The 115,343-nt window shown below is 62.6% G+C and carries 94 protein-coding genes, 1 tRNA gene and 1 pseudogene (1 of these 96 running past the window's edge); 46 read left to right on the top strand and 50 right to left on the bottom strand.

The genetic code is table 11. The features are described from left to right. From GCN75_RS17095 to GCN75_RS17070, 6 genes are all read left to right on the top strand, one after another. Positions 1–161 carry the end of an ABC transporter permease subunit gene (locus tag GCN75_RS17095; protein ID WP_193317544.1) on the top strand. Its footprint begins 613 nt before the window's first position, so the window shows 161 of its 774 coding nt (coding positions 614–774); its start codon lies off the left edge, out of view; the stop codon is at positions 159–161. Continuing rightward, positions 161–907: a hypothetical protein gene (locus tag GCN75_RS17090; RefSeq protein ID WP_152283524.1), complete on the top strand. Its 747-nt coding sequence runs from the start codon at positions 161–163 to the stop codon at positions 905–907. The genes GCN75_RS17095 and GCN75_RS17090 overlap by 1 nt, the downstream gene beginning before the upstream one ends. An 86-nt stretch (positions 908–993) precedes the next feature. After that, on the top strand, positions 994–1,566 hold the full coding sequence (locus GCN75_RS17085) for a prepilin-type N-terminal cleavage/methylation domain-containing protein (protein ID WP_152259650.1): 573 nt from the start codon (positions 994–996) through the stop codon (positions 1,564–1,566). A gap of 27 nt (positions 1,567–1,593) precedes the next feature. Then, positions 1,594–1,959, top strand: coding sequence for a NirD/YgiW/YdeI family stress tolerance protein (locus GCN75_RS17080; RefSeq protein ID WP_152283523.1), 366 nt, complete (start codon positions 1,594–1,596; stop codon positions 1,957–1,959). Between the two features lie 247 nt (positions 1,960–2,206). Beyond that, positions 2,207–6,697: a PAS domain-containing protein gene (locus tag GCN75_RS17075; RefSeq protein WP_226941439.1), complete on the top strand. Its 4,491-nt coding sequence runs from the start codon at positions 2,207–2,209 to the stop codon at positions 6,695–6,697. Next, on the top strand, positions 6,694–7,617 hold the full coding sequence (locus GCN75_RS17070; RefSeq protein WP_152283521.1) for a diguanylate cyclase domain-containing protein: 924 nt from the start codon (positions 6,694–6,696) through the stop codon (positions 7,615–7,617). The genes GCN75_RS17075 and GCN75_RS17070 overlap by 4 nt, the downstream gene beginning before the upstream one ends. 305 nt (positions 7,618–7,922) lie before the next feature. Here the strand turns inward: GCN75_RS17070 and GCN75_RS17065 are convergent, their stop codons facing one another. From GCN75_RS17065 to GCN75_RS17045, 5 genes are all read right to left on the bottom strand, one after another. Continuing rightward, a complete protein-coding gene (locus GCN75_RS17065) occupies positions 7,923–8,378 on the bottom strand; it encodes a MaoC family dehydratase (RefSeq protein WP_152283520.1) in 456 nt (151 codons plus the stop codon). After that, positions 8,371–8,859: a MaoC family dehydratase gene (locus tag GCN75_RS17060; protein ID WP_152259193.1), complete on the bottom strand. Its 489-nt coding sequence runs from the start codon at positions 8,857–8,859 to the stop codon at positions 8,371–8,373. Before GCN75_RS17060 ends, GCN75_RS17065 begins: the two co-directional genes overlap by 8 nt. Next, positions 8,856–10,001, bottom strand: coding sequence for an acyl-CoA dehydrogenase family protein (locus tag GCN75_RS17055; RefSeq protein ID WP_152283519.1), 1,146 nt, complete (start codon positions 9,999–10,001; stop codon positions 8,856–8,858). The genes GCN75_RS17060 and GCN75_RS17055 overlap by 4 nt, the downstream gene beginning before the upstream one ends. Positions 10,002–10,017: 16 nt before the next feature. After that, positions 10,018–11,208: an acyl-CoA dehydrogenase family protein gene (locus GCN75_RS17050; RefSeq protein WP_152283518.1), complete on the bottom strand. Its 1,191-nt coding sequence runs from the start codon at positions 11,206–11,208 to the stop codon at positions 10,018–10,020. Positions 11,209–11,491: 283 nt separating this feature from the next. Then, positions 11,492–12,079: a TetR/AcrR family transcriptional regulator gene (locus GCN75_RS17045; protein WP_152283517.1), complete on the bottom strand. Its 588-nt coding sequence runs from the start codon at positions 12,077–12,079 to the stop codon at positions 11,492–11,494. A 227-nt stretch (positions 12,080–12,306) separates the two neighbouring features. On the opposite strand from GCN75_RS17045, the gene GCN75_RS17040 reads away from it, so the two are divergent. After that, positions 12,307–13,443: an MFS transporter gene (locus tag GCN75_RS17040; RefSeq protein ID WP_226941438.1), complete on the top strand. Its 1,137-nt coding sequence runs from the start codon at positions 12,307–12,309 to the stop codon at positions 13,441–13,443. Between the two features lie 12 nt (positions 13,444–13,455). On the opposite strand, the gene GCN75_RS17035 is transcribed toward GCN75_RS17040, so the two are convergent. The 3 genes from GCN75_RS17035 to aceE form a co-directional block, all read right to left on the bottom strand. After that, entirely contained in the window at positions 13,456–15,045 is a 1,590-nt protein-coding gene (locus tag GCN75_RS17035) for an aspartate:alanine exchanger family transporter (RefSeq protein WP_152259198.1), read from the bottom strand. 259 nt (positions 15,046–15,304) lie between these two features. After that, entirely contained in the window at positions 15,305–15,931 is a 627-nt protein-coding gene (gene gstA / locus GCN75_RS17030; protein WP_152283515.1) for a glutathione transferase GstA, read from the bottom strand. A gap of 19 nt (positions 15,932–15,950) precedes the next feature. Next, positions 15,951–18,614 (bottom strand): pyruvate dehydrogenase (acetyl-transferring), homodimeric type, encoded by a 2,664-nt coding sequence (aceE, locus tag GCN75_RS17025; protein ID WP_152283514.1) that lies wholly within the window; start codon positions 18,612–18,614, stop codon positions 15,951–15,953. 133 nt (positions 18,615–18,747) lie between these two features. Between aceE and GCN75_RS17020 the strand changes: the two genes are divergently transcribed. Then, a complete protein-coding gene (locus GCN75_RS17020; protein ID WP_152283513.1) occupies positions 18,748–19,227 on the top strand; it encodes a MarR family winged helix-turn-helix transcriptional regulator in 480 nt (159 codons plus the stop codon). Here the strand turns inward: GCN75_RS17020 and GCN75_RS17015 are convergent. Further along, entirely contained in the window at positions 19,212–20,285 is a 1,074-nt protein-coding gene (locus GCN75_RS17015) for a transketolase-like TK C-terminal-containing protein (RefSeq protein ID WP_152283512.1), read from the bottom strand. The genes GCN75_RS17020 and GCN75_RS17015 overlap by 16 nt on opposite strands. A 135-nt stretch (positions 20,286–20,420) precedes the next feature. Here GCN75_RS17015 and GCN75_RS17010 point away from each other — a divergent pair, with 135 nt between their 5' ends. Beyond that, entirely contained in the window at positions 20,421–20,609 is a 189-nt protein-coding gene (locus GCN75_RS17010; RefSeq protein WP_152283511.1) for a hypothetical protein, read from the top strand. Between the two features lie 193 nt (positions 20,610–20,802). Here GCN75_RS17010 and metE read toward each other — a convergent pair whose 3' ends face one another. Then, the gene (gene metE, locus GCN75_RS17005) at positions 20,803–23,091 is read right to left on the bottom strand and encodes a 5-methyltetrahydropteroyltriglutamate--homocysteine S-methyltransferase (RefSeq protein ID WP_152283510.1); all 2,289 of its coding nucleotides are present in this window, start codon (positions 23,089–23,091) and stop codon (positions 20,803–20,805) included. A gap of 124 nt (positions 23,092–23,215) precedes the next feature. Between metE and GCN75_RS17000 the strand changes: the two genes are divergently transcribed. Further along, positions 23,216–23,953, top strand: a complete 738-nt coding sequence (locus GCN75_RS17000) for an epoxyqueuosine reductase QueH (RefSeq protein ID WP_449768870.1) — start codon at positions 23,216–23,218, stop codon at positions 23,951–23,953. Positions 23,954–24,121: 168 nt separating this feature from the next. Here the strand turns inward: GCN75_RS17000 and alaC are convergent, their stop codons facing one another. Beyond that, positions 24,122–25,339, bottom strand: coding sequence for an alanine transaminase (gene alaC / locus GCN75_RS16995; protein WP_152283509.1), 1,218 nt, complete (start codon positions 25,337–25,339; stop codon positions 24,122–24,124). Between the two features lie 309 nt (positions 25,340–25,648). Between alaC and GCN75_RS16990 the strand changes: the two genes are divergently transcribed. After that, entirely contained in the window at positions 25,649–26,332 is a 684-nt protein-coding gene (locus GCN75_RS16990; protein ID WP_226941436.1) for a pentapeptide repeat-containing protein, read from the top strand. A 158-nt stretch (positions 26,333–26,490) separates the two neighbouring features. Here the strand turns inward: GCN75_RS16990 and GCN75_RS16985 are convergent, their stop codons facing one another. Beyond that, positions 26,491–27,705 carry an MFS transporter gene (locus tag GCN75_RS16985; RefSeq protein WP_152283508.1) on the bottom strand — a complete coding sequence of 405 codons (1,215 nt, stop codon included), beginning with the start codon at positions 27,703–27,705 and terminating at the stop codon, positions 26,491–26,493. Between the two features lie 114 nt (positions 27,706–27,819). Between GCN75_RS16985 and GCN75_RS16980 the strand changes: the two genes are divergently transcribed. After that, on the top strand, positions 27,820–28,746 hold the full coding sequence (locus GCN75_RS16980) for a LysR family transcriptional regulator (protein ID WP_152283507.1): 927 nt from the start codon (positions 27,820–27,822) through the stop codon (positions 28,744–28,746). Between the two features lie 199 nt (positions 28,747–28,945). On the opposite strand, the gene GCN75_RS16975 is transcribed toward GCN75_RS16980, so the two are convergent. Next, positions 28,946–31,213 carry a carboxy terminal-processing peptidase gene (locus GCN75_RS16975; RefSeq protein ID WP_152283506.1) on the bottom strand — a complete coding sequence of 756 codons (2,268 nt, stop codon included), beginning with the start codon at positions 31,211–31,213 and terminating at the stop codon, positions 28,946–28,948. A 519-nt stretch (positions 31,214–31,732) separates the two neighbouring features. Here GCN75_RS16975 and GCN75_RS16970 point away from each other — a divergent pair. Then, positions 31,733–33,703: a methyl-accepting chemotaxis protein gene (locus GCN75_RS16970; protein ID WP_193317543.1), complete on the top strand. Its 1,971-nt coding sequence runs from the start codon at positions 31,733–31,735 to the stop codon at positions 33,701–33,703. 19 nt (positions 33,704–33,722) lie between these two features. Continuing rightward, complete coding sequence (locus tag GCN75_RS16965) at positions 33,723–34,025, top strand: putative signal transducing protein (RefSeq protein ID WP_226941435.1); 303 nt, start codon at positions 33,723–33,725, stop codon at positions 34,023–34,025. A 2-nt stretch (positions 34,026–34,027) separates the two neighbouring features. Here the strand turns inward: GCN75_RS16965 and GCN75_RS16960 are convergent, their stop codons facing one another. Further along, positions 34,028–34,576, bottom strand: coding sequence for a thymidine kinase (locus tag GCN75_RS16960; protein WP_099667472.1), 549 nt, complete (start codon positions 34,574–34,576; stop codon positions 34,028–34,030). Positions 34,577–34,875: 299 nt separating this feature from the next. Here GCN75_RS16960 and GCN75_RS16955 point away from each other — a divergent pair, with 299 nt between their 5' ends. Together GCN75_RS16955 and GCN75_RS16950 are read left to right on the top strand one after the other, a co-directional pair. Continuing rightward, a complete protein-coding gene (locus GCN75_RS16955) occupies positions 34,876–36,267 on the top strand; it encodes a pyridoxal-phosphate dependent enzyme (protein WP_405002823.1) in 1,392 nt (463 codons plus the stop codon). Continuing rightward, positions 36,264–37,445 carry a trans-sulfuration enzyme family protein gene (locus GCN75_RS16950; protein WP_226941434.1) on the top strand — a complete coding sequence of 394 codons (1,182 nt, stop codon included), beginning with the start codon at positions 36,264–36,266 and terminating at the stop codon, positions 37,443–37,445. The genes GCN75_RS16955 and GCN75_RS16950 overlap by 4 nt, the downstream gene beginning before the upstream one ends. Positions 37,446–37,545: 100 nt before the next feature. Here GCN75_RS16950 and GCN75_RS16945 read toward each other — a convergent pair whose 3' ends face one another. Together GCN75_RS16945 and GCN75_RS16940 are read right to left on the bottom strand one after the other, a co-directional pair. Next, a complete protein-coding gene (locus GCN75_RS16945) occupies positions 37,546–39,768 on the bottom strand; it encodes a penicillin acylase family protein (RefSeq protein ID WP_152283505.1) in 2,223 nt (740 codons plus the stop codon). A gap of 14 nt (positions 39,769–39,782) precedes the next feature. Beyond that, on the bottom strand, positions 39,783–40,619 hold the full coding sequence (locus tag GCN75_RS16940) for a hypothetical protein (RefSeq protein WP_152283504.1): 837 nt from the start codon (positions 40,617–40,619) through the stop codon (positions 39,783–39,785). Between the two features lie 112 nt (positions 40,620–40,731). Between GCN75_RS16940 and GCN75_RS16935 the strand changes: the two genes are divergently transcribed. Beyond that, on the top strand, positions 40,732–41,178 hold the full coding sequence (locus GCN75_RS16935; protein WP_152283503.1) for a DUF2939 domain-containing protein: 447 nt from the start codon (positions 40,732–40,734) through the stop codon (positions 41,176–41,178). 125 nt (positions 41,179–41,303) lie between these two features. Next, positions 41,304–41,807, top strand: coding sequence for a DUF2939 domain-containing protein (locus GCN75_RS16930; protein WP_193317542.1), 504 nt, complete (start codon positions 41,304–41,306; stop codon positions 41,805–41,807). A 30-nt stretch (positions 41,808–41,837) separates the two neighbouring features. Here the strand turns inward: GCN75_RS16930 and GCN75_RS16925 are convergent, their stop codons facing one another. Continuing rightward, complete coding sequence (locus GCN75_RS16925) at positions 41,838–43,175, bottom strand: polysaccharide deacetylase family protein (protein ID WP_152283501.1); 1,338 nt, start codon at positions 43,173–43,175, stop codon at positions 41,838–41,840. Positions 43,176–43,444: 269 nt separating this feature from the next. On the opposite strand from GCN75_RS16925, the gene GCN75_RS16920 reads away from it, so the two are divergent. After that, positions 43,445–43,657, top strand: coding sequence for a hypothetical protein (locus GCN75_RS16920; protein ID WP_099763360.1), 213 nt, complete (start codon positions 43,445–43,447; stop codon positions 43,655–43,657). Positions 43,658–43,675: 18 nt separating this feature from the next. Here the strand turns inward: GCN75_RS16920 and GCN75_RS16915 are convergent, their stop codons facing one another. Further along, positions 43,676–45,073, bottom strand: coding sequence for an HD-GYP domain-containing protein (locus tag GCN75_RS16915; protein ID WP_152283500.1), 1,398 nt, complete (start codon positions 45,071–45,073; stop codon positions 43,676–43,678). A gap of 498 nt (positions 45,074–45,571) precedes the next feature. Here GCN75_RS16915 and GCN75_RS16910 point away from each other — a divergent pair, with 498 nt between their 5' ends. Continuing rightward, positions 45,572–47,842: a TonB-dependent receptor gene (locus GCN75_RS16910; protein ID WP_152283532.1), complete on the top strand. Its 2,271-nt coding sequence runs from the start codon at positions 45,572–45,574 to the stop codon at positions 47,840–47,842. Positions 47,843–48,061: 219 nt separating this feature from the next. Here the strand turns inward: GCN75_RS16910 and GCN75_RS16905 are convergent. Then, positions 48,062–48,148, bottom strand: a tRNA-Leu gene (locus GCN75_RS16905). A 402-nt stretch (positions 48,149–48,550) separates the two neighbouring features. Between GCN75_RS16905 and GCN75_RS16900 the strand changes: the two genes are divergently transcribed. From GCN75_RS16900 to GCN75_RS16845, 13 genes and pseudogenes are all read left to right on the top strand, one after another. Continuing rightward, the gene (locus tag GCN75_RS16900) at positions 48,551–49,003 is read left to right on the top strand and encodes a phage virion morphogenesis protein (protein WP_193317541.1); all 453 of its coding nucleotides are present in this window, start codon (positions 48,551–48,553) and stop codon (positions 49,001–49,003) included. A gap of 114 nt (positions 49,004–49,117) precedes the next feature. Next, positions 49,118–53,206: an RHS repeat-associated core domain-containing protein gene (locus GCN75_RS16895; protein ID WP_152283498.1), complete on the top strand. Its 4,089-nt coding sequence runs from the start codon at positions 49,118–49,120 to the stop codon at positions 53,204–53,206. Beyond that, a complete protein-coding gene (locus tag GCN75_RS16890) occupies positions 53,193–53,687 on the top strand; it encodes a hypothetical protein (RefSeq protein ID WP_152283497.1) in 495 nt (164 codons plus the stop codon). The genes GCN75_RS16895 and GCN75_RS16890 overlap by 14 nt, the downstream gene beginning before the upstream one ends. A gap of 148 nt (positions 53,688–53,835) precedes the next feature. After that, complete coding sequence (locus GCN75_RS16885) at positions 53,836–54,498, top strand: phage baseplate assembly protein V (protein WP_152283496.1); 663 nt, start codon at positions 53,836–53,838, stop codon at positions 54,496–54,498. A gap of 60 nt (positions 54,499–54,558) precedes the next feature. Then, positions 54,559–55,137, top strand: a complete 579-nt coding sequence (locus GCN75_RS29960) for an RHS repeat-associated core domain-containing protein (RefSeq protein ID WP_193317540.1) — start codon at positions 54,559–54,561, stop codon at positions 55,135–55,137. Beyond that, entirely contained in the window at positions 55,134–55,586 is a 453-nt protein-coding gene (locus tag GCN75_RS16875) for a hypothetical protein (protein ID WP_152283494.1), read from the top strand. Before GCN75_RS29960 ends, GCN75_RS16875 begins: the two co-directional genes overlap by 4 nt. 3 nt (positions 55,587–55,589) lie before the next feature. Further along, a pseudogene (locus GCN75_RS29595) lies at positions 55,590–55,745 on the top strand (RHS repeat-associated core domain-containing protein); the annotation flags it as partial. Positions 55,746–55,766: 21 nt separating this feature from the next. Next, positions 55,767–56,063: a hypothetical protein gene (locus GCN75_RS29590; protein WP_226941441.1), complete on the top strand. Its 297-nt coding sequence runs from the start codon at positions 55,767–55,769 to the stop codon at positions 56,061–56,063. A gap of 97 nt (positions 56,064–56,160) precedes the next feature. Continuing rightward, entirely contained in the window at positions 56,161–56,628 is a 468-nt protein-coding gene (locus tag GCN75_RS16865) for a hypothetical protein (protein WP_152283492.1), read from the top strand. 50 nt (positions 56,629–56,678) lie between these two features. Next, a complete protein-coding gene (locus GCN75_RS16860; RefSeq protein ID WP_152283491.1) occupies positions 56,679–57,122 on the top strand; it encodes a hypothetical protein in 444 nt (147 codons plus the stop codon). Between the two features lie 77 nt (positions 57,123–57,199). Continuing rightward, complete coding sequence (locus tag GCN75_RS16855) at positions 57,200–57,376, top strand: phage baseplate assembly protein V (RefSeq protein ID WP_152283490.1); 177 nt, start codon at positions 57,200–57,202, stop codon at positions 57,374–57,376. A gap of 560 nt (positions 57,377–57,936) precedes the next feature. Further along, complete coding sequence (locus tag GCN75_RS16850; RefSeq protein ID WP_226941433.1) at positions 57,937–58,761, top strand: SGNH/GDSL hydrolase family protein; 825 nt, start codon at positions 57,937–57,939, stop codon at positions 58,759–58,761. Positions 58,762–58,995: 234 nt separating this feature from the next. After that, the gene (locus GCN75_RS16845) at positions 58,996–64,050 is read left to right on the top strand and encodes a diguanylate cyclase domain-containing protein (RefSeq protein WP_152283489.1); all 5,055 of its coding nucleotides are present in this window, start codon (positions 58,996–58,998) and stop codon (positions 64,048–64,050) included. A gap of 36 nt (positions 64,051–64,086) precedes the next feature. On the opposite strand, the gene GCN75_RS16840 is transcribed toward GCN75_RS16845, so the two are convergent. From GCN75_RS16840 to GCN75_RS16755, 18 genes are all read right to left on the bottom strand, one after another. Beyond that, positions 64,087–65,586, bottom strand: coding sequence for a nucleobase:cation symporter-2 family protein (locus tag GCN75_RS16840; RefSeq protein WP_193317539.1), 1,500 nt, complete (start codon positions 65,584–65,586; stop codon positions 64,087–64,089). A 795-nt stretch (positions 65,587–66,381) separates the two neighbouring features. Then, entirely contained in the window at positions 66,382–66,717 is a 336-nt protein-coding gene (locus tag GCN75_RS16835) for a hypothetical protein (RefSeq protein ID WP_152283488.1), read from the bottom strand. Next, positions 66,714–67,064, bottom strand: coding sequence for a hypothetical protein (locus GCN75_RS16830; RefSeq protein ID WP_152283487.1), 351 nt, complete (start codon positions 67,062–67,064; stop codon positions 66,714–66,716). Before GCN75_RS16830 ends, GCN75_RS16835 begins: the two co-directional genes overlap by 4 nt. Continuing rightward, on the bottom strand, positions 67,061–67,558 hold the full coding sequence (locus GCN75_RS16825; protein WP_152283486.1) for a glycoside hydrolase family 19 protein: 498 nt from the start codon (positions 67,556–67,558) through the stop codon (positions 67,061–67,063). The genes GCN75_RS16830 and GCN75_RS16825 overlap by 4 nt, the downstream gene beginning before the upstream one ends. 14 nt (positions 67,559–67,572) lie before the next feature. After that, entirely contained in the window at positions 67,573–68,001 is a 429-nt protein-coding gene (locus GCN75_RS16820) for a hypothetical protein (RefSeq protein WP_152257883.1), read from the bottom strand. 68 nt (positions 68,002–68,069) lie between these two features. After that, positions 68,070–69,392: a hypothetical protein gene (locus tag GCN75_RS16815; protein WP_152283485.1), complete on the bottom strand. Its 1,323-nt coding sequence runs from the start codon at positions 69,390–69,392 to the stop codon at positions 68,070–68,072. After that, positions 69,393–70,247: a hypothetical protein gene (locus tag GCN75_RS16810; RefSeq protein WP_152283484.1), complete on the bottom strand. Its 855-nt coding sequence runs from the start codon at positions 70,245–70,247 to the stop codon at positions 69,393–69,395. It lies immediately after the preceding gene. A 183-nt stretch (positions 70,248–70,430) separates the two neighbouring features. Continuing rightward, positions 70,431–72,290 (bottom strand): hypothetical protein, encoded by a 1,860-nt coding sequence (locus tag GCN75_RS16805; RefSeq protein ID WP_152283483.1) that lies wholly within the window; start codon positions 72,288–72,290, stop codon positions 70,431–70,433. Beyond that, on the bottom strand, positions 72,290–73,006 hold the full coding sequence (locus GCN75_RS16800; protein WP_193317538.1) for a hypothetical protein: 717 nt from the start codon (positions 73,004–73,006) through the stop codon (positions 72,290–72,292). Before GCN75_RS16800 ends, GCN75_RS16805 begins: the two co-directional genes overlap by 1 nt. Positions 73,007–73,124: 118 nt before the next feature. Beyond that, positions 73,125–73,457, bottom strand: a complete 333-nt coding sequence (locus GCN75_RS16795; RefSeq protein WP_152283481.1) for a hypothetical protein — start codon at positions 73,455–73,457, stop codon at positions 73,125–73,127. After that, positions 73,454–75,682 carry a tail fiber domain-containing protein gene (locus GCN75_RS16790; protein WP_152283480.1) on the bottom strand — a complete coding sequence of 743 codons (2,229 nt, stop codon included), beginning with the start codon at positions 75,680–75,682 and terminating at the stop codon, positions 73,454–73,456. The genes GCN75_RS16795 and GCN75_RS16790 overlap by 4 nt, the downstream gene beginning before the upstream one ends. Beyond that, positions 75,679–77,148 carry a hypothetical protein gene (locus tag GCN75_RS16785; RefSeq protein ID WP_152283479.1) on the bottom strand — a complete coding sequence of 490 codons (1,470 nt, stop codon included), beginning with the start codon at positions 77,146–77,148 and terminating at the stop codon, positions 75,679–75,681. The genes GCN75_RS16790 and GCN75_RS16785 overlap by 4 nt, the downstream gene beginning before the upstream one ends. Beyond that, positions 77,145–81,785, bottom strand: coding sequence for a phage tail length tape measure family protein (locus GCN75_RS16780; RefSeq protein ID WP_193317537.1), 4,641 nt, complete (start codon positions 81,783–81,785; stop codon positions 77,145–77,147). The genes GCN75_RS16785 and GCN75_RS16780 overlap by 4 nt, the downstream gene beginning before the upstream one ends. Before the next feature lie 51 nt (positions 81,786–81,836). Continuing rightward, positions 81,837–82,073, bottom strand: a complete 237-nt coding sequence (locus GCN75_RS16775; RefSeq protein WP_449768869.1) for a phage tail assembly chaperone — start codon at positions 82,071–82,073, stop codon at positions 81,837–81,839. A 104-nt stretch (positions 82,074–82,177) separates the two neighbouring features. Beyond that, positions 82,178–82,621, bottom strand: coding sequence for a hypothetical protein (locus tag GCN75_RS16770; protein ID WP_152283476.1), 444 nt, complete (start codon positions 82,619–82,621; stop codon positions 82,178–82,180). A gap of 75 nt (positions 82,622–82,696) precedes the next feature. Next, positions 82,697–83,902 (bottom strand): phage tail tube protein, encoded by a 1,206-nt coding sequence (locus tag GCN75_RS16765; protein ID WP_152283475.1) that lies wholly within the window; start codon positions 83,900–83,902, stop codon positions 82,697–82,699. Positions 83,903–84,241: 339 nt separating this feature from the next. Then, positions 84,242–84,784: a DnaJ-like cysteine-rich domain-containing protein gene (locus GCN75_RS16760; RefSeq protein WP_152283474.1), complete on the bottom strand. Its 543-nt coding sequence runs from the start codon at positions 84,782–84,784 to the stop codon at positions 84,242–84,244. 24 nt (positions 84,785–84,808) lie between these two features. Beyond that, the gene (locus tag GCN75_RS16755) at positions 84,809–85,222 is read right to left on the bottom strand and encodes a FeoC-like transcriptional regulator (protein WP_152283473.1); all 414 of its coding nucleotides are present in this window, start codon (positions 85,220–85,222) and stop codon (positions 84,809–84,811) included. A 149-nt stretch (positions 85,223–85,371) separates the two neighbouring features. On the opposite strand from GCN75_RS16755, the gene GCN75_RS16750 reads away from it, so the two are divergent. Further along, positions 85,372–86,085, top strand: a complete 714-nt coding sequence (locus GCN75_RS16750; protein WP_152257897.1) for a S24 family peptidase — start codon at positions 85,372–85,374, stop codon at positions 86,083–86,085. 44 nt (positions 86,086–86,129) lie between these two features. Here GCN75_RS16750 and GCN75_RS16745 read toward each other — a convergent pair whose 3' ends face one another. The 9 genes from GCN75_RS16745 to GCN75_RS16705 form a co-directional block, all read right to left on the bottom strand. Next, on the bottom strand, positions 86,130–88,016 hold the full coding sequence (locus tag GCN75_RS16745) for a propionate--CoA ligase (protein ID WP_152283472.1): 1,887 nt from the start codon (positions 88,014–88,016) through the stop codon (positions 86,130–86,132). A gap of 69 nt (positions 88,017–88,085) precedes the next feature. Further along, the gene (locus GCN75_RS16740) at positions 88,086–89,312 is read right to left on the bottom strand and encodes a hypothetical protein (protein ID WP_152283471.1); all 1,227 of its coding nucleotides are present in this window, start codon (positions 89,310–89,312) and stop codon (positions 88,086–88,088) included. 13 nt (positions 89,313–89,325) lie between these two features. Then, on the bottom strand, positions 89,326–90,882 hold the full coding sequence (locus GCN75_RS16735) for an MBOAT family O-acyltransferase (RefSeq protein WP_152283470.1): 1,557 nt from the start codon (positions 90,880–90,882) through the stop codon (positions 89,326–89,328). A gap of 165 nt (positions 90,883–91,047) precedes the next feature. Beyond that, positions 91,048–92,253 (bottom strand): 2-methylaconitate cis-trans isomerase PrpF, encoded by a 1,206-nt coding sequence (gene prpF / locus GCN75_RS16730; protein ID WP_152283469.1) that lies wholly within the window; start codon positions 92,251–92,253, stop codon positions 91,048–91,050. A gap of 97 nt (positions 92,254–92,350) precedes the next feature. Then, positions 92,351–94,945, bottom strand: coding sequence for a Fe/S-dependent 2-methylisocitrate dehydratase AcnD (gene acnD / locus GCN75_RS16725; RefSeq protein WP_152283529.1), 2,595 nt, complete (start codon positions 94,943–94,945; stop codon positions 92,351–92,353). A 23-nt stretch (positions 94,946–94,968) separates the two neighbouring features. After that, on the bottom strand, positions 94,969–96,123 hold the full coding sequence (prpC, locus tag GCN75_RS16720; RefSeq protein WP_152283468.1) for a bifunctional 2-methylcitrate synthase/citrate synthase: 1,155 nt from the start codon (positions 96,121–96,123) through the stop codon (positions 94,969–94,971). 69 nt (positions 96,124–96,192) lie between these two features. Beyond that, a complete protein-coding gene (gene prpB, locus GCN75_RS16715) occupies positions 96,193–97,080 on the bottom strand; it encodes a methylisocitrate lyase (protein ID WP_152283467.1) in 888 nt (295 codons plus the stop codon). A 359-nt stretch (positions 97,081–97,439) separates the two neighbouring features. Continuing rightward, positions 97,440–97,688, bottom strand: coding sequence for a hypothetical protein (locus GCN75_RS16710; protein WP_034751890.1), 249 nt, complete (start codon positions 97,686–97,688; stop codon positions 97,440–97,442). Between the two features lie 122 nt (positions 97,689–97,810). Then, positions 97,811–98,047 (bottom strand): hypothetical protein, encoded by a 237-nt coding sequence (locus GCN75_RS16705; protein ID WP_152283466.1) that lies wholly within the window; start codon positions 98,045–98,047, stop codon positions 97,811–97,813. Positions 98,048–98,234: 187 nt separating this feature from the next. Here GCN75_RS16705 and GCN75_RS16700 point away from each other — a divergent pair, with 187 nt between their 5' ends. The 5 genes from GCN75_RS16700 to GCN75_RS16680 all read left to right on the top strand — a co-directional run bounded on the left by GCN75_RS16700 (position 98,235) and on the right by GCN75_RS16680 (position 105,818). Next, positions 98,235–99,092, top strand: a complete 858-nt coding sequence (locus GCN75_RS16700) for an MBL fold metallo-hydrolase (RefSeq protein ID WP_152283465.1) — start codon at positions 98,235–98,237, stop codon at positions 99,090–99,092. Between the two features lie 139 nt (positions 99,093–99,231). Further along, positions 99,232–101,385 (top strand): T6SS effector phospholipase Tle3 domain-containing protein, encoded by a 2,154-nt coding sequence (locus GCN75_RS16695; protein WP_152283464.1) that lies wholly within the window; start codon positions 99,232–99,234, stop codon positions 101,383–101,385. A gap of 130 nt (positions 101,386–101,515) precedes the next feature. After that, positions 101,516–102,844 (top strand): hypothetical protein, encoded by a 1,329-nt coding sequence (locus tag GCN75_RS16690; protein ID WP_152283463.1) that lies wholly within the window; start codon positions 101,516–101,518, stop codon positions 102,842–102,844. A gap of 9 nt (positions 102,845–102,853) precedes the next feature. After that, the gene (locus GCN75_RS16685) at positions 102,854–104,200 is read left to right on the top strand and encodes a hypothetical protein (RefSeq protein ID WP_226941432.1); all 1,347 of its coding nucleotides are present in this window, start codon (positions 102,854–102,856) and stop codon (positions 104,198–104,200) included. A gap of 229 nt (positions 104,201–104,429) precedes the next feature. Next, entirely contained in the window at positions 104,430–105,818 is a 1,389-nt protein-coding gene (locus tag GCN75_RS16680) for an MFS transporter (protein ID WP_405002822.1), read from the top strand. A 115-nt stretch (positions 105,819–105,933) separates the two neighbouring features. Here GCN75_RS16680 and GCN75_RS16675 read toward each other — a convergent pair whose 3' ends face one another. From GCN75_RS16675 to GCN75_RS16665, 3 genes are all read right to left on the bottom strand, one after another. Beyond that, complete coding sequence (locus tag GCN75_RS16675) at positions 105,934–106,839, bottom strand: LysR family transcriptional regulator (protein ID WP_152283461.1); 906 nt, start codon at positions 106,837–106,839, stop codon at positions 105,934–105,936. A 5-nt stretch (positions 106,840–106,844) separates the two neighbouring features. Then, on the bottom strand, positions 106,845–107,078 hold the full coding sequence (locus tag GCN75_RS16670) for a hypothetical protein (RefSeq protein WP_152283460.1): 234 nt from the start codon (positions 107,076–107,078) through the stop codon (positions 106,845–106,847). Positions 107,079–107,173: 95 nt separating this feature from the next. After that, positions 107,174–108,616 carry a M20/M25/M40 family metallo-hydrolase gene (locus GCN75_RS16665; RefSeq protein WP_152283459.1) on the bottom strand — a complete coding sequence of 481 codons (1,443 nt, stop codon included), beginning with the start codon at positions 108,614–108,616 and terminating at the stop codon, positions 107,174–107,176. 173 nt (positions 108,617–108,789) lie between these two features. Here GCN75_RS16665 and GCN75_RS16660 point away from each other — a divergent pair, with 173 nt between their 5' ends. From GCN75_RS16660 to GCN75_RS16650, 3 genes are all read left to right on the top strand, one after another. Next, complete coding sequence (locus GCN75_RS16660; RefSeq protein WP_152283458.1) at positions 108,790–109,320, top strand: GNAT family N-acetyltransferase; 531 nt, start codon at positions 108,790–108,792, stop codon at positions 109,318–109,320. A 120-nt stretch (positions 109,321–109,440) separates the two neighbouring features. Beyond that, positions 109,441–109,881, top strand: a complete 441-nt coding sequence (locus GCN75_RS16655) for a glycine zipper 2TM domain-containing protein (RefSeq protein ID WP_152283457.1) — start codon at positions 109,441–109,443, stop codon at positions 109,879–109,881. Between the two features lie 143 nt (positions 109,882–110,024). Beyond that, positions 110,025–110,975: a PP2C family protein-serine/threonine phosphatase gene (locus tag GCN75_RS16650; RefSeq protein ID WP_152283456.1), complete on the top strand. Its 951-nt coding sequence runs from the start codon at positions 110,025–110,027 to the stop codon at positions 110,973–110,975. 34 nt (positions 110,976–111,009) lie between these two features. On the opposite strand, the gene GCN75_RS16645 is transcribed toward GCN75_RS16650, so the two are convergent. Continuing rightward, entirely contained in the window at positions 111,010–111,417 is a 408-nt protein-coding gene (locus tag GCN75_RS16645) for a DUF2177 family protein (protein ID WP_152283455.1), read from the bottom strand. Between the two features lie 345 nt (positions 111,418–111,762). Here GCN75_RS16645 and GCN75_RS16640 point away from each other — a divergent pair, with 345 nt between their 5' ends. The 4 genes from GCN75_RS16640 to GCN75_RS16625 form a co-directional block, all read left to right on the top strand. Next, positions 111,763–113,394, top strand: coding sequence for an FHA domain-containing protein (locus GCN75_RS16640; protein WP_226941431.1), 1,632 nt, complete (start codon positions 111,763–111,765; stop codon positions 113,392–113,394). Positions 113,395–113,879: 485 nt separating this feature from the next. Next, positions 113,880–114,473 (top strand): metal-dependent hydrolase, encoded by a 594-nt coding sequence (locus GCN75_RS16635; protein ID WP_152283454.1) that lies wholly within the window; start codon positions 113,880–113,882, stop codon positions 114,471–114,473. A 115-nt stretch (positions 114,474–114,588) separates the two neighbouring features. Then, the gene (locus GCN75_RS16630) at positions 114,589–115,098 is read left to right on the top strand and encodes a sigma-70 family RNA polymerase sigma factor (RefSeq protein ID WP_226941430.1); all 510 of its coding nucleotides are present in this window, start codon (positions 114,589–114,591) and stop codon (positions 115,096–115,098) included. Then, a partial coding sequence (locus tag GCN75_RS16625; RefSeq protein ID WP_152283452.1) for a FecR/PupR family sigma factor regulator occupies positions 115,098–115,343 on the top strand: 246 nt, incomplete at its 3' end. The genes GCN75_RS16630 and GCN75_RS16625, both read left to right, overlap by 1 nt.

Raw genomic sequence — 115,343 nt, 5'->3', positions numbered from 1 at the left:
CCCTGCTGCTGCCCCGCCTCGACGATTTTACGCGCACGCAGTGGCTGCTGTACGCGACCGGCGACTGGCAGGCGCTGGCCGGCGTGGCGGCGCAGACCGTCATCTATGTCGGCTTGCTGGCCAGTTGCGCGCTGTGCGACTTTTACCGCCGCAACATCTGATGGCCACCGCCCAACGTCCCTGGTCCATGGTGCCGCGCCCCCTGTGCTGGCTGCTGGCCGCCTGCCTGCTGCTGCAGCTGGGCTGGCGGGCGGCGCAGCAGCACGCCCCCGCCCAGGCACGGCCCCTGCCTGCGCCGCCGCCGGCGAGCGTGGCGCGCCTGGCCAGCCTGGGCGAGCCGCTGGCCATGGCCAAGGCCATGCTGCTGTACCTGCAATCGTTCGAAGACCAGCCCGGCGTCAGCCTGCCGTGGCGCCAGCTCGACTACGACCGCCTGGTCGGCTGGCTGGACACGGCGCAAACGCTCGATCCCCGCAGCCAGTATGCGCTGGTGGCCGCCAGCGAAGTGTATGCGGGCGTGGCCGACCCGCAACGCGTGCGGCGCATGCTGGCCTTTGTGGCCGCCAGCTTTGCCGCCGATCCGCAGCGCCGCTGGCCCGCCATGGCGCAAGCCGTGCTGGTGGCCAAGCACCAGCTGCGCGACCTGCCGCTGGCGCTCGGCTATGCGCGCGCGCTGCGCCGGCTGGCGACGGGGCCGCAGGTGCCGCCCTGGGTGCGCGAGATGGAAGCGTTCATCCTGGAAGACATGGACCAGCTCGACAGCGCCCGCCTGGTGATCGGCGGCCTGATCGCCAGCGGCCAGATCAGCGACCCGCACGAGCTGGCTTTCCTGGCGCGCCGGCTCGACGAACTGGCCAGGCAACGGGCCGACGAAATTGCCACCAAGAAAGCCAAGGTCGCGCCATGAGCTGCCGTCCGACATGCCATGCGCACCCGGCGCCATTTGCAGTAAACTGCCATCCCAAGCACTCGCACTTTTTCCAAGGAAATCCCATGCTCCCACGCCGCCAGCACGGCTTCACGCTCGTAGAAATCGCCATCGTCCTGGTCATCATCGGCCTGCTGCTCGGCGGCGTGCTCAAGGGGCAAGGCTTGATCGACAGCGCCAAGGTGAAAAACATCATCCAGCAATCGAATTCGCTGACGGCCGCCGTCAACGCCTACCAGGACAAGTTCCGCGCCCTGCCCGGCGACGATATCCAGGGCACCGTGCACGTGCCCAACTCGGCCGGCAACGGCAATGGCGACGGCCAGATCGGCGACGGCCAGCCGCGCGAATTCACCCTGGCGCCGCAACACCTGGCGCTGGGTGGCTTCATTACGGGCTCGTTCAACGGCACCTCGCAATTCATGACCAGCGCCCAGGGCGGCGCCGTCTACCTGTACAACGATGAAGTGGGCGGGCGCGCCGGCAACGGCATCCGTTTCGACAACCTGCCCGAGAGCTACGCGGAGCAGATCGACAGCAAACTCGACGATGGTGTGGCCAGCACGGGCAGCGTGCGGGCGAACATGCCCTATGGCAATACCGGTGCTATCATTGCCCGCACCGCCGTCTTTTTCTGAGGCGCCAGTCACTATCGAAGGAATACCATGCCACTGCACCGCACACTGCTCCTCTCCCTGGCCGCCAGCTGCGCCTTGCTGGCCGGCAGCGCGCACGCCCAGTACGTGGGCCCGACGGCCGGCCCGGCCGCGCCCGCCAACGTGGCCGCCATCCTGAAAAATCCCGTCGACGACCAGGCCGTCGTGCTGCGCGGCCACCTGCTGCGCAAAGTGGGCAAGGAGAAATACACGTTCTCGGACGGCACGGCGGAAATCCGCGTGGACATCGACGACAAGATCTTCATGAACCGCAAGATCGATGCCCGGACCCAGGTGGAAATCCGCGGCGAAGTGGAAAAGGACTTCATGGAAAGCCCCGAGATCGACGTCGACGTGCTGACCGTCGTCCCGTAAGCCCCTTGCCTGCCCGCCGCCACGGCGGGCCGGGCGTCCAGCGCGCGCCGCCGTACCCTCTTCCGTATGCCTTGAGCAAGCTTTTTTCCACTCCAGAAACTAGGCTTGTCAGAACAATCAATTTCGTCTAGCATCTTTTCATTCAACGTCAGCCAGCGCCAGCGTGAGCCTGCCTGTCGATTCATCCATTCTGGGAGCTTTCCGGGTGCAAGATTTGCCTTCGATACGCTCGCGAATTTCATGGCTGGTGCTCGCCTGGGTCATTCCGACGGCACTGGTGTTTCTCCTGCTCGTGGCGCAAAGCTACACACGCGAACGCGACCATGTGGTCAGCGAAACGGCGCAGGCGGCGCGCGCCGTCGCCGCCGCCGTCGAGCGCGACCTGAGCGGCGCCCAGATGGCCGCGCGCGTGCTGGCCGCCTCACCCGCCCTGCAAGGCGACGACCTCAACGCCCTGCGCGCCGTGGCCGCCAGCCTGCTGCAACCGGGCCTTGCCGTCAATGCCTTCATCGTGTCCGACGCCAAGGGGCGCCAGTTGGTCAATACGGCCCTGCCCGCCAGCCAGGCGCCGCCCCCCTTGCCGCAAAAATGGGCCGCCAGCATGGAACGCACGCGCGACTATGGCAAGCCGCGGCTGACCAGCCTGGCCAAGACGCCCGACGGCGCGCCGCAGCTGGCCCTGAACCTGCCCTTGCCGCGCGACCAGGGCCCCGCCTATGTGCTGACGGCACTGTATTCGCCCGACTACCTGCCCTTGCTGCTGCGCGAGCTGCACCTGCCCGCCTACCTGGGCGCGGCCATCATCAATGGGGACGGCATCAACGTGGCGCGCACTCTGGCGCCGCAGCGCTACGTGGGCCAGCGCACGGTGGCGCCCCTGCTGGAACAGATACGCCAGGCGCGCGAAGGCGTGCTGCGCCATGCCACGCTGGAAGGCCTGGACGTGTACACGGGCTTTCGCCGCGGCCCCGGCGACGCCTGGACGGTGGCCGTCACCATGCGCACCAGCACGGTGGCCGAAGCCCTGCTGCGCTCGGTAGTCACGGGCTCCATCATCCTGGCCCTGCTGCTGGCCGCCGGCTTTGCCCTGGCCTGGCGCGTGGGCGGCCGCCTGGCCAGCACCCTGCAGGAACTGACCTTGCAGATACACGCGCTGGCGCAGGGCAAACCCTTGCTTTCAAATAAGCACACGGACCGCGAATCGGCCGACATGGCAGGCGCCCTGGGCGCGCTGGAACGCGACCTGCGGCGCCACCGCACGCAGCTCGAAAGCCTCGTGGCCGAACGCACGCTGGCCCTGGAGAAATCCACGCGCCTGCTGGAAACCGTGTATGCGACGGCGCCCATCGGCATGCTGTTCGTGGGCCTGGACTTGCGCATCGTCATGATCAACCATTACCTGGCCGCCATCAACGGGGCCAGCGTGGCCCAGCATCTGGGCCGTCCCGTAGGCGCCATGCTGTTCGACGACGCCGTGCGCGCCGACGTGGAGCGCTGCGTGCGCCAGGTGCTGGAAACGGGCTTGCCCATCGTCGATATCGAATTGAAAGGCCACAGCGGGCAGCAGCGCGACCAGCTCAGCCACTGGATCGTCTCGTATCACCCGATCTTCGGCCCGGAACAGCAGTTGCTGGGCGTATCGGGCCTGTGGCTGGACGTCAGCGAGCGCAAGCGCAGCGAAGCGGAATTCCGCCGTTCCAAGCACCTGTTCGGCACCATCATCGAAAACATCCCCGCCATGGTCTTCGTCAAGCGCGCCGACAAGCTGAGCTTTGAAATGGTCAACCGCCACGCGGAACTGACCCTGGGTCGCTCGCGCGAGCAATTGCTGGGCAAGACCGACCACGATTTCTTCCCGCCGCAGCAGGCGGCCGCCTTCGTCAGCGCCGACCGCAAGCTGCTGGCCACGGGGCAGATGGTGGAAATCGAACAGGAAGCCATCAACACGGCGGACGGCACCACGCGCCACTTCACCACGCGCAAGGTGGTCTTGCGCGACGACGCGGGACGCGCCAGCCACGTGCTGGGCGTGTCGATCGACATCACGGACCGCAAGCGCGCCACCGAGGTGCTGCACGCCACCACCTGGCGCCTGGAACAGAACGAGCGCTTCATCCGCACCGTCACGGACAACCTGCCCGGCATGGTGTCGTACTGGGGCGCCGATCTGCGTTGCCGGTTCGCAAATAACTTTTATAACGAATGGTTCGGCCGCAGCAGCGCCGAGCTGGCCGGCATCCACATGAGCGAACTGCTGGGCCAGGAACTGTTCGACGTGTATGCACCGCACGTCGAGGGCGTGCTGGCGGGGCGGCCGCAAAGCTTCGAGCGCGACCTGCTCGATCCCGCCGGCCAGGTATGCCACACGTGGACTAATTACATTCCCGATTTCGACGATGGCGGCAGCGTGCGGGGCTTCTTCGTGCTGGCCTCGGACGTGTCCGAGCTCAAGCGCACGGAATTGCGCCTGCACGAACTGAACGAACAGATGGTGCGCGCGCGCGACAAGGCCGAGGCGGCCAGCATCGCGAAGAGCGAGTTCGTCGCCAACATGAGCCATGAGATCCGCACGCCGATGAATGCCATCATCGGCCTGGCGCGCCTGCTGGAAGAGTCGCCGCTGGAACGGCGCGAGCGCAGCTATGTGGGCAAGATCCAGATGGCCACGCAGTCGCTGCTCAACATCGTCAACGACGTGCTCGATTTTTCCAAGATCGAGGCGGGCCAGATGGTGCTGGAACAGCGCCGCTTCCAGCTCGAACGCATGCTCGACAGCGTCGGCGTGCTGCTGGCCAGCAGCGCCTGGGCGCGCGGCGTGGAGCCCGTGTTCGTGCTCGACCCGGGCGTGCCGGACGAACTGGTCGGCGACGCCCTGCGCGTGGAACAGATCCTGATCAACCTGGTGGGCAACGCCGTCAAATTCACCTCGCATGGCGAAGTGGTGCTGGCCATCGCCAAGGTGGCCGAGGATGCGGCCAGCGCGACGCTGGAGTTTTCCGTGCGCGACACGGGCATCGGCATCGGCGCGGCCGAGCAGGAACACATCTTCGACGCGTTTTCCCAGGGCGACAGCGGCACCAGCCGCAAGTACGGCGGCACGGGCCTGGGGCTGGCCATCTGCCGGCGCATGGTGGAATTGATGGGTGGCAAGCTCAGCGTGAAAAGTGCGCTGGGCGAAGGCTCCGACTTCCGCTTCCGCTGCCGCTTCGACAAGGTGGCGCCGCCACCCGAGCCGTCCGGCAAGGGGGCTGCCCGGGCCCTGTCGCTGCTGATCATCGACGACAACGCCAGCGTGCGCGCCATGCTGGAAGACTGGTGCGCGGCGCAGGGCTGGCACAGCCGCAGCGCCGATGGCGGCGCGGCCGGCCTGGCGCTGCTGCGCCGCCACGCCGGCGGCCCGGACGGCTTGCCGCCGGCCGCCCACGTGGATATCGTGCTGCTCGACGCGGCCATGCCGGGCATGGATGGCATTTCCATGCTCACCGAGGCGCGCGCCGACGAACGCCTGGTGCTGCCGCCCGTGATCATGCTGGTGGCCGACCAGGACAGCGAAAACCTCGAACGGCTGGCCGACAGCCTGATGCTGGCCGGCATCGTCTCGAAGCCGGCCACCCCGGCGCGCCTGCTGGCGGCCGTGACGGCCGTGCGCGAAGGCCGCAGCACCCCCTCCGCGCTGCCCGTGTCCACGCCCCTGTCGGGCTTGCTGGCAGGCATGCGCGTGCTGCTGGTGGAAGACAATGAAATCAACCAGGAAGTGGCGCAGTACATTTTGCTGCACTCGGGCGCGCGCGTGGCCGTAGCCGCCAACGGCAGGCTGGCCGTCGACTTGCTCGCCAGCACGCCGGACGCCTGGGACGTGGTGCTGATGGATTTGCAGATGCCCGTCATGAATGGCTATGATGCCACCCTGGCCATCCGCGCGCTGGGCTTGCCGGACCTGCCCATCGTTGCCATGACGGCCAACGCCATGGACGAGGACCGCCTGCGCGCCATCGCCAGCGGCATGAATGCCCACGTGGCCAAGCCCATCGATGTGGACGAGATGATCCAGACCCTGACCCGGCTGGTGCCGGCGCTCGCGGGCGGCAACGGCAGCGCCGTCCAGGCCGGCAACGCCGCCGCGCAGGCGCCGGACGTGCCGGCCACGGTGCCCGGCATCGACCTGGCGGCGGCCCTGCACCGCTTCGGCGGCGATTACGGCGCCTTCCTCGCATTGTTCAAGCGCTTTGAAAATTCGCAGGGCGACGCCGTCGAGGAAACGCGGCGCCTGCTGGCCGAAGGCCAGGCGCAGCAGGCGGCGCAGCTGCTGCACCGCGTGTGCGGCGTGGCGGCCAACCTGGGCGCGGCCCGCGTCGCCAGCCTCGCCAGCGACACGGAAAAGGCGCTGCAAGGGGGCCGCCCCCACGCGGCAACAGCCTTGCTGGGACAACTGGAGCTGGCGATGGCCGAAGTCATCGCAGCGGCACGCACCCTGCCCTCGCCCCGGCGGCGCAGCCAGGCGGCAGCCGATGCCGGCGGCAGCGCGCCGGTCGAGCTGCGGGCCGGCCTGGCCAAGCTGCTCGTCCTGATCCGCAATAATAATCTGAAGGCGCTGGCGCAATTCCATGCGCTGCACCCCGCCATACAACAGTCAGACCGGGAAGCGGCCCTGGCGCTGGCCAACGCGATCGAGACGCTGAATTTTTCCGAAGCGGAAAAACTCGTGCTCGATCAGCTGAAACGAGAGGAAAACAAGTGAGCTGGACCAACCTTGCCATGAACGGGCGCATCCTCATCGTCGATGACGCCATGGAAAACATCCAGATCCTGCACCAGCTGCTGCGCGAGGACCACGACGTGCTGTTCGCGCTGAGCGGCGAAAAGGCGCTGGAAATTGCGCATAATCAACTGCCGGACCTGATCCTGCTCGACGCCGTCATGCCCGGCATGGATGGCTATGCCGTGTGCAACGCGCTGCGCGAATCGGCCCTGCTGAGCGCCATACCCGTCATTTTCGTCACGGCCCTGAACCAGCCCGAGGACGAGACGCGGGCGCTGGAAGCGGGCGCCGTCGACTTCATCACGAAGCCGTTCAACGCGGCCGTCGTGCGCGCCCGCGTGCGCAGCCAGCTGACCATCAAGCGGCAGGCCGACGCCATGCGCGAACTGTCGCTGACCGATTCGCTCACGGGCGTGGCCAACCGGCGCAGCTTCAACGACACCATGGACAGCGAATGGCGGCGCTGCGCGCGCGACGGCGTGCCGATGGCCATCATCATGGCCGACATCGACCATTTCAAGGATTACAACGACACGTATGGCCACCAGGCGGGCGACCTGTGCCTGCAGCAGGTGAGCGCCGCCCTGCGCCGCTGCGCCGTGCGCCCGCCCGACCTGCTGGCCCGCTACGGCGGCGAGGAATTCATCGTGCTGCTGCCGCAGGAAACGCGCGAAGGCGCCGAAGTGGTGGCCCAGCGCATCCTCGACGAAGTGCGCGCGCTGGAAATTCCCCACGCCAAGTCCAGCGTCGGCCCCCACGTCACCGTCAGCCTGGGCATGGCCAGCGTCATGCCCACGGAAGGCATGGACCCCAGCGCCCTGATCCGCGCCGCCGACGCGCTGCTGTACCGCGCCAAGCATACGGGGCGGGACAGGTATTGCGCGCCGGAGCGGGAGTGAGCAGGCAGGCTAGCGGCTGCGTGCCGGCGCGGCATTGGAACGATTGCCCCCGGAGGACCGTCCCGTCGTGCTGGGCCAGCCGCCCGCATTGCCCGGGCCTGGACCTCTGCCCGTAGCGCCACTACCCCTGGCGGCCGCCTTGCCGCTGCCCGTGGCGCCCTTGCCGGCGCCGCCATTTCCTCTGTTTCCCTGGTTGGACATCATCGCCTCCTTCGCCGGAAACCGCCGGCGCGCCACCAGCGTACACCTGGCGCACGCGCAGGAGCGCACAACTGCCTGCCCGCGAAGCGGGTGCAAGGTATGGCTCAGGGATAGCAGCGCATCAGGAACTCCGCCACGCACACGGGTTTCGTGTCGCCTTCCCTCTCCATGGTGACGGCCCAGTTCACTTGCGCCCCTTCCGGCAAGTCGTCGACGGACAGGATGTCGAGCCGCGCGCGCAGGCGGCTGTTCACGGGCACGGGCGCGGGAAAGCGCACCTTGTTCAATCCATAGTTGATGGCCATGCGGATGCCGGCCATGTGCAAGGCGCCCGCAAGCATGGCCGGCAGCAGCGATAACGTCAGGAAGCCGTGCGCCACGGTGCAGCCATACGGCGACTCGCGCGCGCAGCGCTCCGCGTCCACGTGGATCCATTGGTGGTCGTTGGTGGCATCGGCAAAGGTGTCGATGCGCTGCTGGGTGATGGTCAACCAGTCGGAAACGGCCACGTGCTGTCCCGCCAAGGCCTGGAAGCCCGCGATGCCTGCGATATCACGCATGGTTTTCTCCTGCCGGCCGGCGGCCGAACATGCCCATGCCTTCGACGGTGGTCACCACTTCGCCATGCTGGTTGCGCACGCTCCACACGGAAATGACGATGCCGCGGTCCGGCTTCGACGTGGACGGGCGCACTTCCTTGACCTGGTAGGTCAGGTGCAGGGTGTCGCCCGCGCGCACGGGCTTGAGCCAGCGGATGCTGTCCAGGCCGGGCGAGCCCATGCTGGAAGAATGCTTGAGCAGATTGTCTACCACCAGGCGCATCATCATGCCGCACGTGTGCCAGCCGCTGGCGATCACGCCCTTGAAGATGGTTTTTTCCGCGGCCGCATGGTCGACGTGGAAGGGCTGCGGGTCGAAATCCGTGGCGAAGGCGATGATTTCCCGCTCCGTCACGTGGCGCTGGCCCAGGTCGATTTCCAGGCCTTGCGTAAAATCTTCGAAATACCAGTGCTTGGGTTTGATTCCGGTCAATGCGGTCATGCGGTCTCCGTCGGCAAGAAGCCCGGCTGGGCGATAAAGCGCTCGATGTGGTGTTCCACGTCGCCCAGGGTCAGGGCGATCATGGACAAACGCTTGAAATGGTGGGCGGCAGGCAATTCGTCCGTCACGCCCATGCCGCCATGCAATTGCACGGCTTGCTGGCCGACAAAGGTGGCGGCCAGCCCCACCCGCGCCTTGGCGGCGGACACCGTGCGTCGCCTCTCGGCCACATCGTCGCTGTCGACCTTGGCGGCAGCCAGCATGGCCATCGAACGCGCCTGCTCCAGGTGGATGAACATGTCGGCCATGCGGTGCTGCAAGGCCTGGAACTTGCCGATGGGCGCGCCGAACTGCTGGCGCGTCTTCAGGTACTCGAGGGTGGCGGCAAAGATGGCGTCCATGGCGCCCACGGCTTCCGCGCACAGCAGCGCGGCGCCGTAGTCGAGCGCCGCGTCCAGCACGGGCCAGCCCTGCCCCGCCTGGCCAACCAGGGCGTCGTGCCCCAGCACCACTTGCACGAGGGTCACGGTGGCGGCGCGCTGGCCGTCGATGGTGCGGTAATCGCGCACGGTCACGCCCGGCGCATCGACGGGCACGAGGAACAGCGATATGCCGTCCGTGCCGTCCTGGCGGCCGCTGCTGCGGGCCGAGACGATCAGGGCGCCCGCCTGCGCGCCATGGATGACGACGGTTTTCTCGCCGTCGAGCACGAAACCATCGCCGCTGGTCGTGGCCGTGGTGGCGATGTCGTGCATATCGTGGCGCGACTGCCGTTCGCCCAGTGCGCAGGCCAGCTTCATGCTGCCGCTGGCCACCTGTTCCAGCACGCCGTCGTGGCCGCCCGCCAGGGTCAGGAAGCGCGCGCCCAGCACGGTAGCCAGGTACGGTTCGACCACGAGGCCGCGTCCCAGTTCCTGCATCACCAGCAGCATGTCCACGGCCGTGCCATCGAAGCCGCCCGCGGCGGCCGGCAGCGGCAAGGCCGTCATGCCCAGCTCGGCCAGGGTGGCCCAGGCAGCGCTGGAAACGCCCGTGGCCGAATGGATGATCTGCTTGCGCGTTTCAAATGGGTAATCCTTGTCGACCCAGCGCCTGAGCGCGTCGGCAAATTGCTGCTGTTCCTGATTGAATTGAAAGTCCATGTCGTCTCCTTCTGGCTTACAGGCCCAGGATCATCTGCGTGATGATATTTTTCTGGATTTCATTCGAGCCGCCATAGATCGATGTCTTGCGGTAATTGAAGTAATACGCGGCCAGCGGCGCGGCCAGGTCGTCGCCGCCAGCGCCATGCGGCGTGCTGCCGTCGAGGAACGATGGATCGAACGGCAAGGCTTGCGGGCCGATCGCTTCCACCATCAGTTCCGTCAGCTGCTGCTGCAGTTCCGAGCCGCGCACCTTCAGCATCGATGCCTGCGGTCCCGGCCCCTTGCCTTCCTCGCTGATGACGCGCAACACCGTCATTTCCAGCGCCATCAATTCGATTTCCAGGGTGGCAACCTTGGCCGCAAAGGCGGGATCGTGCAGCAGCGGCGCGCCGCGCTTGGTTTGCTGCATGGCCAGTTGCTTGAGGAAGGTCAGTTCGCGCTTGGAGCGGCCCACGGCGGCAATGCCCGTGCGCTCATGGCCCAGCAGATACTTGGCATAGGTCCAGCCCTTGTTTTCCTGGCCCACCAGGTTGCTGACAGGCACGCGCACATTGTCGAAGAAGACTTCGTTCACTTCGTGTTCTTCATCGAGCATGATGATGGGACGCACGGTGATGCCCGGCGTTTTCATGTCGATCAGCAAGAAGCTGATGCCTTCCTGCTTGCGCACCGTGCTATCCGTGCGCACCAGGCAAAAGATCATGTCCGCGTGCTGGCCCAGCGTCGTCCAGGTTTTCTGGCCATTGACGATGTAGTGGTCGCCGTCGCGTTCGGCCGTGGTTTTCAGGGAAGCGAGGTCGGACCCGGCGCCCGGCTCGGAATAGCCCTGGCACCACCAGTCGTCGCAGTTCAAAATGCGCGGCAAATAGTAGGCTTTTTGTTCCGCGTTGGCGAAGGCCATGATGACGGGCGCCACCATGTTGACGCCGAACGGCAGGATGGGCGGCGTGGCCGCGCGCGCGCACTCGTCTTCCCAGATATGGCGCTGAACGGACGTCCAGCCCGTGCCGCCGTATTCGACGGGCCAGGCCGGCGCGGCCCAGCCTTGTTGCGCGACAATCTTGTGCCAGCGCACGTAATCGTCGCGGTTCAGCCGCAGATGCTGGCGCACCTTGCGCTGCAAATCCGCCGGCAAATGGGTGTCGAGGAAGGCGCGCACCGTGTCGCGGAACGCCGTCTCCTCGGCCGTGTAATGCAGGTCCATGTCTGTCTCCTTGTTCTTATCGGTTGCCGTGATGACTGCACGCAAGGAAGTTCAGCGCACAAAAAAGCACGACCGTTCTCAAGGATTGTACAACAGAATGGGAGCAGCGCCAGGGGTTTTACGCGGGCAGGTGCGGCAAGGAAAGCGGGTAGAACGGGCTGAATGCCGCCGTTGGCACGTGGCCCCTGTGCGCGACAGGATATCGATGAGATTGCGAAAGGGTCGCGTACGCAAAACCGCCGTACGCCCAAGATTCATCGCGAGGCCATACCGCTTTTCGCGACTACCTTTTCAGCAACAGCCCCCGCAGCAGCAATTCCAATGCCGCAATGCCTTTTATCAAGCGCGCATTGCCTTCGTCACCGTCTGCGATCCAGAACGCCGCTTCTGCCAGGCTGCCGTAGATCAGCGAAGCCAGTGCCTCTGGGCAAGCGTCAGCCACGATGCCTTGCTGAATCAGCTGCTGAATAAGCTTTTGCATCGAGTCGAGGCAATGGCGCTGCGAGTCCGGGGCAGCGCCACCGAGGACTGCCCTCGCATCGCGTAAAACGATGCGCTGAATTTCCGGTTCCACGGCCATCTCGAGATAGGCACGGCAGCGGCTGCGAAAGCCTTCCCACAAGTCGTCGGCGCCGTCGGAGATGGCTTGCAGGCGACCATCCATTTCCGCGTCGATCTGTTCCACCACCGCCAGCAGCAAGCCCTTCTTGTCGCCGAAATGATGATACAGGGCGCCACGCGTCAGCCCTGCCTGCGCCGTAAGGTCGTCCATCGACGTGTCGGCATAACCGCGCTCGCTGAACACTTTGCGGGCCGTGGCCAGCAACGATGCGCGGGTTTCTTCCATTTCCACACGGGTGCGGCGAACCATTGCTTTCTCCTTACATACGCAGCGTATGATTGTTTACATACAATGCGTATGAATATATACTATTCATACGCGATGTATGTATTATCACGGCGACGTGTTCCCATTGCAAGCAGGACACACGCCGTTTATCGAATGATCAATCAAGGATATGTCCCATGAGTACGTCTCACCACGCTTCCACAGAATCCTCTGGCCGCCATCCGTGGCTGGCGGTCTGCGCCGTCGGCATGGCCACCTTTTCGGTCGTGACGACGGAAATGCTCCCGGTCGGCCTGTTGACGCCGATTGCTGGCGCCCTGGGCACCTCCACGGGCACCGCCGGCCTGATGATCTCGCTGCCAGCATTGCTGGCGGCCTTGTTCGCGCCGCTGGTCGTGCTCGCATCAGGAAGCCTGGACAGGCGCAAAATCCTGTGCGGTTTGCTGACGCTACTGGTGCTCGCGAACATTGCCTCGGCCCTGGCGCAGAACATGGCGTGGATGCTGGCTGCCCGTGTTCTCGTCGGTTTTTGCATGGGCGGTATCTGGGCCATCGCCGGCGGCCTCGCTTCCCGGCTGGTTGCGGCACGCTCGATCGGCCTGGCAACGTCGATCATCTTCGGTGGCGTGGCGGCCGCCTCCGTGCTGGGCGTGCCGCTAGGCGCACAAATCGGCGAGGTTGCAGGATGGCGCTGGGCGTTCGGCGTCATGGCGCTGTTCAGCAGCCTGGTACTGGCGCTGCATCTGGCCGTCATTCCCGCGCTGCCCGCTGCCGGTGCGGCAAGCTTGCGCCAATTCGGCAGGCAGCTGCACAACAGGCAGTTGCAAGCGGGGCTGCTTCTGACCCTGTTGCTGGTGAGCAGCCATTTCATGGCCTTTACCTTCGTGCGCCCGCTACTGCTGTCGATGTCGGGGTTTGATACGCAATGGCTGGGCGCGCTGCTGTTTGCCTATGGCTGCGCGGGCATCCTCGGCAACTTCCTGGCGGGCATGGTTGCCGTGCGGCGCACGGCGACTACCATCATCGCCATCTCGGGCGGCCTGCTGCTCACGCCGCTGCTGTTCCTGGCTATCGGCGACTCCGGCATCGGCGGTGGCGTGGTGTTGCTGGCCTGGGGACTGGCTTACGGTGGCGTATCGGTCGGCCTGATGACCTTGATGATGAAGGCGGCGCCCGGTGCCGTGGAGATCGTCGCCGCGCTGTATGTCGGTGTCTTCAATATCGGCATTGCGCTCGGGGCGTGGACCGGTGGCCAGGCCGTGGACAGGCTGGGCCTCTCAGCCAACCTGTGGCTTGCCGCAGGATGCGCCGCTGCCGCCTTGCTGCTGTCTTTTGGCATCAACTTTATTGAAGCCAACAAGCAGCCTGGCCCTGCAAGAGACTGACTGTGGCCGCAATCAGCCATACAGATGCAGCAGCACCTGCACGGCCACGATCTTGACGATGGTCATGCTGGGGAAGATCATGGCGTAACCGAGGTTCGGGCGGTCCGACCTGGCCAGGCGGTTGGCGAACACGAGCACGGCCGGGTTGCCCGTGGCGCCGGCCGCGATGCCCAGCAGCTCGGGAAACGGCAGGCGCAGGAAGACCTTGCCCAGGATTACGACAAGGGCTACCACCACCAGCACCGTCACGGCCCCCAGCGCCAGCATGGGCAAGCCGTCGGCGCCCACCTGCTGCACGAAGGGCAGGCCGGACGCCATGCCCACGGAGGCGAGGAAAATCGTCAAGCCATAGTTGCGCATGACCAGGTTGGCCGACAGCGGCAAGCGCCAGCTGATCTTGCCCACCCTGCCCAGGCGCCCCAGGATCAGCGCCATCACCAGCGGGCCGCCCGCCAGGCCCAGGCTGAACGAGCCTATCCACGGCAAGGGGATAGGCACCAGGCCCAGCAGCACGCCCAGCACCATGCCCATGCCCAGCGACACATAGCTGAACTCGGCCGTGGCCGTGATGGAATTGCCGAACAGCTTGCGCACGTCGGCCGCATGTTTGGCCGGCGCAATGGCCATTACCCGGTCGCCGAATTCCAGGGTCAGGAAAGGATGGGGCAGTATCATGGCGTCGCCGCGGCGTATGAAGGCGATCTGCAGGGGGAAATCCTTGCCCAGGTTCAATTCTCCCAGCGGTACGCCGACGATTTCCGCGTCCGACACGAACACTTCCGTGCCGTCGAAATCGCTGCGGTCCTTCATCAGCCGGCCCGGGTCCAGGTGGCCCAGCGCCGTGCGCGCCGCTTCCACGCCCGCCACCGTGCCCGACACCATCAGCGCGTCGCCCACGCCGAGCACCAGGGACGGGTCGGGCAAGCGGTTCTGGTGGCCCTGGCGCACGCCGATCACTTGCACGCCGGCCAGCGGGCCATCGGCCAGTTCGGACAGGGCGGCGCCCGCCAAGGTCGCTTCATCGATGGTAATTTCCGACACGACGATGGGTGCCGGCGGCGGCGTCAGCACGGGTTTCAAGATGCGCCCGGCCAGGTACAGGCCCAGCATGGGCCCCACGACGCCGAACGGATAGGCGACGGCATAGCCGACGGCCGCGTCGCCATTGCCGTGCGACGCTTCCAGCGCCGCCTGCAGGGCGGCCGTGCTGGTCATGGCGCCGGCAAACACGCCGCTGGCCATGCGCAGCGAGATATCGATCCACTGGCCGCCCCAGACGGAGACGGCCAGGCCGCCCATGACGGCGGCAAAGGCGATCAGATTGTGTTTCTGCCCCGCACCGCGCAAGCCGGCAAAAAACTGCACGCCGTACTGCACGCCTATGCCATACAGAAACAGCAGCAGGCCGATGGAGCCGACCATCGGAGGCGGCACGGACCCGGGCGCGAAGGCGCCCAGCGCCAGCCCCGCGAACAGCACGCCGCCCACGCCCAGCGAAAAGCCGAACACGCTGATGCGCCCCAGCGCATAGCCGGCGCCGATGACGAGAAACAGGGCGAGGATGGGCGTGGACTCCAGCGTATGGCGGAAGAGATCTAGCATGGGTGCAACCTTATTCTGGGGACGGCCCAGTTTAGCATGCACAAAAGCAACACGATGGCGATGATGGCAAGCAAGCGTGCGCAGGTTTGCGCATCAAAAACGGGCAAAAAAAAGCCCGCTGCGGGAGCGGGCTGAATCTAATTCCTGTGAGGAAGTAGAGGAGACAGACGCATCATGCCGCATCGCAGCATAGCTATCCAATTGCATGTTGTGATGATGGAAATATGATTTATCAATATCTGCTCCCTTCCCCGCCCGCTCACGCCGCTTGCCGCCCCGCCTCCACGCGCAGCGCTGCGCGCACGGCGGGACGCTCGCCCACGCGCGCCATCAGGTTGTTGACCTGCGGGAAGGCCGACAGGTCCACCCGGGCGTATGCCGACCAGCCGAGGATGGTGTACAGATAGGCATCCGCGATGGAATAGCGTTCGCCCAGCAGGTACGGTCCGCCGGCCGCCAGTTGCCGCTCCACATAGTCGAGGCGCGCGGCGATGCGCGAGCGGGCCACGTCCTGCGCCTGGGCGCCGTATTCCGGGTGGAATAGCCAGGGGCTGTAAGCCTTGTGCAGCTCGGTGGCGATAAAGCCCAGCCACGACTGCAGCTGCACGCGCGCCAGCGTGCCCGGCGGCGGCGCCAGGCCGCTGGCCGGCGCCAGGTCGGCCAGGTATTGCACGATGGCCGTGCCCTCCAGCACGATCGTGCCATCGTCGAGCGCCAGCGCCGGCACGTACAGGTTCGGGTTGATGCGCGCATAGTCGGCGCCCGTTTCCGTGAGGCGTGGGATGGCCTTGATATCGACGCGTTCGAGTTCCAGCGCGAGGCCCGCCTCGATGGCGACGATGTGCGGCGAGAGCGAACACGTGCCCGTTGCGTAATACAGCTTCATGATCAGTCTCCTGAAAAAGTTACACGGATGCGGGATCGATTTTTTCCACATCGATGCCGTACTTGCGGATGGCGTCGCCCACCAGGCTGCGCGCCACCCGCCCCTCGTCGGCCAGCGCCGTCAGCGCGGCCAGGACGATGAAGTGGCGGTCCACTTCAAAGAAAGTGCGCAAGGATTCGCGCGTATCGGAGCGGCCGAAGCCATCCGTGCCCAGGGTAACGAAGCGCCTGTCCGCAACAAAGGGGCGCACCTGGTCGCCGACGATCTTCATGTAGTCGGTGGCCACCACCACGGGGCCTTGCCGGCCGGCCAGGCATTGCGCGATATACGGCACCTTCGGTTCGCTGTCCGGGTGCAGCATGTTCCAGCGCTGCACGGCCAGGCCGTCGCGCCGCACTTCGGTCAGGCTGGTGGCGCTCCACACATCGGCCGCCACGCCGAAATCCTGCTGCAGCAGCATGCCGGCGGCGATCACTTCGCGCAGGATGGAACCGCTGCCCATCAGCTGCACGCGCACTGCCGCTTCCGGGCCTTGCTGCAGCAGATACAGGCCCCGCAAGATGCCCACCTCGGCCCCTGCCGGCATGGCCGGGTGCGGATAGTTTTCGTTGAGCAAGGTGATGTAGTAAAAAATGTCTTCCTGCTCGGCAAACATGCGGCGCAAGCCATCGTGGATGATCACCGCCAGCTCGTAGGCAAACGTGGGGTCGTAGGAGATGCAGTTGGGAATCACGGACGACAGCACGTGGCTGTGGCCATCGTCATGCTGGAGGCCTTCGCCCATCAATGTCGTGCGTCCCGAGGTGGCGCCCAGCAGGAAACCGCGCGTGCGGGCATCGGCCGCCGCCCACGCCAGGTCGCCCACGCGCTGCAGGCCGAACATGGAATAAAAGATATAGAACGGGATGGTGGCCAGGCCATGGTTGCTGTAGGACGTGCCGGCGGCGATCCAGGAAGAAATCGCGCCCGATTCGTTGATACCCTCCTGCAAGATCTGCCCATCCTTCGCTTCCTTGTAATAGCTGAGCTGGCCCGCATCCTGCGGCGTGTACAGCTGGCCCAGGTAGGAATGGATGCCGATCTGGCGGAACAGGCCTTCCATGCCGAAGGTGCGCGATTCGTCCGGCACGATGGGCACGATAATCTTGCTCAAGGCAGGGTCTTTCAGCAGGGTGCCGAGGATGCGCACGAAGGCCATGGTGGTCGACGCGCCCCGCTCGCCGCTATCGTTGAGCTGGGTGGCGAACGTGGACAGCGGCGGCACGGGCAAAGGAGCCACCTTGCCGATGCGGGCGGGGATATGGCCGCCCAGCTGCGCCCGGCGCGCGGCAAAGTAGCGCGCCTCCTCGCTGTCCGGCGCCGGTTTCAGATACGGCATCTCTTCCAGCCGGGCATCGCTGACGGGCAGCGCGAAGCGGTCGCGGAACGCGCGCACGGCATCGGCGCTCATCTTTTTCAGCTGATGGTTGATGTTCTGCCCTTCGCCCGCCTCGCCCATGCCGAAACCCTTGACGGTCTTCGCCAGGATCACGGTGGGACGGCCAGGCGTGCACATGGCCTCGGCATACGCGGCGTGGACTTTTTCGGGGTCGTGTCCGCCCCGCGTCAGCTGCCAGATCTCGTCGTCCGACAGGTGCGCCACCAGCGCCAGCAGTGCCGGATACTTGCCAAAGAAATGCTCGCGCACATATGCGCCACTCTGCGATTTGAAGGTCTGGTAATCGCCATCCACGCATTCCATCATGCGCTGGCGCAACAAGCCGCTCGTATCCTGCCGCAACAAGGCATCCCAGCCACTGCCCCAGATGACCTTGATGACATGCCAGCCCGCCGCGCGGAACGTGCCTTCCAGTTCCTGGATGACCTTGCTGTTGCCGCGCACGGGACCATCGAGGCGCTGCAAGTTGCAGTTCACCACGAAGATCAGGTTATCCAGGCGCTCGCGGCCGCCCAGCGCAATGGCGGCCAGCGATTCCGGCTGGTCCATCTCGCCATCGCCAAGAAAAGCCCACACCTTGCGGCCCTGGTGTTCCTTCAAGCCACGGTACTCGAGGTAGCGCATGAAGCGGGCCTGGTAGGCGGCCGTCAGCGGGCCCAGTCCCATGGAGACGGTGGGAAATTGCCAGAAATCCGGCATCAGGCGCGGATGCGGGTAGGAAGACAGGCCCTCGCGCCCCGCTTCGCGGCGGTAATTGTCCAGCTGGGCTTCCGTGATGCGGCCTTCCAGATAGGCGCGGCCATAGATGCCGGGCGCGGAATGGCCCTGGATGTAGACCAGGTCGCCCGCGAACTGCTCCGTGCGGCCACGGAAGAAATGGTCGAACCCCACGTCGTACAGCACGGCCGCCGACTGGTAGGTGGCGATGTGGCCGCCCACGTTCGAGTGTTTCGCCGCCCGCAAGACCATCACCATGGCGTTCCAGCGGATGTAGGCGTTCAGCCGGCGCTCGATGGCCAGGTCGCCCGGATACGCGCCCTGGCGCTCGGCGGCGATGCTGTTGGTATAGGCGGTGGTAACGCGGCCATGCAGGCCGCCGTGCTGCGCGGCGTCAAGATCGACGAGCTGGTCGAGCAAATAATGGGCGCGCGGACGCCCTTCCACGGCGACGACGGCTTGCATCGCCTCCAGCCATTCTTGGGTTTCCTGCGGATCGATATCGGGCACGGCGAGGGATGTGGGCATGGCGGTCTCCTGAGTGGGCAGTTCATCTACACAAATGATTGCTAATGCAATCATTGCAATTACAATCGTTATGCCGGCCATTGTATAGCGGTATAATTGCATTTGCAACTGTGATTAATATGGAGGAGTACCGATGTCTGACACCGCGCCTGAAACTGGATCGGCGCCTGCGCCCGACCTGTGGTTTTCGTTCGTGCGCACGCACCGATTGATGATCCGCGAAATAGAACGCCGCCTGGCTGCGGCCAACCTGCCCGTGTATGCGTGGTATGACGTGCTGTGGGGCCTGGAAAGCGGCCAGGACGGTTCGCGCCGCATGCACGAGCTGGCCGATGCGCTGGCCATCGAGCGCTACAACCTGACGCGCCTGGTGGACAAGCTGGAAGCGGACGGGCTGGTGACGCGCACGCGCTCGATGGAAGACGGGCGCGCCGCCTTCGTTTCCATCACGGAAGATGGCAAGCTCTTGCGCAAGAAGATGTGGACCGTCTACCAGGCCACGGTGGCGGACCTGTTCCTGGCGCAATTTGACGGCGGCGCGCAGCAGGACTTCAGCGCCGCCCTCGCCCGCGCCGGCGAGGCGGCACGGGGCGCCGCTCAGAACAAGGCGTAGCGCCGCAGCGCGTAATCGACGCAGGGCATCGGCAGTGCTCCATCGTCGGCCAGCGCCTTGAGCGCCATGACGGCCAGCCAGGGCGCGCTCGTTTCCGTCGCGCTATCGGCGCCGACGGCGATGAAGCGGCCGCGCACGTAGCCGCCGATCTGGCCCGCGATATGCTGGCCATAGCCGGTGACGGCGATGACGGGCGCGGCGCTGCCGCCGAGGCAGCGCTGCACATGGGCCAGCCTTGGGGTGGCGCGCGGATGGCGCACATTCCACTGCTCCGCCGCCTGCGCATCGCGCGCCAGGCGCGTATAGCTGGGGCAACTCCACACTTGTGCGGCAATGTTCCAATCCTCTTCCAGCAAGCGGGCCGCATCGGCAACGACGGCCAGCATCGCTCCCGCCCCGCACAGGCGCACGCGGCATGGCGCCGGCCCCGGCGGCGACACGCGGTACATGCCCAGGCTGGCCGCTGCCGCATCGGCGGCCGACAGGGGCGCCGCCACCGCCGCCTCGTCATGCATGGCCAGGTAGAAATAGCCGGGCTGCCGTTCCACGTACAGGGTTGCCAGGGCCGCGCGCACGATGGCGCGCACTTCCTCGCCGGTGGCCGGGTCGAACGGCGTGCAATCGGGCTGCGCGGCCAGCCATGCGGGCAGCGCGGGCTGCACGCCCTTGTGCCAGCGCGAGGCTTGCGTTTCCGCATCGTTGCAGACGATGCCACGCGCGCGCGCATCGACCAGCACCCCGCGCAAGGCCTGCAGCGAAGCGGGCCGGCACAGGTACAGCAACGGTTTATCGGCGCCATAGCGCAGCGGCCAGGCACTGGCGGACGCTCTCACGTTCCAGGCATCGTCTTGCCGGTACGGCACTTCCGCGCGCACGATGCGGATGGCATCCGCCACACCGGCGTCCAGCTGCAGGCTGCCCGCCATGGCGCCCAGCGCGCGGCGCGGCGACACCTGCTGCGACAGCAACGGCGGCTGGGCGGCCAGCGCGGCCAGGCAGGCTTGCGCGGCCTGGCGCGCGGCGTCCGGCGGCAAAGGAATCAAGGGGAATGAAGGCATGGCGGCTCCTGTCGCGATCATGCTTGCACATGGCAGGCATCATCTGTACGATTGCAAATGCAATGATTGTAATTGCAATCCTTTGCACGGGCAAGCGTTATGCATGCCGGTCCACTTCCCTCTTCAAGGTAAAAAATGACGCTGAACAATCCTGAAACCGTGCGCATGGCGTATGCCGTGAAACTGACGAATGCGCAGATCGAGGCGGCAAAGCAGTTGTATGCCGCGCACTTCGGCGGCGCCGACAACCCGCAGGCGCTGGCCGCCATCATCGCGGCGCTGGCGCGCAACTACAGCTCGGCCGTGGCGGCAAATGTGCTGTAGCCAAAAAACAGGCAAAAAAAAGCCCGCTGCGGTAGCGGGCTGAATCTAATTCCTGTGAGGAAGTAGAGGAGACAGGTGAATGATGCCGCATTGCAGCATCATTATCCAATTGCATGTTGTGATGATAGAGATACGATCCATCTATATCTCAGCCGTATCCCTCTCACCGCTGTCTCCCCGCCCTCTTCCCTGCTTACATCAAGTTATCGCCGCGCAAGGTTTTCGCTGCCGCCACCATGTTCGCCAACGCCGGAATGACTTCTTTCCAGCCCCGCGTCTTCAAGCCGCAATCGGGGTTGACCCACAGGCGCTGCGCGGGAATGCGCTCGGCCGCCTTGCGCATCAGCGTTACCATCTGTTCCTGGCTCGGAATGTTGGGCGAGTGGATGTCGTAGACGCCAGGGCCGATTTCATTCGGATATTTGAAGTCATCGAAAGCGTCCAGCAATTCCATGTCGGAACGCGACGTTTCAATCGTGATCACGTCCGCATCCATGCCGGCGATCTGCGCGATGATGTCGTTGAATTCCGAATAGCACATATGCGTGTGGATCTGCGTTTCATCGGCCACGCCATTGGCCGTGATGCGGAACGATTCCACGGCCCAGCGCAAATACTCGGCCCATTGCGACTTACGCAGCGGCAAGCCTTCACGCAGCGCCGCTTCGTCGATCTGGATCACGCGGATGCCGGCCTGTTCCAGGTCCTGCACTTCGGCGCGCATGGCCAGCGCCAGCTGGTAGCACGACACGGAACGGGGCTGGTCGTCGCGCACGAAGGACCAGTTCAGGATGGTGACGGGACCCGTCAGCATGCCTTTCATCGGCTTGTCCGTCAGCGACTGGGCATAGGTGCTCCACTCGACCGTCATGGCGCGCGGGCGGCTGATGTCGCCAAACAGAATGGGCGGCTTCACGCAGCGCGAACCGTACGATTGCACCCAGCCAAACTGGCTGAAGGCGTAGCCGTCCAGCTGTTCGCCAAAATACTCGACCATGTCGTTGCGTTCCGCTTCGCCGTGCACAAAGACGTCCAGGCCCAGGGTTTCCTGTTCCTTCACGCAATGGGCGATTTCCGCCTGCATCAGTTTCTTGTAGCTGGCTTCGTCCAGCTGGCCGCTGCGGAACTGACTGCGCGCCTGGCGGATTTCCGCCGTCTGCGGAAACGAACCGATGGTCGTCGTCGGATACAGCGGCAGTTGCAGCAGTGCAGCTTGCTTGGCGGCACGCCCGGCATAGGCGCTGGCGCGCTGGCCCAGGCCGGCATCGATGCGGGCCACGGCCGCCTTCACGTCCGGATTGTGCACGCGCGGCGACTGGCGGCGCGCTGCCACGGCCGCGCGATTGGCGTCCAGCGCGGCCTGCACGGCGGCGCGGCCATGGTTCAGGGCACCAGCGATGGTGTGCACTTCATCGAGTTTTTGACGGGCAAAGGCCAGCCAGGAGCCGATATCGGCATCGAGCTTTTGTTCGCTGTCCAGGTCGACGGGCACGTGCAGCAAAGAGCACGACGGGGCGATCCACAGGCGCGCCTGCAGGCTGCGGTGCACGGGCTCCAGCCATTCCAGCGCTTCGTTCAGGTCCGTCTTCCAGATATTGCGCCCATTCACCACGCCCAGCGACAAGACGCTGGCGCCTGGCAATTGCGCGATCACTCGTCCCACTTCATCGCGGGCGTTGATGGCGTCCAGGTGCAAGCCCTGCACGGGCAGCTTGCACGCCAGCTCCAGATTGCCTTGCAGCTTGCCGAAATACGTGGCCAGCAGCAGCTTGACGGCATGGCCCTTGCTCAAGGCGGCGTAGGCCGTAACCAATGCCTGCTGCCAGGCGCCGTCGAGCTCCGTAACGAGGATGGGCTCGTCGATCTGCACCCACTCCACGCCCTGGGCGGCCAGTTCCTGCAACAGTTGCACGTAGACGGGCAGCAAGCCTTGCAGCAGCGCCAGCTTGTCGGAATCGTCCTTGGCCTTGCCCAGCCACAAGTAGGTGACGGGGCCGATCAGCACGGGCTTGGCTTTCACGCCCAGCTGGCGCGCTTGCGCCAGCTGCTGCAGCAAGCGGCTGCTGTCGAGCTTGAATTGCGTGTCGGCAGAAAATTCCGGCACGATGTAGTGGTAATTCGTGTCGAACCATTTCGTCATTTCGCCGGCGTGGACGCAGCTGCAATCGCTGTCGCTGGCCGAACGGCCGCGGGCCACGCGGAAATAGTTGTCGAGCGCCGCCCCCGTCAGCTTGCGCACGCGCTGCGGCAGGTTGCCCAGGGTAAAGCTCAAGTCCAGCACCTGGTCGTAGAAGGAAAAGTCGCCCACGGGCGCCAGGTCCAGCGCGTCCTGGTCTTGCCAGTGGCGCTGGCGCAATTCGGCGCCATGGCCTTCCAGCGCGGCCAGCGTGCTATTGCCCTTCCAATACTCTTCCAGCGCGAATTTCAGTTCGCGTTTGGCGCCGATGCGCGGGTAGCCCAGATTGTGTGTCGTGACGGTCATGGTGGTAATTCCTCCTGGTGAAGTATGGAGACATCATAGAAGCTTCCATCCATGAAAAATAATGGTAAAATTTCATTCATCCATTATCAATATTCATGTGAGCCCATCCATGAGCACATCCGACATGAGCGACTCCACCCTGGCAGCGGCCGACCTGGCCACCTTGCAGGACGATTTCAAACGCGCCAGGCTGGCCTGGCCGGAAGGGAAGAACAAGGTGCTGCTGCACTCGTGCTGCGCGCCGTGCTCGGGCGAAGTGATGGAGGCGATGCTGGCGTCCGGCATCGATTTCACGATCTTCTTTTACAATCCGAACATCCACCCGCTGAAGGAATACGAACTGCGCAAGGATGAAAACATCCGTTTCGCGGAGAAATTCGGCATTCCCTTCATCGACGCCGATTACGACCGCGACAACTGGTTCGCGCGCGCCAAGGGCATGGAGAACGAGCCCGAGCGGGGCATCCGCTGCACCATGTGCTTCGACATGCGTTTCGAGCGCACGGCCCTGTATGCGCACGAGCACGGCTTCCCCGTCATCACCAGCTCGCTGGGTATTTCACGCTGGAAAGACATGAAGCAGATCAACGGCAGCGGCGTGCGCGCGGCCGCCCACTATCCGGAACTGCTGTACTGGGAATACAACTGGCGCAAGGGCGGCGGCTCGGCCCGCATGATCGAGATCAGCAAGCGCGAAAATTTCTACCAGCAAGAGTATTGCGGCTGCATCTATTCCCTGCGCGACAGCAACGAACACCGGATGGCCATGGGCCGCGAGCGCATCCACCAGGGCGTCAAGTTCTACGGTCTCAACGACGGCACGGAAGATACGCCCGTCAAGGACGACAGCACGGAAAAATAGGCAAAAAAAAGCCCGCTGCGGGAGCGGGCTGAATCTATTTCCTTGGAGGAGATAGAGGAGACAAATGAATGATGCCGCGTTGCAGCATATAAAACCACTTTATATTCGTGATGTCAGAAATACGCATCAGTGATATTAGGGGCAACAGATCATTCCATGCGGCAACTTTTACGCGGCCGCTTCCGTTTTCCCGTCGCCAGAACGCAACATATTCTTGATGCCGCGCAAGGCTTGCCGCACCCTCGCCTCGTTTTCGATCAGGGCGAAGCGCACATATTCATCGCCATATTCGCCGAAACCGATGCCGGGCGACACGCTCACCCTGGCTTTTTGCAGCAGCAGCTTGGCAAATTCCAGCGAGCCCAGGTGGCGATACGCTTCCGGGATATGCGCCCAGATATACATCGAGGCCTTCGGCTTTTCCACCATCCAGCCCGCTTCATGCAAACCTTTGACCAGCACGTCGCGGCGGCGCTGGTACTGGGCGCAGATCTGCGTCACGCAGCTTTGGTCGCCTTCCAGCGCGGCAATCGCCGCCACCTGCACGGGCGTAAAACTGCCATAGTCGTGATAGCTCTTGATGCGCGCCAGGGCCGCCACCAGTTCCGCATTGCCCACCATGAAGCCGATACGCCAGCCCGCCATGTTGTAGCTTTTCGACATGGTGAAGAATTCGACGGCCACGTCGCGCGCGCCGGGCACCTGCATGATGGACGGCGCCTTCCAGCCATCGAAAGTGATGTCGGCGTAGGCCAGGTCATGCACCACCAAAATATTGTGCTGTTTTGCCAGCGCCACGACGCGCTCGAAGAATTCCAGTTCCACGCATTGCGCCGTGGGGTTGGACGGGAAACCCAGTACCATCATCTTCGGCTTCGGGTAGCTTTCGCGGATCGCCCGTTCCAGTTCGGCAAAGAAATCCACGCCCGGCCCCATGCGCACGGAGCGGATATCGGCACCCGCGATCACGGCGCCCCAGATGTGGATGGGGTAGCTGGGGTTGGGCACCAGCACCGTGTCGCCCCGGTCCAGGGTGGCCAGCATCAAGTGGGCCAGGCCCTCTTTCGAACCGATGGTGACGATGGCTTCGCTGTCCGGGTCGATGTCGACCTCGTAGCGCTTCTTGTACCAGTGGGCAATGGCGCGGCGCAATCGGGGGATGCCCTTGGAGGCGGAATAGCCGTGCGTGTCGGGGCGTTTCACCGTCTCGACCAGCTTGTCCACGATGTGGGCCGGGGTGGCGCCGTCGGGATTGCCCATCGACATGTCGATGATGTCCTCGCCACGGCGGCGCGCGGCCATCTTGAGTTCGGCGGTGATGTTGAAAACGTAGGGGGGAAGACGATTGATGCGCGAAAAGCTGCGCGGAGCTTGGCTGTCGGTCATGGTTATCTCTGTACGTAAGCGCCCGGATCCGTCCGAGCGACGTTGGCGCAGTGGCTGCGCCTGCAACGATACTAACCCGGCTTCGCAAGAACTGGCAAGTGCGTAGTCTAGCCGCTACAATAGCGACTGATCGAAAATGAGCGCACCGGTTGGTAACCCGGTAAGTGCCTGGCACCGTCCAGCATGCTCCCGCCCACGCGGACCCACGGCGCTGACCCTTGGCTGTTACACCAGCCGGGGAGGTGGTCTGGTTCGTGCATTTTTTCCGCCACGCCATCCCTCCCCTGCTTTGATTAGGAAAATAAACGGATGGCAACACACGACACGACAGTAACGGGCATGACCCTGGACCGCGCCGGCATGGAGCAGCAGCTGGCGCAAGCGGTGCGCCACTTCATCGATTGCGCGTTCGACGGCGAAAACCTGTCGCGCCTCGATTTGCAGGGCTGCACGTTTGAACGCTGCACCTTTGCCGACACCAATTTGTTCGCCAGCAAGCTGGCACGCAGCATCTGGCGCCGCTGCCGCGCGGGCAGCGCCGATTTCGAATCCGTGGACGCCGTCGACGCCAGTTTCGAAGGCTGCGACCTGAACAACACAAAATGGCGGCGCGCCAAGCTGGCCTCGGCCACCTACCGCGGCTGCAAGCTGACGGGCGCCTCGTTCGAGGAAGTGGCCCACCTGGGCCTCACGTTCGAGGACAGCCTGCTGGTGGGCGCCGACTTGCGCGGCTTTTCGTTCCGCAAGGCGATACTCAAGCAGCTGGACTTTTCCGACGCCTACCTGGCCGGCTGCGACTTCCGCGACGCCGTCTTCGAAGGAGGCAGCCTGCGCAACGCCACCATCAAGCTGGCGAAGTTCCAAGGCGCCGACTTGCGGGGTGCCGATATCGACGGCTTCAAACTGAGCGAAGCAGCGTTGCTGAAAGGCGCCGTCATCACGCATGCGCAGGCGGCCAACTTCATGCGCGCGCTGGACCTGGTCGTCATTTAAACGGGCAAAAAAAAGCCCGCTGCGGGAGCGGGCTGAATCTATTTCCTTGGAGGAGATAGAGGAGACAAGTGCATCTTGCGGCATCGCGGCATATCACGCCACTTTATCTTCATGATGATAGAAATACCTGCCAGTGATAATGAGGCGCCATCAGGGTTTCAAGCCGTGCGACGCGTGGCCAGCGGTAAAAATTCTCCCAGCCACACCAGCATGGCCAGGCCCGGAAATGCCATGCCGGTCAGCAAGGTTGCTGGCCAGCCATAGCTGGCGTACACCCAGGCGCCGATGGCCGAGCCGGCCGCGCCGCCGGCAAAGAACAGCGCGAAATACAGGCCGTTCAGACGGCCCCGCACTTCCGCGCCCAGGCTGAAGATGGCGCGCTGGCCCAGCACCAGGTTGGCCGCCACGCCCATGTCGAGCACGATGGACGCGACGACCAGCAAGCCCAGCGCCACATGTTTCGACTCGGGCGCCAACATCGGCAAGGCAAACGCGGCGATGCCCAGCGCCAGCGCGGCAGCCGTGGCCGGCAAGGTGTGGCCCGCGTCGGCCAGGCGGCCCGCGATGGGCGACGCCACGGCGCCCGCCATGCCCACCAGGGCAAAGATGGCGATGCCCGTTTGCGACAGGCCGAACGCGGGGCTGGACAGCACCAGCGGCGTGACGGTCCAGAACAGGCTGAAGGCGCCGAACAGGCCCGCATGATAGGCGGCGCGGCGGCGCAGCACGGACGTGCCCAGCAGCAAGTGCCACAGCGAAGCCATCAAGGCCGGATAGCGCATGTTCGACACGGGCTGGCGCACGGGCAAGGCGCGGCGCAGCACCAGCGCCAGCAGGACCATCAGCACGGCGGCGCCGCCGAACACCACGTGCCAGCTGGCGTGCGCGGCCACCAGCGAAGCCACGGGACGGGCCAGCATGATGCCCAACAACAAGCCGCTGACCACCTTGCCCACCGTCTGCCCCCGCGTCGCTTCCTGCGACAGGTGGGCGGCAAACGGCACGATCACTTGCGCCGCCACGGAACCGAGGCCGATGGCCAGCGCGGCGGCCAGGAACACGATGGCGCCCGTGGAGAGGGCCGCCACGACCAGGGCCGTGGCCGTCACCAGCAAGGCCGTGACGATCAGGCGGCGGTTTTCCAGCAAGTCGCCCAGCGGCACGACAAACAGCAGGCCCAGCGTATAACCCACTTGCGTCAGGGTGACGATCAGCCCGGCCGCCTTGGCCGACAGGCCCGTGGAGGCGCTGATGGGCCCGACCAGCGTTTGCGCGTAGTACAGATTGGCCACGATCAGGCCGGAAGCGATGGCCAGCAGCAGCACCATGGCCGGTGCAATGTCGTGGGAGGCAGAAGATGAGGCCTTGTTCATGTTGTTTCCTCGGTTCGATAGGGATGTCGCTATTCTAGGCAAAGCCGGGGCAAAGATAATTAGGGCATAATCACCCTACACTTTTCACATAAGATGAACAATGAAAGCTATCCCATGGACAAGATCAAGGCCATGCAGACCTTTGTGCGCATCGTCGAAGCCAACAGTTTTTCCAAGGCGGCCGAAACCTTGAATTTGCCCCGTGCCGCGCTGACGGCCACCCTGCAAAAACTGGAAGCCTACCTGGGCACGCAATTGCTGCAGCGAACCACGCGCCGCTTGTCCCTGACGCCGGAAGGGGCTGACTACTTTCGCCATTGCATCGACATCCTGAAAGCCGTCGACACGGCGGAACTGGCGTTCCGCGGCCCCGACGCGAAAAAGCCCCGTGGCTTGCTGCGCATCAACCTGCCCAATACGGTGGGCCGGCGCCTCGTCATGCCCCATATCGCGCAATTCCACGCCGCCTGGCCGGACGTGCAATTGCAGCTGAGCCTGACGGACCGCCTGGTCGACCTGACGCAGGAAGGCATCGATTGCGCCTTGCGCGTGGGCACCTTGCAGGATTCCGCCTTCATCGGCAAACAGGTGGGCCTGATGCGCTTCGTCACGTGCGCCTCGCCCGCCTACCTGGCAAAGCACGGCACGCCGCAGACGCTGGCCGACCTGGCCACGCACCGGGGCATCATGCATTACTCGGGCCGCACGGGACGCGCCTTCGACTGGGATTTTCTGCAGGATAATGAAGTGGTGCGCGTGCAGATGGCGGGCCCCATCGCCGTCAACGACGCGGACGCCAGCGTCGATTGCGCGCTGCAAGGGCTGGGGTTGGCGCAGGCGGCCCAATACCAGGTGCGCCAACACCTCGACAGCGGCGCGCTGGTGGCCGTGCTGCCCGCCTGCCCGCCCACGCCCATGCCCATGTCCTTGCTGACGCCGCAAGGCCGGCTGGCCACGCCCAAGGTGCAGGCGTTTGCGGGCTGGATCACGGCCTTGCTGGCCGCCCAGCCCGACGTGCAACTGCCCATGCACAAAATCTGAGGCAAAAAAAAGCCCGCTACAAGGAGCGGGCTGAATCTATTTTCTTGGAGGAGAATAGAGGAGACAGATGAATTATGCTGCATCGCGGCATATCAATCCAATTGATTGTTGAAATGATAGAAATACGCCAAACAGATAACTGATGGGGCGAAAAAAAACCGGCTCCGCGAGGAACCGGTTTTTTACGCCAGAACGACGTTTACTTTGCAGCCGTCACCGGCGTTGCCTTGGTATCCGCGCCATATGGCAAGACCTTGGACGCCATGCGGGTATCGGCCTTGATCAGCACCACTTCGTCGGCCAGGATGCGCGCCGCTTCGTTCAACAGCACGTCTTTGGCGCTCTTGGCGGCCGTTTCGGCGTCCAGTTCCGCACTCAGCGCCCGCTCGTCTCCCTGCAAGCCGTCATCCGTGCGCAAGGCGCCCTTCACGGCGGCGATCTGCTTGGCCGTCTTGCTGGCCGCCTTCGCGCCTTTCAGCACGTCTTTCGGATCGGGAATCACCACCAGGTCGTCGGACGGATTCGAAATCTGCGCGATCAGGCGTTTTTCCCGGGCCTTGGCGCGCGCTTCCTGGGCATCGCGCTCCTTGCGGCGCACGGTTTCATTGAGCGAGATCTGGTTTTCCTTGCGCTGCTTGACGACCAGAGCTATGTCATCGAGCAAGTACTGGAAATCCTTGTCCTTGGCCACGCGCACTTCATGCTTCTTGTCCAGTAGCGGCACGATTTCCTTCAGGTCGCCCGTCGGCATGTATTGCGCCGGCTTGATGGCCACCCATGGCAGGGCATTGTCATAGCTCGATTCGCCGAAGTTTTCCGTGTCCGACATGGCTGGCAGCTTGATGTCGGGCGTGACGCCGCGCAACTGCGTGGTGCCGCCATTGATGCGGAAGAACTGGGCGATGGTCATTTTCAGCTCGCCGAAACGGGCTTTCTCGCTGCCGCCGAAACGGTCGAGGTTGAACAGGGTCTGCACCGTGCCCTTGCCGAAGCTGCCTTCGCCGATGATCACGCCACGGCCGTAATCCTGCACGGCGGCGGCGAAAATCTCGGAAGCGGAGGCGGAGCCGCGGTTGATCAGCACGCCCATCGGGCCATCCCAGGCCAGGCCCGCGTTCGTGTCGCTTTCCACATCGACCTTGCCTTCGGCATTGCGCTGCATCACGACAGGGCCCTTGTCGATGAACAGGCCCGTCAGTTCGACGGCTTCGTTCAGCGAACCGCCGCCGTTGTTGCGCAAGTCGATCAGGACGTTGTCGACCTTGTCCTTCTTCAACTCGCCCAGCAAGCGGCTGACGTCGCGCGTGGCGCTCTTGAAGTCCTTGTCGCCGCGGCGGCGCGCTTCGAAGTCCTGGTAGAAGGTCGGCAGGGAAATAACGCCGATGCGGCGCTTGACGCCGTTGTCGCGCACTTCGATCACGGATTTCTTCGCCGCCTGCTCTTCCATGCTGATTTTCTTGCGCACCAGCGGCAGGACCACGTGCTTGGCGTCGGGACCGGCGTCGGCCGGCAGGATGTCGAGGCGCACGGTGGAATCCTTGGCGCCGCGGATCAGCTGCACCACGTCGTCGATGCGCATGCCCAGCACTTCGGTGATGGGGCCGCTTTCGCCCTGCCCCACGCCCACGATGCGGTCGCCCACTTTCAGCTTGCCCGACAAGCCGGCCGGGCTGCCTGGCACGACTTCGCGCACGACCGTGTATTCGTCGCGCGTCTGCAGCACGGCGCCGATGCCCTCGAGCGACAAGCGCATGGCGATGTCGAAGTTATCCGAGGCGCGGGGGCCCAGGTAATTGGTGTGCGGCTCGATCGACATGGCGTAGGCGTTCATGAAGATCTGGAACACGTCCTCGCTGTTGAGCTTGCGCGAACGGGTCGTGTAGCTTTCATAGCGCTTGTCCAGCGTCTCGCGGATGGCCTTGTCTTCCTTGCCCGCCAGTTTCAGGCGCAGCCAGTCGTTCTTGACGCGCTTGCGCCACAGGTCGCGCACTTCCTCGTCGTTCTTCGGCCAGGCGGCCTTTTCGCGGTCGATCTGGTAGCTTTCGTCGGCCGTGAAGTCGAACTTGGTTTTCAGCAGCTCACGCGCATACGCCATGCGCTCGTCGAAACGCTGCTGGTACAGGTTGTAGATGGCAAACGGCGCCGTCAGGTCTTCATTGATGATGGCGTCATCGAGCTTGGTGCGCAGCGGCGCGAAACGGTCGATGTCGGCCTGCACGAAGAACAGCTTTTCCGCATCCAGGGACTTGAAATAACGTTCGAAGATTTTCTCCGACATGGCGTCGTCGAGCGGCATGGCCTTGTAATGGACGCGCGTCAAGACGCGCGATGCCCACAAGGCGGCCTGCGTTTGCTGGGCCAGCGGCTTCATGGGGGGCGGAGGAGCGGCGCTCTTGTCCGTCTGGGCTGCGCCAGCGTGGGCTGACAGTGCAAGCACCAGGGTGACCAGCATCATTTGCTTCTTCATCGGCTTCTCCGAAAATTAGTTAAATCAATTCCAGGCGGCGCAGCTGCTCATGCGCCAGCCAGCAAGACAGTAAGGGGAATACACGACTGGTCTGCATATTATTCTACAGGATACGGCCTGGCAGTCTCCCATGGAATATCAGTTTCTTCCCGGAAGCTTAAACGCGGATTAAAGGCGGCGTCTCATTCATTACAAAGTGAAACATTCGTAAGCATATGCATCACGCGCCAGCCCCGCAAATAACAGCAACCCCACTCAAATCCGGAAAGTCAATAGGCCATTCCTGCAATCCTTGATCCAGGTGATGTTTTTATGCGAAAAAGTAATTCTTGTGGGAAACACTTAGTAACAAAACGCAAGCGACATGCTATCATCGCGCCCTGAAATCCAGCTTGCCTGCGCGCGGCTCCCACGCCCGCACGCCTCCGTTTCAAGCGCATTCCCCACCAGATCCCCTCCCCGCGTGTCATGTCATGACCAGGAATGGCCGAGCTGATTACCATTTGCCAGACTCACACTATGCCTACAATTTCCTTCTCCCTCCGCCACTGCAGTGTCGGCGGCAAGATTACCGTCTTCACGTTTGCGCTGGTCAGCCTGATCCTGGCCAGCCTGACTGCACTGATGAGTATCAACACGTCCCGCGTGCTGGAACAGCGTGCCGAAGCGGCCGTCACCAGCGAACTCAATAGCGTCATGACGACCACGGAAGTCTTCCATACGGCCATGGTCAACGAGGCGGCCAGCTTTGCCCGCCTGTTCGCGGCCGAATTTCCCGGCCCGTTCACGGTCGACACGGGCGCCATGGTGGCCGTGGCCGGCAAGGCCACGCCCGCCCTGGCCAACGGCGGCAAGGTGCTCAACCTCGACACGGCCCTGGTCGACCGTTACACGGCGCAGACGGGCGTGATCGCCACCATCTTTGCCGCCAACGGCGACGAATTCGTGCGCATCAGCACTTCGCTGAAGAAGCAGGATGGCGAACGGGCCGTCGGCACCCAGCTCGACCACAACCACCCCAGCTACGCGCCGCTGCGCGCGGGCCAGCGCTTCGTCGGCATGGCCACCTTGTTTGGCAAGCAATACATCACCCAGTACGACCCCGTGCGCGATGCGGGCGGCAAGGTGGTGGGCGTGCTGTTCATCGGCCTCGATATCAGCAAGAATCTGGCCATGCTGAAAGACAAGATCCGCCAGGTCAAGATCGGCCAGACGGGCTACATCTATATCCTCGACACGGCGCCCGGCGCCAACTACGGCCACATGGTGTTGCACCCGAACAGCGAAGGCAAGAGTGCGCTCGACTTCAAGGCCAGCGACGGCCGCCCCTTCATCCAGGAGATGCTGGCGCAAAAGGACGGCGCCATGCGCTACACGTGGATGGCGCCCGGCGAAACGGCTGCCCTCGCACGCGAAAAGCAGCTGTACTACCGTCAATTCAAGGATTGGCAATGGATCATCGCGGGCGGCACGTTCACGGACGAGATCACCGTGGAAGCGCGCCAGCTGCGCAACCAGCTGGCCATTTCCGGCTTCGTCGCCCTGCTCGTCTTTGCCCTGCTGCTGTACTGGCTGGTGCGCGCACTCGTGTCGCGCCCGCTGGCCGCCGCCGAAACGGCCGCCGCGCAAATTGCCGCCGGCGACCTGACCGTGCACCTGGATACGAACAGCCACGACGAGATCGGCCGCCTGCTGCGCGCCATGAACCGCATCAGCGACAACCTGTCGCAAGTGGTCAGCAACGTGCGCGGCAGCGCCGGGCAGATCGCCACGGCGTCCGGTGAAATTGCCAGCGGCAACCTGGATCTGTCGAGCCGCACGGAACAGCAAGCCAGTTCGCTGGAGGAAACGGCCGCCTCGATGGAAGAATTGAGCTCGACCGTCAAGCAGAACGTGGAGCACGCGCAGCAGGCAAGCCGCCTGGCGCAGGCCTCGTCCGGCCTGGCGGCCGAAGGCGGCGCGGCCGTCGCGCAGGTGGCCAGCACCATGGACGCCATCCGCAGCTCGTCGGGCAAGATCGCCGACATCATCGGCGTGATCGACGGCATCGCCTTCCAGACGAATATCCTGGCCCTCAATGCGGCCGTGGAAGCGGCGCGCGCCGGCGAACAGGGACGGGGCTTTGCCGTCGTCGCCACCGAGGTGCGCACCCTGGCGCAGCGCTCGACGGCCGCGGCGAAAGACATCAAGGATCTGATCCAGGCATCGGCCGGCACGGTGGACCTGGGCCACGCGCAAGTGAGCCAGGCCAGCGCCACCATGGATACCGTGGTATCCAGCGTGCAGCAAGTGAGCACCATCATGGCCGAGATCGCGCAAGCCAGCGAAGAGCAGCGCAGCGGCATCGAGCAAGTCAACCAGGCCATCGCCCAGATGGACCAGGTGACCCAGCAGAACGCGGCCCTGGTGGAAGAAGCGGCCGCGGCCGCCGACGCCCTGCAGGAGCAGGCGCAGGAGCTGAACCAGGTGGTGGGCGTATTCAAGCTGTAAGCGGCGGCAGGATGCTAAGATGGCGCAGACCACAGCGCCAGGAGACCCGATGCACAACGACTATGTTTTGATAGCCCGGCTGATGATACCCACGGATGCGCACGTCATCCGCGGCTGCCTGGCAGCGGCCGGTATCGACGTCATCCTCACGGATGACCAGCACATGCAGGCCAACTTGCTGCTGGCGCCCGCCATCGGCGGCGCGCGCGTCATGGTGCGGGAGAAAGACTTACCGCGTGCCAATGAAATCCTCGCCGCCTTCGAACGGGGCGACCTGGCGCTGGCCGATGATGCCGACGTGGGTGGGCCGGCGGCCGAGTAGGCTCAGGCGTAGAAACAGCGCCCGCACGCCTGGCGGTAACTTTCGTTGCCGCCAATACTGATCTGCTCACCTTCCTTGATGCGGCGGCCCTGCTCGTCCACGCGGATGTTCATCGTGGCTTTCTTGCCGCAAGTACAGATATTCTTCAATTCCTCGATATCGTCGGCCAGCGCCAGCAGATAAGCCGAGCCGGGGAACGGTTCGCCCTTGAAATCCGTGCGCAAGCCGTAGCAGATAACGGGCACGCCCTTCACTTGCGCCAGCTGGTGCAGCTGCTGCACTTGCGCCGTGCTGAGAAATTGCGCTTCGTCCACCAGCAAACAAGCCACCTGGGGAATAGCGTCCAGGAAATTCGTGTCGGCATGGAAGATATCGACCTGGCGCTGCGGGCCCAGGCGCGAGGTGACCCTGCCCACGCCATAGCGGCTGTCGATGGCCGCCGTGTACAGGCGCACCTGCTGGCCCTGCTCTTCATAGTTGTGCGCGACCTGCAACAAGGCCGTCGACTTGCCCGCGTTCATTGCGGAATACCGGAAATAAAGTTTTGCCACTGCCGCCTGCCCTGTTCGTCTGGTTTTTCAGGATACTGTTTAGCACCTTTTCGAGGCGTGATTATAAATCGCAATGGCGGGCTTGCGGCAGCTTAATACGGGCGCCATTGCCGAGGCAAGGCACCTGAAAACGGTGCATACTGCAATGATTCACATTCCCGGGCATATGCGAAAGCCGCATATGCAAGCATTAAAACATTCGTTCGCAGGCCATGTCCGCAAGCCTACACTCCGCCCTTTTGCACGGAAAGCGGCTCGGGACACAATCCGGAGCGGCTGTTTCGCTGACAGGAGCCACCATGAATGACCGAATGCCTACCCCACCCTCGCCGCCGGCGTTATACAAGCTGATCGGCAATACCCCGCTGGTCGAAGTGACCAGGCTCGACACGGGCCTGTGCCAGCTGTTCCTGAAACTGGAATCGCAGAATCCCGGCGGTTCCATCAAGGACCGCATCGGCCTGTCCATCATCGAAGCGGCCGAAGCCGACGGCCGTTTGCAGCCGGGCGGCACCATCATCGAAGCGACGGCCGGCAATACGGGCATCGGCCTGGCCCTCGTCGGCCGCATCAAGGGCTACCGCGTGATTCTGGTGGTGCCCGACAAGATGTCGACGGAAAAAGTGCTGCACCTGAAAGCCCTGGGCGCGGAAGTGCACACCACGCGCTCGGACGTGGGCAAGGGCCATCCCGAGTACTACCAGGATTACGCGGCGCGCCTGGCGCGCGAACTGCCGGGCGCCTTCTTTGCCGACCAGTTCAACAATCCCGCCAATCCGCTGGCCCACGAAACGACGACGGCTCCCGAAATCTGGGAGCAAAGCGGGCATGACGTGGACGCCATCGTCGTCGGCGTGGGCTCGTCCGGCACCCTGACGGGCCTGACGCGCTACTTCCGCAAGGTGCAGCCGAAGCTGGAATTCGTGCTGGCCGACCCGCAAGGCTCCATCCTCACCGAATACATCGAGTCCGGAAAAGTATCGGACACCAGCGGTTCGTGGGCCGTGGAAGGCATCGGCGAAGACTTCATTCCCTCGATCGCCGACATGGACAGCGTGCGCCGCGCCTACACCATCAGCGACCAGGAAAGCTTTGATTCCGCGCGCGCCCTGCTGCTGGCCGAAGGCATCCTGGGCGGCTCGTCCACGGGCACCCTGCTGGCCGCCGCCCTCAAATACTGCCGCGAACAGACGACCCCGAAGCGCGTCGTCACCTTCGTGTGCGACACGGGCACGCGCTACCTGTCGAAGGTCTACAACGATGGCTGGATGCGCGACCAGGGATTATTGCAGCGCGCGCCGTCCGGCGACTTGCGCGACCTGATCGGCCGCCGCTACGACGAGGGCGACGTGGTCAGCGTGGCGCCGGGCGACACCCTGCTCACCGCCTTCAACCGCATGCGCGCCAGCGACCTGGCGCAGCTGCCCGTCATCGATGGCGGCCAGCTGGTGGGCATCCTCGACGAATCGGACCTGCTGCTGCACGTCTCCGGCGACGCCGCCCATTTCGCGTCGCTGGTGGGCACCACCATGACGAGGCAGATCGAAACACTGGCGCCGTCAAGCGGCTTGCCCGCCCTGCGCGCCACCCTGGACCGGGGCCTGACGGCCGTCGTCGCCGACGCCGACGCCTTCTATGGCCTGATCACCCGCTTCGACCTTCTCAACCACTTACGCAGGACACTATCTTGAGCCAGCCAACACCCCGCAAGAGCCACCTCGCCACCCGCGTCATCCACGCCGGCCAGTCGCCCGATCCGTCGACGGGTGCCATCATGCCGCCCATTTACGCCACCTCCACCTTCGTGCAGGACAGTCCCGGCGTGCACAAGGGCCTGGACTACGGCCGCTCGCACAATCCCACGCGCTGGGCGCTCGAGCGCTGCGTGGCCGACCTGGAAGGCGGCAGCGCCGCGTTTGCGTTCGCCTCGGGCCTGGCCGCCATCTCGTCCGTGCTGGAATTGCTGGACGCGGGCAGCCACATCGTGGCCGGCGACGACATGTACGGCGGCACCTACCGTTTATTTGAGCGCGTGCGCCGCCGCTCGGCCGGCCACCAGTTCACGTATGTGGACCTGACCAATCCCGAGAACCTGCTGGCCGCGCTGCGCCCGGAAACGAAGATGGTGTGGGTGGAAACGCCCACCAACCCCATGCTGAAACTGGCGGACCTGCGCGCGATTGCCGACATCTGCCGCGAGCGGGGCATCATCGCCGTGGCCGACAACACGTTTGCCAGCCCGCTGGTGCAGCGTCCCCTGGAACACGGCTTCGACATCGTCGTGCATTCAACCACCAAGTATCTGAACGGCCACTCGGACATCATCGGCGGCATCGCCATCGTGGGCGCGGAAGAACGCCAGGCGGAATGGCGCGAGCAGCTGGGCTTTTTGCAGAATTCCGTGGGCGCGATTGCGGGGCCGTTCGACAGCTTCCTGGCCCTGCGCGGCGTGAAAACCCTGGCCATCCGCATGCAGCGCCATTGCGAAAGCGCCCTGGCGCTGGCGCAGTGGCTGGAGCAGCAAAAGGAAGTGCGCAAGGTGTTCTATCCGGGCCTGGCCTCGCACCCGCAGCACGCGCTGGCGCAGCGGCAGATGGACGGCTTCGGCGGCATCATCTCCATCGACCTCGATACGGACCTGGCGGGCGCGCGCCGCTTCCTCGAGCGTTGCGAAGTGTTCGCCCTGGCCGAAAGCCTGGGGGGCGTGGAAAGCCTGATCGAACACCCGGCCCTGATGACGCATGCCAGCATCCCGGCGGAACAGCGGGCAAAGCTGGGCATCGGCGACGGCTTGATCCGCCTGTCCGTGGGCATCGAGGATATCGAGGATCTGCGCCACGACCTGCGCACGGCGCTGGACGCGATCTAGGTGGGGATTGTCGGATTACGCTGCGCTAATCCGACCTACATGTATCGTGTACCGTAGGTCGGATTAGCCCGCAAGGGCGTAATCCGACACACAAGCAACTTCACTCCCCCGGCCGGTACCTGCGCTCCAGGTGCCGGGCTACGTCCTCGGGATAAAACAACACCTCCTTGAACTCGCCGCGCGCATACATGGCCGCCTGGTCCCTGAAATGCGGCGAACGCGGGTCGCCGCTCTGGCCGCCGGCGAGAATGCTTTTCGCCTTGATGCGGGGGCCGAATTCCACGGCCGCCACAAAGCTGTTACCACGCTCGCCGTAGATCCTGCGCGTGGTGCTCTTGCTGCTCTGGCCATACGCGGCCAGCGCGCCCCAGTTGCCGGAGGCGTAAGGCACGGGCAGGCTCGGCTGCGCATCGTCGAACGGCTGCACAATATCTCCCGTCAGGCGCTGAAAGCGGCTGATCTCGCCCCACGGCGTTTGCCAGTTGCCGAAATCGCGCTGCAGTTTATCGGCCGCCGTCGCCAGTGCCGCCAGGCGCTGCGCTGCGCTGACCTTGTCCGTGGCCATGAAGTCGACCACGGGCACGCCCAGTTCCCTCGCCTGCTTGCCCGCCAGTTCCGCCAGCTCCTGGCCCCAGAACACGGCCAGCGAGGTGGCCGTGGAATCGAGCGCATAGCGCCAGTCCCAGGCCCGCAGCAGCGCGATCTTGCCGGCCAGCGCCAGCTGTTGCGCGCCGCCGGGCGGCAGCGCATCGTATGCCGCGAACAGCGGCGGCAGCAGGGATTCGAAGGCCGTCAGTTCGCTGTCGTAGGAGGCGGCGATCAGGCTGTCCAGGGTAAAACCGGTCTTGTTCTGGAAGACCTTGACGGCGTGCAGGCCGCGCGCGTTTTCGCCATACACGGACATGTAGGCCGGATAGTCGCTCTGACGCGGACTGTTGGCGCCGGCCGCCGAATACGGCCAGTTGTTCGTGTTCTGTATCCAGCCATTCTTCGGATTGAACAGGGTGATGGTTTGCGCCACCGTGTGCAGTCCCTGCCACTCGGTGGCCGGATCGCTGCCGTCGACGGGCTGCTTCCAGTTGAAGCTCGGGTCGCGCACGGGGATGAAATTGCCGTGGAAATAGGCGATATTGCCATCCGCATCCGCATACACGGTGTTGTTCGACGAATTCGTGCGCAATTCCATCGTCTTGTAGAACGCCGCATAGTCGCGCGCCTTGGTGCGCGAGTACGATTGCGTGAGCGCCTTCAAGGGCTCGTTCATCAGCCGCACGGCCACCCATTTGCCGTCCTGCGCACGCACGATGGGACCGTGGTGGCTGTAATAGACGGTGATGGTTTTCGACCCCATGGCGCCATCGGCCAGTTTATATGGCAAGGTGATGGGCACGGCTTTCAAGGGGCGCAAGCCGCCGTCATAGCGGTAGAACCAGGCGCCATCCTTGTCCACGATGCTTTCCAGGTATTCGTCGATGACGTCGCCGCCACCCGAGGTATGCATCCAGCCGAGGCGCTCATTGAAACCCTGGTAGACGAAGAACTGGCCCCAGGTGACGGCGCCATACGCGTTCAAGCCTTCGCTGCTGCTCATGTGCACTTCGGGACGGAAGTAGAACGAGGTGTGCGGGTTGATCATCAGCAGCGCATGGCCATTCCTGGTGATGGCGGGCGCGATGGCAAAGCCGTTCGAGCCGCTTGGCTCGGGTTCCAGCCCCGACGCCAACCCGGTTTCGACGCTGGCCAGCGCCACGGCCGCAGGACTGGCCTGCTGGCCGTAAAACGCCTCGAGCTGCGCCAGGTTGACCGATTCGATATCGCCGCCGATGCTGCCTTCGCTGAAGCTCAAGGCCATCCACGGCTCGAAATGCGCGATCAGCCGCGGCTTCACCTGCGGGTGCGTGGCCAGGTAAAAGTTCAGGCCATCGGCAAACGCATCCATCAACTTGCGCAGCCACGGCGGGCTGGCGCGGTACTGCGCCCGCAAGTCAGCCGGATCGATGAAGAGCTTCATGCGCAGGTCGCGGTACAGCTCCCGTTCGCCCTCCACTTCCGCCAGGCGCCCCATGGCGTTGATGTAATTGAGTTCGACTCTCGCGAAATCGTCCTCGGCCTGCGCATACATCAGGCCAAACACGGCATCGGCATCGCTCTTGCCCGTCACATGGGGGATGCCCCAGGTGTCGCGCGCGATGCTGACATTGGCGGCCTGCGCCTGCCAGCGGGCCATGTCCGCGGCAGCAACGGCGCTGGAAGCGGCGGGCGCGGCCAGCGCGGGAATACTGGCGACGGCGACGGAGGCAAACAGGGCACTGCGACGTAACATGCACAAACTCCAGATCAGGATGCGTCAATCAAGGCGGCGATGCGCTGGTTGAGTTCCACGTTCTCCGCCTGCAGTTGCGCCACCCGCTGTTTCAGGCTGGCGATTTCGCCGCGCAGGCGTTCTGCTTCGGACGGCGCCTGGGCTGCGTTCTCGGCCCACGGCTCGTTGCCCGTCTCCGGGGTATCCTGCGGCACGTGAACTTTCGGCTCGCGCGGCGTGCGCGTGGCGGCGCGCTGTTCGCGGATTTCCTTGGCCGCCTGGCGTAATAACTTCTTGCCGCCGGCGACGGCCGCCACCTGTTCTTCCGGCGGCAGCGACGCCACGGTGGCTGCCGCATTGATGGAGATCGTGCCCGAGCGGACCGCTTCGACCAGTTCCGGCGACGCCGCTTTCTGGATCTTCTCGATCTGGCTGATCTGGTTGCTGCTCAGGCGCGCCGCCTTGGCCACCTCTTCGCGCGTGCTCATGGGTGGCTTCGGCGCGTTTTCGCCTTCTGGCGCATCCTGGGCGCTGACGGGCGCCGGACTGCGCGCGGCGACGATTTCCTTCTTGCGCAAGGCCAGCACGCCGCGCTGGAAGTCCGACACGCTGCGGCGCGCCAGGTGATTGTCGATCATCCACAGCATGACGTCGTCGAGCGAGGTAAAGCTGGTGTTCTGGATGGTCTTGAATTCGATGCCGTGCTGGCGGCAGATGGCGTAGCGGTTATGCCCGTCGATCAGCACGTCGTTCCACAGCACCAGCGCGTCGCGGCAGCCTTCGGCCAGCAGGCTGCGTTCGAGCGCCGCGTATTCGCTGGCGGTCAGCGGGTCGATATACGACTGCAGCACCTGATTGATAGTGATATTCATGGTTGTCCTCAATATTGCGGCGCGATGGTCCGCGCCGGCACGAATGCTACACCATCCGCCGGCCCTGGCCGGGTAAAATCACGGCGGCACAGCTCAATCCAGAACACAGACCATGAAAAGAAAGTACGCCACTGCACTCATTTTTGCCGTCGCCGCCATCGGCTTCACCTGGGTCAGTCCCTACATCGCCATGTACCGCATCAGCATTGCGGCGAAATCCGTGCGCCTGGAAAACCTGGCGCAGCAGGCCGACCTGCCTGCCCTGCGGGCCAGCGTGGCGCGCCAGCTGCGGGCGGCGGGCGAAACGGCCAGCGAGGCAGAGTTCAAGGAAATGCTCGACACCATCGTCTCGCCGCCCGGCCTGACGGTGCTGATCCTGCACGGCAAACAGGGACCAGACGGCAAGCGCCACGACTTCGGCATGGCGTACCGTTCGTGGAACGAAGTGGTGTTGCGGCGCACGGGCGCCGGCCCCGCCGCCAGCCAGTTTTTGCTGCGCCGCCATGGCATCTGGGACTGGAAATTGACGGACATCACCCTGCCACCGGAATTACTTTGAAGAAACTTGATCTAAAACAACACTTACCTAAACCTCTATATTGATTTTGGGAAATATTATGTAGAATGCCAACACTTCAGGCGCACCGGGTCGCCAGGCATCCGAGAGATTGCACAATGAAAAGAATGATGCTTCTCGCTGTAGTGGCACTGGTCACGCTGGCCGGCGCTTTCTATGGCAGCCCGTATTTCACCATGAACAAGATCCGCACGGCCACCATGGACGAGGATACCCAGGCCCTGGCGGCGCAGATCGACCTGGCGCAGCTGCGCGGCAGCCTGGGAGAGCAATTGCATGCGCTGTTTTCGGCACCGGAAGTGGCCGACGATATCAGTCCCGACGTCATCGATCCCTTGCTCGACACCATGCTGATGCCCGAGGGCATCGTCGCCCTGATGAAGCTCAATGACCGCTACGAAAACCCGATCGCCAAGGTCAGCGATATCAGCGGCCGCAAGCGCAATACCAAGCCCGACTACAAGCTGCGCTACACCTCGTGGGACAGCGTCGTGGTGCAGCGCGCCCACAGCAAAAGCCATATCGGCGAGCTGACCCTGGCACGCGACGGCCTGTGGCGCTGGAAACTGGTATCGGTGGCGCTGCCGAAGAACTTGCTGGCCGACGCGTAAGGCGCCGGCGCAGCCCTGCTCCCGGGACGGTCAGCGCCGGTCCGTCACCCTGCCCGTCGTATCGGCAAACCAGCGGCTATGCGACACCACCTGCAGCGTGCCGGCCGCCACCTGCCCCGCCAGCCACGCCAGCAATTCATCGATGACGGCATACGAAGTCTGGTATGTCGACTCGGGCGTCCTGACGATATCGTGGCCGTTCACAAAGACAAAGCTGTCATTGTCCACCGCCTCTTCGATGGCCGTTTGCACCTGCGCAAACGTGACATCGTTCGTCAGGCTCACGGAAGCCGTGTTCAGGATGAATGCGGCCTTGTCCTTGCCGGTAAAAAACACCTGGTCAAAGCCGCTCTCGGCCGTGTAGCCTGCGGCACGGGCCGACAGGAAACCAGCCTTGCGCATGGCGTCGATGGCCGTATCGGTCCACAGCGATTCGACCCAGGCATGGTGCGATGGGCCATCGCCGCTGATGCCTGCCGTGCGCATTTGGTCGCGGCCCACCTGCAGCGCCGTCACATAATTGGCGGAACCCTGCACCACGACGTTGTCGTGCACGCTCTGGTGCAGGATGAAGTCGAACAGGCGCGACGGGTCGTCGAAGCGCACCTTCATGCGTTCGGCCGACATGTAGTCGGGCTGTCCCAGCAGGGATGTGACGATGGCAAACGAGGCAGGCAGCCCGTAATACTTCAGGCGCTCCATCAGATACGTATCCCAGGAAGCAAAGCCGTCGTCAAACGACAGTATCACCGTGGGCAAGGTACGCTTGGGCAATGCCGCAAACATGCCCAGCCAGATCGTTTCCGGCTGCGTGGTGGCTGCGGACAGTTGCACCGTAAATTTGCCGCGCGCCAGGGTCGCCGCCGTCGGCACACCTTCGCAATCGAGCGGTGCGTCCAGCTTGGGCACCCACCATTCATTGTCGATGAACATCACCGTGTCCGCCCCGGCCGAGCCGCCGTAATGCAAGGCATTCAGCGCACCGTACCAGTAATTACTCCATTCGCTATCGCCCAGGTAAATCATGCCGCCGATCTGCATGATGGCGGCATTCGTGGAGCGCAAGGCAAAGGAAAAGCGCCGCAAGTCCCAGCCGAAGGGAATGCGGGGCTGGCCTTTGCCCGTCGCACCCGACGTGCCCACGCGCACGACGGTGCCTGCAGGCAAGCCCGCAGGCAAATCCACGCGCAAGGAGGGATAGCCATCCTTGAACGACATGGCGGCATCGAGCGACACCGTGCAGCCCGGCGACACATCGCTGTCCCAGAAGGACAGGTCGTGCGTGGGCATGAATTCCAGCGGCGTATTGGTGACGGGCGGCGGGGGCATGGTAAAGCGAGGGGGTGCGTCGTGGCAGGGGCTGGTCATGGTGCGGCTTTCAAAAGTACTGCGCGCGGCGCCCGACGGACAAACACCGCACGGCAGAAGATGGTCGATAAACATCGCCTCTGGCAAATCTTTCAGCCTCGGGTACTTGTCAACTATATCATTTGATTGCCAATATACAAATAAATAATGCCAATAGTTCATACTTTTCGCGCCCGCCGTGGCGCAGACGGCACGCCTGGCCTTCACGCCAACGCCAAACGCCCGTGCGGCACTGCTATCATCAGGCTTTGATTTCCATCGGAGGCAGCATGTCAGACCTGGTACAACACGCGCTGGCCCACGCGGGCAAACCGGCCACCACGCCCTGGGTGGTGACCTTGGTCAGCGGCGAAAAACTCACGGGCCCCATTTCCCCGCTCAGCGACGGCTGCTATGCGATCGGCCTGGGACAAATCAAGTATTTTTCCAGCGACAAGGTGGCCTGCCTGAATGTGTCGGGCGCGGGCGCATTCCCCATCTGAAGACGCGGCAGCCCGCGCTCAGGCCGCCAAGCGCTCGGCACCCTGCTGCGTGAGTTCGGGCAAGCGCGCCAGCGCTGCTTTCAAGGCGGCAAAACACTGGGCGTCGATGGCCGTGCCCACCGTTTCAGCCATGATCTCGAGCGCTTTCGGGATGGGGATCGGGCCCCGGTAAGGCCGGTCGGCCGTGATGGCGTCGAAAATATCGGCCGTGGTGATGATGCGCGTTTCCAGGCTGATATCGTCCGCCGTCAAGCCCCGCGGATAGCCCTTGCCATCGAGCCGTTCGTGATGGGCGGCGGCAACGACCGCCAGTTCGGCAAAGGCATGGATACGCGACAGTATCGTTTCCGTGTAGCGCGCATGCTGCTGCACGGCTTGCCACTCTTCCACGTCGAGTTTGCCAGCTTTGTCCAGCACGCTATTACTGACACCCAGTTTACCCACGTCATGCAGCAAGGCGCCCCGCTTGAGCCAGCGGCGCCGTTCCGGAGTCACGCCTAGGGCTTCGGCAATCATGTCCGTGTACAGGGCCACGCGGGCGCTGTGGCCGCTCGTGTACGGGCTTTTCGAATCGACCACCTGGCCGAACGCGGCGGCGATGTCGTCGAGATAATCCTCATCGACGGGCACGCAGCGGTTTGCCGGTTCCAGCGCCGCCACGGCGGCCGTGATCTCCTGCGAGCGCAGCATGGACCAGAAATTGCCCGCCTGGGCCGCCCGCTCGAACGCTTGCACCAGTTGCGGGTCGAACCAGCTGCCCGCGCGCTGGCGCACTTCGGCCTGGGCAGCGCGCGCGCCATCGGCCGTATGAAACACGTCGATGACCTGCGCCAGCAAGGCGATGCGCGAAAACAGGGGGATCGCCGGGCCTGCCAGCTTGTCGGGCTTGCCCTGTCCATTGTGGTGTTCATCGAGGCTGTAGATACCCTGCGCCACGGATTCCGGAAAGCGCAGCAAACGGGCGATGTCGGCGCCGCGCTGGCAGCGCGTGGCGATCAGGTCCTGCGCAATTTGCGGCCCGTCGCGCAGAATCGTCATCACGGCGCGGAAGCGTTCGGCCAGCCCCGCCTTCAGGCCCGTGTGCTTGAGGACGAATTTCAGCACTTGCGGCAGGCTGTCGCCCACCGTCTTGAAGCCTTGCTTGAAAGACAGATCGTCCGTCAGGTACAGCTCGCAGATGCGCGCCGCATTGCTGCTGCAGCCCAGATCCTTGAGCAGCAGGGTGTAGTACAGATTCCACAAGTCTTCATCGGGCATGCCCAGTTCGCGTCCCACATGCATGCCGATCCAGCAGCAGCGGATGCAATGGCCTTCTGGCTGCCCTTCCGTGATGTCGAGCGCCTGGCTCAGGGCGCCGATCAGTTCGGAAAGCTGGATGCCGTCAACGGCCGGCGCGCCTGCAGATATAATTGACATAGTAGAAATATAAGTTTCCCATTTGGAATAATTTACATTCTACGCGAAGTCGGGCTTGGATATGCCCCATGGCAACATCGAAGGCAGCTCCTGCGCCGTGCGGCACGGGCGGGCCGGTAGCGGGCCATCGCACCCTGTGGCATCACAACAACATCGGGTGGCGCAAAAAAAAGCGGCGCGCTGTCGTGTTTTCCACACCGCGCCCCAGCCGTTGATACGCCATGGCGCCCGGCGTTTTGTGCTGTCGCAGGGAAAACCGCCGTCGGCCGCACCATTGTTTGCGTTGCCGCATGCCTGCCGGCACTCCACTATGCACCCGCCAGATATTGACGACAAATACGATTTTATTCGTGTATTGAGTCGAAACAGATATGAATAGGCTCCACTGGAAAATGGCATGAATACCAAAACTTTCCGTGCTAGCATGATTTTTCGTCTAGCGGACTAGCGCCAGCCTGGACCTTTCGAACAACCTTGACCGACAGGAGCCGTTTCATGATGACACCGCATGCCAGCACCGTACGCCACACCCTGATTGCCCTGGCAATCGCTGCCGCCTTCCCCTTGCAAGCGATGGCGCAGGACAGCGTCGCGGAGCCAGCCGCCCCGGCAGCACAGGCCGGCCCCGGCCAGCTGGAAACGGTGATCGTGACGGCGCAACGGCGCGCGGAAAACATCAAGGACGTGCCCATGTCCATCGCCACCCTGAAAGGCGACAAGCTCGACACCCTGACGGCCGGCGGCGCCGACATCCGCTTCCTCAACAGCCGCTCGCCCAGCGTCTCCGTGGAATCGGATTACGGCCGCACCTTCCCCCGCTTTTACATCCGCGGCCTGGGCAATACCGACTTCGACCTGAACGCCTCGCAGCCGGTGGGCCTGGTCATGGACGACGTGGTACAGGAAAATGCCATGTTGAAAGGCTTCCCCGTGTTTGACGTGGACCAGGTCGAGGTGCTGCGCGGCCCGCAAGGCACCCTGTTCGGCCGCAACTCGCCGGCCGGCGTGATCAAGTTCGATTCCGCCAAGCCCGTCTTCAAGACGGAAGGCTACCTGAGCGGCGGCTTCGGCAAGGACGGCATGAAGAACCTGGAAGGCGCGTTCAACGTGCCCGTCAGCGACACGGTCGCCCTGCGCTTTTCCGGCCAGACGCAGCGCCGCGACGACCGCGTGCACAACCCCCGCCCTACCGGCACGCGCGACTTCGAAGGCTATGAAGACAGCGCCGCCCGCCTGCAGGTGCTCGTCAAGCCCACGCGCGACTTCACCGCGCTGTTCAACGTGCATGCGCGCAACCTCGATGGCACGGCAACGCTGTTCCGCGCCAACATCCTGAAACAGGGCACCAACGACCTCGTCGACAATTTCGATTACGGCTCCTACCCGACCGACGGCATCAACCGCCAGCACCTGAAAACCAAGGGCGGCAGCATGCGCCTGAAATGGGACTTGCCCGGCGTGACCCTGCATTCGATCACGGGCTACGAAAAACTCGATTTCTACAGCCGTGCCGACGTGGACGGCGGCTATGGCGCCGTGTACGCGCCCCCGATGGGCCCCGGCTTCATTCCATTCGTCGTGGAAACGGCCGACGTGATTCCCAACCACAAGCAGATTTCGCAGGAATTCCGCGCCGAATCGTCTGCCCGCGGCCCGCTGCAATGGATAGGCGGCTTGTTCTACTTCAAGGAAGATATCCAGATCGACAGTATCAGCTTTGACAGCCTGGCGCCCGGCAATCCGCAAAACAGCGCCTACGCCACGCAAAACCAGAGCTCGAAATCGTATGCGGCCTTCGGTTCGCTGAACTACACGGTCTCGGACGCCCTGAAACTGCGCGCCGGCCTGCGCTACACGAGCGACAAGAAGGATTTCTCGGCCAAGCGTGTGGAAGCGACCACGGCCGGCCCATTCAACTTGCACGACACTTCGCACAACGTCAGCTGGGACTTGAGCGGCACCTATGTGCTGACGCCGGAAACGAATGCCTACGCGCGCATCGCCACCGGCTACCGCGCGCCGTCGATGCAGGGCCGCCTGAACGGCCTGGCCGACCGCCCCTCGTTTGCGGGCGCCGAGAAGGCACTGTCCGTCGAGGCCGGCATCAAGCAGGACCTGTTCGACAAGCGCGCGCGCCTCAGCGTGGCCGTGTTCCAGTACCGCGTGAAGGACAAGCAGCTGACGGCCGGCAGCGGCGCCGTCAACATGAACCAGCTGATCAACGCCGACAAGGCCACGGGCCGGGGCGTGGAACTGGACTTCCAGGCCAATCTCAGCGATTCGCTCAGCATGACCCTGGGCGGCAGCTACAACCACACGGAAATCCAGGACAAGAAACTGTTCGTGCAAAGCTGCGGCAATGCGCAAAACAACCCGGCCAGCGGCTGCACCGTCACCGACCCCGTCGGTCCATTCAAGGGCACGGCCTACATCGACGGCAACCCGCTGCCCCGCGCACCCGAGTGGCAAACCAACTTCACCCTGAAATACAGCATTCCCCTTGCCAATGGCGAGTTCTACGCCTACACGGACTGGGCTTACCGCACCAGCTACAACTTCTTCCTGTATGAAGCGAAGGAATACAAAGCCAAGGAATTGCTCGAAGGCGGCTTGCGCGTCGGCTACAAATGGGACAAATACGAAATCTCCGCCTACGGCCGCAACATCACCAACCAGATCCAGTCGCTGGGCGCCATCGACTTCGACAACCTGACGGGCATCATCAACGAACCGCGCACGTATGGGGTGCAGTTCAAGGCGACGTTTTGATGCTTGATCGGCGACAATAAAACCCGGCCTCGCTCGTGTTGGGGACGGTTCTCCCCCGACACGGCGCCTAAGTTGCTGCCAGAAACCCGCGCGCGTAATCGCAACTGGTTTTGTCGGATTTAATCAGGAATACAGGAAATGGCGGGACGCAAAAAAAGCCACTAGCCCGTTGATTGCATTGGGCTTAGTGGCTTTTTTATGCTGCCGAATTCTGTGCGCTGGTGCCCGGAGCCGGAATCGAACCGGCACGCCCTTACAGGCGGGAGATTTTAAGTCTCCAGTGTCTACCAGTTTCACCATCCGGGCAGCGCGGCGAGATTCTAGCACAGGTGATGCTCATAACGCCATTCTGTGCCGAATGGAAGTCATTCTGGATGGCGCCTGCGGACTGGCGTGATCGGACCGGGCGGCGCCGCACACAATGTAATCGCTGGCTCAGCCCTGCATGGCCATGCTCGGCACTGACCTGTTCGAATGGCATGCAGTGAGCACGACATTGTCATCGAGGTAGATTTCAATAACCTCGAAACGGTCGACATTTCCATCAAGCTGGATCCGAGCGAGCGCGCGGCCGTCAAGGCCGGCGCGGCGCCTGGACATCAAGCACTTGGCCGAGATACAGCATATGCCGGCCTAGGCGGACGAGTTCTGGAAGCTGTACGACGGCGCCCCCCTGCTGGCCGGATGGCGCACGCCCGAGGCCTCGCCATGAGCGACGACCTGCACACTTTGGCAACCTGGGCCGGTGCCCTGGTGGCCAAACGGCGGCCTGCTCAGCGCCGCGCCATCAATCACAAGGTGGCCATCGACCTGCGCAGCGCATCAAGGCGCAGCAAGGGCGGATGGGACGGCCTACCCGGCGTGCAAGCCGCGCAAGGAATTCAAGGGCAAGAATGGGCGGATCAAGCGGCAGAAAGCGGCGATGTTCGCCAATATGCGCACCGCAAGCACTTGGAAGTGAAGACGACCGGCGACCAGATCGAGGTCGGGTTCTTTGGCTGGGTGGCGCGCGTGGCGCGGGTGCATCAGTTTGGCCAGCGAGACCGCGTTACCCAAAAAGGCCCCACCCACAAGTACCTGGAGCAACCCCTGCTGGGTTTGAATGATCAGGATCGGACGTTAGTACTCGAATCACTATTACATCACATCAGACCGGGGTGAAAAAAGCGATGAATAGGTGCAAACCGACATTAGATAAATTACTACCAAGAAACAATTTAAAATGCTAACATTATTTTTTTTGGTATATTTTATGTAAATTTCTCAGGAGAAATAGTGAAATTTTATTCGGCAAATATCCTCCTCATTTTCATAGCCAGTTTCCTCTCGATATCACCTTCATCTGCCAACGCCGACAGCACTGTAAATATACACGAGTGTGGTCCTGGAAAAAAATGGGCCTATAAGGAGGATGGCACGGAGTATTGCAAAACTGACTATACTCCTAGCCCGATCAATTATGGTTTTGGTGGTGCCAAGCCCGGAGACGGAGGCCAAGGTGGTTCGCCGAAAGCTGCACCTACATATGAGAATAATTCGAATATAGATAAAGACTGCCTGTCCGGTGCTCCACAATCGACTGACAATCCAGTGGTTATCGCTACCGGTGAAAAGCACAAGACAGAAACGGATTTTTTTTCCCAAGGAGAGTACGGGCTTGGACTGGAACGGACCTATCGCAGCCGCCAGGCAACCGGTACATTTTTCGGGAAAAATTGGCTATCCAAATATGATGTTCCGCGGATTATCGCCAGCACTGCAGGCTGCATCAGAATGGGTTCCATGTGCATTCCAGAGTCCGCGATGGTCATTGATGCAAGTGGAAAACAGTTTACGCATCGCTACAAACGTGATGTCGGCGAGGAAGGTAGCTATATCTATACGCCAGGTGGTAGCGATACGGTCGGGGAATTGCAATATACCTCCGATGGCTGGACTCTGTTCAAAGGAAAACTTATTTACTCATATGATACGGGCGGGCGCATTCTTAGCATTGTCAATTTGGCTGGCGTAGGTATTTTTTATGAGTACAATGGCGTTAATCGCGTCAGCAAGATCTCCAATCACATCGGTCAAAACATTCAATTTACCTATGGGAGCAATGGCCTGGTTGCCACCGTGCGCGACTCCGCCGGCAGTCTATGGGGCTACGAATATAGTGCTTCGGGCCTCCTGGCAAAAGTGACCTCGCCGGGCAACTCACCAGACATTCGACAGTACCATTATGAGAATGCCGATCCAGCCTTGCTCACCGGTATTTCGATCAATGGGAAGCGGTATAGCACCTATAGCTACTATCCGGACAAACGGGTGCAGCAAAGCGGTTTGGCCGGCGGTGAGGAAGTCGATACCTTCGTTTACGACGCAGCGGGAACCACGGTCACGACTGCCAAGGGAGACGTGACACGCCATGGTTTTTCCAACATAAACGGTGAACTCAAAAATACCAGCATTTCCCGGGCAGGAAGCACTACCTGCAGCGCCGCGGCTGCCGCCAGCAGCTATGACGCCAACGGATATTTAAGTACCACGACGGACTGGAATGGCGTAGTGACATCCTATAGCTACAGCGTTGATGGAAAACTGTTGCAAGAGACTACTGCTACGGGCACCCCCGCTGCATCGACTACTCGCAATAGCTGGGGTGGCGACAATATCAACCAAACCGAATTTCTCGATTCAAACAGCCAAGTCTATGCGCGCATTCAATACAGCTATGTAAATTCAGGACTGGCGACGGGCAAGCTTGAGAGTACCACGTACTCGGATGTCCTCAGCGGAAGCCAACGTGTAATGCAATATGCTTATAGCTTCCATGGCAACGAAGCAATCGCCAGCCGCACAGTCAGCGAGTCGTTGCCATCTGGCGCCGCAACATATACGTCCACATACGACTTGTCTGGAAACCTGATTTCACGTACGAATCCCTTGGGACAAGTGGAAACATGGGGCAACTACAACGGGCTCGGCTTACCGATGACCTATGTGAACCTGAATGGCGTCACGACCAGTTACACCTATGACCCACGCGGTAATATGTTGTCACAAAGCACGAATGGACGCACCACTACCTATACCTATAACCATGACCGCCAGATCAGCACAATCAGCAGTCCGGACGGCAGCGTGGTGCGCTATCAATACAATGCGGCGGGCCGGCTGGAACAGGTGGGGAATGCGCTCAATGAATTCGCCAACTTGACTGTCGACGTGCCCGGCAACAGCGTGCGCAGCAGCTCACCCCGACAATATGCACAACTCAATGGTACTGTTCCGGTCGCCGTTGGCACGACGGAATTTAGCGCCACCACCGTCCTTGATTCTTTGGGTCGTCCCTATACTCAACTGGGCAATAACGGGCAGCGTGTCGAAAAGCGCTATGACAACAATGGTAATTTGACGAGCAGCACGGATGCGCAAGGCCGCGCTACAACTTATCAATATGACGCGGCGAACCGTCTTGTGAGCAGCAGAGCTGCTGACGGCGGTACAACGACCATGACCTATGATGCGCAGGGCAATCTGGCATCGGTGACTGATCCGCGTCCCTTGCAAACACGTTATACATACAACGGTTTTGGACAGGTAAGCAGTATTGTCAGTCCTGACACTGGCACCAGTACGTATAGCTATGACACTGCTGGTCGCCTGGAAAGCGAAACCCGTTCCGATGGCAGAGTTACCGCATACACGTGGGATAGCCTGGGGCGACTGGCTTCGCGCAGCAATAGCGGTGAAACCGAAAGCTTTACCTATGATGAAGGTACATTTGGCAAGGGGCATCTGACTGGCTTCACCGATCTGACGGGATACACCGGCTACGCATATAACGCATATGGGCAACTGACTGTACAAGCCAACAACATATATGGCAGTCTGTACACGACGGTGTGGGACTATGATGCGGCTGGTCGCCTCGAGGGAATGCATTACCCAACGGGAACACGTACTTTCTTTACTTATGATGCGTACGGCCGTGTGAGCGAAGTCTTAACGAATGCTACCGGGGTATGGACGAAACTTCTTGACTCAGTGCTCTATCAGCCCGTCAGCGATAAGCCCTACGCCTGGCGCTATGGAAATAATCTGCCTCGTAAAATTGATTTCGATACAGATGGCCGCATTTCAAAAATCACTAGCAAAGTGGAAAATTTAGAGTATCGCCATAGCAACACGAACCAGGTTATTGCCATGATCGATTCGATTGATCAAAACATGACGCAAGGAATTGACTATGACGCTGCTGATCGGGTTGGACTGGTGACACGCCCGAGCGACTATCAAAGCTTCTACTGGGATCAGGCCGGCAACCGTACAGCCCAGACACGAAAAGGGAGCAACTATAGCTTTGTACTAGATAACACCAGCAACCGCCTCGCATCTTGGAGTGGCAACGGGGAATTTCGCAACTTCAGCTACAACCCCGTTGGTACGCTAGCGATCGAATCGCGCCATGACGGTACACGTGCCTACACCTATGATGGTTTCAACCGTATGCGTGGGATTCTGGTGAATGGCACTTATATTGCCGACTATCGTACCAATGCGCTGAACCAGCGTGTACAAAAAGAAAATTCTGGTGGAGTCACGCGAGCTATTTATGGTCCAAGCGGAGAACTCTTGGCAGAAATCGGTACGCAAACCAGCCATTACTTCTGGTTCAATGGCGAGCTAATCGGCATGGCCCGTGCCAATCAGCTCTACTTCAGCCATAACGACCATTTGGGTCGTCCAGAAGTCATGAGTAGTACAAGCGGTGGAGTCGCCTGGCGCGCCGCCAACGCGGCGTTTGACCGCACCGTCATCGTCGACAATATCGGCGGTATGCATGTCGGTTTCCCGGGGCAATATTACGATACCGAATCAGGACTGTGGTACAACTGGCATCGCTACTATGATGCATCGCTGGGACGGTACTTGCAGAGCGATCCGATTGGATTGGCAGGCGGTACGAATACTTATGCATACGTAAATGGTAATCCGCTATCGTACGTTGACCCAACAGGGGAACTCTTCTTTGTACCTGCGGTAATAGTTGCTGGAAGAGTTGCCTATACAGGTTATCGGACTTACAGAGCTTACCAAGCTGCCAGCAAGCTTGCAGATGCAATTAAGGCCGCCAACAGGAATAATGAAAATGATTCTTTTGGTAAATGCAGCATGAAAAATGCGAAAAAAGGAGCAGGCGATGGAGGCATGCCAGGAAATAATCAAGATCAAAATAAACAGGCAAAGGACGCAGCTGCTAAATTCGGACTCGACGATAGTAAGCAACGTATACTTCACGACGAAATAAGTGGACAAAATTACAGCTATCAGGAAATTTTGGAAATTGCTAGGGAAATTGCAAATGGGCGATATTAAATACACAGTAAATTCCGCTGATGAGTTCTATGAAAGACTCGTTGGGAAATGTTGTTGGTCAATTATCGCCGGACCAGGCACTGGCTCTATGGTTTCCTTCTATTTCGGAGGTAAAATTCGGAGGGAGCGACCATTGAAAAACTCCACATTATCTCTTGAGCAACGACAATTTGACGGCGAGTTTGTGATATTTGTAAAGCATTCTGAATGGAATGTTTTACATGAAAACGAAATAATTTGCACTAGCAACGATAACAATGAGAAGAATGGGAAAATGCTTTATGGGCTTAATATATTAGTCGGAAAATCTATAGTTTTCGCAAGAATAACCAATGAGTATGGCGGTCTTAATTTGGAATTTAGTGAAAATTGGTTTCTCAACCTAATAGGAATTGAGAACAATACGGATTTAGACAGTTACTCACTGTTCCATAGTGGAAAATTAATTCCCAATATCGTTAAAAAAAATGAGAATCACTAAGAAATTTATATTTTTGAAAACGAAAATTTATCAAAACTAATTTCAACTTCTTCCGCATTACCATGTAGATAATAATTCGTGACTACTAAGCCACTTATCAAGCCGCCCCCGCGTGCATCCGCACGCGGACTTCGGCAACATGCATTGCATGAACGCCGACCTGTCCGACCTCCTCCGCTTGCTGCAAAACCTGATCCGCCTGGGCACCATTGCCGAGGTCAAAGGGACGAAGGCGCGCGTGCGGCTCGGGCCGACACTCACCACCGAATGGCTGAACTGGGCAGCACGGCGCGCCGGCAGCACCCGCACCTGGTCGGCGCCGACTGTCGACGAACAAGTGATCGTCTTTTCACCCGGCGGCGATCTGACGCGCGGTACCATCCTGCCGGCCCTGTACTCGCAGGCATTTGACGCGCCGGAACTGAACCAGTCCGTCCATACAACCCATTATCCTGACGGCGCCGTGGTGCAGTACGACCATGCGGCCCATGCCCTGACGGCCACCCTGCCAGGCGGCACGGCCACCATCACCGCCGACAAGGTCACGTCGAACGCTCCCAGCACCATTTGCACGGGCGACCTGACCGTCATGGGCAAGCTGCTTGTCGAGCAATCGGCAACCGTCAATGGCGCCACCGCCTTGAATGGCGGCGTGAACGCCAAAGCCGGTACCGCTGGCGGCGTGGCCATGGCCGTGCAAGGAACAATCAAGGCCAGCGAGGATGTGCTGGCCGGCGCCATCAGCCTGGCCAAACATCCGCACGGCGGCGTCAAAGCCGGCGGCGACCAGTCGGGCAGATCGCAATCATGATGGGCATGCACGCCGCCACCGGGCGCAGCCTGTCGGGCCTGGGCCAGCGTCATCGTCACGGTGCTGGCCAACAACGACACGGGCATTGCCAGCGCCGAACTGCTGACCACTGTGGCGCGCGCGCTCAACGCCGAGGAAGTGCGCACCCTGGGCGACCGACTGACGGTCCAGGCCGCCCAGGTCATCGACTACCATATCAAGGCCACCTTGTTTATCGGCGTCGGCCCGGAAGTGCTGCGCAACGACCAGTTCTACGCCAGCCATAACGACAAGCTGGGCCGGCCGGAAGTGCTGACCGGCTCGAATGGCGCCATTGCATGGCGCGCCGCCAACGCGGCATTTGACCGCACCGTCATCATCGACAATATTGGTGGCATGCATATCGGCTTTCCAGGCCAGTATTACGATACCGAGTCAGGGTTGTGGTACAACTGGAACCGTTACTATGATGCCTCGCTAGGACGGTATGTGCAGAGCGATCCGATTGGCTTGGCTGGTGGGATCAACACCTATGCATATGTTGGTGGCGATTTTACATATCCGACACGTGGCGATCTTGAGAAAACTCCACCAAGTGGTGAGGGCGGGATCTGGCACAACGCTCCCCAAAATCAGAACTATAAAGGGAGAAAATATTGAGAACCTTTCACCGACGGAAGGGCATCCTAATAGCGACAGGGCTATCAATTATTGCGTTGCTCGCCATTGGATGCGCCGTTTATTTTCAGCAGTCACGAATCTCCGCAAATGAAGCGCAGCGTGGAGATCGACCGTTTAACCTTACTCAGCGGGATTTATCTCAACTTGTTGCCGAAGCCGAAAAAGGCAATTGTGTTTCAGCATATAGGCTCGCGCAATATCATTTGTATTCATCGCTAGAGTTGCAGCAGGCGGAAAAATATTTCCGGCTGGCCGCGAAATGTCAGAATGCCGACGCGTTGGTCGGTCTCATCACAATACTTCGGAAGCCGGAGAATGACGCCGAAATTGACGACCTGTTGGTTTCTCTGAAGAAGATTGACGCAAAAAAGGGGGAATCGGCTTCCGAAGAGGTCGCACTTCGGAGGGCAGAGCGACCATCAAAGTAAGCTTTGCTGGGCACGTTGGCGTCAGGCGTATCCCGATTGTGCCCTTTCCGTATCTCACCCGTATCCTATGGTAGGCTATTGCAGAGTGATCCAATTGGACTAGTCGGAGGTATCAATACCTATGCATATGTTGGGGGAAATCCCATTTCGTCTATTGATTCTAACGGACTCGAGACGTGCGTGCTGGTAACAACCAATTCATGGGGACTTCGAGATCATGCGGCACTTTACATGTCACAGGCGGGCGAAAGAGGACAACCGATTTTATTTGATCCTAGCGGTTCGTACGCACAAAGCAACGGCGGCCGCACTGGTGATGTCGTAGAGGGAAGCACAGCGAGTATAGGTAAATTTTCAAAATACCACACCGACTCGAAAATTGAGAAAAATTGCAAAGATACAAGCAAAAAAGAGGAACAACGGTTATTGCAAAAAATGAAGGAATGCAAAGCCCAGGTATCGCTCAATGCGCCGTAAATGTTTCAAACGTATTAAATCAGTCGCCATATTTTCCGAACGTAACAAGCGGAACTCTATTCCCAGGAAATATTTTTCGTGACGCAGGTAAAAAATAATGAAATTAAATATTATCTTTATAGCATTAAGTACCATCTTACAGGTCTTATGGACCTGCTTGATTGCTCGACACTATAACGTTTTTGTAATTACGTGCACATTACTCACTTTTATTTCCCTATCAATATACATATTAAACCGATCTATTTTTACTTATCCATGGCACAACCGAGCACTTTTAGGTGCAATTATAGGATTTATCGGATGGATTGCAGCGGCGTTTGCTGCAGAACTTGCACTCAGGGGAACATCTATTCTGATTCGAGAATATACAATTAGCAACTTTTATTTTTTCCCCACACTACTGTTGGGCTGGGTATATGGAGCTATCTTATTCACTATCGGACCTCCGGTATTAGAATCCAGATTAGCAATACCAGTAGATTGGAAGGCAAATATCCCAACTATGCCAGGAGCATATTTAGACGCCGTAAAAAAGAAGGAGCAAACTCCTTTCGAGCACTAGACATGGGATTTAGAGAATGGGCTAAATTTCCACGTTTCCGGAGCTAGATCATGAAAAAATTTTATGAATTTATTGTTGTTTTCTTTGTTTTTGGATTAATTGGTTGCTATTCTGAGAAATTTATAGACATTAGCAATGAAGAAGGCTACTCCAAATTGATCGGAAAAACCTATGAGATTACAGGACCGATAATTGGCCATGGAATCAAAAAACACTCAAATGCGCCAGTTGACTATGTCACGTTGATGCCTCCCCCTGGCATAGGTGGACATCAGATTGCATTTGCCAATTTAGTTCCTATTGGATCAAAAATTAAGATTATCAAAGTCTTAAAAAGCAATCGATTGATCGACTCAGATATAACTTTAATTATTGAAGTCTACGAAGGTGATTTCACATCAAATGTTCCTATAAGAATTGATCTAACAAGAGGTAATGAAGGAAGTAAGTCCACGTTATTGAACGAGAAATTTTATAGAAAGATAGACAACTAACGATTATAAAGCCATTAACTCGCTTATCAACCCGCCCCCGCGTGCATCCGCACGCGGATTTCGGCAACATACACTGCATGAACGCCGACCTGTCCGCCCCCCACCACTTGCTGCGAAACCTGATCCGCCCGGGCACCATCGCCGAGGTCAAAGGGGACAAGGCGCGCGTGCGGCTCGGGCCGACACTTGCCACTGAATGGCTGAACTGGGCCACTCGACGCGCCAGCAGCACGTGCACTGGGTCGGCAAACTGACGCGCGACATCAAAAAACCAGGCAGTAACAGCCAGGCGCCAAAGCTACGCCACGATGCAAGAGCACGTTTTCACGGGCAAACAGGCGGACTAGCGACGCCCCTGCATGTGTGGTGGCTAATTGAAGAAATACGGAACATCATCCGCGAGAACAGAGAGAAACCTTGACGACCTACAAGAGTTAGTGAGGGCACGGAAACAGCATGAACCTGCAACATATGCGCATGCCAAGAGGCTGCCCCCCTATTGGCTTGTGATAGAAATCCTGCCAGCCTGGCCTACCCAGAATCGCCGCACTGAACGATCGCCGACTGCCTGGAGGCCTGAATGTTGCCGCTCGATTTTTCAGCACAATAATCCCGAAGCCGACATTCGCATCCGAGCATGCAACTAATCCGACGCTCCGCTAACTAATAGACAGCAAGCCCACCGCATCGTAGCCCGGGCAAGCCCGTCGCTACAGGCGGCAGGAGCAAACATTCGCAATGCCGGGGAGATTGCTGCGTTCTGGCAAGCCCCCTCAGCATGAATTCAAATATAGCCTACGCGGGAGGAATGATCATGCAGGATAGAAATGTTTATTGGGATGAGGTGAGGATGCAAAATGAATTTCATCAACCATCGATCCTGGCAATCGGCGATAGCTGGTTTTGGTATTTATTTCCCGGCGGGTCGCTCTTGAATAAATTAGGAAATTTAGTTGAGACGAAAGAACATTACATTCTGGCTCACGGCAACAATGGTGCCGAAGCCTACGATTATGTATACGGAACCTACAAAAGAAGAATCCAAACGGCGCTACAACTGCATGGGGATTCGTTGTCAGCGGTATTTATCAGCGGTGGAGGCAACGACTTCGCCGGCCTGTCCGACCTGCGCCCGCTACTATTGAATGACTGCTCCGCTTGCACTACAGCGGAAGCCTGCTACCGGCATGGCGACGACGAGCAGAGCCTGGAGTGGCTGTTAAACAAGGTGATCGGAAGCTACATCGCTCTTATCGACAAGATCATTGGGGCGACATGGAATACGGCGCAAAATGCAAGCGGGCCCACGAAAATCTATTTGCATAACTATGACTATGCCCGGCCAACCGGCATCCATCTTCCTTTTATCGAAAGTACCAGTTGGCTGCGCGCTGCGCTAGTCGTCGCAAATGTGCCCACTCACCTGCAAGATGCCTGTATCCGTTTTTTGATCGACGAGTTCACCGTGCGGTTGAAAGGGCTGGTCGTTCGTTACCCTGGCCGTGTTCGTCTTATCGATAGCCGCGGCACATTAAGTGACAATGACTGGGCCAATGAACTGCATCCAACGCCGACGGGTTTCGAAAAAATTGCTCAAGTCTGGCGCCCCATACTGCAAGCCGACGGGCTTGCAGCATAGTGAGCACTGCCCACATGAAGGCTTTCTCATCTGAACTTCTCCCATGCATGGGGGAAGTTGGTGCCAGAGAGAGCCTCCGGTTCCGGACTCCCCCGCCACTGGCATTTTTGCAACAGCACCGCTCGCCACGCTCGCTCCCACGCGGTTCCCTACTGATATAATACTTACAATCAAGTAATACCACGAAATCTGCGCCTCAAGGCTCCCGCAACCGTCTGTGTCCCGCTACAGCCCATGAGCTCCTTTTTCGACCACGAGATCATCAAACAGCTGCACAGCGGTTCCCGCTCGCAGGTTTACCGCGCCCGGGCTGCCGATGGCACGGCGCTGGTCGTCAAGAAACCGAATCAGCCGTTTCCCTCCTTTCAGCAATTGGCGCAATTCAAGCGCGAGTATGCGATCGCGCGCCGCTGCCGCCATCCTGGCGTGGTACATCCGCTTGCCCTGCAGCTGCATGGCGGACGCTGGACGATGATCCAGGAAGATACGGGTGGCCAGGCGCTCGACCAGATTCTGCGCGCGCAGGTGGCGGCGCGCAGGACGCCATCGCAGCCCGCGTTGGCACTCGACGATTTTTTCGACATCGCGCTGCAACTGTGCGCGGCGCTGGAGGAAGTCCATCGCCAGGGCGTGATCCACAAGGATATCAACCCCTCCAACCTGGTGTGGAATGCAGAACAACGGCGGCTGCAGCTGACCGATTTCGGCATCGCCTGCGAACTGCCATACGAAAGCCAGGGCATCGTCAATCTCAGTACGCTGGAAGGCACGCTGCGCTACATGGCGCCGGAACAGACGGGGCGCATGAACCGGCGGGTCGACTGGCGCGCCGATTTCTATGCGCTCGGCGCCACCTTGTACGAATTGCTGGCCGGCCAGGCGCCGTTCGAGACGGGCGACGAGATGGAACTCGTGCATTGCCACATTGCGCGCAGTCCCGACTGGTCGCACCCGGCGCTGGCAAGCTTGCCGGGCCAGCTGCTGCCGATCATCCAGCGGCTGCTGGAGAAAAATGCCGATCAGCGCTACCAGAGCTTGCAGGGCCTGCGCAGCGACCTCGCAGCCTGCCGCGCGGACAAGCCGGCACAGGCCCTTAAACTGTCCGACCACAATGGCCGCTTCCTTGTCCCGCAGACGCTGCATGGGCGCGAAGATGCCATCGCCGCGCTGCTGGCGGCGTTCGAGCGCAGCGCGGCGGGCACCTGCGAAATGCTGCTGGTGGCCGGCCACTCCGGCATCGGCAAGTCGGCGGTCATCAACGAAGTGCAAAAGCCGATCATCGCCCGGCGCGGCTGCTTCCTGTCCGGCAAATTCGACCAGCTGCAACGCGACGTCCCCTATGCCCCGCTGATCCAAGCCTTCCAGGGGCTGGTGCGCCAGTTGCTGGGCCTGCCCGAGGAAACGCTGCGGCAGTGGTCGGGGAAACTGCACGCCGCCCTGGGCAGCGGCATGGGCGTGCTGGTCGAACTGATACCGCAGCTGGCATTGATCGTCGGGCCCACCGACGCGATGCCGGAGTCGGCGCCGACACAGGCCCAGCACCGCCTGGACCGGCTGTTCCCCCGCTTCGTCGACGTCTTCGCCACCGCCGGGCATCCGCTGGTGCTGTTCCTCGACGACCTGCAATGGGCCGATGCGGCCACGCTGCGGATGATCGAACTGCTGATGGTCTCCGGCGACAATTGCTGCATGCTGCTGATCGGCGCCTACCGCGACAACGAAGTGGGCGCCGCGCATCCGCTCAGCGCGCTGCAAGACAAGCTGCGCGCACGCGGCGTGCGCCTGTCGACGCTGTTACTGCGCGCACTGACCGAGCCGCAGGTGGCGCAAATGGTATCGGCCACCGTGCGCGTGCCGGCCGCCGGCTGCGCGCCATTGACCCGTATTTGCTACCGCAAGACTGCCGGCAACCCATTTTTCCTCAACCAGTTCCTGGCCGCGCTCAATGAAGCGGGCCATCTGCGCTATCGGGCCGCCGACGATTGCTGGGACTGGGACCTGCCCGCGATAGAACAGGCCAGATACACCGACAACGTGGTCGAGGTACTGCTGGAGAAAATCCGCCGCCTGCCCGAAGTGACGCAGCGCCTGCTGCAACTGGCCGCCTCCAGCGGCAACCGCTTCACGCTCGACACGCTCGCGCTGGCAGCAAGCCGCACGCCCTGGGACACGCAGCAAGACCTGTGGCCGGCGCTCAAGGCAGGACTGATCCAGCCGCTCGACGAACGCTATAAATACGTGCATGGCGGCACCGACGCGGGCCAAAGCGGCGTCAGCTACCGATTCCTGCATGACCGGGTGCAGCAGGCCGCCTACCTTGTCGCCGATGCCGGCACGCGCGCAGCCAACCATCTGCTCATCGGCCACCTGCTCCTGCGGCACGCGCCGCCGGAACGCCAGGATGAAATGCTGTTTGAAATCGTCGAACAGCTCAACGCCGGCCGCACGCTGATCGACGATGCGGGCGAGCGCGTGCAACTGGCCGCGCTCAATCTCCAGGCCGGCGTCAAGGCGCGGCGTTCTGCCGCGTTCCAGGCCACCCTGGAGCACATGCGGATCGGGCTCGGCCTGCTGCCGCCTGAGGCATGGAACAGGCACGCCGGCCTCTGGATCGACCTGCAACTGGGCGCGGCCGAAGCGGCCTACCTGTGCGGCCAGTTCGATGCTGCCGAGGCGATCTATCCTCTGGTGCGGGCCCGTTCCCTGACGCCGCTGCTGCAGGTACGCTGCATTGCCATCCAGGCGCACCAGTATCAACTGCAGGGCCGCCTGCTCGACGCCATTGCCGTGCAGCGCGATGGCCTCGCGCAGTTGAATATCGACATACCGCACGAGGTGGCGCAGATGAAGGCGCGCTTCGCCGACATTCTTGCCGAACTCGGCCGCCTGCATGGCGCACAGGCGGCCGACACCTTGCTGGCGGCCCCCGAGATGTGCGAGCCGGACGCGCTGGCCGCGATGCAGATGATGCAGGGCCTGTGGATGGCCAGTTACTACGCCGGCCAGCAGGACCTGAGCGCGCTGATGGTGGTATCGATGACGCGCCTGTCCATGCAGCGGGGAAGCAGCGATTTCAGCGCTGTCGCCTATATCGGCTACGCGATGATGCTTGCGCTGTACAGCGGGGACGTCGCACGCGGCTACGACTTCGGCGCGATGGCGATGGCGATGGCCAGGCGGCGTGGCAACCTGCAGACGCGCACGCTCACGGGCCTGATGTTCGGCGCGCTCTGCAACCACTGGACGCAGCCGCTGCGCAGCTCCGACGCCCTGTACGAGGAAGCCTTTGGCTGGGCACTGGAAATCGCCGATTTCGTGCAGGTGGGCGTGGTGGCGGCCGTGCGCGCCACCGACCGGATGATCCTCGGCGACTACCTGCCGCACCTGATGCACGACATCGAGCACGACCTTTCGCTGATGCGCGCCAACGGCCAGCAGGCGATGGCCGATTGCTGTGTCGCCGCCGCGGTCCAGCCGACCAAATGCCTGATGGGCCTCCTGCCCCGCCACGACAGCTACGACGACGCGACGTTCAGCGAGGCGCGCTTCCTCGAACAGTATGGCGGTTCGCACCTGTACCGCGCCTACTATTTGCAGGGGAAGATCCGCAATGCCTGCCTGTTCGACAGCGCCGACGCCGAACTGCTGGCCGGCCAGCTCGGCATCATCACCCAGATCATGCGCGGCCAGGCCAAGGTCGTCGAATCGAGCTACTACGCGGCGCTGATATGGATACGCGCGTTGCGGCGCGCTCCGGCGCGTGCCGATGCGGCCGAGGTGCTGGCCACGATCGCGGCGCTGCAGGCCAATCTTGCCGACTGGGCCCGGCAAGGCTCGGACAATAGCGGCGCCAGGCATCTGCTGGTGATGGCCGAGATGGCGCGCTACCAGGGGGATCTGCAGCTGGCCACGCGCTGCTACCAGCAGGCCATCGACGCCGCCGGCCTGGCGGGCTACGTCAACGTGCAGGCGCTGGCCAATGAGCTGTGCGGCGAATGCTGGCTTGAACAGGGGCATACGCGCGTGGCCGCGGTTTTCATCCAGGACGCCATCGCGCATTACGGCCAGTGGGGCGCGGAAGGCAAGGTGGCGCAGCTGCGCGCGCGCCACCATGCACTGCTGTCAAGGATGGACGGCCGCAGCGCGACGTTGCATAGCGGCCCCCACGCGCGCGGCAGCTCGGCGCTCGACCTGGTGTCGCTGCTGAAAGCGACACAGATCCTGTCGAACGAAGTCGGCCTGCGCAACGTGCTGACGCGCCTCATTTCCATCGTCTGCGAAAACGCCGGCGGACAGGTGGCGCGCCTGCTGCTGCGCGCCGAAGACAGCTACCAGCTGGAGGCCAATATCGATGGCGACAGCGATGGCGATGTCGTCACCGTGCTGCAAGCGCGCCGGCTCGACCTGAACGCCGCCAGCGACCCGCAGTTTCCCCTGTCGCTGCTTCGCTACGTCATCCGCACCGGTGCCGAGGTGATCGAAGACAGCATCACGGGCGTCTCGCGCTTTGCCGCCGACCCGTACGTGCAGCTGCAGCGGCCGCGCGCCGTCATGTGCCTGCCGATCCGGCACGGCGGGCAGATCGACGGCATCCTGTACTTCGAGAACCGGCTTGCCGAAGCCTCGTTCACGAGCGAGCGCGTCGCCTTCCTGCGCATGCTCGGCGCGCAGGCGATGATCTCGATCTCCAGCGCCCGGCTGCATGACAGCCTGGAACGGCGCGTTGCCGAACGCACCGAGCAGCTGGAAGACGCCAACCGCAAACTGGCGACCCTGTCCATCACCGACGGCCTGACCGGCCTGGCGAACCGGCGCCATTTCGACGACGTGCTGCGCACCGAATGTGCACGCGCCACGCGCGTCGGCCAGCCGCTTGCCGTCATCATGCTCGATGTCGATTACTTCAAGCGCTACAACGACCGCCACGGCCACCAGGCCGGCGATGCATGCCTGATCCGTGTCGCGCAGGCGCTGACGGCCGGCATGCGGCGCGCAGGCGACCTGACGGCACGCTACGGCGGCGAAGAGTTTTCGATCGTGCTGCCGAACACCGGCGCAGACGAGGCGCGCCAGATCGGCGAAGCGCTGCGGCGCGCCATCGACGACCTGGGTATCGCCCACGCGAGCGCGGATGCGCAGCATGTGACGATCAGCGTCGGCATCGCTATCCAGCCGCCACCGGGCGCCGCCGATCCGGACGCCCTGCTGCGCCTGGCCGACGCCGCGCTGTACCACGCCAAGGATGCGGGACGCAATTGCGTGGTGCTCAAGCTTCTGCCACCTGGCTGAGCGGCGCGCAGCGCGCTCACGGCGGCTGGCTGCGCCTCAATCGCTGCCGTGACTGTTCTCGCGCGCCTGCTTGCTCGCCTCTTCCCTTGAGGCCAGGCCGTTGAAGAACAGATTGAGCAGCACGGCGACGATGGCGGCCAGCAGGATGCCGCTATGCAGCAGGGGCGACAGGGCCTTGGGCATATGCTGCGCGTATTGCTCGGCCACCAGCGGCAGCATGCCGAAGCCGATAGACAAGGCCACGATGAACAGGTTGTTGCGGTTGCTCTTGTAGTCGACACCGGCCAGGATGCGGATGCCGGTGGCGGCCACCATGCCGAACATCACCAGCCCTGCCCCGCCCAGCACGAACGCCGGTACTGCCTCGGCCGTCTGCGCAATTTTCGGGATCACGCCCATGACCAGCAGGATGATGCCGGCCGCCACGCAAACCCAGCGGCTGCGCACGCCCGTCACGCCCACCAGGCCTACGTTCTGCGAAAACGAGGTATACGGGAAAGTGTTGAAAATGCCGCCGATCAGGGTGCCCAGGCCATCGACGCGCAAGCCACGGCTGATGTCGGCCTGTGTGATGCGCTTGTCCGTCATCTCGCCCAGCGCCAAAAACATGCCCAGCGACTCGATCATGACGACGATCATCACCAGGCTCATGGTCACGATGGCGACCACGTCGAAGGTGGGCATGCCGAACTGGAACGGCGTGACGATGGCAAAGGCCTTGGCGCTGGCCACCTTGGCGAAATCAGCCTTGCCCAGCGCAAACGACAGGGCCGTGCCGGCGATGATACCGACCAGTACCGCGATATTCGACAGGAAACCGCGGCCATACTTGGCCACCAACAAGATAACGGCCAGCACGAAGAAGGCGATGCCCATATTGTCCAGTGCGCCATAGCCGGGGTTGGCAATCAGGGGCACGGGGCCGGCTGGTGCGGGCAAGCCGGCCGCCGTGGCCGCTGCGGCCATCTTGAGGAAGGCGGGATCGGCAATTTGCGCCATCGCAGGCGGCCCGCCCATGGCCCAGTTCACGCCCACGCGCATCAGCGACACCCCGATCACGGCGATGATGCTGCCGGTAACCACGGGCGGAAACAGGGCCAGCAGGCGGCTGATGAAGGGAGCGATCAGCATGGACACGACGCCGGCGCCGATCACGGCGCCAAAGATGCCCGTGATTCCCAGGGCCGGGTTATTCGCCATGGCCAACATGGGACTGACGGCGGCAAAGGTGACGCCCATCATCACGGGCAGGCGGATGCCGAAGTACTTGCCGATTCCCAGGGACTGGATCAGGGTCACCAGGCCGCAACAGAACAGGTCGGCGCTGATCAGCGCCGCCACCTGCTCGGGCGGCAGCTTGAGGGCACGGCCGACGATCAGCGGCACGGCGATGGCGCCCGCATACATGACGAGCACATGCTGCAAGCCCAGGGTGAACAGCTTGCCGGCAGGTAGCACTTCGTCGACAGGGGACGGCGCAGCGGGTACGGTGCCGGGAGTGCTGCGGTGGATGGATTTCAAGCGGGGAGAGGCCATTTACGCTCCATTTCCTGGGTTACCACGGCCCGGATGGGCGCAGGTGAAAGGGAAAAGCAAGAGAGAAACGGGAGAAGAAACGGGATGACAGGAAGACATTAGCGGCCGATGATGCATGCGAAGCTCCTTGGATGGGACGACTCCAGCAAGCCATGCACGCTTCGTGCCAGCGATGATTGTATACAGAAATTGTGCCGAAATATCATTGCGGTCATGAAAATCTGGCACTGAGCGCGCTGCGGCGCACTGTTTTCTGGCGCGCCGCGACGCGCTGCACCACGCAGCTGCACCAGAAGACGGCAGCAGACGGCGGCAACGGGGCCGGCAGCGGCAGTGGAAGCCGCATCCGGGCATGGCGCGAGGTAGCGATAGCAGCAGGCGCCGACATCGCCGAATTACCGGCCTGTGCTAGCTGCCGGCGCAGCCATCAACGAGCGCTTCCAGCTGCTGCACATAGCACCAGCAAGACTTGCGCCTGCGCAAAAATACCGTGCTGCGGCACGGCTGAGCATGCGCGCGCACGGCCAGGAGATCGCGCGCAGCGCAAACGAGCCGCAACGCAGGCGCCGACATCGCTGAACTACACGCCTGTGCTAGCTACCGGCACAGCCATCAACGAACGCTTCCAGCTGCAGCATCGCGCAACTGCTCGCGCCCCAGCAAGGCTTGCGCCTGCGTAAGAATACCCTGCTGCGGCACGGCTGAGCAGGCGCGCGGCAGGAGATCGAAATCGCGCGCGACGTACGTAAACAAGCCGCAGCGCAGGCGCCGACATCGCTGAATTACCGGCCTGTGCTAGCTGCCGGCGCAGCCATCAACGAGCGCCTCCAGCTGCCGCACATAGGCCGCGCGCAACTGCTCGCGCGCCAGCAAGGCTTGCGCCTGCGCAAAAATACCGTGCTGCGGCACGGCTGGCAAGACGGGTGCCGACGGACGGGCAACCTTGCAAGGCACGGCAATAGGCAGCGTTTCCACTGCCGCTTCCTGTGCCGGCCGGCCTGCCGCGCAGCCGCCCAGCAGGCAAACCAGCATGCAAGCCCATACACAGGCCAGCACGCGAGCCCGTCTATAGACCCTGGCACACAGCGTGGCCCACAGCAGCGCCGCCGCACGCGTCATTGCCGCGTTCATGGCGTCCCGCCAGCGATTCTTTCAGCCGTTTCGCGGGCGATCAGCGCCTCGGCAGCGCGGCAGGCATCGCCTTCGGGCTGCAGTGCCAGGATGCGCGCCGCTGCCGCCTGTGCGTCTGCCTGTCCGGCCTGCGCCGTGGCCAGCGCCTGCCGTGCCCGCGCCGACCGTCGCACACCCTCTTCCCGCAAGGCATTCAGCGCCTGGTTCTGGCGCCGCAACACGCCTTGCACCTGCAGCACCTGGGCCGCGCACGCGGCCCGGCCCGCTTCGCGTCCCCAGCGCTGGGCGCAAAACACGGCCGCGCCCAGCAACAACAGCATGGCCACTATGGTCAACGACGGCTTCATGCCAGCACCTTGCGCGCGACGACATACAAGGCCAGACGTTCGGCCAGGCCGTTTACGCCACCGTTGATGCGGCGCGTCACGCGCTCCTGGTCGCCCGCATCGGCCAGACGGTTCAAGCCGCGCGATTGCCAGAACCAGCCTGCCGAGCGGCAAGCGGCAGCCGCCTGCTCCAGCAACTGCGGCGCCGCCAGCAGGTCCAGGCCCAGCGCCACGCCGCACGCCGCATAATTGGCGCGCCCCGTCACCTGCAGCAAGCCGCGTCCCTTGAAGCGCACGCCATCGCCGGCAATCACATTGCCCAGGTCGGCGCGTCCTTCATAAGCGGCGCCGCTGGCCAGCTCGCGCACATAGCGCAACTGCCCCGACTCGTGGCCCACCTGCGCCAGGAATGCTGCCTGGCGCAGCGGCGTATCAATGCCAAATTCCGCCATTGCCGCATTTAGGGGCGCCAGAAACAGCGTAGCGCGGCGGCCGGCCAGCGGCATGATCTGCATCAATTGCGCGCCTGTCACAGCATGCCCCGTACGTCCTTGACGGCAGCGGCTGCATCGGCCGCCAGCTCGCCGATATCCTTGCCGCGCCGCTTGTCGAACCAGCGCACGCAGGCGCCCAGCACCCACCAGGCGGGCAAGCCGGCCGCCACCATCAGCGGCGCGGCAATGAAGAGGAAACCCGTGGCCGGGTCGCCGCCATACAGACCGGCCACCGTCTTCGCGCTGTCGAACAGGCTGGGCCACCACGACAGCACGGCGGCCACCAGCACGGGACCGAGAAAGGTGGAAATAATGATGCTGGAACAAAAACGGATGAATGCCTCCTTCGTGGATCGGGGCCACATGAACATGAAGCCCAGCGACGTGGCGGCGGCGCCGGCCAGCACGGGCACGCCAAACAGTTTGATCAATGCGCCGCCGGCGGCGGTAGTTTCGAGGGCCATGGTTGCCTTTCAAGTGGTGGAAATAAAAAAACCCGCCGAGGCGGGTTGAAATGTAGCAAGCACAATCGTTATGCCACCTTCACAATCACACGGGCGCGCCCATCGTCTTCGATGGCGATGACCTTGCCGATGGCGCGCATGTATTGCTGGAGTGTCAAGTCCTCCTCATTGATAGCAGTGCCTGCGATGCCATCACCATGCTGTACCGGCACGATGAACTGGCCGGGCACTGCACCCTGGATATTGCATGGCACCTGGCCGGCGAAAGCGATACGGTCCACCGTCTGGCGCAGCGCTTCGAGTGCCGCGTCGAAGGCAAGTCCGGGAGCCTGCCGCGCTGCCCACTCTTCATCGGTATCGCCCGCCAGCGGCACTTCGCGATACACGGCGGCCTTGGCGGGAATTGCCGGCGTGATCAGGGTGAGGCCATCGTAGACGGCCTCGACAGCTGCTTGCGCCTCGCTGACCAGCTGCGATGCGACGCTACCGGGGGTACGCGTCACGGATGGCGGACGGGGACCGAGCCGCTGCGACCATTTGTCGCCGCCCACCATGCAGGGATCGGTGGATTTCACGGCAAACGAGATGGCCTCGGCCCAGCGATCGGTAAGCTTGCCATCCGCGCCGATGCCGATCAACTGACCTGGTTCGATGACTGTACAGTCAGGTGCCTTGAACATGTACTCGGCATAGTCGGCGCCGCCAGCGTTGATCGTCCCGCTGACGTTAATGCTACGCCCAGTGATCGTGCTCGCATTTATAGACGCGCTACACGCCGAAGCGGAACCCATCGCGCCTGACGAAACATAGAACGTCGTGCAGTTTGGGATCCTGAGGTTAATCTTCCCCTGCGACTGGTCCCCCCCTCCTATGATACTTTCGCTCTCCATCGCTGGAATGGAGCCGACTTGTATCGCACTGGAAACGATGCGTGACGATGACGATAGGGTTCCCCGAACCGCTAAATCTCCTGCCCCGCTGATGACCATCAGATCAGCACTTTCCATATAGCTTTTGACATCAATTGCACGCAAGCGCAGGTCGTATGACATGCAGGTGTACGTGCCGTTAGACGCGGCCCGACCAGACGAGGTGTACCACCTGAACTGCCCCTGATACGATAAACCATTTGTCCCCCCGACCCCCAGCGCCGCCACCAGCGATGGTGACGTGCCTCCCTGATGTACCGGCCCACGCAGCATCGTGGGCGCGTTCCCAGGGGCGGGTGCACCATTGTTCTCAAATGCAAGACTGCTGGAGCTGAGTACTGGCCCAGTCAAATTACCGCCAGTCAGTGGCAGCGCATTGTACGGTCCCGCCGCAAACGCCCGGTCCATTTCATTCAATTTCTCGTTAACGTTAGGCATACCGTCATAAAATTTATCAGCCATTTAGATTCCTTCAATTTGTAGTGGTGCAGAATAAGTGTCAAAGTACGGCGTAGTTACCGCATCGCTATTGCTGGCTTTTCCATACAGCATGTAGTCCTGCTCCAGCAGCGGATCCGGGTTTTCCGGGAACAAGCTGAACAGCATCGCCTTGCCCTTGCCGTTCTCGCGCAGGATGCGCATGAAGCGGGCGCGGTCCATCGGCGTCAGGTGCGTCAGACTGATGCTCAGCTTGTCGCTGGTCGCGCCCAGTGCGGTTTTCAAGGCGCCAGCACCCGTGCGGTAATTTTCACTGCTATCGAGCGTCTGCAACTGGGCGCCATACTCGGCGTTACATTGCGGTGACCAGTAGTTGCCCACCACCAGGCGCGAAATTTCCAGGTAGCCTTCCGGGCTTTGTGGCGCAGACACATCGATCACTATCTGGCGCACGCGCGCAGCGGTAAACCATGTCACGCCATCGGAGCCGCCGCCGCGCGCCCAGGTATTCACGCCACCCCATTGATAGGCGTTCCAGCCGAGCGGCAGCACACCCCAGGGATAGGAACCATGCACAGCAGCCGGGCACGGAAAGATGCTGCCCGTGTCGAACACCGGCACGGCGTCGCCCGGCTGGGCATAGCCGCGCACGCGCATGCGCGCGCTGCTGGTCATGTTGGTGGAGATCAGCGCCACGCAGGCGATGGACTCCTGTGTCGGCCAGGTGGCGGAGATGGTCTGTGCAGTGCCGCTGGCGCGCAGCACGGCATTCTTGCTGTCGCGCTGCAGGTTGGCCGGACCCAGTTCGCCGGTTTGGCTCGATGCAGCCAGCACCGCGCGGTCAGCGGCGTTGTCGTGGATGATGCGAAGATTGCTCATGGCAGCAGTGCCCCTTCCAGAATGAGATGAATGGTTGGTGAAATAAACCCGGTGGCAGCGCCGATAGGGTCGGTGACGGCCGACTCGCAGCGCTGCTTCGACAGCATCACCTCGACTATCCCGGTACTGGTGGAAGAAATGAAAAAACCCGCCGAAGCGGGTTTGGGAGGAGTTGCTGCCTGGTCACACGGCCTTGACCATCACGTAGGCCCGGCCGTCCGGCTCGATCGAAATGACGCGCCCGACTGCCTGCAGGTACTGCTTCATGCTGAGATCGTCCTCACGCACGGCAATGCCCTTGATGCCGGCGCCGTCCTGCATTGGCACGATGTAGTCGCCCGGCTGGGCGCCCAGCACGTTGACCGGCACGCGGCCGGCGATGGCGATACGGTCGACCTTCTGGCGCGCGGCTTCCAGGGCGGCGTCGAAGGCGGCCATGGCTTCGGCGTCCTGCTGCACGGCGATGTTGTGGGCGGCCAGCGCGGCGGTGTACATGGCCAGCTTTTCTGCCCACTCTTCATCGGTGTCGCCTGGCTCCGTTACCAGGTCCTCATATTCCGGTGGATTAACGCCTGGAACTGGCTGCTGCGTGACTACGTCTTTACGGCACTGGGGCTGGCTCGGCGCCGGTCCTGCCTGGAGCGATGGCCGTTGCCCTACGTCGTTGGCCCAGGAATCGCCACCGACAAACGACGGAGCAGTCGATTTGATCGAGAACATGACGGCATCAGCCCATTGATCGGTTACTTTATTGTCGGCGGTGATGCCGACGATTTGACCAGGGGAAATGATACCGCAGGCTAGACTTTTGAAAATGTACTCAGCATAGTCGTTACCAGATGTACTAACCGTACCTGAAGCTGACAAACTACGGCCTGTGGTGGCGTTCTTACCTACATACAGTACCGACGTACTGGGCGACCAATTAAATGCCCCATCAGAGGCTAAAATAGCGACACTTGGTGCCACTGCACCTTCTACACCAAAGTAAATAATCTCAGAGCCTTGGTCAGTGCCACGTGATATGTTATGTCGCAGCAGAGAAGGGTCGCTACTTCCTGCCTTGAGCAAGGGGGCATAAACCGTTCCATTGCCGGTAACAGAAAACAGAGCTGGAGTCCAAGTGTTTGCTACTGTGTCAAAAGCCCTTAATGTCGTGCGATACCCTGTTGCGAAAGAGCTATTGGCGTGGTACGTCGAAGTCGACCATCGCATACAGCCCGGATGATTTACACCGGGTGATCCTGAAATTCCAAAGCTCAATGCGTCAACAAGAGTTTGAGCGGGAATGCCGGGTGCCTGCCCGCCGACTAAGAAACTCATTGCGACAGCTTCCCCACTTTTAGACCTGACTCGTAATAGCTGATCTACACTGGTTCCATTTTCATTGCCCACTACGTCACCCGTTCCTACTGATCGGGGTGACTTGTAGGTACTGTCGCCAAAATTTGCCCCGCTATCCCATACAACCGTGCCGGGCACTGATCCAACAGGGGTAGGTGACGGGTATGTGGTACAGCCCAGACCCTGTAAATTGAACGCAGCTTGAGCGAATGCTGCTGTAAGAAAAAATAGATAGATAGAGTGACTTCCATCTGCTTCTCGGTAGGCAATGAATCTCGACTCAGTTGGGCTATACAAACTAGAAGACCAGTCTACGGAGAAAGCCCCACGATTCCCCAGAATTACAGTCATTGCCGTAAATGTTCCCGCTACCCAGCTGCCGATCATCGCGTCTATGCGCAGGGAGGCATAGGAACCGATACTAGATGGTGGCAATGTTGCTATCTTATAAAGGCTTTGAGATTGGCCAGCGTGGATGAATGTATATCCAAATTTACCGGCAGCTTTTACTGCTATAGGTACGTCGGTGTAGATAGGTAAGTTTGGATCAAGCCATGCAGGGTTCATGTACCCATTCGGCCCGCCCACCGGCGACATGCCCACCTTCGGCACATACGACGCCACCACGGCACCGCGCCCGGCCAGCTCGTTCAAGCGCTGGATCGTATCCTTTTGTCCATAGTAGAAAAAATCACCCATTACAGTTCCTCGATTTCAATGTTGGTGGCGTAAGCCTGGAAAGATGGCGTGGTGATGGCGGCCAGGTTGGCCAGGCGTCCATACACCTGGTGTGTCTGTTCCAGCTCGACGTCGTCGCTATCCGGATACAGGCTGACGAAGAGCGGCAGCGAAAGACCGTTGCCGCGCACGATGCGCCACAGCTCGGCACGGTCCAGCGGCGTCATGTGATCGAGCGTCAGCGACAGCTTGCGGTACCTCGCGCCCCGTTCGACCTTCTGGCTGCCAGCGCCGTTGCGGTACTGGCTGCTGGTGTCGACCGGCGTGATACCTGCCCCATACGAGGCGTTCCGCTCAGGACTCCAGTAAGCGCCTGCCACCAGGCGCGCGGCCTCGATATAGCCCGCCGGATTGTCAGGATCGGCCAGGTCGATCACCAGTTTCCTGACGCTGCGCATCTGGAACCAGCAACGGGCGTAGGTACCGCCGCCGTAGCTGTAGGCGTTCACGCCCAGCGGCAGCGCGCCCCAGTCCCACATGCCCAGCCGCGCATACTCGCACGCCTCCATGACGCCGGAATCGAACGCTGGCGCAGCGTCGCCAGGCTCGATATAGCCGCGCACGCGAATGGTCGCCGCTGGAGTCAAGTTGCAAAACGGCAGCGCCACGCCACCGACAATTTCCGGTGCCGGCCACGTTGCCGTAATGCTTAACTGGGTGCCAACCGCACGAAGCACTGAGGACTTGCTTTCACGTTGCAGGTTAGCCGGGCCCAGCGTGCCAGCCTGGCTCGATGCCGCCAACACCGCACGGTCGGCTGCGTTGTCGTAGATGATACGAAGATTAGTCATCGTTTCAGCCTCTCGCCGAGACGAGCAGACAACCTGCCTGCTCATAAGTGATGTCTACGCCGTATTGCATCAGCAATGTGGCAGCACGCTCCAGCGAAATGCTGCCAGCGGCGATCTGCACGAGGTAGCCACGCACCTCGGCCGCCATCCGGAAACGCGCGGATATCGCATAGAGCAGAAGCCACGGCAATACTCCACAGTTACGCTGCTCACGGCTATGCACTATCTCGTGCAAGAGTAGCGCACTGTTGCCACGCGCCTCGGGGGGGATCAGGACGAACGGCAATACGGTCAAAGCATCGACTCTGGCTAGTATTAATTTGGACGAAATAATCATGGGTTCCCTTTCAACTGCTGTCTCACCTCTGCAACTTCCGCCCTTAAAGATTGAGTCATACTATGCAGTTCCTGTACGGCGCCTACAATTGGCGCCAACAGTTCCTCATAGCGCAGAGCCTGCTGAGATTCTGGGTCCGATGGGTCGTGTTGAACCCAAATAGCCGAGTCGCTATTTCCTAGAGACTCTCTTACCTCTTGTGCAATGAATCCGTAATGATTTCGCACTCCTCGCACTGGGGTTCTTATTTCTTCATGCATCACAGGATCAGCGAAAGGGCGATATGGGCCCGGCATTTCCGCTCCTTTGGAGAGTAACGTGTTTGCGATTTTCATTCGATAGCGAACAGGTCGAAGCGCAAGAATAAAATCCAGCCCAAGATCAGAGTCCTGAATTTCTTCTTTGTCCCTTTCATCAGAAATAATAGTAACGGCTGTCTGACTGTATATATTGCGCCACGCAGTGCCGATGTGGGTACTTCTGCCGAGATTAGCGCTACCGTCTCCTGGAACGATATCGTAAGCACGAGTATATCGAGGCATTGTAAAACCAATAACAGAGTCAGAATATATCTGAAAGGATCCTGCGCCTGTATTGAAGAAACACCCCCCAATAGAGCGTATCGCGTCCAAGCCCTCCCCAGCAGAAGCATCAATTTCCAACGCCCCGCCGCCCGAGCGCTCGCCTAAATTTACAACCTCAGCGCCGTTAGCAGCGTAGGCTCTAAGTACATTACTGGAAGCAGAGAGGGTGAGTCTCCGACCAGATGCCGATGTTTGGAAGATACCACCCGTAATAGTGGAGCCTGTGATGCTACCGGTGAAGGCAGCATTCCCATCTTTAATCACCAGGCCTGGCGCTTCTATTCTCCCGTCTGCATATGCGGTGAAGTACTGCCCAGCTTTATAATTCCCCAGCAATAGGCCCTGAGAACTAAGGTGATAACCGCCGCCTGAACTTGCTGTTGGTGGCCAGTCGAAAACGTTAGTCGGATACCCGGCGCCGCCATGCAGCGTCGTGCCGTACAAGTCGCCAGCGACCACACTCCCCAGGTTCGCCTTGATGGCGCCAAGTGTGTCGCCCACTATCGCCTTCGCCGCCACCGTCCCATCGACCAGCAAGCTGCCGTTCAACACCGTACCCAGCACCATCCAGGCGCCATCAACGTAGAACTTCGTCACCGCGTGCGTCGCGTCATACAAGGTCACCACGTCGCGATTCATAGGCGTGCCATAGCCTGCACGCCCCAGTTCATACACGGCCGACGCATCCGACCAGGCCGAGTAACCGGGTGCCGTCACCGTCACCGTGCCGCGCTGGCCGGGGGCGCCATCGGCGGCCAGGCGAGCGGCGGCGGCCCATTCGCCTGGGGCGATATCATCGGTCGCCGCGCTTGAAACGGCCGTGGCGCTGGACATGAACAGATAGGCGCCGCCCGCCGACGGCACCTGGGTCGACCAGCCGTTGTTCAGTCCTGCCAATTTGCCCGTGGCAAACGTAAACGTACAGACGGCCGTGGGCAGCGGCGGCGCAATATTGGTCGCGCCACGCTGGTAGATGGGCACGGAAATCACGTTCAAACCATCGACGCCGTCCTTGGCCAGTTGCACCGCCGCCGCCCACTCATTGGCGGCGATACTGTCCGTGGCATTGCGCGAACTGGCAGCGGCCACGCGCACGTACAACGGCGCCGTGCCGGGCGGAATATTCTTCGACCAGCCATTGGCCAGGTCGTTGCCGGCCGGCGTCGTGATCGCGGCGATAGCAAAGTTAAAGATTACGCCGCCCGGGGTATCACCGGGCGGCGCAGCGGCACGCTTGTAGGCGAAGGCCTGGCCCGTGTTCAAACCGGACAGGCCTGTCTCACCGGCAGCGCCATCGAAAACCTTGCTGATCATGTAATTAGCTACATAGTCGACGCCAAACTCCCGGATACGGGCCTGCACCAGGGCCGTATCGGTAGTCATACTGGAAAAATCAACCGTGGCCACGTTGCCGTTGACCCGCAACGCCGTGCCGGACGATACCGAAAACACGATATCGCCCGTCACGTTCACGGGCTTGGCGGTAACGGCGATCGATGCGGGCGCCCCCTCGCCCGCGCTATTGACGCGAAACACGGGCGTGCTGGCGGCCATCAGGATCGCCTTGCCATCGGACGTCGTGCTGAAGCGCTCCGCAGTCGCCTGCAGCAGCGTATCGCGCTCTCCCACAATCGCGCTCATGCCAGCACCCCCACCGTCACTCTGCCCGTCAGCCAGAAGCGCGACAGCAGCACCACCACGCCCAGCATCCCATCCTGCAAGCCGAAGCGTTCGGCGCGCAGCCGCACGGGCTGCCCCAGTTCCAGCATCATCATCTCGGGTTCTCCATCGAATTCATAAATGGTGCGCGGCACCTTGCTCAGGGCCAGGCGCCGCTGCGCTTCCGCGCGGGCGTCGGCCCGCGTCTTCAGGCAGGTATCGATCTGCACCGGGTCGTCGCTCAGGCGATAGCGTGTGCGCACCGTCTCGTCCACCACGGTCTCCGTCAGCCATTCCGTCGCATACAGGTCGGCATGCGCGGGCGGAATGCTCGTCGTCAGGGCCGCCTGCAGCGTCCAGTTGCGGTCGAAGCCGATCTTCACGGCGGCCGTCACGGGCAGGCGCTGTGCGGGACGCAAGGAGCGCTCGCGCATCTGTTCCGGACCGATTTCCAGCGGCACGCCGGCGGCCGGCAAGGCGATCTGCACCAGGCGCAACTGGCCGGTGCGCGACATGACCGCCTGGGCGCCCACGCTGGCCGCCAGCTGCTGGATCGCCTGCGCCTGGTTCGAGCGGTCCGCCACATACAAGCCCACGGGCTGCGGGTGGGCCGCATCGAAGGCGGCCAGGTTGACCAGGTCCAGGTCGGCCGGGGTAAACCGGTCGGCCGCCTTGCCGTAGGCGGTGGCGATGCGCTGCACCAGCGGTGCGATGCGCGGCGCATAGCCGCCGCCCTTGTCGCCCTGCACACTGGCCGTGATCGTCGTGGAAAACGGATCGGTGGTCAGGTTGAAGCGTCCCGCCTGGTCATTGAGCGCCACGGCAATCGGCTTGCCATTGGTGCGCACCTCGAAGGTCGACTCCACGGCGCCGAGAAAACCGTACTCCAGGGTGGCCGGGTTGGTCAGCAATGGCGTGACGTTGTGGCACTCGCCAAACGGTATCGGCAGGATGGCGTCCTTGTTGGGCGTCGCGCCCCCCAGCTTCGCCTCGGAGATCGGCGTATTCAGGCGCTGCAGCTTGTCGCGCAGTACCAGGTTGACCGACTCGCGTCCCGGGCTGGCCACGTCGGCGATGATGCCGTCGAAGACCAGCTGGAAGTCGGCGCGCGGCCAGGAAGGATCGCCGGCCCAGGCCTTGATGGGGCGGTTCATCCATACGTCGCCCAGCCAGCCATCGAGCGCGCCATCGGCGTTATCGAGCTCGATATCGCCGCCCGACAGCCCCGCCTCGCCGGACAGGCTGACCTGCTCGGTGAAGGCCAGGCCGCCCTTGGCCAGCGGCTGATAGGCGGTATTTGCCGGCACTTCAGCCGGACCGGTAATGTATGGCCGCGAGGCGATATACCGCGTCACCTCGCTGCCGGCCACATTCACCTGTGCTTCGATCAGCACCATGCGGATGGCCGACGGACTTTGCAGCCACTGCTGAAATTGCGCATCGGTCATGCGTACTCTCCTTTCACTGCATTGGCCCAGGCGGATGCCCGGGACGATTTGTCCACGCCATCGACCACCGTCCTGGCGGCATGGGCGTTCGATTCGACGGTGGCCTGGATGGTGGCGCCCGTCTGCGCCCGCTGGTCGGCGCGCAAGCCTTCCAATTCGGCGCGCATGGCCTGGTTGTCTTCGCGCAGGCCGCGGATTTCCGCCACCAGGACGTCGGCACCCACGTTCGCCGACGAGGAGTAGCGCACGGGGTCGAACACGGCCGCCGTCACGGGGGAAGTCATCGCCGCCAGCGCGGCGACGGCGGGAGGATTGCTGAACTGCACGCCAAGATCTGCCGCACCGCCCATCGCCGCCCGCAAGCCGGCAATGGCCTGCGCCACCGTCAGCACGCTGTCATTGATCTTGATCAATCCCGATACCTGGGCATTGAGCGCATCGAGGCTGGCCTGCTGCACGTCGACTTGCGCGGCAGCCCATTTCAAGGCTTCCTTGTTCGCTTCCACCACGCGGGCGTAATCGGCCGCATAGCGGGCGTCGGAAGCGTTGACTACCTGCGACGCCGTCAGAAAGGCCTGCTCGGCGGCGGACAAGCCCGATTGCGCCGTCGCGTCGCCCGCGTTCGCGGCCGCCAGGGTCTTCTCGAACTGGGCCCGCGCTTCCGCATACTTCTGCTCCGGCGTGAGCGTCGACTGGGCGCCCAGCGCCATGCTGGAATTGAGGCCGTTCAAGGTCGTCACCCACGATTTCGATTTCTCCAGCGCCGACTTGGCCGCCGCCGATTCCGTTTCATACGCCTTGGCCAGCGCATCCTTCGCGCTGGTCACTGCCTTGACGGCCTGGATCTGGTCGAACAAGCCCCGGTTGCCTTCCGCGATGCTGGCGCGCTGGGCGGCCAGCAGCTGCGCTTCGCTTTGCGTCAGCTGATTCAACTGCTGTTGCAGGTCCCGCCGTTCGCTGGCGATCTCGCTGGCCGTCTTGCTCACTTCGGCCAGTTCGCCCGTGGCCCCGGCCAGGCTGGCGGCATAGTCAGCCGCCTTCTTGAACGGCTCTGCCAAGGACAACAGGGCCACATACAACTCAGCCGACCCTTCTTTTCCAATGGCCACGCCATCAGCAGCGGACAGTACGGCAGCCTTGAAGCCATCCATCGTCGTCACACCACCCAAGCTCAGCTTGCCCATGGCGTCATTCACCGACTTGGTGATCGGCGCCATCCTTTCGGATTCAGACAGGAAATTCTCGTAAAAATACGAGGTACCGCTGGTCAGCTTTTCCAGGCCGCCAGCAGTATCGATCAAGTCTTCACTCAGCTTTACCGCTGCCATTCCCGTGACGCTGAAAGTTTTTCCCAATACAAACAGGACATCGCTGACCTGCTGGAAATCATTGGCGATACGGTTCAGTGTTTCAAACGCGCCTTCGCCTATCTTGGCGAAATCGCGCAAGCCCGCGACGCCAGCATCAGCCATCTTGTCGCCCAGCGCAGAAAATGCCGTTTCCAGTGCTTTCTGCTGCTCCTCAGCCGACAGTCCTTTCAAACTGATCTTGCCCAGATCGACCTTGAAACTGTCCATCCGCGCATTGAAATCGCCCCCAGCCACGCCCATCACGTTGGCGGCGCCACGAATGGCATTGCCCATGCTGACGATAATCATCGTGAACTGCTTATTGACGTCATCCGACATTGCTGCCGTCTCGGTCTTGTTCTTATTGCTATAGGTAATGCCCAATGCTTTCTTCTTGGTATTGACATCGGCATACGACTGGGTGGTAAAACCGATATCCTCGATCTGGCCCAGGCTCATGGCCTTTCCGGTAATCCCCTGATCGACCACCGTCTTGGAGGTATTGAACAGTTTGGAAACAACACTGCCCAACACGGCACCCACTACACTGCCGAGCACCAATCCGAGGGGGCCGCCAATCGCCGCCATCCCCATGCCCAGATAGGTACCCAGCATGGCGCCACCCAAGCCACCAGCTGAAGTACCAGCCAGGACGCCCATCGTGCCTCCCAGTACCTTGGTTCCTGTCTGCACGCCTGCAGCAGCTCCGCCCGCTCCCGTCGCCACCGATTCGCGTGCCAGCAGGTTGGCCAGGTTGCCGATACCGGCAGCGAGCTTGCGCAGTGAGTTGTCCATTGAAATGGTATGCGCCAGGCCCAGTCCGGAATTTTTTTCCATGATGGCAAGGCTGCGCGCGATCGAATCGCTTTTTGCGGATGAGTCACCCAGCACCGTGCCGGTGCCATTTGCTTTCTGGCGCTCCTTGGCGACATCGACATTGCCGCCGCCTCCCCCACCAATCGCCACGCCCAGGCCAGCGACGATCGCCGCCATGGCCGCCATGCGGCCAAACGCCGTATAGGGATCACCAGTTCCCTGGCTCAGTACTGCGCTGATACCCTTTGGTACCAGTTCGGCCAGGGTCATGGCCACTTCCGCAGCATGAAATACCTGAGAAACCGTGGTCAAGGCCTTGTAGCCGGCGCTCTGCTCGTCAAAGAAGCCGGCCGCGGCACCAGCCATGTCGCTGTAACCTTTCATCTGGGCTTGCGTGGAATCAAGCTGCGCTTTCGATTTCGCGGCGATTTTCGCTGGTTCGTCCTCCTTGGCATCCTCCTTCGCATTCGCCAGGGTCCGTTGAATATCCTGCTGGGCCTTCTTGTGATCAACCAGCGCTGCGGTAACCTTGCCTATCGTGCCGCCCACCTTGCCGAAGGCCTTTTCCAGCGCATCGCCCAAGGCTTTGGCGCCATCGGCAGCCTCTTTCCATTGCTGTTCGTCGGCTGCCTTGGCATCGGCGCGGTCCTTGGCCGTTTTTGCCTTCGCGTCGTCTTCCTGTTTTTTCCGCGTGTCTGCGGCCTGCTGGCGGGCGATTTCTTCCAGCTGCGCCAGCTCGGCCTGCATCTTCGGCTCCACCCTCGCTTTGGCGGCGCCAACTTCGGCGATCTTGTTCTTGTTTTCCTGAATCGCCTGCGGCATTTTCGGCTGAAAGGCGCTCAACACATCGATCTGCTTCTGGTAGGCATCCGCTTCCGCCTTGCCCCGCTCGCGAATGGCGTTTTGACGACGCTCAAAGTATTGCTCGTCGCTCAGTGCGCCCCCCTTGCGATACAATTCATCGAGCTTGGCGCTCTGCTCAAAGCCCTCCGTTTTCAAGCGCAACTCACTTTGAATGGCTTGCAACTGCCCGGCACGCTTTGCCTCGCGATCGTCAGAACCAAAGGCGGGCGGAGGTGACGCAACCTTGAATGCGGCATGAATACTGGCAAGCATCTTTTCCTGCTCAGCAACGGGAACCGCCAGTGGCGTTCCTTTTAGTGTGGCAACGTGTTTGTTGTAATTCTCAATTACTGCGGATTCCTGGCTAATTTTTCGGGCGTAAATCTTAGTGATCGCGTCGATGCCCTTTTTTGCTTCTTTTTCAGCATCATTTTTTTCTTGAGTCGCAAGCTGCGCATCGGCAACTTTTCTCTCCTGGGTTTGCTGATTCACCAGCACCTGTCGCACCTTTGCCATCTGTTCAAGAACCTGCTCCAATTGCTTGCCACTTATGCCCATGCCTTCATGCGTATCCAGGCTGGTATGGCCTGTGGCCTTTAACAACTCGACGCTCTCATCATGTCGAAGGATCTTGTCATCCGCTGTGGTCCTGCGTCCGACTCCATTGACGCTATCGCTAGCATTCGACTGGAGGGTGTTAATTTCTCGCATCGCAGCGCCAACAAAGCTCAGGTTTTCGCCGCGTTTTTTCAGCTCCTCGTTGTAACTCTTCGCCGTCGCAATCATCGCTTCCTGGGTCTTGCCTTCCTCCTCGAGCGTCTTGATATGCTGATACTGGCTGGCATCCAGTGTTCGATACACCTCGGCATGGGTATCGACCCAGTTGACAACACCGCCAGCCATCGTGGCAAAGTTCGCGGCAACCTCCCCTGCCGGCCTGTTTGTACGCTGCGCCGCGGCTACAGCGGCGGCGCCAACCGACAGCATGGCCTCGCCCGTAAACTCTCCCGTTTCCAGCAATGTTTGCAAGGCTACGCGTGCCTCGCCCATACCTACGTTCTCAAGCTTGGCAACCGACCTCACCATGTCATTGAACTGCCCTTCCGTGATGCCAGCCGAATTGCCTGTCAGTTGCATTGCCCTGGCAAAATTATCCGACTCCTGTTGTCCCTTCACGTAGGCATTCGCTGCAAATGCGGCAGCCTCCGCGAGCATTTGCAGCGCCAATACCGGCCCCGCACCCAGGCGCGTGATCGCCAGTTCCGTCAAGCCGGAGGCATTCGCCAGCTCCCCCAGGCCATCCTTGATTTTCCCGATGTCGGCGTTCATGCCGCCTTCGCCGATCTTCAGCGATGCCCTGGCAAAGCCTTCAACGGCGGTCATACCCTTGAACAAGGCATCCGAAGCGTCGCTGCTTTCGTCACCAAGAACTCTGGATGCGTCTGCCGCCGCGCGTACAGCTTCGGCCTGCGCGCGCATGACTTGTTCGGAGTCGCGCATCCTGGCGTTGACATCCTGGACCTGCTGCCCAGCCTCGCCGCTGGCTGCGGCCAGGTCGCTTATCGCCTGCGTACCTGCCCTCACTTCCGCCGTATTCACAACTATTAATATTTCCGTTATATCTGGCATGGTTGGCCCATAAAAAAAGCCGCGCATGGCGGCCGGGTTGAAAAATGCGGGTCAGCCCGCCGCATGCTGGTGCGACAAAAACAGCGCGTCGAGCTGGTCCAGCAACTGGTGCTCGAACGGCTCGATGGCGATGCCATGGCGCGCCTGCCAGGCGAGGATTTCCGTGCTGGCGATGGGGTTGACGGCCATGCCCTGGCGCTTGCGGTTCAATTGCGCGAACCACTCCCACACATGGGCCAGCTCGAACGGCATGGGCGGCGTCGCCTCTTCGGGCGGCGCGCGGTACAGCGGATGGCGCCGGGCCGCATCGATATGCTCGCCCTTGGCATGGCCATCGGCCGCCCGCGCGCCGCGCTCGAACTGGTGCCCGGCGTAGCGCAGCAGGCTGGCCGTCAGAGTTTCAAAAAATTGGCCTCGTTTTCCAGCGCCGTGGTGACCTTTTCCTGCCAGGTCGGGTATTTTTCAAAGGCCGCTTCCAGCAGGGCCGCGTCGAGCGGCACGGGCGCGCCGTTGCTGGTGAAGCCGTACCAGCCCGTGACCACGGCCAGCGCCAGGCGTTTCTGGTTGCCGTCGATGGCTTGCACCAGCAATTCCGCGCCTTCGTCGGTGGAAGCGTCGATGGCCGTCTTGCGACGCGCCGATTTCTTGTAGCCTTCGGCGCGCACGGCGTTGTTGGCCACGCGGTATTGCTCGCTGTTCTTGCCGACGATGGTCAGGCCTGCCACCGCCTCGCCGTCCGCGTCGAAGATGACGGGCACGTCGAACGTGACGGGCGCGGCTACCGCGTTGATGTTGCCGATGTCGAAACCTGCCTGGATTTTTTGTGCGTTGTTCATGTGTGCTGCTTTCTCGATCAAGATAAAAAGTAAAAGGGCCGCCACGCTGGCGGCCCCGGTGCAGGTGCTAGCTGGTTACAGCGCGCTGTCCTGGATGGTCAGCGTGGTCGCTTCGTGCTGTGCATCGGCGCCCTTGTAGCGCAGGACGTCGAAGGCGCAGGTCACGATCTTGTTTTTCTCGCCGTCGTCGATCTTGGCCGAGGTGATCTTGACGCGGCCCATGGCCAGCGCCAGCACGTCGGCGGCGGGCGCCGTGCCCGATGCCATGGCGTAGGCCAGCGGGATTTCCGTCTCGGACTTGAAGTAGTCGAGGTAGGTGGCGTCCTGCAGCAGCACCGTGAACTGGCCCGAGCCCATCACCTTGCCGCGCGAGGCTGCCGTCGCGTACTTCGAGCCGATCACGGGATCGACCTTGACCTGGCCGTCGAGCGAGACGGACATGCCGGTGCAGATCTGCGACGGGATGCCGTTCACGGACAGCATCGCCGTGGCGCCCGAGAACTTGCCATTGCCCGGCGCGGCCAGCGGCGCGGGGAAATACGGCACGGCCGTGGTCGGGCCTTCCGCCTTGCCCATCAGGGTGAAGTCCAGGCTGGTGATGCCGTTCGGCTGCACGGCGATGTCCATTTTGCTGACCAGCTGGTCGACGAAGCTGCGGTGCACGCCGATCTTCGGGTCCTGCACTTCGGCCGTGAACCAGTCGGTGGTGTGGCCCGTCAACGGGGTGAAACTGCGCTTGCCCACCGCCGCCACGCCAACGGAATCGCCGGCCGCCTTGACGATCATGGCCGAACCGTCCATGAACTGGCCATTCAGGTTGGTGGCCGTCACCGAGGTGACGAAGAAGTTCTTCGCATTGTTGGCGGCGGCCGGCGCCGTCATGCCCGTGATGCGCACCACGCTGCCGGCGCGGAAGCCTTCCGACAGCCAGGAACCGGCGCTGCGGGTCAGGCCCGTGGCGGCGGCGGCGATGGTGGTTTGCGCGGCAGCGACGCCGCCGGCCGTAAAGTCGCGGCGCAGCAGCGCGGCCATCAGCGGCGCATACGTACCGCATGCCGCTTCAGCCTTGATGGCGCCCGTGGTGCGGAAATTGCCCAGGCGGGTATCGCCCTGCTGCTGGCTGGCGTCGATTTCGGCGCTTGCGTATTTGTCCGCTTCCGTGTCGAAGGTGGCCGTGACGCGGGGATAGATCTGGCCGCCGCCGGCGGCAGCCTTGCTGCCTTCTGCGCTTTGTTTGCTGATAACGATCAAGCTGTCGATGCCGTTTGCTGTCGATGCCATATGTAATACCTTTCGTGGGATGAAAAAAAAGACCGCATCTGCGGTCTTGAGGGGGGAACTGCCGATAATCAGGAAAATAAAAAGCCCGCGCACGGTGAGGCGGCGGGCTGGCGTCCGGACGGCACGGGGCCGTGCCGGACGAAAGATGGGCGTAGTGCCGTGAAGGCCGTTCGCTGCGCTGATTTCTCCTATCGGTGTCGCGCCGTGAGCGCGTCTATTACGAGTGGAGAAGCATGTGGTGCTGCCGTACTGCCATGTTGCCGGTGTTGCTGTTGCTGCGTGATCGAGACTCTATTGTAGGGGCGTTTTTTTCATCACCAGGCATATTGCAAAATCTTTTTAGTGACCGAGGCGGCGCATGGCACGGGCGCCGTGCGACTGGAAGATGGATTCCAGCTCGCTGACCATGTCCTTGATCCGTTCGAGCTCGAAGCCGCCAGAGCAGCTGATGGCCGCTTCACCGGCGCCGTGGCAAGCCTTGCAGGCGACAGGCGCGCCGGCGTGCATGGCGGCGACCACGCCCGTGCCGTGGCAGACCTTGCATTTGCTGTCGAGCCAATGCGCGAGCGACGCTTCGGCCACGCGGCGGTACAGGGTAGTAGCGGCCTGCGCATCCCAGGCCGTCTGCGCCTTGACCCAGCGCCGCGCGCGGCCTTTTTCCGCCACGGCCGCCGTCCAGGCGCGCAGCAGCTGCGCCAGGTTGCCCGCATTGCCCTCGAACAGGCGGCTAACGGTGCCGTCCGCGTACTTGACGCGGCACAGCAAGGCGCCCATGTCGCCGGCCAGCGCCGCCGCCGCGATGACATCCAGGTCGTGGTGGACGGCATCGTCGCGCAGATTCTGCGATGACAGCGATGCGATGAATTTTTCTGCAAACCCCATGATTTCTCCTCGTTGATTCTTGTCTTAGTTTTCCTGCGCCGGCCCGAACAGGGCCGCCACCAGCGGATCGCGGCGCGCCGCACCACTGGGCCAGCACGCCGTGCGGCGCACCTGCGGCGGCAGCTCCGCCCAGCCGTCGGCGTCGTCGTCCTGTTCGCCCAGCGCATACAGGGCGGGCCGCTGGCGCCCCGGTTCGGTGCAGTGGCGCTGCGCCAGATGGATCTGTCCCATGCCGCACATGTGGCGCAGGTAGCGGCTCATGGTGCCCGCATCGAGTCCCAGCAGGGCGGACAATTGCGCCGCGCTGGCCTGGCCCTGCTCGCGTATGTACTGCGCGATGCGGGCGATATGCAGCTGCGACTTCTTGCTGCGTCCCTGTAACTGGCGCCCCTGCCGCGGCACCGCCCTGCTTTCAACCAACTGACTGCTGTTCAACATCTGCCTGACCTCCCATGGTGTCGCCAACCGGCAGACGCTGTAGTGCGTTTGCGACAGGCAACATGTGGACTTTATCAATCGCTAATGTTAAAGTCAAGCATTTGGTAATTTATCAAACGGTAAATTTCAGGTTTAATGTGGAGATGAATATGTATCAATACAGACGCGACCGCCTGCTGGCGCTGATCGGCGAGCGCTATGACAACACGCGCAAGAAAATTTCCGACGTCAGCGGCTGGAGCGAGGCGCGCATCTCGCAAATCCTCTCGCCCACGTACCGCGAGGGGCGCGCCTTCAGCGAAAAGATCGCGCGCAAGCTGGAAGCGGACCTGCAGCTCGACAGCATGTACTTCGACCAGGGCGCGGCGCCCGATCAGGCGGCGCTGGCCGCGCGCGCGCTGGGCGAGGTGCAGCCGGTGGAGGTGGTCGACGGCGAAGACGAGCGCTTCTATCCGATCCGCAAGGTCAAATTGCGCCTGTCGGCCGGCATCACGGGCTTTGCCATCGAACCGGAAACGCACGACGGCAGCACCATCAGCGTGCCGCGCAGCTGGGTCGAGCGCAATGGCTACCGCCCTGAAAAACTGGTGGCGATCAAGGTCAAGGGCGAGAGCATGGAGCCGGCCCTGTACGAGGACGACGTGGTGATCATCAATACGGCCGACAACCGGCCGGCCGACGGCATCGTGTTTGCCGTCAATTACGAAGGCGAACCGGTAGTCAAGCGCATGGCGCGCGACATCGGCGAGTGGTGGCTGACCTCGGACAACCCGGACCAGCGCAAATACCACCGCAAGCTGTGCCGCGGCAATGAATGCCTGATCGTGGGCAGGGTCGTGCGCAAGGAAAGCGACCGCATCTGAGAGCGAAATTTATCGATTGATAAACTTCGCTCTCAACTTCGCGTTTACGCCAGTGCTGCCTGGATCTGCTGCAGCGATGCCGGGTCGTCCATCGACGTCAGGTCGCCCGGGCTGCGTCCTTCGCAGATGGCCTGGATCGAGCGGCGCAGCAGCTTGCCCGAACGCGTCTTCGGCAGCTGCGCCACGAACAGCACGCGCGCGGGCCGCGCCACGGCGCCCAGCTGGCGGTCGACCACGGCCATCACTTCGCGCTCCAGCGCCGCTTTCGCCTCGACGCTGTCGAAGCCCTGCGGGTCCTTCAGGATCACGAAAGCCATCGCCACCTGGCCTTTGAGCTTGTCCTCCACGCCCACCACCGCCACCTCCGACACATTCGGATGGCTGGTGATGCTTTCCTCGATTTCGCGCGTGCCCAGGCGGTGGCCCGCCACGTTGATCACATCGTCGGTGCGGCCCAGGATGAAATAGTAGCCGTCCGCGTCGCGCACGCCCCAGTCGAACGTGGAATACACTTGCCGGCCGCTGAAGGTGGACCAGTACGTGTCGACGAATCGTTCATCGTCGCCGTACACGGTCTGCATGCAGCCGGGCGGCAGCGGGCCTTCCAGCACCAGCACGCCCTTCTCGTTCGCGCCGCACTCCTCGCCCGTCGCCTCGTTGAGCAGTTTGACCTGGTAGCCATACATGGCCATGCCCGGGCTGCCCAGGCGCGTGGGCGTATCGGCCACGCCTTTCGCCACCGACAGGATCGGCCAGCCCGTCTCCGTCTGCCAGTAGTTGTCGATGATGTCCACTTGCAGTTCATCGGCGATCCATTGCGAGGTGGTTTCATCGAGCGGCTCGCCCGCCAGGTACAGCGCCTTCAGGGAAGACAGGTCGTATTTGCGCATCAGTTCCACCGGGTGCTTGCGCAGCACGCGGATGGCCGTGGGCGCCGAAAACATGCGCGTGACCCGGTATTTTTCGACGATGCTCCACCAGATGCCCGCATCGGGACAGATGGGCAGGCCCTCGTACAGGATGGTGGCCATGCCGGCGATCAGCGGGCCGTACACGATGTAGGAATGGCCCACCACCCAGCCGATATCCGAGGTGGCAAAGAAGGTCTCGCCGGGCTTGCCGCAGAAGTTGTACTGCATCGACGACGCCAGCGCCACCGCATAGCCGCCCACGTCGCGCTGCACGCCCTTGGGCTTGCCCGTCGTGCCCGAGGTGTACAGCACGTACGACGGTTCGTTCGATTCGAGCCACGCGACGGTCACCTGCGCGTCGAGATGCTGCGCGCGCAGCGCCGCGTAATCGACGTCGCGGCCCGCTACCAGTTCCATCGGCACCAGGTGGCGGTCGACCAGCAGCACGTGCTGCGGCTTGTGGCTGGCCAGGCGGATGGCTTCGTCGAGCAGCGGCTTGTAGGGGATCGGCTTGCCATTGCGCGAGCCGGCATCGGCGGAGAACACCAGCTTGGGCTGGGCATCGTCGATGCGGCTGGCCAGGCTGTTGGCGGCAAAGCCGCCGAACACCACGGAATGCACGGCGCCGATGCGGGCGCAGGCGAGCATGGCGAAAGCCGCCTCGGCGATCATTGGCATGTAGATCAGCACGCGGTCGCCCTTGACCACGCCCAGCGACTGCAGGATGGCGGCGCAGCGCTCCACTTCGCGCTGCAGCTCGCGAAAGCTGTAGCTGCGCTCCGTATTCGTTTCCGTGGAAATGGCGATCAGCGCGGCGGCATCGCCCTGGCTGTCCACCCAGCGGTCGACGGCGTTGTGGCACAAATTGGTGGTGCCGCCGACGAACCATCTGGCGAACGGCGGGCGCGAATAATCGAGCACTTGCGAAAACGGGGCATGCCAATCGATCTTTACCGCTTCCCCGCGCCAGAAAGCGTCAGGCGTGTCGATCGAGCGTTGATAAAATGCTGCGAAATTCATGTCTCCTCCGGTAGGCGTGCAATCTGTCGTTGTTATTGGTGTTGGTTACTGCATGTTGTGCTTATCTGTTCATCTGCGTCCTCCGCTATGGCTATCCTGCGTCGCGAGCAGCTGCGTTGCGAACAATGCCGGCTGCGCCGCCGCGCAGGCACCCCGTTCCTGCGCGATGCGCGCGCGGTTTTGCGCCAGACTGGCGCCATCGAGGGGCATGCCGAACTGCCCGTCGCCGGGCGCCCCAGTCGTGGGCGACATCAGGCGCTGCAGCACGATATCGCCCAGCGCCTTCTTGAAATGCCCCGCTTCCCAGTACCAGCGGGTGGCACTATCCCGTTCATTGGCGGCAGGAATGCGCTCGCAGTTATACACGCCATAGCCGCTGAAATCAGTGAGGGAAATGCGCGCATCCGGGTACTGCGCCTTGACCGCGCCCATTGCCAGAATCAGCCCTGCCTTCCACTCGTCGAACAGGGGCCACAGCCCGGCAGCTTCAAACATGGCCAGCATTTGCGCGTGATACGGGTAAATCACCAGCTTGATGTCGGCCTGCGTGGCCGCCATCGCCAGCAAAAAGGCGCGCAAGGCATGAAAGTCTTCGGTGGCAAGGCCGCGCGTCGATTTCCGGCGCAAGTTGGCGGCGCTTTCCTGCGCCCGCTGCGCAAACATCTTGTGGTAGCCATCGCGGCGCACGTGGGCGCCATATTCCAGCAAGGGATTGAAGCCATCGGCCGTCAGGGTGGCAGCCTGCGCGTCATGCTGGATGCGCAGCGTATGCACGGCATCCTTGACGGACGCCAGGGAAAAGAGCGTATCGAAGCGCCAGAACGCGCGCGCAGGAGCCGGGGCCGTGGTCGCGGCGACAGGGCGTGCGGCCGGCGCGGCAGCGGGGTTGAGAAAATCGATGAATTCCATGCCGACGATGACCGTGCGTGGCTGCACGCCAGCCTGCCGCAATTGCGCGAACTGGCTGGCGGACGTGGCCAGGCCCGTGCCGGGAATCGCCAGGTTATAGCCGGCGCCCAGCGCCGACAAGGCGCTGGCGCGCGGATCGAAGCCGATTTCGGCGCGCGAGTTGCCGAGGATGATGAATTGCGGCCGCCTGCGCAGCGCAAGCTCCTGCTTGATCTGGTTCTGATAGCGGGTCAGGCCCGGCTTGACCGCATTGAAACCGTCGCGCAGCACAAAGCCATACAGGCCGTAAGGATCGACGACGGCCACGAAAGCGCCAGCCAGCAAGGCGCCTGCCGCCATCAGCAGCGCCAGGGTGGCCAGATACGATTTGAAGGGGGAGGCCGTCATGTTCTGCCCTCCCCTAGAACTGGAAATACAAAAATTCGGCGGGACGGTTCAGCGCCAGCATGCTCGCCAGCGCCAGCAGGGCGATTGCCGCCGCCCACGCGGGCGAGGCGCGCCAGGTGAGCAGGCGCCGCACACCCCGCCCGCCCTGCCCGTCCGTTGCGGCACTGGCCTGGAAATCCAGCGCGGGATCGAAACGGCGCATGATCTGCTGCGTATTCGGCATGGCAAACGTCAGCAGCGCCGCCACCGCTATCCACGTCCAGGTCTCGATGAAGACCGTGCCGCCGCCCAGGTAAAAACCCGTGCCCATGGCCGTCAGCGCAGCGTGCAGCGGCAGCAGATGGGCAGCCAGCGCATCAGGCAGGGCGAGGCCAAAGCCACCCGCCATGCCCTTGATGATCGTCAGGGCGACGGGCATGTCGGGGGCGCGAAAGAAGACCCAGGCAACGCAGACGGCTGCAAAGGTGAGCAGGGTCGCCAGGACCTTTCCCACGCGCGTATCGCCCGCCAGGTGAAACCGGCGCGCGGCGGTGCTCCAGACCTTGTGGATGACCAGGTAGGCGCCATGCAGCGCGCCCCATACGATGAAATTCCAGCCGGCGCCATGCCACAAGCCGCCCAGCACCATCGTGATCATCAGGTTCAGGTAGCGCCGCGCGGGCCCGCAGCGCTTGCCGCCCAGCGGGATGTACAGGTAATCGCGCAGGAAGCGCGACAGGGTCATGTGCCAGCGGCGCCAGAATTGCGCGATATTGCGCGATTGATAGGGCGAATCGAAATTCAGGGGAAGGCGCACGCCGAACAGGCGCGACAGGCCGATGGCCATGTCGGAATAGCCGGAAAAATCGAAGTACAGCTGGAAGGCATACGCCAATACCCCGCCCCAGGCGATCAGCAGCGAGGGCGTACCCGGGTTGTCGAACAGCGGCGCCGCATACGGGCCGATATTGTCGGCAATCAGCACTTTTTTTGCCAGGCCGATGAAAAAGATGGTGCTGCCGATGGCGACATTCCTGGCCGACAGGCGAAAGATGCGCCGGTCGGCGAACTGCGGCATCATTTCCTTGTGGTGCAGTACGGGGCCGGCAATCAGATGGGGGAAGTACGTGACAAACAGCAGGTAGTGGACGAAGCGGCTTTCCTGCGCCCGGCCCTTGTAGGTATCGACCAGAAAGGCGATCTGGGTAAAGGTAAAAAAGGAAATGCCGATCGGCAGAATCACATGCAAGGCGGGCAGCGGCTGCGCCAGCAATTGCGCCGCGCCGGCAAGGAAAAATCCCGCGTATTTGTAGTAGGCGAGCAGGCCAAGGTTGGCGGTGATGGCCGCCGCCAGCAATGCTTTGCGGTGGCTGGCGCGTCCTGGCGCAAGCAGGGCCGCGCAGCCGTAATTGAAGATGACGGAGCCCAGCAGCAGCGGCAGGTAGCGGTAATCCCACCAGCCGTAGAAGAACAGCGAGGCGCCTGCCAGCCAGGCTGCCGCCCCCCATTGACTGCGGCGTCCCAGGATGAAGAATCCCGCGACCGTGATGGGCAGATACGCAAACAGGAAGACGTAGGAATTGAATAGCATCTGTTCACCGGTCTGGCAGGGTTAAGGTTTGCTGATGGTGGCCACGTGCCGCAATGGCGCGGCGTCATGCCATTTTTCCCCGTCGTTCCATTTCCGGCTAGCGGAAAAATCAATTTTTCTTGAGATTCACGACGGGCCGGGCCCCTGCGGCCCGGCCAGCAAGGCTTATGCGCTGAAGGAATCGCCAGGAATGCGCACGGTCCCTTCCATCAGCACGCGCGCGCTGCGGCTCATGATGGCCTTGGTGACTCTCCAGGCGCCGTCGACGAGCGCCGCCTCCGCCCCCACCATCAGGGTACCGGACGGATGGCCGAAACGTACCGCGTTGCGTGCGCCGCCGCCCGCCGCCAGGTTGACCAGGGTGCCGGGAATGGCGGCCGCCGTGCCGATGGCCACGGCCGCCGTGCCCATCATGGCGTGGTGCAGCTTGCCCATGGACATGGCGCGCACCAGCAGGTCGATCCCGCCCGCGTCCACCTGCTTGCCGCTGGACGACACATAGCTGGCCGGCCTGGCGACAAACGCCACCTTCGGCGTGTGCTGGCGTTTGGCAGCTTCATCCAGGTGGGAAATCAAACCCATGCGCAAGGCGCCATGCGCGCGGATGGTCTCGAAGCGGGCCAGCGCGGCCGGATCGCCATTGATGGCGTCCTGCAGTTCCGTGCCCGTGTAGCCGATGGCGTGCGCGTCGACAAAGATCGTCGGGATGCCGGCATTGATCATCGTGACTTTCAACACGCCGATGCCGGGCACGTCCAGGTCGTCGACGAGGTTACCGGTAGGGAACATGGCCGAGCTGGCGCCGTCGCCGCCCTCCTCGTCTGCCGCCGGATCGAGAAATTCCAGCTTCACTTCGGCGGCCGGGAAGGTCACGCCATCGAGCTCGAAGTCGCCCGTTTCCTGCACTTCGCCATGCGTCACGGGGACATGGGCGATGATGGTCTTGCCGATATTGGCTTGCCAGATGCGCACCGTGGCCACGCCATCGCGCGGCACGCGGGCGGCGTCCACCAGGCCGCTGGCGATGGCAAACGAGCCGACGGCGGCCGACAGGTTGCCGCAATTGCCGCTCCAGTCGACAAACGGCTTGTCGATGGAGACCTGGCCAAACAGGTAGTCGACGTCGTGCTCGGGCTGCGTGCTGGCCGACAGGATCACCGTCTTGCTGGTGCTGGACGTGGCGCCGCCCATGCCGTCGATCTGCTTGCCGTACGGGTCGGGGCTGCCGATCACGCGCAGCAGCAAGGCATCGCGCGCCGCGCCCGGCACTTGCGCGCTGGCCGGCAAATCCTGCAGGCGGAAAAACACGCCCTTGCTGGTGCCGCCACGCATGTAGGTGGCGGGGATTTTGATTTGGGGGATGTGGGTCATTGTATATTTCCGCAGAAGTTCTTTGCCTGCGCTGCGAAGACGACAGCCTCCCCGCCGCACAAGGCTGGGGTCAGACCCGGCGGGTCTGACCCCTGGTTTACGCCACCTTCGACGACTCGAGGAAATCCTGCGCGAAGCGCTGCAGCACGCCGCCGGCCTCGTAGATCGACACCTCTTCCGCCGTATCGAGGCGGCAGGTGACGGGCACTTCCACCGTCTCGCCGTTCTTGCGGTGAATGAGCAGGGTCAGGGTGGAGCGCGGCGTGCGCTCGCCCACGACGTCGTAGGTTTCGCTGCCGTCGATGCCCAGGGTCTTGCGGTTCACGCCAGGCAAGAACTCCAGCGGCAAGACGCCCATGCCCACCAGGTTGGTGCGGTGGATGCGTTCAAAACCTTCGGCCACGATGGCTTCCACGCCGGCCAGGCGCACGCCCTTGGCGGCCCAGTCGCGCGAGGAGCCCTGGCCATAGTCGGCGCCGGCGATGATGATCAATGGCTGCTTGCGCTCCATGTACACCTCGATGGCTTCCCACATGCGCGAGATCTTGCCTTCCGGCTCGATGCGCGTGAGCGAACCCGCCTTGACCTTGCCGTCTTCGATCACCATCTCGTTTTTCAGGGTCGGATTGGCAAACGTGGCGCGCTGCGCCGTCAGATGGTCGCCCCGGTGCGTGGCGTAGGAATTGAAGTCTTCCTCGGGCAAGCCCATTTTCGCCAGGTATTCTCCGGCCGCGCTGTCGAGCATGATGGCGTTCGATGGCGACAGGTGGTCGGTCGTGATGTTGTCGCCCAGGACGGCCAGCGGACGCATGCCTTTCAATGGGCGCGCGCCAGCCAGCGCGCCTTCCCAGTACGGCGGGCGGCGAATGTATGTCGTCTGCGGACGCCAGTCGTACAAGGGGCTGACCTTGATGCCGTCATCCGCCTGCGCGGCAAACATCGGGATGTACACCTTGCGGAACTGCTCCGGCTTGACGCTGGATGCGACGATGGCGTCGATTTCCTCGTCGGACGGCCAGATATCCTTGAGCAGGATAGCCTTGCCATCCGCGTCATGGCCCAGCACGTCCTTCTCGATATCGAAGCGGATGGTGCCGGCGATCGCATACGCCACCACCAGCGGCGGCGAGGCGAGGAAAGCCTGCTTCGCGTACGGGTGGATGCGGCCGTCGAAATTGCGGTTGCCCGACAAGACAGCCGTCGCGTACAGGTCGCGCGACACCACTTCGTCCTGGATCACGGGATCGAGCGCGCCCGACATGCCGTTGCACGAAGTGCAGGCAAACGCCACGACGCCAAAGCCCAATGTTTCAAGCTCCGGCATCAGGCCCGCTTCCTGCAGATACAGTTCCACGGTTTTCGAGCCGGGCGCCAGCGACGATTTCACCCACGGCTTGCGCGTGAGGCCCAGGCGGTTCGCATTGCGCGCGATCAGGCCGGCGGCGATCATGTTGCGCGGGTTGTTCGTATTGGTGCAGCTGGTGATGGCGGCAATGATGACGGCGCCGTCCGGCATCTTGCCCGGCTCGTTTTCCACCACGCCGGAAATCCCGCGCGCCGCCAGTTCCGACGTCGGCACTCTGTTGTGCGGGTTCGACGGACCCGCGATATTGCGCACGACGGACGACAGGTCGAAGCTCAGGACGCGCTCGTACTGCGCGTCGGCCAGGCTGTCGGCCCACAGGCCCGTCTCTTTCGCATACAGCTCCACCAGCTTCACCAGTTCGTCGTCGCGGCCCGTCAATTTCAGGTATTTGATGGTTTGCGCGTCGATGTAGAACATGGCGGCCGTGGCGCCGAATTCCGGCGCCATGTTGGAAATCGTGGCGCGGTCGCCCAGGGTCAGGTGCGACGCGCCCTCGCCGAAGAATTCCAGGTAGGACGAGACGACCTTCTGCTTGCGCAAAAATTCCGTTAGCGCCAGCACCGTATCGGTGGCCGTGATGCCCGGCTGCGGTTTGCCCGTCAGCTTGACGCCGATGATGTCGGGCAGGCGCATCCACGAAGCGCGGCCCAGCATCACGCTTTCCGCTTCCAGGCCGCCCACGCCGATGGCGATCACGCCCAGCGCATCGACCATGGGCGTGTGCGAATCCGTGCCCACCAGGGTATCGGGATAGGCCACGCCATCCTGGACCTGGATCACGGGCGACATGCGCTCGAGATTGATCTGGTGCAGGATGCCGTTACCAGGCGGGATCACGTCGACGTTCTTGAACGCTTTCTTGGTCCAGTCGATGAAGTCGAAACGGTCTTCATTGCGGCGGTCTTCGATGGCACGGTTCTTGGCGAAGGCGTCCGGGTCGAAACCGCCGCATTCGACGGCCAGCGAGTGGTCGACCACCAGCTGCGTGGGAACTACCGGATTGACCAGGGCCGGGTCGCCGCCCTGGGCCGCGATGGCGTCGCGCAGGCCGGCCAGGTCCACCAGGGCCGTCTGGCCCAGGATGTCATGGCAGACGACGCGGGCGGGGAACCACGGGAAATCGAGGTCGCGGCGGCGTTCGATGAACTGGCTCAGCGAAGCGTTCAGGGTGGCCGGGTCGCAGCGGCGCACGAGGTTCTCCGCCAGCACGCGCGAAGTGTAGGGCAAGGTGGCGTAGGCGCCTGGCTGGATCGCATCGACGGCGGCGCGCGTGTCGAAATAGTCTAGCTGGGTGCCCGGCAAGGATTTGCGGTACAAGGTATTCACGGGGGTACTCATTGCGGTGCTCATTATTTGCGGTCCTTGATCGGGACGAATTCCAGGTCTTCCGGACCCACGTAGTTGGCGCTCGGGCGGATGATCTTGTTGTCGATGCGCTGCTCGATGATGTGGGCGGCCCAGCCCGAGGTGCGCGAAATGACGAACAGCGGCGTGAACATCGCCGTCGGTACGCCCATCATGTGGTAGGACACGGCCGAGAACCAGTCCAGGTTCGGGAACATGTTCTTGATTTCCCACATGACCGATTCCAGGCGCTCGGCGATGTCGAACATCTTCGTGGAACCGGCTTCCAGCGACAGATTGCGCGCCACTTCCTTGATGACCACGTTGCGCGGGTCGGAAATCGTGTAGACGGGGTGGCCAAAGCCGATCACCACTTCCTTGTTGGCCACGCGCTCGCGGATGTCCGCTTCCGCTTCGTCGGCGTTGTCGTAGCGCTTCTGGATGTCCAGCGCCACTTCATTGGCGCCGCCGTGTTTCGGACCGCGCAGCGCGCCGATGGCGCCCGTGATGGCCGAGTGGATATCCGAGCCCGTGCCGGCGATGACGCGGCTGGTGAAGGTCGAGGCGTTGAATTCGTGTTCCGCGTACAGGATCAGCGAGGTGTGCATGGCTTTTTCCCACGAGGCCGACGGTTTTTCGCCGTGCAGCAGGTGCAGGAAGTGGCCGCCGATCGACTCGTCGTCCGTTTCCACTTCGATGCGCTTGCCGTTATGGCTGTAGTGGTACCAGTACAGCAGCATGGAGCCGAACGACGCCATCAGGCGGTCAGCGATGTCGCGCGCGCCCGGCGCGTTATGGTCGTCTTTTTCCGGCAGGGTGCAGCCCAGCACGGACACGCCCGTGCGCATCACGTCCATCGGGTGGGCGGCGGCCGGCAGCGCTTCCAGCGCCAGCTTGACGGCCGACGGCAGGCCGCGCAGGGACTTCAGCTTGGCCTTGTAGCCTTTCAGTTCGGCGGCGGTCGGCAGCTTGCCGTGCACGAGCAGGTAGGCGATTTCCTCGAACTCGCAGCTGTCGGCCACGTCCAGGATGTCGTAGCCGCGGTAATGCAAATCGTTGCCGGTCTTGCCGACCGAGCACAGCGCCGTGTTGCCGGCGGTAACGCCGGACAGGGCGACGGATTTTTTAGGCTTGAAAGTGGCGGCTTGCGGTGCGGTCATTGTGTTCTCCAGATTGAATAGTCTCGGGTGCGTCACTGCGGGGCCGACATGCGGCCCCTGCTTCTCTCTTTATTTCTTTTGCGCAGCGAACAGCGCATCGAGCTTTTGCTCGAAGTCGTGGTAGTTGATCGATTCATACAGCTCCATGCGCGTCTGCATGGTGTCGACGACATTCTTTTGCGTGCCGTCGCGGCGCAGCGCCTGATAGACGTTTTCCGCCGCCTTGTTCATGGCGCGGAACGCCGACAGCGGATACAGGGCCAGGCCCACGTGGGCGCTGCGCAGTTCGTCCAGGGTGAACAGCGGCGTGGAACCGAATTCCGTGATGTTGGCCAGGATGGGCACGTTGACGGCCCTGGCGAACGTGGCGTACATGTCCAGGTCCGTGATGGCTTCCGGGAAGATCATGTCGGCGCCCGCTTCGACGCAGGCGACGGCGCGTTCCAGCGCCGCTTCCAGGCCATCGACGGCCAGCGCATCGGTGCGCGCCATGATGACGAAGTTCGGGTCCGTGCGCGCATCGACGGCCGCCTTGATGCGGTCGACCATTTCTTCCTTGCTCACGATTTCCTTGCCCGGACGATGACCGCAGCGCTTGGCGCCCACCTGGTCTTCGATATGCAGGCCGGCCGCGCCGAACTTGATCATCGATTTCACCGTGCGCGCCACATTGAAGGCGGACGCGCCGAAGCCCGTGTCGGCATCGACCAGCAGCGGCAAGTCGCACACGTCGGTGATGCGGCGGATGTCCGTCAGCACGTCGTCCAGGCTGGAAATGCCCAGGTCGGGCAAGCCCAGAGAGCCGGCCGCGACGCCGCCGCCGGACAGGTAGATGGCCTTGTAGCCGGCGCGCTTGGCCAGCAAGGCGTGGTTGGCGTTGATGGCGCCGACCACTTGCAACGGGGATTCTTCCTGGACGGCCTTGCGGAATGCGGCACCTGCGGAGTATTGAGTCATGTGTTCACCTTATGGGGTTCGGATGGTCCCGAATGTTTCACGGAGTGGCTATGAGCATCAGTAGTGCAAATGCCGTGCCAGGCCGGCGCGGCGCGGCGCACAACACGTGACGGCAGAGTGAAAACAGGCGAAAAGTGGCCAGCCAGCGCTGCTCCAGGGCTGTCACGCCACGGAACGGCAATGTCACGTTTGTCCAGTATGATGTTTCATTATTGTTTCAATATTTCATTTTGAAACACAATATTGAAACATGTAACAGCACTGGCTGAAAAGGTGGAGGCAGGCAGAGGCGCCGCCGGTGGCGCGCAATAAAAACAGCCGGCGGATGCCGGCTGCGGGAACACTGAAAGAGTAAAGAACTAGGCCAGCCGTACCAGCGGGTTGGCGATGATGTTGTCGATCTGGCGCACGGCTTCTTCGCAGGCGGCGGCAATGGCGCCCTCCTCGTCGTCGCGCACGAACTGCATGGTCGAGCCTTCGAACACTTCCAGGCCTTCCGCCGTGGCGCGCTCGATGTCGCAGCTGGCCGACCATTTGCCATCGGTGGTGGGCACGGCCAGGGGAACGATTTCCCAGCCTTTATAGTGAATTTTAGAACTGCTATTCATGGGGTGCCTCCTTCGTGGCTGACTCAATGGGGAAATCGTAGCATGAAGCGCGGCCGCTAGCGACGTGTTTCACGCGCCAGCCTAAGCCAGGCGCACTTTCGGGCTAAACGATTTACGCTGGCTCAAGGGCGCAGCAGATTATCGACTTCCGTCTTGGCCACTTCCAGGCCGGCCGTGCAAGCCGTTTCGGGCGCCGCATAGCCGCCCAGGGTGCGGCTGCGCGTGATCGCCTGCGCCGCCGTCTCGCCTTCGCGCTGCAGGCTGTAGGTAAAATCCCATAAATCGTCATTGTCCTTTTGCGGGGTCACCGAAATCGTAAAACCGCGATATTGCTCGCTGCGTGCAGTGGTATCGTTCATGAATTCCTCCTTGTGGGATGAGGTTACCACGCAGCAAGCGCCAGGGTGCGCACGACTGTGACGGGCGCATGCCTGCGCGCTTATCTGTTTTTCGCATGTTAAATGTCAATTTTCAACATTTTTTCAGCGAACTCTGGCGCTATAATGCCCTTCCCTGTCCATCCCTTGCCCGTCCCTTGCCGCCGCGATGACCCCACAAATCCAAGCCTTCTTCGACCCCGCCACCGCCACCGTCACCTATGTTGTCTACGAGACGGATGGCCAGGACTGTGCCATCATCGATTCCGTGCTCGACTACGATCCGAAGGCGGGCCGCACCTCGACCACGTCAGCCGACAAGGTGATCGCCTTCGTGCGCGCACACAGCTTGCAGTGCCGCTGGCTGCTGGAAACCCATGCGCATGCGGACCACCTGTCCGCCGCGCCCTACCTGCAGCAGCAGCTGGGCGGCGACGTGGCCATCGGCGCCGCCATCCAGACGGTGCAGCAGGCGTTCGCCGCCGTCTACCACCAGGGTGCGGCCAAGGCTGACGGCTCGCAGTTCGACCAGCTGTTCGCGCCCGACCAGGTGTTTTATATCGGCAAGCTGGAAGTGCGCGCGCTGCACGTGCCCGGCCACACGCCAGCCGACCTGGCTTACCAGATCGGCGACGCCGTGTTTGTCGGCGACACCCTGTTCATGCCAGACGTGGGCTCGGCCCGCTGCGATTTCCCCGGCGGCTCGGCCGCGCTGCTGTACCATTCCGTGCAGCGATTGCTGGCGCTGCCGCCCCAGACGCGGCTGTTCATGTGCCACGACTACCCGCCCAACGGCCGCGAGGCGCGCTGGGAAGTGACGGTAGCCGAACAGCGCGCCAGCAACATCCATTTGCGCGACGGCATCACGGAAGAACAGTTCGTGGCCATGCGCACGGGCCGCGACGCCACCCTCGACATGCCGACCTTGATCCTGCCCGCCATCCAGGTCAACATCAATGCGGGCAAGCTGCCCGAACCGGAAGAAAACGGCGTGCGCTACCTCAAGATACCGCTGAACGCGATCTGACCGCCCCGGCATTCCCTGCCCGCCGCCCCTCCTTTCTTGACACCACGCAAGTTCCACCTCAGGCAATCCGCATACAGTGCAGATTGCCCGAGCTCGCTTGGGCGACGCTTTTCTTCATTAACGCTGACGGAGCGCCCGCATGTCGCCCGACCCCACGCTAGCTGGCAACTGCATCCTGCTCGCCGAAGCCGAAGGCACGGCCCTGTTCAGCCATGCGCTGCTCCAGGCCGCCACGCGCCTGCCCCGCCCCGGCATCGTCATCTTCGTGCATGGCGTCAATTCCGATGGCGAATGGTATGAGCAGGCCGAACAAGGCCTGTGCGCGGGCCTGAATGCGCGCCTGAAACGCCGCGACGAGGATCTGGCGATCCCGGGCCCGGCGGCCGGGCAGATGCAGGCTGCCACCTACACACGCGAATTGACGGATGACGGTTTCCTCAATCCCAAGCGCAACGCCACCACCTTCCTGCAGGCAGACGATGCCAATTCCCCCGTGATCCGCTTCCGCTGGGGCTACAAGGCCAATGGCGAGGAATTGCAGGCGTTTGGCGACGGCATCTATCTCAACGAAAAGAATTACTGGGGCGGCGGACCGTTCGCCAACGGTTGCAGTGCCCTGCCGGATCTGTGGGGCAAGGGATTGTCCGAGGAACTGTTCCTGTGGATGCATATCCAGCACATGAACCCGACGAATGACCGGCAAGTGTATGCCTGCCCGCCGCGCCCGTATTTCGTGTTTGCCGCCTGGCGCCTGGCGCGCCTCGTGCAATCGATCAGGGCATGCCAGCACGACGCTCCCGTCACCATCGTCTGCCATAGCCAGGGCAATATGGTGGCCATGGCGGCCGCCTTTCTCGGTGAAACGCTCGGGCCGTCCGCCGTGGCCGACAGCTACGTGCTGTGCAACCCGCCCTACAGCCTGCTCGACAGCAACTTCACGGAAAACTGGGTCAGCGGCCATTTGACGGACGAACATGGCAACACGGGCCGGCAAAAATACGCGGCGCGCACGCAAACCTTGAAAGCGTTTTTCAACATCCTGCGCGCCCGCTCGGCAATGCAGCAGGATGCCGCCTTCGTCGACGAGTGCAGCGCCAATCGCAAGCCTGAGCGCAAGGACAGCTATACGGCCGCGTTCGACCGTGCCGACCACGGCTTGCATGGCTCCACCTATGGCAGGGTCACCTTGTATTTCAATCCGCACGACCAGGTGATCTCCGCCACGCCCGTGCAGGGCATAGGCTGGCGCGGCATGTCGGCGCAGGAAATTGCCGATACGGGCGGCGACGGCGTCTTTACCCAGCGCGTGTTTGCGCAAAATCACCTCGTCGGCCAGGAAAATGAACAGGACTACGATATCTGGCAGCGCAATGGCCAGCCCTTGGCGCCGGACAGCCTTGATTTCTGGCACCCGCGCTCACTGGTCGCCGAGTACTCGATCGAAAAGGGCATGCGGGCCAGCAAAGGCATCGGCCGCAAGATACTGACTTTTTTGTTCGCGCCCATCGTCATCATTCTCGCCAGGACGGCCGGCACGCGCATCAACGCCCTGCCGCCCAAGGTCTGGCGGCTGCCGATGAAGGCGCCCAAGCTGCCCTTGCCCTTCCTGCCGCATTCAAAGCGTTTTGCCGACATCGGCGAAGCATTTGACGAAGACTGCGATGCCCCGGCCGACTCCCTGCACAAGGAACGCGCCGCCGATGCCGATGCCGATGCCGATGCCGATGCCGATGAAGCGTATGCGCCTTACCGCTCCCGGGGCAAAGGCGATGCGCACACCGAGGCAGCGCTGCGCTACGAACAGAACGGCATGCTGCGCATGCAGGCCAGGCGCGACGGCTGGGCCGAAAATGGCAAGCCTGTGACGGCGGTGGACCAGCCGGAAGAGGCTTCCACGGAATTCAAGGCCTGGCGCAAGCAGGAAATCCAGAACTACCTGGCCGCCAATATCGACACCCACGCCACCGATCACTCGACCATCATGACCAATCCCGAGCACGCAGAAAAGGCGCTGGCGTATGACGTGGCGGTGGGGGTATGCACGATTGGGCAGGAGGCGTTGCGCGAATTAAGGGTTGCGGCGGATTGGAGCCTATTGAAAGGCGCCTCTTTCGAGTCTGGAGAATTCTTTGAATACTACGACAATGGCACATTTAAAACTGTCCCTCTATTTACGTGGGCAAATGACAAAGACAGCCCTGCCAGAAAGCCGAGAGGCATCATAGACGAACGCCAGAACGCCAAGCCCGCCAGCACTTCCAGCAACTTTGCGCTAAGGACTGACGGTGCATAAGTTCATTGCCACGCCGCGCCAGCGACTGACCTGGGCCATCGCCACGTTTCTCTGCGTCATTTTCCTGGCACTTTGGTTCACCTGGCCCGGTGATGCCGGTCACCAGCATGTCCATTCTCCTGGAGACTTCATGAAACAGTTCCTCGCGCTGCCCATGCTGGCCGCCAGCTCCATGTTTGCGCTATTGACAGCCTGCGCCGTGAAGCCGGCGCAGAAGGAAGACGGTCTCCCAGAAACCACTGTCCAAGCTCCCTTCCGCGCACAGGTCGTGGGCCTGCAGTGGCTCAACCCTCTGCAACGACGCGACTATCCCACCGAGTGGCAACTGCTCTGGACGCTTGGCCTGGCCAAACCCAACAAGAATGACGATATGGTCAGGACGGATCCCAGGGGTTTCAGTACCTTGCAGGCAGTCGCCCCCATTGCCCACGATATCAATGGAAGGGAAACGTTCAAAGGCTATCACCATAAATATCTGCGCGAACTGATGACCAATTTTCACGATATTTATTATTCCAGCCCCATCTACTTCTACCATGTCTACCCCAAGGATAAAAAACAGAACTGGCGCGAATTGGCGGGCATCCGCGTGGAGTATGCCCTGCCTGAAGGAAAATTCGATCCGGTAGAAGTACACCAATTCACGCAACAAACCATCACCGACACCTTCAGTATCGGCAACACCCACTTTCCCACCCTCTGGACCCGCGCCACCCCGCCCGACGTGCGCATCACTCTCGGCGGCAACAACGCGGGCTTCGTCTCCCTGAACGCCGCGCTGGCCTACCTGGAAGCGCATCCGAAGCAAACCGTGTGGGTCATGAACTGGGATGCGCCGAGCCGGCCCAAGCCCATGCAGATCAATGAAAACCTCGTGCTGCTGGTGCTGGCCGGCCCCGATTACAAGACGGAGCGCGCGGCGCTGGCGTGGATAGCTTATCCGGCCACGCGGAAGGTGGCCGATTTTGAAACGGGCAAGGACAAGCCGCCGCGCGCCGTGCAGGCGTGGCAGGCGGTATTTGCCGAGGCGGCGCGCCATGGCGGCAAGACGGAGGAAGACATCGGCTACGTCATCCACGACGCCAATAAAACGCTGCCCACGTCATCCGACCGGCTGGCATGGCTGGCGCAGGCCTTGAGCCTGGAAGTGCCCGGCTTCGACTTCCTGCAGCAGACTTTCAATACGCCGGCCCTGCTGGGCGAAATGGGCGCCGGCACGGCGCTGACCAATGTCGCTCTGGGTATCGCCCATGCGAACCACGTCGGCCAGCCCGTGCTGGTGGCGGGCACCAGCGATCCGGACAGCGTCACGGGCGTGCTGGTCTTGCCGCCAGCCAAAGTACGCCCCATAGACCACGACCAGCCGTGGTTCCGCGCGCGCGGAGAGAATAACGCCTATCTGCCCTGGTGGGGCATCCGGCATGACACGGCGGACGACATGCAAGGCTACTCGCAGTGAGGTGGATGGATGGCTTACGTAATAAATAAACGCGAGCTACGCACCTTGGCCGCCGTCGCCGCCTGCTCCATGTTTGCGCTATTGACAGCCTGCGCCGTGAAGCCGGCGCAGAAGGAAGACGGTCTCCCAGAAACCACTGTCCAAGCTCCCTTCCGGGCACAGGTCGTGGGCCTGCAGTGGCTCAACCCTCTGCAGCGGCGCGACTATCCGACCGAGTGGCAGCTGCTCTGGACCTTGGGACTAGCCAAACCCAACAAGAATGACGATATGGTCAGGACGGATCCCAGGGGCTTCAGCACCTTGCAGGCGGTCGCGCCCATTGCCCACGATATCAATGGAAGGGAAACGTTCAAGGGTTACCACCATAAGTACTTACAAGAACTGATGAGCAATTTCCACGATATCTATTTTTCCAGCCCCACCTACTTCTACCACGTCTATCCCAAGGATCAAAAACAGAACTGGCGCGAACTGGCAGGCATCCGCGTGGAGTATGCCCTGCCTGAAGGAAAATTCGATCCGGCAGAAGTTCATCAGACAGTAAAAGATGAAATTATCAGCAATTTCGAAATCGGCAACCCCCACTTCCCCACCCTCTGGACCCGCGCCACCCCGCCCGACGTGCGCATTACCCTCGGCGGCAACAACGCGGGTTTCATCTCCCTGAACGCCGCGCTGGCCTATCTGGAAGCGCATCCGAAGCAAACCGTGTGGGTCATGAACTGGGATGCGCCGAGCCGGCCCAAGCCCATGCAGATCAATGAAAACCTCGTGCTGCTGGTGCTGGCCGGCCCCGACTACAAAACGGAGCGCACGGCGCTGGCGTGGATAGCTTATCCGGCCACGCGCAAGGTGGCCGATTTTGAAGCGGGCAAGAACAAGCCGCCGCGCGCCGTGCAGGCGTGGCAGGCGGTATTTGCCGAGGCGGCGCGCCATGGCGGCAAGACGGAGGAAGACATCGGCTACGTCATCCACGATGCCAATAAAACCCTGCCCACGTCATCCGACCGCCTGGCACGGCTGGCGCAGGCCTTGAGCCTGGAAGTGCCCGGCTTCGACTTCCTGCCGCAGACCTTCAATACGCCGGCCCTGCTGGGCGAAATGGGCGCCGGCACGGCGCTGACCAATGTCGCCCTGGGTATCGCCCATGCGAACCATGTGGGCCAGCCCGTGCTGGTGGCGGGCACCAGCGATCCGGACGGCGTCACGGGCGTGCTGGTTTTGCCGCCAGCCACGGTGCGGCCCATAGCCCACGACAAACCGTGGTTCCGCGCGCGCGGCGAAAACAAGGCGTATTTGCCGTGGTGGGGCATCCGGCATGACACGGCGGACAATATGCAGGGTTACTCGGATTAACGTCCGAAGCACTGGCCGCTGGCTCGCAACGACCTTCCCAGCGACTCGGTCGCGCTAACATATGGCGTCAGACGCAACAACATAGTGCATATGCTGCGCCTTCCGCCATGCCAGATCCGCCGCTACCATGTGATGACCCCATTCGAGGATCAGCCACGCCATGCATGCACCGTCAAAATCCGCTCCACCCAGCCAGCAGGCGTCTCAGGCCGCCAGCGCCACGAGGCCCGTGCGCGGCGCGCTTGCCAGCCTGTCCCTGGCGATGCTGCTGCCCGCGCTGGGCACCAGCATCGCCAACGTGGGCCTGCCCGGCATGGCCAGCGCCCTGCATGCCTCCTTCCAGGATGTGCAGTGGATCGTGCTGGCCTACCTGCTGGCCATCACCGCCCTGATCGTCAGCGTGGGCCGCCTGGGCGACATCGTCGGCAGGCGCCACCTGCTGCTGGCCGGCATCGTCCTGTTTGCCCTTGCCTCCGCCCTGTGCGCCCTGGCGCCCACCTTGTGGCTGCTGGTCGCCGCGCGTGCCCTGCAAGGCCTGGGCGCGGCCGCCATGATGGCGCTGACCATGGCCTTTGTCGGCAGTACCGTTCCCAAGGCGCAGACGGGCAGCGCCATGGGCCTGCTCGGCACCATGTCGGCCGTCGGCACCACGCTGGGCCCCGCGCTGGGCGGCCTGCTGATCGCGCGCTTCGGCTGGCAAGCCATTTTTCTCGTCAACGTGCCGCTGGCCGGCCTGGCGCTGCTGCTGGCCTGGCGGTACCTGCCGGCGGACCCGCGCGGCGCGGCCGCCAAGCGGCCCGTGTTCGACCACCGCGGCACCGTGCTGCTGGCGCTCACCCTGGCCGCCTATGCGCTGGCCATGACCCTGGGCCGCGGCGATTTCGGCGTGCGCAACGCGGCGCTGCTGCTGGCCGCCTGCATCGGCGGCGCGCTGTTCCTCTGCGTCGAACGCAAGGCGCCGGCGCCGCTGATACACCTGCCCATGCTGCGCGCCCCCGTGCTGGGCGCTGGCCTGGCGGCCAGCATGCTGGTGTCGACGGTCATGATGTCCACCCTGGTCGTGGGTCCCTTTTACCTGGCCCGCGGCCTGGGCCTGGGGGCAGCGGCTACCGGCATGGTGCTGGCGGCCGGGCCGCTGGTGGCAGCGTTCTGCGGCGTGCCGTCCGGCTGGCTGGTGGACCGCTACGGCGCGCAGCGCATGGGCGGCGCGGGCCTGTGCGGCGCCGCCGGCGCCTGCCTGGCGCTGGCCCTGCTGCCCGCCAGCCTGGGCATCGCCGGCTATGCCGCACCCATCATGCTGCTGACGGCCAGCTACGCGCTGTTCCAGGCGGCCAACAATACAGCGGTGATGGGCGACATCGCCGCCGAACAGCGCGGCCTCGTCTCCGGCATGCTCAATCTGTCGCGCAACCTGGGCCTCGTCACGGGCGCCTCCATGATGGGCGCCGTGTTCGCCGCCGGCGCCAGCAATATTGCCAGCGCCCCGCCGGCCGCCATGATCCGTGGCATGCATGCCACCTTTGGCGTGGCCAGCGCGCTGATACTCGCTGCGCTGGCCATTTTCCTGCTCAGCCGCGTCTTCGGCAAGCGCCGTTCGCCTGGCGGAGACCGCGCGTGATGCGCCACCGCACCATGCCAGCGCTGTTACTGCTGCTGGCCCTGGCCCTCGGCACCTCCCTGTCCGGCTGCTGCTGGCCCTGAACTGCCGCGCCGGCAGGCCGGCAGCGGCGGCATCAGGCCCCGTCCAGCTGGCCCGCGCAGGCGTCGATCACGCAGCCGCGCAGCCAGCGGTGGGCAGGATCGGCATCCATGCGCGGATGCCACATCAGCGACACGGTCAGGTCGGGCATGCGCAGCGGCAGGGCAAAGCTGAACATGCCGGCGCGCAGCTTGCCCGTATGGCGTTCCGGCACGGTGGCGATCAGGTCGGAACCGGCGGCCAGCGCCAGCGCCGCCGCAAAGCCGCCGACGATGCTGGCGACCGTGCGCTGCAAACCCAGGGCGGCCAGCGCGTCGTCCATCGGTCCCGTCTCCTGGTCGCGCCGCGCCACCAGCACATGCTGGCCGGCCGCATAGCGCCCGGCGCTGATCTCGCCTTGCGCCAGCGGATGGCCGCTGCGCACCACGCCCACGAAACGGTCGCCAAACAGCCGGCGCGTGCGCACTTCCGGGCTGGTCAGGCTGCCGATCACGCCCGTTTCCAGGTCGATGCTGCCCTCGCGCAGCAGCACGCTTTCGCGGTCGATCTTTTGCACGAAACGCAGCCGCACGCCGGGTGCCTGCGCGCCGATATGCGCGAGCAGCGCCGGGCCGAAATTTTCCACGAAGCCGTCGCTCGCACGCAGCGTAAACGTCTGCGCCAGCTGGCGCGGGTCCAGCTGCTGCGCCGGTCCCAGCACGGCCAGCACCTCGCCCAGCAGGGAGCCCACGCTTGCGCGCAGCTCCAGCGCGCGCGGCGTGGGCACCAGTTCACGCCCGGCGCGCACCAGCAGCGGATCGCCGGTCGTCTCGCGCAGGCGCGCCAGGGCCCGGCTCATGGCCGATGGGCTCAGGCGCAGGCGCCGCGCGGCGCGCGTGACGCTGCCTTCGGCCAACAGGACATCGAGGGTGATCAGCAGGTTCAGATCGGGCAGCGGCATGGTGCTTATCCTGGCATGGGTTGCCGGCGCCACAGCTGGCGCCCGCCGATCTCGATACGCTCCAGTTCACCCGCGGCGCGCAACTGCTCCAGCGCGGCCTCGATGATCTCGCGTGGAAATTGCCCGCCCAGCCACCATTGCGCTATCCCATCGAGCGTATCGGCGCTGTGGGGACGCCCGGCCACGTAGGCACGGATCTGCTGGATGGCGCTGTCGATGGCGGTGGAAGCTGGTGTCATGGCATGCGGTGGACAGGGGTTGGGGGAATATCGCAAACAAACACGCACAAACACGCGGGCCGCGCCGCCAGGGCGGCGGCCCGCGACAGGGCGACTTACTCGCCCTGCTCCGGCGCGCGGCCGATCTCGCCGTCGATATTGGCCAGGAACCAGGCCAGCGACGACATCAGCGCCACGTTGCGCTTCAGGTTTTCCGGGTCGACCTTGTCCAGCGTGTCGGCCGGCGTGTGGTGGTAGTGGAAGTAGCTGTGGCTGTCGACCAGCGGCTCGAAGCTGGGCACGCCGGCCGTTTCCAGCCGGTGCAAGTCGCCCGTGCCCAGCGCGTCGCGGCGCGTGAACGCGTGCGCGCCCATCGGCTGCAGGGCCGCGCGCAGCGGCGCAAACAGTTTTTCCGACTTCGCTCCCACGCTGGCGAGGATGCCGAACGGGCGGCCGGCGCCGCTATCCATCTCGATGGCAGCGTACTGCTTGCCCAGCGCCTGCTTGTGGGCCTCGAAATACGCCTGGCCGCCGCGGCCGCCGTTTTCCTCGTTCATCCAGGCGATCACGCGGATGGTGCGGCGGGGATGGTAGTCGAGCTTTTTCAGGGTTTCCAGCACGCCCATGGCCGCCACCACGCCGGCGCCGTCGTCATGCGCGCCCGTCGCCAGATCCCAGGAATCGAGGTGGCCGGAGACCACCACCACTTCGTCGGCCTTGTCCGTGCCCGGCCAGTCGGCAATCACGTTGTAGCTGTCCGCTTCGGGCAGGTTTTGCGGCGTCAGGGTCAGGTGCAGCTTCATCGGGCCGCGCGCGGCCAGGCGGCCCATCAGCAAGGCGTCTTCCACGGTGACGGCGGCGGCGGGTATGCGCTTGCTGTCATCGAGTCCCGTGGCGCCCGCGTGCGGGATGCGGAAATCGGCGCCGCCCACCGAGCGCACCAGCGCGGCCGCCGCACCCAGGTCGGCCGCCGCCTTGGGCCCCAGGAAGCGCGCGCGCGAACCCTGGCCATAGGTGACGCCAGCCAGGCCGCGCTCGGCCATCTCCTGGTCGAATGGCGTATCGATCAGCACGATGGCGCCCTTCACTTCCGCCGCGCGCGCCTTCAGTTCTTCCACGCTCCTGACGATGATCAGGGGCGCCGTCAGGCCGGCGGCCGGCGTCGCGCCCGAGCCGCCCAGGGCCGTGAGCACCACGCGCTGCGACACGCCCTGCGGACGGCCCGCATAGTCGACGATTTCCGCCGTTTCCACGCCGCGCACCCAGTGTGGCACTTTCACGGGCTGCAGGGTGACCTTGGCGCCCAGCTGGCGCATGGTGTCGGCCACCTGCTGCACGGCGGCAGCGGCGCCGGCGGAGCCGGACAAACGCGGGCCGATCAGATCCGTCATGTCGGCCAGGCGCGCATATGCCCAGTCGCTTTGCAGTGCCGTGTCGCGCACCTGGGCCAGCGCTTGCGGCGCATTGCCCGGCGCGGCGGCAAAGACGTTGGCGCTGATGGCGCAGGCAAGGGCGAAGGACAAACGGCGCAGCGGCGCGCCAGTCGAGACGATATTCATGTGTTTCAATTCCAGTCAACAAGGTCGAAGCGGGTACGCCGTGGCCAGGGGCAAGGCGCGGCTTTCTACGATAGCGTATTTATTCTGTCATTGCAGCAACTTTTACGGGATCGATTGCCTGTTTCGGCCAGAGTCGATTACCATGCAGATCGTGATCGTTACCGGATACCGCCATGCTCAAGGGAACTCTCTGTACCATCCGGCATTTGCAGGCCGCCGACCTGAATACCTATCTGTCCCTCGTCAACGACCTGCCCTCGCGCGGCGAGTTCTTCTCCATGCAATTCAAGTCGCCCGAGGCCATGCGGCGCGACTTCCTGCAATCGGGCTTTGTCACCGAGGACAGCGAGTTGTTCCTCATCGAAGACAAGGCCCAGCACATCATCGGCACGATCACGCATTTCAAGAGCCGCACCCCGGCCTCGCGCGAAATCGGCTACCGGCTGTTCGACCGGCAGCGCGACGGACAAGGCTACATCAGCGAAGCGACGCGCCTGGTGGTCGACTACCTGTTCAAAGCCTATCCCTATCACCGGCTCGAGCTGCTCATGGATCCGCTGAACGTCGGCTCCGAGCGCATCGCGCAAAAGAACGGCTTTACCGAGGAAGGCCTGATGCGCCAGGCCTTTTTCATCAACGGCGTCATGCGCGATGTCAAAATGTACAGCTTATTACGCCCCGAATGGCAGGCGCGCCTGCGCTGACTTGTTACCGCCCGGGCAGGATTGTAATAAGTTGTATTAGACGTGGAACAAGCTGGCGGCAGCAGATATAGTCCAGTCCATGCAGATCATTGTGATCTCGCCGGAATGGAAGGAAATGCCATGTTGAACAAGAAACTCCTGGGTGCGGTAATGGTAGCGGCAGTGGCTGTGTCTTCGGCCGCAGTCGCCGGTGACCGCGACTTCAATACCGTTGCAGGCGCTGTCGTCGGAGCGGCCATTGGCAACAGCACCGGCGGCCGTAACGGCGCAATCGTCGGTGGCGTTATCGGCGCTGCCGTCGGCAACAGCATCAATACGAATGACCGTTATTACGACCGTGGTGGCTATCGCGGCGGTTACCGCGAAACCTATTATGCGCCTGCCCCGCAGCCCGTTTACTACGCGCCGGCGCCGCAACCCGTGTATTACGCGCCGCCACCGCGCTACTACGGCCCGCCGGCCGTCATCTACGTGCAGCCGGGCCGCGGCTACTACCGCGACCATGGCCGCCGCGACTATTATGACCACGACCGTGGCCACGGCTGGGGCCATCGCCGCTAAGCGCCTCCCCGCCTCCTGAAAAACCTGCGCCAGCCTGCTGCCGCAGGTTTTTTTGTTAGATAGGCAAGGTATCGCACACGCACAATATCGGCTAAGCTGTGTCCTATGATCAACATTGCTGGCCGCCCGGACCGCACCAACCGATGCATTTAATTAAAGACGAGCTCGATTTCGGCCCCTGGCTCGATGCTGCCGCCGGCACCAGCGTGGGCGCCGGCCCGCTGCCGCGGCGCGAAAACCAGGATAACTTCCTGCTGATCGATGCCAGCGGCCACGCCGTCTGCCTGTCGCGGCAAATGCCCTTGCACTGCCAGGTGCCGGGCTGGCCGCCCGGCCATGTGCGCGCTGCCGTGCTCGACGGCATGGGCGGCCACGGCCACGGCCGCGAGGCGGCGGAAGCGGCCGTGCAAGGCTTGCTGGCCATGCCCGCCTGCCTCGATGCGGCCAGCCTGGCAGCCAGCCTCGACGAGTTGCACACGCGGCTGCAGGACAGTTTCGCCCAGGCCGCGCCAGCCCAGGCGCGTCCGCCCGGCACCACCCTGACCTTGCTGGAAGTGCCGCCCGGCGAAGCGCCGCTGCTGTATCACGTGGGCGATTCGCGCCTGTATGAAATTGCCGACGGCGTAGCCACCATCCTCACCGTCGACCACGTGCCGGCCACCGTGTACGCCATGCGCGGCGCGCTCGACGAGGCGCGCTGGCGCGCCGCCGTGCACGGCCAGCACCACCCGCAAATCGCGCAGGCATTCATTTTAGGCAACGCCATCGGCGACAGCCTGCAACTCGACAAGCCCCTGCGCGGCCTCGATGCGGCCACCTTGCCGCCCTTCCTCGCCCATCTGGCCGACCGCCGCGTGCTGCGCGTGCGGCCCGGCGCCCACTATCTGCTGGCCAGCGACGGCTTCTGGGCCTGCGACGATCCGCTGACCCTCACGGGCCGCTGGCCCGCCTTGTGTGCCGGAAAGACCGCCGCACAGGCCATCAGCGCCCTGTTCGACGATTTCCTGTCCCAGCCGCCAAAAGGCTTGCACAGTGACAACATCACCATGCTGGCGCTGCGCTTCGACGCGGCATTCACGGTGCCGGGCGGATAAGTCCCTAATTACATTCGCACTCGTTTGCCGGGCCTTACCTGGCGGCCAGGTAGCCGGCCGCCGCCGACACGGCCGACAGCACGGCGCCCCAGCCCATGTCGATCAGCGTCAAGGTCAGCGGCCAGTCCCGCAAGGTCGCATAGTTGCTCAAGTCATAGGTGCCGTAGGCCAGCAGCCCCAGCAGTGCGCCCAGCGCTGCCGCCGTGCGTCCGCGGCGCGCGCGCAAGCCAGGCAGGATGGCAAAGACCAGCAGCCCCGCCACGTACAGCAGGTAAAACAGCGCGGCCGGCGCCCAGCGGGGCGATTCCGCCAGCAGCGGCCCCAGCGCCGCGGCATACACGGGCTTCATCAGCACCGCCAGCCACAGGGCATCGAGGGCCAGAAATACGCACAAGGTGGCGCCATAGGCGATGGCAAGCTGACGCGGGCGTTGGGCAGGCATGGTCGTCTTTCGAAGTCAGGCGGCATCGGGGGAGCGGCTGTGCCAGCATAATACAAAACGCCTTCCAGTTCTTGTCGCGAGTGTCACCATGCACAGCCGGCGTCCACGCGCGTGGATGGAAACCTGTTTCAGGCAATATCAAAATAACATATCCAGAAAGACATAAAATGTGTTTTTGAGCAATGGTTTCCATGGTATGTATGGCAGGGTGTGACCAGGGACATGAATTTGGGCAAAAAGAGTGGATTCCGGCACCGTGAAAGTTGCCAAGCGGGCGCAAAAGCGCGTAAGCTCTCATGTATAACAGAGGGCAAAATGCCCCCGCTCGATTCGAGTCAGAATGTCATGAAAAAATGCAGCAACCCGGAGCACCCGCACTGTACGTTCTGGGTCTTGCCTGGGGATACAGTCTGTGCGGGCAACCACCCGCAAGCGACGACTGCTCCCAGCAGCTACGACCTGTTGACCGCACTGCGCAGCGCCCGTTCCGAGCCCTCGGCAACGGCGCTTCCGCACGCCCCTGCACATGACCCTGTCAATTCCGATGCCGTCATTCCAGCGGTGACCGGCCCCGCGCCCCATGCCGGCAACGCGGCACCGGCCGGTGCGCCGCGTCCATCCGTCTCCATGCCGGCCGCCGCCACGCCCCTGTTCACGCCCGCGGCCCCGCCAGCGGTTCCGCCGGCTTACCAGCCCGTGCAAGCCCACCTGCACATCAGCGGCTTCGATCCCCGTGCGGCAGGCGGACGGCAAACCCTGAAAATGGAATTGCGCGGCATGAGCGCTGCCTGCGCGCCGCAGCTGACCTTGCGCCTGCGCTCGGACCTGATTCCCCGCGGGCAAGTGCAGCATGATTTCGTGCGCACCACGCGCGGCGACTGGCGGCCCGTGTTTGTTGAATTCTCCTCACGCAACAAGGAACATGGGCAATACCAGATCGAGGTGGAAGTGCACAGCCACGTGGACGGCGCCGTGGCGCAGAAATGGGTATGCACTTTCGTCATTCTGGTGCCGCGCCGCGACGCCACCCTGACGGAAATCCACCAGATCTTCCTCAGCACGCACAAGAATGTGCGCGTGATGGCCGACGACGCCTCGATTGCCCGCGTCACGGGCGGCGATGGCTGCAACCTCGACGTGACGGCGCGCAATGCCGGCATCGCCCACGTGGATCTGTCTGCGCCGCAAGGCAAGATCGACATGGGTTTCACCACCATCGCCTGGGACGAGGAACTGATCGAAGTCGACCTGCCCGCCGCCAGCCACTGCCATCCGCACCCGAGCCAGGCTGCGTGTCTCGTCAATGCGGCGCCGGAAGCGGGCGAACAGCGCCAGATCCGCCTGTTCGCGCTGGAAGAATGCATGCTGGGCCGCTTCGAATTGGTGGACCCGGAAGCCGATGTGCTGCTCAGCCATTTCAGTCCCGACGGCCAGGACAACAACGGCTTGACGCGCCGCCTGTCGGGCCGCCACGCCATCATCCGGCGCAGCCAGCAAGGCTTTGAAATCGAGGACGTGTCGCGCTATGGCTTGCTGCTCGACGGCGTGTGGCCCGGCAAGCACAAGCCCGTGGCCCTGCGCCTGGGCATGCGCATCGAATTGTCGGCCAGCATCAAGGGCATCGTCGTGCTCAGCGTCACGGCCATCTTCGCGCACGGCGTCATTTTGCACCGCATCGACCATGGCGCGCGGGCGGAATGCTTTTACCTGCTGCTGCCGGAAGCCCAGCCCACGCTGGCCGTCCACGCGGCCGCCCCCAACGCGGCCGCGCTGCCCATGCTGTTTCACCGCAACGGCGGTTTCTGGCACCTGGACGTGGCCACCGGCAAGGAAACAGCCCTGGCGCCCGCCACGGCGCTCGACAAGCTCAGCGGCTTTGCGCGGCACAACCGTTTCGCCAGCGAACCGTATCCGGAATGCTGGATCATCCGCACCGAAGGCGCGGCGCTGTGCGATAGCACCATGCAAACTGCCTGATACAACGCCTCCCGCCACCTGACCGCTAGCGTCTGAAAAATGGTCAGAGCAAGGCGCGCTGCCGAAGACAGTACGAATGTACGGCAAGGCAGTGCAACGCAGCTATGGCCTTTTTTCGGACGCTAGCGCGGCACGAGTACCAGGAAAATCATCGATAGGCCCAGTATAAACACCGCTTCCAGCGTAAACACGATGGCGGGAATCTGCAATTCGCGCGGGATTTTCATGGCGATACCTCTTCAAAACGTCGAACTGCTTTCAGCATAGCGCGCCCTGCGCCGATTGCATTATCAGCCGCACAACACACTTGACCGGCCGGCATCCCTTGCCGGGCTCGCTGGCAAGACCATCCCGACACATTATTTAACAAATTATCGGCAGATATTCTGCAAATAGCACCCCTCGCTGCCCCTGCATACTGTATATTCATCCAGTTAATATTGCTTGTAATTCACAAAGCGCCCGCATGGCGTTTTACATTTCCTATGGCTTCCAACAAAGCGCATCATGCGACCGGTTGGGCTGCCGGCGTGATCGCCGCAGCCCTGGTCGCGCACGCTGGCGCCGGCGGCCCCTATCAAGTGCTGAGCATGCTCGCCTTTGTCATGGGCGCGCTGGGCGGCACGGCGCCGGACTGGCTGGAAGTGGCCTGGTGGGCGCGCACGCACCGGCTATGGATCACGCACCGCACATGGACCCACTGGGGCCTGGCCTGGATCGCCCTGCTCGTCTACACCTGGCTGCAACTGCCGCACCACTTCTGGGCGCCGCCCCTGTTCGGCTTTGCCGCGGGCGGCATCATGCATTTGCTGGCCGACTGGCCCAATCCGCTGGGCGTGCCCTGGATCTTCCGCCGCCACTCCTTGCGCTGGTGGAAAAGCGGCCGCCACGACATCATCGTCATCATCGCTGCCTGGCTGGCCGCCACCATCGTGGCCGACCATGTGTTTTTCGACGGCATCCACTGGCAGCGCAGCGTGCTGGCGCTGGACAGCCTGCTGCACTGGTCCGCCAGCGCACTCCAGACGGCCTGGGCGGATCTGCAACAGTGGCAGGAGCGCTGGCGCCTGGGAAGCTGACGCCAATTGACGCCGGCAGCGTGGCAATGTGATAATGAGTATCATTCTCAAACAGCCCAGCCAGCCGGCACCCTGCGTTCCGTCAGCCCAGCCCTTTCCTTGCCTGGAGAACGCAGTGAGCACCGTCCATCCCACCCATGCCATCCACCTGCAGACCCTGTACAGCGAGCACCACGGCTGGCTGTATGGCTGGCTGCGCGGCAAGCTGGGCAACCGCGCCGACGCGGCCGACCTGGCGCAGGACACCTTTCTACGCCTGCTGGGCAAGCGCGAGGCGGCACCGCTGCGCGAACCGCGCGGCTACCTGGCCACCATCGCGCGCGGCTTGCTGATCGACCGCTACCGGCGCCAGGCGCTGGAGCAGGCCTACCTGGAAGCGCTGGCGCAGCAAGCCGAGCCAACAACGATGTCGGCCGAAACGCATGCCATCATCATCGAAACCCTGCTCGCCATCGACCGCCTGCTCGACAGCCTGGGCGCGCGCACGCGGGCCATCTTCCTGCTGGCGCAAATCGAAGAACTGAGCTACGTGGAAATCAGCCAGCGCCTCGGCGTGTCGCTGCCGACGGTCAAGAAACACCTGGTGCGCGCCTACACGGAATGCCTGATGCTGGCGGCCGGCTGATGTTCGGCACGCTTGCCGCTTCCGCGCCCATCGCCCGCAAGGTGCTGGCCGCCGCCGCCCACTGGCACGTCGAAGTCAAATGCGGCAGCGCGGACCCGGCCGCCCTGCAGGCATGGCGCGACGCCAGCGCCGAACATGAACGGGCCTGGGACCTGCTGCAGCGCATGGACGGCCAGCTGGGCACGCTGCCGCCGGCGCTGGCCCTTCCCGCGCTGCAGGCGGCGCAGCAGCGCCGGCGCGCCACC

The sequence above is a fragment of the Janthinobacterium violaceinigrum genome, assembly GCF_009208555.1.
GTDB lineage: Bacteria > Pseudomonadota > Gammaproteobacteria > Burkholderiales > Burkholderiaceae_D > Janthinobacterium > Janthinobacterium violaceinigrum.
Note: the sequence above shows the minus strand (reverse complement) of the source record. Positions and strands in the feature narration are given on the sequence as shown.

Bases quoted from the DNA above. Each gene is read 5' to 3' on its own strand.
- GCN75_RS16810 (WP_152283484.1), bottom strand. From the start codon at position 70,247: ATGAGCAATCTTCGCATCATCCACGACAACGCCGCTGACCGCGCGGTG.
- GCN75_RS16865 (WP_152283492.1), top strand. From the start codon at position 56,161: ATGAAATTAAATATTATCTTTATAGCATTAAGTACCATCTTACAGGTC.
- GCN75_RS16705 (WP_152283466.1), bottom strand. From the start codon at position 98,047: ATGAACGATACCACTGCACGCAGCGAGCAATATCGCGGTTTTACGATT.
- GCN75_RS16760 (WP_152283474.1), bottom strand. From the start codon at position 84,784: ATGGGGTTTGCAGAAAAATTCATCGCATCGCTGTCATCGCAGAATCTG.
- GCN75_RS16840 (WP_193317539.1), bottom strand. From the start codon at position 65,586: ATGGCCTCTCCCCGCTTGAAATCCATCCACCGCAGCACTCCCGGCACC.
- GCN75_RS16925 (WP_152283501.1), bottom strand. From the start codon at position 43,175: ATGACCAGCCCCTGCCACGACGCACCCCCTCGCTTTACCATGCCCCCG.
- GCN75_RS16790 (WP_152283480.1), bottom strand. From the start codon at position 75,682: ATGAGCGCGATTGTGGGAGAGCGCGATACGCTGCTGCAGGCGACTGCG.
- GCN75_RS17000 (WP_449768870.1), top strand. From the start codon at position 23,216: ATGAGCGACTCCACCCTGGCAGCGGCCGACCTGGCCACCTTGCAGGAC.
- GCN75_RS16650 (WP_152283456.1), top strand. From the start codon at position 110,025: ATGCATTTAATTAAAGACGAGCTCGATTTCGGCCCCTGGCTCGATGCT.
- aceE (WP_152283514.1), bottom strand. From the start codon at position 18,614: ATGCCCACATCCCTCGCCGTGCCCGATATCGATCCGCAGGAAACCCAA.
- GCN75_RS16740 (WP_152283471.1), bottom strand. From the start codon at position 89,312: ATGACGGCCTCCCCCTTCAAATCGTATCTGGCCACCCTGGCGCTGCTG.
- GCN75_RS16965 (WP_226941435.1), top strand. From the start codon at position 33,723: ATGGCGCAGACCACAGCGCCAGGAGACCCGATGCACAACGACTATGTT.
- GCN75_RS16750 (WP_152257897.1), top strand. From the start codon at position 85,372: ATGTATCAATACAGACGCGACCGCCTGCTGGCGCTGATCGGCGAGCGC.
- gstA (WP_152283515.1), bottom strand. From the start codon at position 15,931: ATGAAGCTGTATTACGCAACGGGCACGTGTTCGCTCTCGCCGCACATC.
- GCN75_RS17055 (WP_152283519.1), bottom strand. From the start codon at position 10,001: ATGGACTTTCAATTCAATCAGGAACAGCAGCAATTTGCCGACGCGCTC.
- GCN75_RS16735 (WP_152283470.1), bottom strand. From the start codon at position 90,882: ATGCTATTCAATTCCTACGTCTTCCTGTTTGCGTATCTGCCCATCACG.
- GCN75_RS16930 (WP_193317542.1), top strand. From the start codon at position 41,304: ATGATGCTTCTCGCTGTAGTGGCACTGGTCACGCTGGCCGGCGCTTTC.
- GCN75_RS16685 (WP_226941432.1), top strand. From the start codon at position 102,854: ATGGCTTACGTAATAAATAAACGCGAGCTACGCACCTTGGCCGCCGTC.
- alaC (WP_152283509.1), bottom strand. From the start codon at position 25,339: ATGACCGACAGCCAAGCTCCGCGCAGCTTTTCGCGCATCAATCGTCTT.
- GCN75_RS16815 (WP_152283485.1), bottom strand. From the start codon at position 69,392: ATGGCTGATAAATTTTATGACGGTATGCCTAACGTTAACGAGAAATTG.
- GCN75_RS16990 (WP_226941436.1), top strand. From the start codon at position 25,649: ATGGCAACACACGACACGACAGTAACGGGCATGACCCTGGACCGCGCC.
- GCN75_RS16845 (WP_152283489.1), top strand. From the start codon at position 58,996: ATGAGCTCCTTTTTCGACCACGAGATCATCAAACAGCTGCACAGCGGT.
- GCN75_RS16915 (WP_152283500.1), bottom strand. From the start codon at position 45,073: ATGTCAATTATATCTGCAGGCGCGCCGGCCGTTGACGGCATCCAGCTT.
- GCN75_RS16910 (WP_152283532.1), top strand. From the start codon at position 45,572: ATGACACCGCATGCCAGCACCGTACGCCACACCCTGATTGCCCTGGCA.
- GCN75_RS17090 (WP_152283524.1), top strand. From the start codon at position 161: ATGGCCACCGCCCAACGTCCCTGGTCCATGGTGCCGCGCCCCCTGTGC.
- GCN75_RS16655 (WP_152283457.1), top strand. From the start codon at position 109,441: ATGTTGAACAAGAAACTCCTGGGTGCGGTAATGGTAGCGGCAGTGGCT.
- GCN75_RS16700 (WP_152283465.1), top strand. From the start codon at position 98,235: ATGACCCCACAAATCCAAGCCTTCTTCGACCCCGCCACCGCCACCGTC.
- GCN75_RS16660 (WP_152283458.1), top strand. From the start codon at position 108,790: ATGCTCAAGGGAACTCTCTGTACCATCCGGCATTTGCAGGCCGCCGAC.
- GCN75_RS16935 (WP_152283503.1), top strand. From the start codon at position 40,732: ATGAAAAGAAAGTACGCCACTGCACTCATTTTTGCCGTCGCCGCCATC.
- GCN75_RS16710 (WP_034751890.1), bottom strand. From the start codon at position 97,688: ATGAATAGCAGTTCTAAAATTCACTATAAAGGCTGGGAAATCGTTCCC.
- GCN75_RS16890 (WP_152283497.1), top strand. From the start codon at position 53,193: ATGGGCGATATTAAATACACAGTAAATTCCGCTGATGAGTTCTATGAA.
- prpB (WP_152283467.1), bottom strand. From the start codon at position 97,080: ATGACTCAATACTCCGCAGGTGCCGCATTCCGCAAGGCCGTCCAGGAA.
- metE (WP_152283510.1), bottom strand. From the start codon at position 23,091: ATGACCGTCACGACACACAATCTGGGCTACCCGCGCATCGGCGCCAAA.
- GCN75_RS16825 (WP_152283486.1), bottom strand. From the start codon at position 67,558: ATGCAGATCATGCCGCTGGCCGGCCGCCGCGCTACGCTGTTTCTGGCG.
- GCN75_RS16675 (WP_152283461.1), bottom strand. From the start codon at position 106,839: ATGCCGCTGCCCGATCTGAACCTGCTGATCACCCTCGATGTCCTGTTG.
- GCN75_RS17080 (WP_152283523.1), top strand. From the start codon at position 1,594: ATGCCACTGCACCGCACACTGCTCCTCTCCCTGGCCGCCAGCTGCGCC.
- GCN75_RS16770 (WP_152283476.1), bottom strand. From the start codon at position 82,621: ATGAACAACGCACAAAAAATCCAGGCAGGTTTCGACATCGGCAACATC.
- GCN75_RS16855 (WP_152283490.1), top strand. From the start codon at position 57,200: ATGAACGCCGACCTGTCCGCCCCCCACCACTTGCTGCGAAACCTGATC.
- GCN75_RS17010 (WP_152283511.1), top strand. From the start codon at position 20,421: ATGACGCTGAACAATCCTGAAACCGTGCGCATGGCGTATGCCGTGAAA.
- GCN75_RS17045 (WP_152283517.1), bottom strand. From the start codon at position 12,079: ATGGTTCGCCGCACCCGTGTGGAAATGGAAGAAACCCGCGCATCGTTG.
- GCN75_RS16900 (WP_193317541.1), top strand. From the start codon at position 48,551: ATGAGCGACGACCTGCACACTTTGGCAACCTGGGCCGGTGCCCTGGTG.
- GCN75_RS17060 (WP_152259193.1), bottom strand. From the start codon at position 8,859: ATGACCGCATTGACCGGAATCAAACCCAAGCACTGGTATTTCGAAGAT.
- GCN75_RS16820 (WP_152257883.1), bottom strand. From the start codon at position 68,001: ATGGCCCTCGAAACTACCGCCGCCGGCGGCGCATTGATCAAACTGTTT.
- GCN75_RS16945 (WP_152283505.1), bottom strand. From the start codon at position 39,768: ATGTTACGTCGCAGTGCCCTGTTTGCCTCCGTCGCCGTCGCCAGTATT.
- GCN75_RS16975 (WP_152283506.1), bottom strand. From the start codon at position 31,213: ATGAAGAAGCAAATGATGCTGGTCACCCTGGTGCTTGCACTGTCAGCC.
- GCN75_RS16755 (WP_152283473.1), bottom strand. From the start codon at position 85,222: ATGTTGAACAGCAGTCAGTTGGTTGAAAGCAGGGCGGTGCCGCGGCAG.
- GCN75_RS16765 (WP_152283475.1), bottom strand. From the start codon at position 83,902: ATGGCATCGACAGCAAACGGCATCGACAGCTTGATCGTTATCAGCAAA.
- GCN75_RS16985 (WP_152283508.1), bottom strand. From the start codon at position 27,705: ATGAACAAGGCCTCATCTTCTGCCTCCCACGACATTGCACCGGCCATG.
- GCN75_RS16955 (WP_405002823.1), top strand. From the start codon at position 34,876: ATGAATGACCGAATGCCTACCCCACCCTCGCCGCCGGCGTTATACAAG.
- GCN75_RS16745 (WP_152283472.1), bottom strand. From the start codon at position 88,016: ATGAATTTCGCAGCATTTTATCAACGCTCGATCGACACGCCTGACGCT.
- GCN75_RS17035 (WP_152259198.1), bottom strand. From the start codon at position 15,045: ATGCTAGATCTCTTCCGCCATACGCTGGAGTCCACGCCCATCCTCGCC.
- GCN75_RS16690 (WP_152283463.1), top strand. From the start codon at position 101,516: ATGAAACAGTTCCTCGCGCTGCCCATGCTGGCCGCCAGCTCCATGTTT.
- GCN75_RS17020 (WP_152283513.1), top strand. From the start codon at position 18,748: ATGTCTGACACCGCGCCTGAAACTGGATCGGCGCCTGCGCCCGACCTG.
- prpC (WP_152283468.1), bottom strand. From the start codon at position 96,123: ATGACCGCACCGCAAGCCGCCACTTTCAAGCCTAAAAAATCCGTCGCC.
- GCN75_RS16940 (WP_152283504.1), bottom strand. From the start codon at position 40,619: ATGAATATCACTATCAATCAGGTGCTGCAGTCGTATATCGACCCGCTG.
- GCN75_RS17015 (WP_152283512.1), bottom strand. From the start codon at position 20,285: ATGCCTTCATTCCCCTTGATTCCTTTGCCGCCGGACGCCGCGCGCCAG.
- GCN75_RS16780 (WP_193317537.1), bottom strand. From the start codon at position 81,785: ATGCCAGATATAACGGAAATATTAATAGTTGTGAATACGGCGGAAGTG.
- GCN75_RS16980 (WP_152283507.1), top strand. From the start codon at position 27,820: ATGGACAAGATCAAGGCCATGCAGACCTTTGTGCGCATCGTCGAAGCC.
- GCN75_RS16795 (WP_152283481.1), bottom strand. From the start codon at position 73,457: ATGATTATTTCGTCCAAATTAATACTAGCCAGAGTCGATGCTTTGACC.
- GCN75_RS17050 (WP_152283518.1), bottom strand. From the start codon at position 11,208: ATGGACCTGCATTACACGGCCGAGGAGACGGCGTTCCGCGACACGGTG.
- GCN75_RS17040 (WP_226941438.1), top strand. From the start codon at position 12,307: ATGGCCACCTTTTCGGTCGTGACGACGGAAATGCTCCCGGTCGGCCTG.
- prpF (WP_152283469.1), bottom strand. From the start codon at position 92,253: ATGACCCACATCCCCCAAATCAAAATCCCCGCCACCTACATGCGTGGC.
- GCN75_RS16785 (WP_152283479.1), bottom strand. From the start codon at position 77,148: ATGACCGATGCGCAATTTCAGCAGTGGCTGCAAAGTCCGTCGGCCATC.
- GCN75_RS16920 (WP_099763360.1), top strand. From the start codon at position 43,445: ATGTCAGACCTGGTACAACACGCGCTGGCCCACGCGGGCAAACCGGCC.
- GCN75_RS16665 (WP_152283459.1), bottom strand. From the start codon at position 108,616: ATGAATATCGTCTCGACTGGCGCGCCGCTGCGCCGTTTGTCCTTCGCC.
- GCN75_RS17065 (WP_152283520.1), bottom strand. From the start codon at position 8,378: ATGCGTGATATCGCAGGCATCGCGGGCTTCCAGGCCTTGGCGGGACAG.
- GCN75_RS16805 (WP_152283483.1), bottom strand. From the start codon at position 72,290: ATGGGTGATTTTTTCTACTATGGACAAAAGGATACGATCCAGCGCTTG.
- GCN75_RS16645 (WP_152283455.1), bottom strand. From the start codon at position 111,417: ATGCCTGCCCAACGCCCGCGTCAGCTTGCCATCGCCTATGGCGCCACC.
- GCN75_RS16635 (WP_152283454.1), top strand. From the start codon at position 113,880: ATGGCTTCCAACAAAGCGCATCATGCGACCGGTTGGGCTGCCGGCGTG.
- GCN75_RS16970 (WP_193317543.1), top strand. From the start codon at position 31,733: ATGCCTACAATTTCCTTCTCCCTCCGCCACTGCAGTGTCGGCGGCAAG.
- GCN75_RS16860 (WP_152283491.1), top strand. From the start codon at position 56,679: ATGAAAAAATTTTATGAATTTATTGTTGTTTTCTTTGTTTTTGGATTA.
- GCN75_RS17085 (WP_152259650.1), top strand. From the start codon at position 994: ATGCTCCCACGCCGCCAGCACGGCTTCACGCTCGTAGAAATCGCCATC.
- GCN75_RS16850 (WP_226941433.1), top strand. From the start codon at position 57,937: ATGCAGGATAGAAATGTTTATTGGGATGAGGTGAGGATGCAAAATGAA.
- GCN75_RS16640 (WP_226941431.1), top strand. From the start codon at position 111,763: ATGAAAAAATGCAGCAACCCGGAGCACCCGCACTGTACGTTCTGGGTC.
- GCN75_RS16835 (WP_152283488.1), bottom strand. From the start codon at position 66,717: ATGAACGCGGCAATGACGCGTGCGGCGGCGCTGCTGTGGGCCACGCTG.
- GCN75_RS16695 (WP_152283464.1), top strand. From the start codon at position 99,232: ATGTCGCCCGACCCCACGCTAGCTGGCAACTGCATCCTGCTCGCCGAA.
- GCN75_RS16670 (WP_152283460.1), bottom strand. From the start codon at position 107,078: ATGACACCAGCTTCCACCGCCATCGACAGCGCCATCCAGCAGATCCGT.
- GCN75_RS16885 (WP_152283496.1), top strand. From the start codon at position 53,836: ATGAACGCCGACCTGTCCGACCTCCTCCGCTTGCTGCAAAACCTGATC.
- GCN75_RS16830 (WP_152283487.1), bottom strand. From the start codon at position 67,064: ATGAAGCCGTCGTTGACCATAGTGGCCATGCTGTTGTTGCTGGGCGCG.